This is a genomic window from Saccharopolyspora aridisoli (assembly GCF_004348445.1).
GTDB lineage: Bacteria > Actinomycetota > Actinomycetes > Mycobacteriales > Pseudonocardiaceae > Saccharopolyspora > Saccharopolyspora aridisoli.
In genome coordinates this window covers 1-112,415 of record NZ_SMKV01000003.1, presented here as the reverse complement: position 1 = coordinate 112,415, position 112,415 = coordinate 1, and the positions used below count along the sequence as shown (strand labels likewise).

At 68.8% G+C, this 112,415-nt stretch carries 110 protein-coding genes, 1 tRNA gene and 1 pseudogene; 53 read left to right on the top strand and 59 right to left on the bottom strand.

The genetic code is table 11. The features are described 5' to 3' along the window. Positions 1–157 precede the first annotated feature (157 nt). From galT to mrf, 7 genes are all read right to left on the bottom strand, one after another. The gene (gene galT, locus E1161_RS03305; protein ID WP_132619423.1) at positions 158–1,231 is read right to left on the bottom strand and encodes a galactose-1-phosphate uridylyltransferase; all 1,074 of its coding nucleotides are present in this window, start codon (positions 1,229–1,231) and stop codon (positions 158–160) included. Beyond that, positions 1,228–2,019 (bottom strand): DeoR/GlpR family DNA-binding transcription regulator, encoded by a 792-nt coding sequence (locus tag E1161_RS03300; protein ID WP_132619421.1) that lies wholly within the window; start codon positions 2,017–2,019, stop codon positions 1,228–1,230. The genes galT and E1161_RS03300 overlap by 4 nt, the downstream gene beginning before the upstream one ends. Positions 2,020–2,135: 116 nt before the next feature. Beyond that, positions 2,136–3,563 (bottom strand): sensor histidine kinase, encoded by a 1,428-nt coding sequence (locus tag E1161_RS03295; RefSeq protein ID WP_132619687.1) that lies wholly within the window; start codon positions 3,561–3,563, stop codon positions 2,136–2,138. An 11-nt stretch (positions 3,564–3,574) separates the two neighbouring features. Continuing rightward, entirely contained in the window at positions 3,575–4,270 is a 696-nt protein-coding gene (locus tag E1161_RS03290; protein WP_132619419.1) for a response regulator transcription factor, read from the bottom strand. 127 nt (positions 4,271–4,397) lie between these two features. Continuing rightward, entirely contained in the window at positions 4,398–4,550 is a 153-nt protein-coding gene (rpmF, locus tag E1161_RS03285) for a 50S ribosomal protein L32 (RefSeq protein ID WP_132619417.1), read from the bottom strand. 29 nt (positions 4,551–4,579) lie between these two features. After that, positions 4,580–4,831: a type B 50S ribosomal protein L31 gene (locus tag E1161_RS03280; RefSeq protein ID WP_132619415.1), complete on the bottom strand. Its 252-nt coding sequence runs from the start codon at positions 4,829–4,831 to the stop codon at positions 4,580–4,582. Next, positions 4,828–6,072, bottom strand: coding sequence for a ribosome hibernation factor-recruiting GTPase MRF (gene mrf, locus E1161_RS03275; RefSeq protein ID WP_408011932.1), 1,245 nt, complete (start codon positions 6,070–6,072; stop codon positions 4,828–4,830). Before mrf ends, E1161_RS03280 begins: the two co-directional genes overlap by 4 nt. Before the next feature lie 78 nt (positions 6,073–6,150). Here mrf and rpmB point away from each other — a divergent pair, with 78 nt between their 5' ends. The 6 genes from rpmB to E1161_RS03245 all read left to right on the top strand — a co-directional run bounded on the left by rpmB (position 6,151) and on the right by E1161_RS03245 (position 9,614). Further along, the gene (gene rpmB, locus E1161_RS03270) at positions 6,151–6,387 is read left to right on the top strand and encodes a 50S ribosomal protein L28 (RefSeq protein WP_132619413.1); all 237 of its coding nucleotides are present in this window, start codon (positions 6,151–6,153) and stop codon (positions 6,385–6,387) included. After that, positions 6,387–6,554 (top strand): 50S ribosomal protein L33, encoded by a 168-nt coding sequence (rpmG, locus tag E1161_RS03265; protein ID WP_132619411.1) that lies wholly within the window; start codon positions 6,387–6,389, stop codon positions 6,552–6,554. The genes rpmB and rpmG overlap by 1 nt, the downstream gene beginning before the upstream one ends. Before the next feature lie 204 nt (positions 6,555–6,758). Continuing rightward, positions 6,759–7,064, top strand: coding sequence for a 30S ribosomal protein S14 (rpsN, locus tag E1161_RS03260; protein ID WP_132619409.1), 306 nt, complete (start codon positions 6,759–6,761; stop codon positions 7,062–7,064). 2 nt (positions 7,065–7,066) lie between these two features. Continuing rightward, positions 7,067–7,291, top strand: a complete 225-nt coding sequence (gene rpsR / locus E1161_RS03255) for a 30S ribosomal protein S18 (protein WP_132619407.1) — start codon at positions 7,067–7,069, stop codon at positions 7,289–7,291. A 79-nt stretch (positions 7,292–7,370) separates the two neighbouring features. Further along, positions 7,371–8,051: a 5,6-dimethylbenzimidazole synthase gene (bluB, locus tag E1161_RS03250; protein WP_132619405.1), complete on the top strand. Its 681-nt coding sequence runs from the start codon at positions 7,371–7,373 to the stop codon at positions 8,049–8,051. 60 nt (positions 8,052–8,111) lie between these two features. Continuing rightward, positions 8,112–9,614: a GGDEF domain-containing protein gene (locus E1161_RS03245; protein WP_132619403.1), complete on the top strand. Its 1,503-nt coding sequence runs from the start codon at positions 8,112–8,114 to the stop codon at positions 9,612–9,614. A 916-nt stretch (positions 9,615–10,530) separates the two neighbouring features. Here E1161_RS03245 and E1161_RS03240 read toward each other — a convergent pair. From E1161_RS03240 to E1161_RS03225, 4 genes are all read right to left on the bottom strand, one after another. Then, positions 10,531–11,256: a pentapeptide repeat-containing protein gene (locus E1161_RS03240; protein ID WP_132619401.1), complete on the bottom strand. Its 726-nt coding sequence runs from the start codon at positions 11,254–11,256 to the stop codon at positions 10,531–10,533. Continuing rightward, positions 11,253–11,501: a hypothetical protein gene (locus E1161_RS03235; RefSeq protein WP_132619399.1), complete on the bottom strand. Its 249-nt coding sequence runs from the start codon at positions 11,499–11,501 to the stop codon at positions 11,253–11,255. Before E1161_RS03235 ends, E1161_RS03240 begins: the two co-directional genes overlap by 4 nt. Before the next feature lie 210 nt (positions 11,502–11,711). Continuing rightward, positions 11,712–11,918, bottom strand: coding sequence for a MerR family transcriptional regulator (locus E1161_RS03230; RefSeq protein WP_207920068.1), 207 nt, complete (start codon positions 11,916–11,918; stop codon positions 11,712–11,714). A 74-nt stretch (positions 11,919–11,992) separates the two neighbouring features. Further along, the gene (locus tag E1161_RS03225) at positions 11,993–12,346 is read right to left on the bottom strand and encodes a hypothetical protein (protein WP_132619397.1); all 354 of its coding nucleotides are present in this window, start codon (positions 12,344–12,346) and stop codon (positions 11,993–11,995) included. Positions 12,347–12,668: 322 nt separating this feature from the next. Here E1161_RS03225 and E1161_RS27860 point away from each other — a divergent pair. Then, positions 12,669–12,975 (top strand): annotated as a pseudogene (locus tag E1161_RS27860) (formylglycine-generating enzyme family protein). A gap of 163 nt (positions 12,976–13,138) precedes the next feature. Here the strand turns inward: E1161_RS27860 and E1161_RS03215 are convergent. The 5 genes from E1161_RS03215 to E1161_RS03195 all read right to left on the bottom strand — a co-directional run bounded on the left by E1161_RS03215 (position 13,139) and on the right by E1161_RS03195 (position 18,371). Next, a tRNA-Arg gene (locus E1161_RS03215) sits at positions 13,139–13,211 on the bottom strand. 293 nt (positions 13,212–13,504) lie between these two features. After that, positions 13,505–15,133 carry a LuxR C-terminal-related transcriptional regulator gene (locus tag E1161_RS03210; RefSeq protein ID WP_132619395.1) on the bottom strand — a complete coding sequence of 543 codons (1,629 nt, stop codon included), beginning with the start codon at positions 15,131–15,133 and terminating at the stop codon, positions 13,505–13,507. A gap of 715 nt (positions 15,134–15,848) precedes the next feature. Continuing rightward, positions 15,849–16,946, bottom strand: coding sequence for a flavin-containing monooxygenase (locus tag E1161_RS03205; RefSeq protein WP_132619393.1), 1,098 nt, complete (start codon positions 16,944–16,946; stop codon positions 15,849–15,851). A 355-nt stretch (positions 16,947–17,301) separates the two neighbouring features. Beyond that, positions 17,302–17,934, bottom strand: coding sequence for a class F sortase (locus E1161_RS03200; RefSeq protein ID WP_132619391.1), 633 nt, complete (start codon positions 17,932–17,934; stop codon positions 17,302–17,304). 11 nt (positions 17,935–17,945) lie between these two features. Then, a complete protein-coding gene (locus E1161_RS03195) occupies positions 17,946–18,371 on the bottom strand; it encodes an excalibur calcium-binding domain-containing protein (protein WP_132619389.1) in 426 nt (141 codons plus the stop codon). A 1,325-nt stretch (positions 18,372–19,696) separates the two neighbouring features. On the opposite strand from E1161_RS03195, the gene E1161_RS03185 reads away from it, so the two are divergent. Continuing rightward, positions 19,697–20,095, top strand: coding sequence for a hypothetical protein (locus E1161_RS03185; RefSeq protein WP_132619387.1), 399 nt, complete (start codon positions 19,697–19,699; stop codon positions 20,093–20,095). 45 nt (positions 20,096–20,140) lie between these two features. Here E1161_RS03185 and E1161_RS03180 read toward each other — a convergent pair whose 3' ends face one another. Beyond that, positions 20,141–20,881, bottom strand: a complete 741-nt coding sequence (locus tag E1161_RS03180; RefSeq protein ID WP_132619385.1) for a lysophospholipid acyltransferase family protein — start codon at positions 20,879–20,881, stop codon at positions 20,141–20,143. A gap of 219 nt (positions 20,882–21,100) precedes the next feature. Between E1161_RS03180 and E1161_RS03175 the strand changes: the two genes are divergently transcribed. Next, entirely contained in the window at positions 21,101–21,583 is a 483-nt protein-coding gene (locus E1161_RS03175) for a hypothetical protein (protein ID WP_132619383.1), read from the top strand. On the opposite strand, the gene E1161_RS03170 is transcribed toward E1161_RS03175, so the two are convergent. From E1161_RS03170 to E1161_RS03160, 3 genes are all read right to left on the bottom strand, one after another. Next, positions 21,568–22,053, bottom strand: coding sequence for a hypothetical protein (locus E1161_RS03170; protein WP_132619381.1), 486 nt, complete (start codon positions 22,051–22,053; stop codon positions 21,568–21,570). The two genes, E1161_RS03175 and E1161_RS03170, sit on opposite strands and share 16 nt — an antisense overlap. 283 nt (positions 22,054–22,336) lie before the next feature. Next, on the bottom strand, positions 22,337–24,370 hold the full coding sequence (locus E1161_RS03165; RefSeq protein WP_132619379.1) for a putative bifunctional diguanylate cyclase/phosphodiesterase: 2,034 nt from the start codon (positions 24,368–24,370) through the stop codon (positions 22,337–22,339). Positions 24,371–24,628: 258 nt separating this feature from the next. Then, positions 24,629–25,237, bottom strand: coding sequence for a TetR/AcrR family transcriptional regulator (locus E1161_RS03160; protein ID WP_132619377.1), 609 nt, complete (start codon positions 25,235–25,237; stop codon positions 24,629–24,631). 133 nt (positions 25,238–25,370) lie between these two features. Between E1161_RS03160 and E1161_RS03155 the strand changes: the two genes are divergently transcribed. From E1161_RS03155 to E1161_RS03145, 3 genes are all read left to right on the top strand, one after another. Then, entirely contained in the window at positions 25,371–26,597 is a 1,227-nt protein-coding gene (locus tag E1161_RS03155; protein ID WP_132619375.1) for a cytochrome P450, read from the top strand. Positions 26,598–26,608: 11 nt separating this feature from the next. Then, positions 26,609–28,144, top strand: coding sequence for an aldehyde dehydrogenase family protein (locus E1161_RS03150; protein ID WP_132619373.1), 1,536 nt, complete (start codon positions 26,609–26,611; stop codon positions 28,142–28,144). A gap of 238 nt (positions 28,145–28,382) precedes the next feature. Then, complete coding sequence (locus E1161_RS03145) at positions 28,383–28,652, top strand: DinB family protein (protein WP_132619371.1); 270 nt, start codon at positions 28,383–28,385, stop codon at positions 28,650–28,652. A 230-nt stretch (positions 28,653–28,882) separates the two neighbouring features. Here the strand turns inward: E1161_RS03145 and E1161_RS03140 are convergent, their stop codons facing one another. Beyond that, a complete protein-coding gene (locus E1161_RS03140; protein ID WP_132619370.1) occupies positions 28,883–30,934 on the bottom strand; it encodes a YhgE/Pip domain-containing protein in 2,052 nt (683 codons plus the stop codon). Positions 30,935–30,938: 4 nt separating this feature from the next. After that, on the bottom strand, positions 30,939–33,671 hold the full coding sequence (locus E1161_RS03135; protein WP_132619368.1) for an MMPL family transporter: 2,733 nt from the start codon (positions 33,669–33,671) through the stop codon (positions 30,939–30,941). Between the two features lie 121 nt (positions 33,672–33,792). On the opposite strand from E1161_RS03135, the gene E1161_RS03130 reads away from it, so the two are divergent. Both E1161_RS03130 and E1161_RS03125 read left to right on the top strand, forming a co-directional pair. Further along, positions 33,793–34,446: a TetR/AcrR family transcriptional regulator gene (locus tag E1161_RS03130; RefSeq protein WP_165939667.1), complete on the top strand. Its 654-nt coding sequence runs from the start codon at positions 33,793–33,795 to the stop codon at positions 34,444–34,446. A gap of 44 nt (positions 34,447–34,490) precedes the next feature. Beyond that, positions 34,491–34,919, top strand: a complete 429-nt coding sequence (locus E1161_RS03125) for a helix-turn-helix domain-containing protein (RefSeq protein ID WP_235874746.1) — start codon at positions 34,491–34,493, stop codon at positions 34,917–34,919. Between the two features lie 31 nt (positions 34,920–34,950). On the opposite strand, the gene E1161_RS03120 is transcribed toward E1161_RS03125, so the two are convergent. Continuing rightward, the gene (locus tag E1161_RS03120; RefSeq protein WP_132619364.1) at positions 34,951–35,385 is read right to left on the bottom strand and encodes a VOC family protein; all 435 of its coding nucleotides are present in this window, start codon (positions 35,383–35,385) and stop codon (positions 34,951–34,953) included. A 239-nt stretch (positions 35,386–35,624) separates the two neighbouring features. Here E1161_RS03120 and E1161_RS03115 point away from each other — a divergent pair, with 239 nt between their 5' ends. After that, a complete protein-coding gene (locus tag E1161_RS03115) occupies positions 35,625–37,730 on the top strand; it encodes an NB-ARC domain-containing protein (protein WP_235874745.1) in 2,106 nt (701 codons plus the stop codon). Between the two features lie 118 nt (positions 37,731–37,848). On the opposite strand, the gene E1161_RS03110 is transcribed toward E1161_RS03115, so the two are convergent. From E1161_RS03110 to E1161_RS03100, 3 genes are read right to left on the bottom strand one after another with little or no spacing between them, the layout of a single operon-like run. Beyond that, the gene (locus E1161_RS03110; RefSeq protein ID WP_235874744.1) at positions 37,849–38,004 is read right to left on the bottom strand and encodes a DUF397 domain-containing protein; all 156 of its coding nucleotides are present in this window, start codon (positions 38,002–38,004) and stop codon (positions 37,849–37,851) included. A gap of 15 nt (positions 38,005–38,019) precedes the next feature. Then, positions 38,020–38,187 (bottom strand): DUF397 domain-containing protein, encoded by a 168-nt coding sequence (locus tag E1161_RS03105; protein ID WP_328591208.1) that lies wholly within the window; start codon positions 38,185–38,187, stop codon positions 38,020–38,022. 20 nt (positions 38,188–38,207) lie between these two features. Next, positions 38,208–39,047, bottom strand: a complete 840-nt coding sequence (locus E1161_RS03100) for a helix-turn-helix domain-containing protein (protein ID WP_165939666.1) — start codon at positions 39,045–39,047, stop codon at positions 38,208–38,210. A gap of 137 nt (positions 39,048–39,184) precedes the next feature. Between E1161_RS03100 and E1161_RS03095 the strand changes: the two genes are divergently transcribed. Together E1161_RS03095 and E1161_RS03090 are read left to right on the top strand one after the other, a co-directional pair. Then, positions 39,185–39,403, top strand: a complete 219-nt coding sequence (locus E1161_RS03095; protein WP_132619358.1) for a hypothetical protein — start codon at positions 39,185–39,187, stop codon at positions 39,401–39,403. A 2-nt stretch (positions 39,404–39,405) separates the two neighbouring features. Beyond that, on the top strand, positions 39,406–39,639 hold the full coding sequence (locus tag E1161_RS03090) for a zinc finger protein (RefSeq protein ID WP_132619356.1): 234 nt from the start codon (positions 39,406–39,408) through the stop codon (positions 39,637–39,639). A 5-nt stretch (positions 39,640–39,644) separates the two neighbouring features. Here the strand turns inward: E1161_RS03090 and E1161_RS03085 are convergent, their stop codons facing one another. After that, a complete protein-coding gene (locus E1161_RS03085; RefSeq protein WP_165939665.1) occupies positions 39,645–41,810 on the bottom strand; it encodes a KAP family P-loop NTPase fold protein in 2,166 nt (721 codons plus the stop codon). A 272-nt stretch (positions 41,811–42,082) separates the two neighbouring features. After that, positions 42,083–42,325, bottom strand: coding sequence for a nucleoside hydrolase (locus tag E1161_RS27515; RefSeq protein ID WP_235874743.1), 243 nt, complete (start codon positions 42,323–42,325; stop codon positions 42,083–42,085). A 112-nt stretch (positions 42,326–42,437) separates the two neighbouring features. Here E1161_RS27515 and E1161_RS28495 point away from each other — a divergent pair, with 112 nt between their 5' ends. The 4 genes from E1161_RS28495 (at position 42,438) to E1161_RS03065 (ending at position 44,726) form a co-directional block, all read left to right on the top strand. After that, positions 42,438–42,548 carry a VOC family protein gene (locus E1161_RS28495; protein ID WP_207920067.1) on the top strand — a complete coding sequence of 37 codons (111 nt, stop codon included), beginning with the start codon at positions 42,438–42,440 and terminating at the stop codon, positions 42,546–42,548. 6 nt (positions 42,549–42,554) lie between these two features. Further along, positions 42,555–42,677: a VOC family protein gene (locus E1161_RS28490; RefSeq protein ID WP_207920066.1), complete on the top strand. Its 123-nt coding sequence runs from the start codon at positions 42,555–42,557 to the stop codon at positions 42,675–42,677. Between the two features lie 186 nt (positions 42,678–42,863). Continuing rightward, complete coding sequence (locus tag E1161_RS03070; RefSeq protein ID WP_132619352.1) at positions 42,864–43,874, top strand: peroxidase-related enzyme; 1,011 nt, start codon at positions 42,864–42,866, stop codon at positions 43,872–43,874. A 108-nt stretch (positions 43,875–43,982) separates the two neighbouring features. Next, positions 43,983–44,726: a dienelactone hydrolase family protein gene (locus E1161_RS03065; RefSeq protein ID WP_132619350.1), complete on the top strand. Its 744-nt coding sequence runs from the start codon at positions 43,983–43,985 to the stop codon at positions 44,724–44,726. Here E1161_RS03065 and E1161_RS03060 read toward each other — a convergent pair. Both E1161_RS03060 and E1161_RS03055 read right to left on the bottom strand, forming a co-directional pair. After that, positions 44,681–45,463: an isocitrate lyase/PEP mutase family protein gene (locus E1161_RS03060; RefSeq protein ID WP_132619348.1), complete on the bottom strand. Its 783-nt coding sequence runs from the start codon at positions 45,461–45,463 to the stop codon at positions 44,681–44,683. The genes E1161_RS03065 and E1161_RS03060 overlap by 46 nt on opposite strands. 57 nt (positions 45,464–45,520) lie before the next feature. Beyond that, complete coding sequence (locus E1161_RS03055) at positions 45,521–46,264, bottom strand: SDR family NAD(P)-dependent oxidoreductase (RefSeq protein WP_132619346.1); 744 nt, start codon at positions 46,262–46,264, stop codon at positions 45,521–45,523. 205 nt (positions 46,265–46,469) lie between these two features. Between E1161_RS03055 and E1161_RS03050 the strand changes: the two genes are divergently transcribed. Further along, the gene (locus tag E1161_RS03050; protein WP_132619344.1) at positions 46,470–47,282 is read left to right on the top strand and encodes an SAM-dependent methyltransferase; all 813 of its coding nucleotides are present in this window, start codon (positions 46,470–46,472) and stop codon (positions 47,280–47,282) included. 95 nt (positions 47,283–47,377) lie between these two features. Here E1161_RS03050 and E1161_RS03045 read toward each other — a convergent pair whose 3' ends face one another. The 4 genes from E1161_RS03045 to E1161_RS03030 are packed head-to-tail and all read right to left on the bottom strand — an operon-like array spanning position 47,378 to position 52,058. Next, complete coding sequence (locus E1161_RS03045) at positions 47,378–48,004, bottom strand: GTP-binding protein (protein ID WP_132619342.1); 627 nt, start codon at positions 48,002–48,004, stop codon at positions 47,378–47,380. Further along, a complete protein-coding gene (locus E1161_RS03040; RefSeq protein WP_132619340.1) occupies positions 47,985–48,539 on the bottom strand; it encodes a DUF742 domain-containing protein in 555 nt (184 codons plus the stop codon). The genes E1161_RS03045 and E1161_RS03040 overlap by 20 nt, the downstream gene beginning before the upstream one ends. Before the next feature lie 7 nt (positions 48,540–48,546). Then, positions 48,547–48,984, bottom strand: a complete 438-nt coding sequence (locus E1161_RS03035; protein WP_132619338.1) for a roadblock/LC7 domain-containing protein — start codon at positions 48,982–48,984, stop codon at positions 48,547–48,549. 56 nt (positions 48,985–49,040) lie between these two features. After that, the gene (locus tag E1161_RS03030; protein WP_132619336.1) at positions 49,041–52,058 is read right to left on the bottom strand and encodes a sensor histidine kinase; all 3,018 of its coding nucleotides are present in this window, start codon (positions 52,056–52,058) and stop codon (positions 49,041–49,043) included. 564 nt (positions 52,059–52,622) lie between these two features. Here E1161_RS03030 and E1161_RS03025 point away from each other — a divergent pair. The 3 genes from E1161_RS03025 (at position 52,623) to E1161_RS03015 (ending at position 55,418) form a co-directional block, all read left to right on the top strand. Beyond that, complete coding sequence (locus E1161_RS03025) at positions 52,623–53,165, top strand: DUF485 domain-containing protein (RefSeq protein ID WP_235874742.1); 543 nt, start codon at positions 52,623–52,625, stop codon at positions 53,163–53,165. Continuing rightward, positions 53,162–54,760 carry a solute symporter family protein gene (locus E1161_RS03020; protein WP_132619334.1) on the top strand — a complete coding sequence of 533 codons (1,599 nt, stop codon included), beginning with the start codon at positions 53,162–53,164 and terminating at the stop codon, positions 54,758–54,760. The genes E1161_RS03025 and E1161_RS03020 overlap by 4 nt, the downstream gene beginning before the upstream one ends. Positions 54,761–55,055: 295 nt before the next feature. After that, complete coding sequence (locus E1161_RS03015; protein WP_207920065.1) at positions 55,056–55,418, top strand: hypothetical protein; 363 nt, start codon at positions 55,056–55,058, stop codon at positions 55,416–55,418. Positions 55,419–55,427: 9 nt separating this feature from the next. Here the strand turns inward: E1161_RS03015 and E1161_RS03010 are convergent, their stop codons facing one another. Beyond that, positions 55,428–57,080: an FAD-binding dehydrogenase gene (locus E1161_RS03010; protein ID WP_132619330.1), complete on the bottom strand. Its 1,653-nt coding sequence runs from the start codon at positions 57,078–57,080 to the stop codon at positions 55,428–55,430. Positions 57,081–57,326: 246 nt separating this feature from the next. Between E1161_RS03010 and E1161_RS03005 the strand changes: the two genes are divergently transcribed. Then, positions 57,327–57,743, top strand: a complete 417-nt coding sequence (locus E1161_RS03005) for a peptidase inhibitor family I36 protein (protein WP_165939664.1) — start codon at positions 57,327–57,329, stop codon at positions 57,741–57,743. On the opposite strand, the gene E1161_RS03000 is transcribed toward E1161_RS03005, so the two are convergent. The 4 genes from E1161_RS03000 to E1161_RS02985 are packed head-to-tail and all read right to left on the bottom strand — an operon-like array spanning position 57,737 to position 61,924. Continuing rightward, on the bottom strand, positions 57,737–58,819 hold the full coding sequence (locus tag E1161_RS03000; RefSeq protein WP_132619326.1) for a glycosyltransferase family 4 protein: 1,083 nt from the start codon (positions 58,817–58,819) through the stop codon (positions 57,737–57,739). The genes E1161_RS03005 and E1161_RS03000 overlap by 7 nt on opposite strands. Next, complete coding sequence (locus E1161_RS02995; protein ID WP_132619324.1) at positions 58,816–59,730, bottom strand: alpha/beta fold hydrolase; 915 nt, start codon at positions 59,728–59,730, stop codon at positions 58,816–58,818. The genes E1161_RS03000 and E1161_RS02995 overlap by 4 nt, the downstream gene beginning before the upstream one ends. A 2-nt stretch (positions 59,731–59,732) precedes the next feature. Next, the gene (locus tag E1161_RS02990) at positions 59,733–60,965 is read right to left on the bottom strand and encodes a glycosyltransferase (RefSeq protein WP_132619322.1); all 1,233 of its coding nucleotides are present in this window, start codon (positions 60,963–60,965) and stop codon (positions 59,733–59,735) included. Further along, on the bottom strand, positions 60,962–61,924 hold the full coding sequence (locus E1161_RS02985; RefSeq protein WP_132619320.1) for a DMT family protein: 963 nt from the start codon (positions 61,922–61,924) through the stop codon (positions 60,962–60,964). Before E1161_RS02985 ends, E1161_RS02990 begins: the two co-directional genes overlap by 4 nt. A gap of 726 nt (positions 61,925–62,650) precedes the next feature. Between E1161_RS02985 and E1161_RS02980 the strand changes: the two genes are divergently transcribed. Further along, the gene (locus E1161_RS02980; RefSeq protein ID WP_235874741.1) at positions 62,651–63,703 is read left to right on the top strand and encodes a copper resistance D family protein; all 1,053 of its coding nucleotides are present in this window, start codon (positions 62,651–62,653) and stop codon (positions 63,701–63,703) included. 1 nt (position 63,704) lies between these two features. On the opposite strand, the gene E1161_RS02975 is transcribed toward E1161_RS02980, so the two are convergent. Both E1161_RS02975 and E1161_RS02970 read right to left on the bottom strand, forming a co-directional pair. Then, positions 63,705–64,829 carry a hypothetical protein gene (locus E1161_RS02975; RefSeq protein WP_207920064.1) on the bottom strand — a complete coding sequence of 375 codons (1,125 nt, stop codon included), beginning with the start codon at positions 64,827–64,829 and terminating at the stop codon, positions 63,705–63,707. Between the two features lie 225 nt (positions 64,830–65,054). Continuing rightward, the gene (locus E1161_RS02970; protein ID WP_132619316.1) at positions 65,055–65,846 is read right to left on the bottom strand and encodes a GH25 family lysozyme; all 792 of its coding nucleotides are present in this window, start codon (positions 65,844–65,846) and stop codon (positions 65,055–65,057) included. Between the two features lie 283 nt (positions 65,847–66,129). Between E1161_RS02970 and E1161_RS02965 the strand changes: the two genes are divergently transcribed. The 9 genes from E1161_RS02965 to E1161_RS02925 all read left to right on the top strand — a co-directional run bounded on the left by E1161_RS02965 (position 66,130) and on the right by E1161_RS02925 (position 73,804). Continuing rightward, positions 66,130–66,699, top strand: coding sequence for a DUF4232 domain-containing protein (locus E1161_RS02965; RefSeq protein WP_132619314.1), 570 nt, complete (start codon positions 66,130–66,132; stop codon positions 66,697–66,699). 271 nt (positions 66,700–66,970) lie between these two features. Continuing rightward, positions 66,971–67,783, top strand: coding sequence for an alpha/beta hydrolase (locus E1161_RS02960; RefSeq protein WP_132619312.1), 813 nt, complete (start codon positions 66,971–66,973; stop codon positions 67,781–67,783). A gap of 104 nt (positions 67,784–67,887) precedes the next feature. Continuing rightward, positions 67,888–68,226 carry a PRC-barrel domain-containing protein gene (locus E1161_RS02955; RefSeq protein WP_132619310.1) on the top strand — a complete coding sequence of 113 codons (339 nt, stop codon included), beginning with the start codon at positions 67,888–67,890 and terminating at the stop codon, positions 68,224–68,226. Positions 68,227–68,651: 425 nt separating this feature from the next. Further along, a complete protein-coding gene (locus tag E1161_RS02950; RefSeq protein WP_207920063.1) occupies positions 68,652–69,071 on the top strand; it encodes a hypothetical protein in 420 nt (139 codons plus the stop codon). 133 nt (positions 69,072–69,204) lie between these two features. Further along, positions 69,205–69,465, top strand: a complete 261-nt coding sequence (locus E1161_RS02945; RefSeq protein WP_132619308.1) for a hypothetical protein — start codon at positions 69,205–69,207, stop codon at positions 69,463–69,465. A 2-nt stretch (positions 69,466–69,467) separates the two neighbouring features. Further along, positions 69,468–69,719, top strand: coding sequence for a hypothetical protein (locus tag E1161_RS02940; protein WP_132619306.1), 252 nt, complete (start codon positions 69,468–69,470; stop codon positions 69,717–69,719). Positions 69,720–69,846: 127 nt separating this feature from the next. Further along, positions 69,847–72,651 carry an FtsK/SpoIIIE domain-containing protein gene (locus E1161_RS02935; RefSeq protein WP_132619304.1) on the top strand — a complete coding sequence of 935 codons (2,805 nt, stop codon included), beginning with the start codon at positions 69,847–69,849 and terminating at the stop codon, positions 72,649–72,651. Then, positions 72,644–73,027 carry a hypothetical protein gene (locus tag E1161_RS02930; RefSeq protein ID WP_132619302.1) on the top strand — a complete coding sequence of 128 codons (384 nt, stop codon included), beginning with the start codon at positions 72,644–72,646 and terminating at the stop codon, positions 73,025–73,027. Before E1161_RS02935 ends, E1161_RS02930 begins: the two co-directional genes overlap by 8 nt. Before the next feature lie 39 nt (positions 73,028–73,066). After that, a complete protein-coding gene (locus E1161_RS02925) occupies positions 73,067–73,804 on the top strand; it encodes a GNAT family N-acetyltransferase (RefSeq protein ID WP_132619300.1) in 738 nt (245 codons plus the stop codon). On the opposite strand, the gene E1161_RS02920 is transcribed toward E1161_RS02925, so the two are convergent. Further along, complete coding sequence (locus E1161_RS02920; RefSeq protein ID WP_408011930.1) at positions 73,791–75,446, bottom strand: FAD-binding oxidoreductase; 1,656 nt, start codon at positions 75,444–75,446, stop codon at positions 73,791–73,793. The genes E1161_RS02925 and E1161_RS02920 overlap by 14 nt on opposite strands. Here E1161_RS02920 and E1161_RS02915 point away from each other — a divergent pair. Both E1161_RS02915 and E1161_RS02910 read left to right on the top strand, forming a co-directional pair. After that, positions 75,445–76,095: a TetR/AcrR family transcriptional regulator gene (locus tag E1161_RS02915; RefSeq protein WP_132619296.1), complete on the top strand. Its 651-nt coding sequence runs from the start codon at positions 75,445–75,447 to the stop codon at positions 76,093–76,095. The two genes, E1161_RS02920 and E1161_RS02915, sit on opposite strands and share 2 nt — an antisense overlap. Beyond that, positions 76,092–77,663 (top strand): glycerol-3-phosphate dehydrogenase/oxidase, encoded by a 1,572-nt coding sequence (locus tag E1161_RS02910; RefSeq protein ID WP_132619294.1) that lies wholly within the window; start codon positions 76,092–76,094, stop codon positions 77,661–77,663. Before E1161_RS02915 ends, E1161_RS02910 begins: the two co-directional genes overlap by 4 nt. A gap of 189 nt (positions 77,664–77,852) precedes the next feature. Here E1161_RS02910 and E1161_RS02905 read toward each other — a convergent pair whose 3' ends face one another. The 3 genes from E1161_RS02905 to E1161_RS02895 all read right to left on the bottom strand — a co-directional run bounded on the left by E1161_RS02905 (position 77,853) and on the right by E1161_RS02895 (position 81,081). After that, positions 77,853–79,157: a citrate synthase gene (locus tag E1161_RS02905; RefSeq protein ID WP_132619292.1), complete on the bottom strand. Its 1,305-nt coding sequence runs from the start codon at positions 79,155–79,157 to the stop codon at positions 77,853–77,855. A 380-nt stretch (positions 79,158–79,537) separates the two neighbouring features. Further along, the gene (locus E1161_RS02900; RefSeq protein WP_132619290.1) at positions 79,538–80,467 is read right to left on the bottom strand and encodes a carbohydrate kinase family protein; all 930 of its coding nucleotides are present in this window, start codon (positions 80,465–80,467) and stop codon (positions 79,538–79,540) included. Beyond that, the gene (locus tag E1161_RS02895) at positions 80,464–81,081 is read right to left on the bottom strand and encodes a TetR/AcrR family transcriptional regulator (protein ID WP_132619288.1); all 618 of its coding nucleotides are present in this window, start codon (positions 81,079–81,081) and stop codon (positions 80,464–80,466) included. Before E1161_RS02895 ends, E1161_RS02900 begins: the two co-directional genes overlap by 4 nt. Positions 81,082–81,205: 124 nt before the next feature. Between E1161_RS02895 and E1161_RS02890 the strand changes: the two genes are divergently transcribed. After that, positions 81,206–82,348, top strand: a complete 1,143-nt coding sequence (locus E1161_RS02890; protein ID WP_132619286.1) for an acyl-CoA dehydrogenase family protein — start codon at positions 81,206–81,208, stop codon at positions 82,346–82,348. Positions 82,349–82,508: 160 nt separating this feature from the next. On the opposite strand, the gene E1161_RS02885 is transcribed toward E1161_RS02890, so the two are convergent. The 4 genes from E1161_RS02885 to pdxH all read right to left on the bottom strand — a co-directional run bounded on the left by E1161_RS02885 (position 82,509) and on the right by pdxH (position 87,060). Beyond that, positions 82,509–83,435, bottom strand: a complete 927-nt coding sequence (locus tag E1161_RS02885; RefSeq protein ID WP_132619284.1) for an aldose 1-epimerase family protein — start codon at positions 83,433–83,435, stop codon at positions 82,509–82,511. A 77-nt stretch (positions 83,436–83,512) separates the two neighbouring features. Continuing rightward, positions 83,513–84,904, bottom strand: a complete 1,392-nt coding sequence (locus E1161_RS02880; RefSeq protein WP_132619282.1) for an APC family permease — start codon at positions 84,902–84,904, stop codon at positions 83,513–83,515. Between the two features lie 119 nt (positions 84,905–85,023). Further along, a complete protein-coding gene (locus E1161_RS02875; RefSeq protein WP_132619280.1) occupies positions 85,024–86,316 on the bottom strand; it encodes an MFS transporter in 1,293 nt (430 codons plus the stop codon). A 90-nt stretch (positions 86,317–86,406) separates the two neighbouring features. Beyond that, a complete protein-coding gene (pdxH, locus tag E1161_RS02870) occupies positions 86,407–87,060 on the bottom strand; it encodes a pyridoxamine 5'-phosphate oxidase (RefSeq protein WP_132619278.1) in 654 nt (217 codons plus the stop codon). Positions 87,061–87,736: 676 nt separating this feature from the next. On the opposite strand from pdxH, the gene E1161_RS02865 reads away from it, so the two are divergent. The 4 genes from E1161_RS02865 (at position 87,737) to sepH (ending at position 92,439) form a co-directional block, all read left to right on the top strand. Further along, complete coding sequence (locus tag E1161_RS02865; protein ID WP_132619276.1) at positions 87,737–88,849, top strand: citrate synthase 2; 1,113 nt, start codon at positions 87,737–87,739, stop codon at positions 88,847–88,849. Between the two features lie 52 nt (positions 88,850–88,901). After that, positions 88,902–89,858, top strand: a complete 957-nt coding sequence (locus E1161_RS02860; protein ID WP_132619274.1) for an SEC-C domain-containing protein — start codon at positions 88,902–88,904, stop codon at positions 89,856–89,858. Between the two features lie 225 nt (positions 89,859–90,083). Further along, entirely contained in the window at positions 90,084–91,223 is a 1,140-nt protein-coding gene (serC, locus tag E1161_RS02855; protein ID WP_132619272.1) for a phosphoserine transaminase, read from the top strand. A gap of 283 nt (positions 91,224–91,506) precedes the next feature. After that, complete coding sequence (sepH, locus tag E1161_RS02850; RefSeq protein ID WP_132619270.1) at positions 91,507–92,439, top strand: septation protein SepH; 933 nt, start codon at positions 91,507–91,509, stop codon at positions 92,437–92,439. 50 nt (positions 92,440–92,489) lie between these two features. On the opposite strand, the gene E1161_RS02845 is transcribed toward sepH, so the two are convergent. Beyond that, entirely contained in the window at positions 92,490–93,089 is a 600-nt protein-coding gene (locus tag E1161_RS02845) for a DUF2537 domain-containing protein (protein WP_132619268.1), read from the bottom strand. After that, a complete protein-coding gene (locus tag E1161_RS02840; RefSeq protein WP_132619266.1) occupies positions 93,089–93,901 on the bottom strand; it encodes a TrmH family RNA methyltransferase in 813 nt (270 codons plus the stop codon). The genes E1161_RS02845 and E1161_RS02840 overlap by 1 nt, the downstream gene beginning before the upstream one ends. Positions 93,902–94,583: 682 nt before the next feature. Between E1161_RS02840 and E1161_RS02835 the strand changes: the two genes are divergently transcribed. Together E1161_RS02835 and E1161_RS02830 are read left to right on the top strand one after the other, a co-directional pair. Continuing rightward, positions 94,584–96,080, top strand: coding sequence for a glutamate-cysteine ligase family protein (locus E1161_RS02835; protein WP_132619264.1), 1,497 nt, complete (start codon positions 94,584–94,586; stop codon positions 96,078–96,080). An 87-nt stretch (positions 96,081–96,167) separates the two neighbouring features. After that, entirely contained in the window at positions 96,168–96,797 is a 630-nt protein-coding gene (locus tag E1161_RS02830) for a superoxide dismutase (protein ID WP_132619262.1), read from the top strand. 228 nt (positions 96,798–97,025) lie between these two features. Here E1161_RS02830 and E1161_RS02825 read toward each other — a convergent pair whose 3' ends face one another. The 3 genes from E1161_RS02825 to E1161_RS02815 form a co-directional block, all read right to left on the bottom strand. Further along, positions 97,026–98,351: an MFS transporter gene (locus tag E1161_RS02825; protein ID WP_235874740.1), complete on the bottom strand. Its 1,326-nt coding sequence runs from the start codon at positions 98,349–98,351 to the stop codon at positions 97,026–97,028. A 29-nt stretch (positions 98,352–98,380) separates the two neighbouring features. Further along, positions 98,381–98,815 (bottom strand): MarR family winged helix-turn-helix transcriptional regulator, encoded by a 435-nt coding sequence (locus tag E1161_RS02820; RefSeq protein WP_132619260.1) that lies wholly within the window; start codon positions 98,813–98,815, stop codon positions 98,381–98,383. Between the two features lie 209 nt (positions 98,816–99,024). Continuing rightward, complete coding sequence (locus E1161_RS02815; protein WP_132619258.1) at positions 99,025–100,491, bottom strand: NCS2 family permease; 1,467 nt, start codon at positions 100,489–100,491, stop codon at positions 99,025–99,027. Positions 100,492–100,553: 62 nt separating this feature from the next. On the opposite strand from E1161_RS02815, the gene E1161_RS02810 reads away from it, so the two are divergent. Next, on the top strand, positions 100,554–100,853 hold the full coding sequence (locus tag E1161_RS02810) for a DUF2530 domain-containing protein (RefSeq protein ID WP_132619256.1): 300 nt from the start codon (positions 100,554–100,556) through the stop codon (positions 100,851–100,853). 184 nt (positions 100,854–101,037) lie between these two features. On the opposite strand, the gene E1161_RS02805 is transcribed toward E1161_RS02810, so the two are convergent. Beyond that, complete coding sequence (locus E1161_RS02805; protein ID WP_132619254.1) at positions 101,038–101,250, bottom strand: zinc finger protein; 213 nt, start codon at positions 101,248–101,250, stop codon at positions 101,038–101,040. Positions 101,251–101,357: 107 nt separating this feature from the next. Between E1161_RS02805 and E1161_RS02800 the strand changes: the two genes are divergently transcribed. Together E1161_RS02800 and E1161_RS02795 are read left to right on the top strand one after the other, a co-directional pair. Next, positions 101,358–102,203 carry a helix-turn-helix domain-containing protein gene (locus E1161_RS02800; RefSeq protein WP_132619253.1) on the top strand — a complete coding sequence of 282 codons (846 nt, stop codon included), beginning with the start codon at positions 101,358–101,360 and terminating at the stop codon, positions 102,201–102,203. After that, positions 102,193–102,369 (top strand): DUF397 domain-containing protein, encoded by a 177-nt coding sequence (locus E1161_RS02795; protein ID WP_132619251.1) that lies wholly within the window; start codon positions 102,193–102,195, stop codon positions 102,367–102,369. The genes E1161_RS02800 and E1161_RS02795 overlap by 11 nt, the downstream gene beginning before the upstream one ends. On the opposite strand, the gene E1161_RS02790 is transcribed toward E1161_RS02795, so the two are convergent. Next, positions 102,366–105,344: an ATP-binding protein gene (locus tag E1161_RS02790; RefSeq protein WP_132619249.1), complete on the bottom strand. Its 2,979-nt coding sequence runs from the start codon at positions 105,342–105,344 to the stop codon at positions 102,366–102,368. The two genes, E1161_RS02795 and E1161_RS02790, sit on opposite strands and share 4 nt — an antisense overlap. Next, positions 105,341–106,213, bottom strand: a complete 873-nt coding sequence (locus E1161_RS02785; protein ID WP_132619247.1) for a DUF3027 domain-containing protein — start codon at positions 106,211–106,213, stop codon at positions 105,341–105,343. The genes E1161_RS02790 and E1161_RS02785 overlap by 4 nt, the downstream gene beginning before the upstream one ends. Before the next feature lie 177 nt (positions 106,214–106,390). Between E1161_RS02785 and E1161_RS02780 the strand changes: the two genes are divergently transcribed. The 3 genes from E1161_RS02780 (at position 106,391) to E1161_RS02770 (ending at position 109,506) form a co-directional block, all read left to right on the top strand. Further along, on the top strand, positions 106,391–107,194 hold the full coding sequence (locus tag E1161_RS02780; RefSeq protein WP_235874739.1) for a glutaminyl-peptide cyclotransferase: 804 nt from the start codon (positions 106,391–106,393) through the stop codon (positions 107,192–107,194). 167 nt (positions 107,195–107,361) lie between these two features. After that, the gene (locus E1161_RS02775; RefSeq protein WP_207920079.1) at positions 107,362–109,020 is read left to right on the top strand and encodes an MFS transporter; all 1,659 of its coding nucleotides are present in this window, start codon (positions 107,362–107,364) and stop codon (positions 109,018–109,020) included. A 9-nt stretch (positions 109,021–109,029) separates the two neighbouring features. Then, a complete protein-coding gene (locus E1161_RS02770) occupies positions 109,030–109,506 on the top strand; it encodes a DUF2771 family protein (protein ID WP_132619241.1) in 477 nt (158 codons plus the stop codon). 142 nt (positions 109,507–109,648) lie between these two features. Here E1161_RS02770 and E1161_RS02765 read toward each other — a convergent pair whose 3' ends face one another. Continuing rightward, positions 109,649–110,044, bottom strand: coding sequence for a cold-shock protein (locus E1161_RS02765; RefSeq protein ID WP_132619239.1), 396 nt, complete (start codon positions 110,042–110,044; stop codon positions 109,649–109,651). 240 nt (positions 110,045–110,284) lie between these two features. Here E1161_RS02765 and E1161_RS02760 point away from each other — a divergent pair, with 240 nt between their 5' ends. Further along, on the top strand, positions 110,285–110,491 hold the full coding sequence (locus tag E1161_RS02760) for a hypothetical protein (RefSeq protein WP_132619237.1): 207 nt from the start codon (positions 110,285–110,287) through the stop codon (positions 110,489–110,491). A gap of 35 nt (positions 110,492–110,526) precedes the next feature. Here E1161_RS02760 and E1161_RS02755 read toward each other — a convergent pair whose 3' ends face one another. Continuing rightward, on the bottom strand, positions 110,527–111,174 hold the full coding sequence (locus E1161_RS02755; protein WP_132619235.1) for an HAD family hydrolase: 648 nt from the start codon (positions 111,172–111,174) through the stop codon (positions 110,527–110,529). A gap of 105 nt (positions 111,175–111,279) precedes the next feature. On the opposite strand from E1161_RS02755, the gene E1161_RS02750 reads away from it, so the two are divergent. After that, a complete protein-coding gene (locus E1161_RS02750) occupies positions 111,280–112,242 on the top strand; it encodes a R2-like ligand-binding oxidase (protein WP_132619233.1) in 963 nt (320 codons plus the stop codon). Positions 112,243–112,415: the final 173 nt, after the last annotated feature.

The following is a 112,415-nucleotide window of genomic DNA, read 5'->3' as shown; positions in this document are numbered from 1 at the left end:
TCCTCACCCACCTCGGCCGAACCGGCCGAAGGGCAGGATGCGGACCGAGGGACGTGACCAGTTCCGGTCAGGACTTGACCCGACGGGATCGACATCGATCACGGGTGGTTCGGATCAGGACCGCGCCCCTGCCCGCAGGCGAACGGCGGCCGGACCCTCATCGGAGGCGAGCGGCGATCTGCTCCGGAGTCGCGTCGTTGATCCAGACCGCCATGCCCGACTCGGAACCGGCGAGGTACTTGAGCTTGTCCGCGCTGCGCAGCACCGAGAACAGCTCCAGGTGCAGCCACGACAGATCGCGCCCGGTGTTCACCGGCGCCTGGTGCCAGGCGGCGATGTAGGGCAGCGGCTTGTCGTAGAGCCGATCGAGGCGGCCGAGCACGTCGAGGTAAGTGGTGGCGAAGTCGTCCCGCTCCTCGTCGGTGAGCTCGGCGATGTCGGGGACCTGGCGGTGCGGCACGATCTGGACCTCGACGGGCCAGCGGGCGGCGGCCGGGACGAACGCCGTCCAGTGCTCGGAGTCGACCAGCACCCGCTCGCCGCTCCGGCGCTCGGCGGCCAGCACGTCGCCCATGACGTGCGTGCCGTGCTCGGCGCGGTACTGCTCCGCGACGCGCAGCATGGTCTCGGTCTTGGGCGTGACGAACGGGTAGCCGTAGATCTGCCCGTGCGGGTGGTGCAGCGTCACGCCGATCTCCTCGCCGCGGTTCTCGAAGCAGAAGACCTGCTCGACACCGGGGGTTTCGTTGAGGGCGGCGGTGCGATCGGCCCAGACGTCGACGACGCTGCGGACCCGCTTCGCGCTCAGCGAGGCGAAGGAGGAGTTGTGGTCGGAGGTGAAGCAGACGACCTCGCAGCGTCCCCGCGCCGACGCGGCGGGCACCATCGGCATGCCGGCAACGGTTGTCGGCTCGCCGGGGATGCCCTGCGCGAACGACGGGAACTGGTTCTCGAAGACGACCACGTCGTAGTCGGGCTCGGGGATTTCGCTGGGACGTCCCGGGGAGCTGGGGCACAGCGGGCACATCGCGGCCGGCGGCTTGTAGGTGCGGGACTGCCGGTGCGCGGCGATGGCCACCCACTCACCGGTCAGCGGATCACGCCGCACCTCCGACGCCGGCGCCTGGGGCGGGAGCTCGCGGGTGTCCTCCGCGGTGCGTTCCCGTCCCGGTTCGTCGTCGAAGTAGATGATCTCCCGACCGTCGGCCAGGCGGCGCGCGGTGCGCTTCACTCTTCCTCCTCCGTTGACCGCTGCTCGGCCAGCAGCAGTTCGACGTGCTCGCCCAGCAGCTCTCGCGCGTCCGGCGGCAGCCCCTCGTCGCTGATCAGCAGGTCGACCTCGTCGAAGTCGACGATCGTGGAGATGCCGACGGTCGACCACTTGGAGCTGTCGGCGACCACCACCAACCGGCCCGCGGCTTCGGCGAAGGCCCGGTTGGTCTCGCTCTCGTTGAGGTTCGGCGTGGTGAAGCCGGCGCGCGCGGCCATCCCGTGCACGCCGAGGAACACGAGGTCCAGGTGCAGCGAGCGCAGCGACTGCACGGCGACGGGTCCGACGAGCGCGTCGGACGGCGTGCGGACACCGCCGGTGAGCACGACGGTCCGGTCGACGCGGCCGCGCTGCTGCAGCGCATCGGCGACGCGGACCGAGTTGGTGACGATGGTCAGGTCCGGGATGTCGTCGAGCTGGCGCGCGAGCGTCCAGGTGGTGGTTCCGGCGGACATGCCGATCGCGGTGCCGGGTTGGATCTCGTCGGCGGCGAGCTTCGCGATGGCTTCCTTCTCGGTGAGCTGCCGGACGGACTTGGCCTCGAAGCCGGGTTCGTCGGTGCTGGTGCCGATCGTGGAGGTCGCGCCGCCGTAGACCTTCTCGACGAGGCCCCGGCGGGCCAGGGCGTCGAGGTCGCGGCGGATCGTCATGTCCGACACGCCGAGTCGTTGCACCAGCTCGCCGACCTGCACGGCTCCGGTGCGCCGCACTTCGTCGAGGATCACTTCCTGGCGTTGTCGTGCGAGCACGTCCACTCCCTGGCCGGGCGTCAGCTATCCGTCATCAAGTCAACAAAAACCAACAATACCTGACGGATTACCGGCTAGGCAGCCGGGGACTTAGGCTTGGAGCTGCGAATGGGTGTTCATTGCTGTTCGTTTTGCTGAGGGCTTCCCGGCAGCGTCATGCGCAGCAGCGCACCACCCTCGGGGGCCTCCGCAGCCAGCACCGACCCGCCGTGGCGCTCGGCGACCTGCTTCACGATCGACAGCCCGAGCCCGGAACCGGGCAACGTCCGCGCGTCCGACGACCGGTAGAAGCGCTCGAAGACGTAGGGCCGGTCGGCTTCGGTGATGCCCGGTCCGCTGTCGGCGACTTCCAGAGCGGTCAGCCCGGTGCTCTCCTCCGGGTACAGGTCGACCCGCACGTGGCCACCGTCGGGACTCCACTTCGCGGCGTTGTCCAGCAGGTTCAGCACCGCCCGCTCCAGCGCCGTCGCATCGCCCATCATCACCCACGGGTTCAGCCGCACGTCGAACTCGGTGCGCGGCGCGCGCCTCCTGGCCCGCCCCAGCGCGCGCTCGACGACGTCGACCAGGTCCACCGATTCGTGCACGGCCTGCGGGGTGTCCTCGCGGGCGAGCTCGACCAGGTCACCGACCAGCGCGGACAGCTCCTCCACCTGGGCTTGGACGTCGGAGAACATCTCCTGCCGGTCCTGCTCGGACAGCGCAGGCGCGTCCGGCCGAGCCGCTGCCAGCAGCAGTTCCAGGTTGGTGCGCAGCGAGGTCAGCGGGGTGCGCAGCTCGTGCCCGGCGTCGGCGACCAGTCGCCGCTGCCGCTCCTGGGATTCGGCCAGGGCGCTGAGCATCCCGTTGAAGCTCGCGGTCAGCCGAGCCAGCTCGTCGTCGCCGCTGACCGGGATCGGACGCAGGTCACCGGTCAGCGCGACGCGTCCGGTGGCGGCGGTCAGCCGCTGCACCGGTCGCAGACCGGCGCGCGCCACCGCGGTCCCAGCGGCCGCGGCCAGCAGGATGCCGGCCCCGCCCATCACAACCAGGACCACGCTGAGCTGCGCCAACGTTCGCTGGGTGGGCTGCAGGGAGGTCGACATGACCAGCGCCGCGTTGCGCCCTGTGGGCACCGCGACCACGCGGCTGTTGCTCGCCTTGTCTGTGCGCAGCGAACGCTGGACCTCGCCCTTGGCCACCGACAGCTCCAGCACGCTCATCGGCGGGCGCTGCTCCGGGCCGAACACCGTGCCGTCGGCGGAAAGCACGTTGATCCTGAAGTTGGTGGCGACGAAGAACGCCACAGGGACCTGCTGCAGGTCGGCGGTGCGCACCAGCGGCCCCTCGGCCGCCTCGACCGCGCGTTCGGTGAGGCTGTCGTCGAGCTGCTGGTAGAGGCTGTCGCGCACCGTCACGAATGCCCCGACCGACACCAGCGCCACCGCCCCGGCCACGCACATCGCGGCCAGCCAGGTGACGCGGTTGCGCAGCGACACCCGCTGCAACCTGCTGGGGGGCGGCGGGTTGTCCAGATCGGGTGGTGGCGGCGCGGGAACGGCCATCGGATTGCCCATCACGGCGGCGTCTCGCGGAGCACGTAGCCGACACCGCGAACGGTGTGGATCAGCCTCGTCTCCCCCTCGGCCTCGGTCTTGCGCCGCAGGTAGCCGATGTAGACCTCCAGGGCGTTGCCCGAGGTCGGGAAGTCGTAGCCCCACACGTCTTCGAGCAGCCTGCTGCGGGTGAGCACCTGCTTGGGGTGGGCCATCAGCAGTTCCAGCAGGGCGAACTCGGTGCGGGTGAGGCTGATCGAGCGCTCGCCGCGGCGGACCTCGCGGGTTCCCGGGTCCAGCTCCAGGTCGGCGAAGCGCAGCGCGGCGGGCTGCGCGTCGGGACCGCCCTCGGGCGGGGTGGCGCGGCGCAGCAGCGCGCGCAGCCGGGCGAGGAGCTCTTCGAGGGCGAAGGGCTTGGGCAGGTAGTCGTCGGCGCCGGCATCGAGCCCGGCGACCCGGTCGGACACGGCGTCGCGGGCGGTGAGCACCAGGATCGGCAGGTCGTCACCGGTGCTGCGCAGCCGCCGCGCCACCTCCAAGCCGTCGAGCCGGGGCATCATCACGTCGAGGACCATGGCGTCCGGGCGGTTGTCGGCCAGGTGGTCCAGTGCTTGTTGACCGTCCGCGGCGAGCTCCACTTGGTACCCGTTGAACTGCAGGGACCTTCGCAGCGACTCCCGCACGGCACGATCGTCGTCGACGACGAGGATGCGCATGCGGACAGTGTTACCCGTTGCCCTGAGAACGAGCTGAGAGCCCCGCCCGACCTCGCGCGCCGGGGTGACAGCCGTCTCGCCCCGGCGCGCGTCGTTCACTCGGCGTGACGACGCGCGCCGGATGCGCTCACTCCTCCTGGAAGTGGCGGATCAACGCGCGCGGCACCATCTTCCGCTCGCCGTCCACCACGATCGGCACCAGCTCGGGCGCCTTCGCCTTCCACTGCGAGCGGCGGTGCCGGGTGTTGGCCCGCGAGGTCTTGCGCTTGGGAACTGCCATGTCAGATCGTCCTCTTCGGAGAGTCGAGTTCAGCGGCGGCGGTCGCCGTAGCGGCGGCGGAACTTCTCGACGCGACCCTGGGTGTCCACGACCCGCTGGTTGCCGGTCCAGAACGGATGCGAGTACGCGGTCACGTCGATCGTGATCAGCGGATAGGTGTTGCCGTCCTCCCACTCGATGCGGGCGTCGGAGGTCGCGGTGGAGCGGGTGAGGAAGCTCTTGCCGGTGGTGCGGTCCTGGAACACCACGTGCTCGTAGTCGGGGTGGATGTCGGGTTTCACTGGTTCCCCCTCAGCTCGGATTCAGCGGGTTCGGCGCACGGTTCGGTGCGCCAGTCGGCGAACGGGTCCGGGTACTGCGCCCACTCCTGCTCGCCCGCGGCGAGTTCGTCGTCGGTGAGCACGGCGTCGCGCAGCGCGCGGACGATCTCGTGCGGGTCGGCTTCGTGGGCGATGACGACGAACTCGTTCATCCGGTCGCCGTAGTAGTCGTCCCAGGTCAGGGCGGCCCTGAACCGCCGGTCGTCGGACAGGCCGTCCCAGTCGTCGACGGTCGCCAGCCACGGTCCGGCGTGGGCGACGGCGAGCCCGCCGCCCGCGGATTCCAACCACAGCGAGTCGTCGGGCTGGCTGGCCACCCAGAACCGGCCACGGGTGCGCACCACGCCGTCCAGCAGCAGGTCGACGGCCTCGTGCAGCCGCTTCGGGTGGAACGGGCGGCGCTCCTCGAACAGCACGGTCGCCACGCCGGCGTCGGTGTCCAGCGACGGCTGGCCGCGCAGCAGTCGGCCGTGCGGTCCGTCGAGCTCGCCGCGCCGGGAATCGTCTGGGATGCGCCTCAGCAGTGCGGAGAGGTCCAGGTCGTCGAGGTGTGCCAGCGGTGCCGACGGGGCGAGCCGGGCGAGCACGGCCTCGGTGCGGACCCGCTGCCAGCGGTCCTCTGCGGTTCCGACCAGCACGATCGCGTCGGCGAACTCCGCCTGCCCGACGGCCACCTGCGCGAGGGTGCGCTCGTCGTCGGCACTGCCGCCCAGTCCGCGTTCGGCGAGCTCCTCCTCGCCGGAGGCGTCGGGCAGCCAGGTCTCGAGGTCGACGGTGGTCAGCACGGCCTCGATGGCGACGTCGGTGAGCAGCGGGCGGCCGTCGACCTCGACGTGGCGCAGTGCCCAGCAGATCGCCTCGGGCTCCAGCGCGGGGTCGAGCCGGATGACGATGCGGTTGATGTCGGACGCGGCGGCGAGCCTGCGCAGCAGCGGCAGCAGGTCTTCGCGCAGCGTGCAGGACACGCAGCCGTGCGCGAGTTCGAGGGCGTGGCTGTCGATGTGGTCGCCGTGCCTGACCTCGCGGCGCACGACCCCTTCGGCGACCGAGCGCAGGTCGGCGTGCACCAGCGCGGTTCCTGACGGGTCGCGGAGGCGCGCGACCTCGGCCGCCTCGGCGACCTGGCTTTCGCGGAGGCCGGCCACCAGCAGCAGCGGCGTCCGATCGGACGGATCGGTGTACATCCCCACCTCAATCGACAACGGTTTTCATCTTCGCTGCGACACGCTACCCTGGTCGTCAGCTAAATGAAAATGGATGTCGTTATCGAGAGGTAGGTCATGTCAGTCCGCTGCCAGGTGACCGGCAAGAAGCCGGGCTACGGCAACCAGGTCTCGCACTCCAACCGCAGAACCCGCCGCCGCTGGCTGCCCAACGTGCAGAACAAGCGCTACTGGCTGCCCGCCGAGAACCGGTGGATCCGGCTGCGGGTGTCGACCAAGGGGATGAAGACGATCGAGAAGCGCGGCATCGACGCAGTCGTCGCCGAGATGCGCGCGCGAGGGGAACGCATCTGATGGCCAAGAGCACCGACACCCGTCCGGTGATCAAGCTCCGCTCCACCGCGGGCACCGGGTTCACGTACGTCACCACCAAGAACCGACGCAACAACCCGGACCGCATGCGACTGCGCAAGTACGACCCGGTGGCCCGCAAGCACGTCGAGTTCCGAGAGGAGCGCTGAACGAACCCACCCACCGCTGACACCCGCGATCGCCTCCCCGATCGCGGCAGCAACCCAATTCCCACCGACCAGCAACCCCCAACCCCCGCGTGGACCCCCGAACACCACCGTTCTCGACCACCGGATCACGGCCGTGCTCGGGAACCCGATCACGGCGGTATTCCGGGTCGGCTGGTCGGGCGGGGGCAGAGCAGAGAGGACATCGTGGCCAAGAAGTCGAAGATCGCTCGGAACGAGCAGCGCAAGGAGGTCGTCGAGCGGTACGCCGAGCGGCGGACCGAGCTGAAGCGAATCATCGCCTCGCCCGAGACCGAGCCGGAGGCCCGTTCCGAAGCCCAGCGCGAGCTGCAGCGGCAGCCCCGGGACGCCAGCCGGGTACGGCTGCGCAACCGGGACACCGTTGACGGGCGTCCGCGCGGCTACTTCCGCAAGTTCGGGCTGTCCCGCGTGCGGCTGCGCGAGATGGCGCACAAGGGCGAGCTGCCCGGCGTGACGAAGTCGAGCTGGTGATCATGCGCCGACCCGTCGAACGTCGCGAGAAGCCGAACCTCCTGCAGCGCGAGGGCGTCGTCCAGGTCGACTGGAAGGACGTGACGCTGCTGCGCAAGTTCGTCTCCGACCGGGGGAAGATCCGCTCCCGCCGGGTCACCGGACTGACCGCGCAGGAGCAGCGCGACGTCGCCAAGGCGATCAAGAACGCCCGGGAGGTGGCGCTGCTCCCGCATCACCACAAATAGGGCGAACCGGTCGAACACCGTGCGATACCGGTCACCCTGGATTCGGGTGGCCGGTATCCCCGGTGCAGCATTGATCGCGATGAAGACCCCTGGACACACCCCCAGCCTGACCGAATCCGCTCCCGCCGCCGAGCTCTACGACGTGATCAACCGCAGGCGGGACGTCCGCCGCGAGTTCTCCGGCGCCGAACTCCCCGAACCGGTGCTGCGCCGCGTGCTCACCGCCGCGCACACCGCGCCGAGCGTCGGGCTCTCCCAGCCGTGGGACTTCATCCTGGTCCGCGACGCGAACACGCGCCGCACGTTCCGCGAGCACGTGCTGGCCGAGCGCAGCGTGTTCGCCAGCAAGCTCGACGGCGAGCGGGCCGACACCTTCAGCAAGATCAAGGTCGAGGGCATCGTGGAGTCCTCGTTGGGCATCGCCGTCACCTACGACCCGCGCCGGGGCACTCCGCAGGTGCTGGGCAGGCACGCCATCGCCAACGCCGGCCTGTACTCGGTGTGCCTGGCGATCCAGAACCTGTGGCTGGCTGCGACCGCCGAAGGCCTCGGCGTGGGTTGGGTCAGCTTCTACCGCGAGGAGTTCCTGCGTCGGCTGCTCGGAGTTCCCTCCGAGGTCAGGCCGGTGGCATGGTTGTGCGTGGGACCGGTTCGCGAGCTCGCCGAAACTCCAGACCTGGAGCGGCACGGCTGGCGCCAGCGGATGCTCCTGGACGAGGTCATCCACTACGAAGCGTACGGGCGCGGTCGCAACCGGTAACCTCGGACGAGTCGCTCACCCGAGCGGCCACGATGACGTGCTCACGACGACGAGGTCGCGGTGCAGCCGGAGGAACAACCACTCGCCGGGCACATCCCGGCGCAAGACCGCAAGGTGAGGCGGCTGCTCGACGCTGGCAGCTTCACCGAGGCCGATGCTGCCTTCGACGAGCTGCTCGCCGGCGGCTCGAACTTCGTCGACGAGCGGTGGGTGCGGTCCACGGTGCTGGTGCACCGCGCCCTGCTGGCCTGGCGGCTCGGCCGCATCCCCCTCGCCTTGGAGCTCATCGCCGAGGGCTGGACCGAGCTCGACACGCAGCCGCCCAGCGGCGCATCGTCCGCGCACACCGTCAGCATGCTGGGATTCCTGCTGGAGGGCATCGGGCGACGCGATCCGGCGATGGACCTCATGTCGCTGGCGGTGCAGATCGCCCGCGACTCGGGTGACCAGCCCGCGCTGGCCCACTGCCAGCTCCGCGAAGGCCTCGCCCGGGTGTTCCGCGCCGCGAACCAACCCGAGCAGTCCGCCCACCATTTCACCGCGGCCCGCGAGCTCTGCGAGGAAGCCCAGTCGCTGGCCAAGCCGGGAGACATCAAGCGCAGCGCCCTGGCCTGCCTGGCCCGGTCGCTGTTCGGCACCGGCGACGTGGAGGCGGCCGAGCGCGTCGCGCGCGAGACGCTCGCCCTCAGCCGCGACGCCTCCGACGGCTACGCGATGGCGCTGGCGAACTGGGTGCTGGCGGTCATCAGACGCTCGCAGGGCGTCCTGACCGAGGCCCGCACCTTCGCCAGCCGTTCGCTCGAGAGCGCCGAGAACATCCGCGAATCGTTCCTGATGATGCTGTCCTCCCGCGAACTCGCCGAGATCTGCAGGGAACTGGGCGACCCGGTGGGCGAGGCAGTGGCCCTGCGCCGCGCGGTGAGCGCAGCCGTGTCGGCCGTGGCCATCCTCAAAGAAGGCCTGGGTCAAGCGCTGGAGCAGCGCAGGGTCGCCACGCAGGCGCAGCGGATGGCGATGGCGGCCCGGGAGGCGGCCTTGCGCGACCCGCTCACCGGCCTCGCCAACCGCCTCGGTCTGGAACGCATGGCCCCGGTCCTGCTGGAACGCAACGCGTCGGCCGGCCGGATCCCATGGCTGGTGCTGCTCGACGTCGACTACTTCAAGGAGGTCAACGACTTCGCCGGGCACACCGCGGGCGACGTCGCCCTGCAAGAGGTCGCCAACCTGCTGCGCCGCGAGTGCCGCGCGGGCGACCTGCTGTGCCGGTGGGCCGGTGACGAGTTCGTGGTCCTGCTCGTCGACGCCGCCGAGGACTCGCGCGACGCCGGCCCGGTCGTCGCCGAACGCATCCGCGCAGCGGTCAACGGCCACGACTGGAGACTGGTCCTGGGCAAGTTGGAGAAGAAACCCACCGTCAGCATCGGCGTGGCCTCAGGCCCCCACGACCTGGACCAGCTGTTCGCAGCCGCCGACATCGGCCTCTACAAGGCCAAACGAGCAGGCCGCAACCGAGTGGAGAACGGCACCGAAGCACTCGAGCCCACCCAGGAACCGGATCACTGAAGCCCGAAACCGTTGCCGAGCAGCCTGTTCCACCGGCAACAGGGACCACTGGAGATCGCCAAGGCACCGCGACTCGAGGAATAGGAGATCGAACCACTCGAGCCGATGAAGGTCTGGCGAGTGTCCGCGAGAGGCACCGTTGCCCCGGTATTGCCCGCGATCCCGCTGATGCGGGTCGGTTCGAGCCTCGCTGTGCCCACCCGGTGAGTCCCGGAGCGGTGCAAGGTCAGGTCTCGATCTGGGTGCCGATCGTGGTCGGGATTCTCGGCATGGTCGGCATGATCAGCGGTCAGCTCGTCAACGCGTGGCGCGAGGTTTTCCCTGGAGAAGCGCCCCCGGCAGGATTCGAACCTGCGACACCGACTTTAGGAGACGGCGCTCCCTGTCCTTCCCGGACGCTTCCCGAAAGACACTGTCACAAGCCGAAATTCCAGATGCGAATGCGGTAGGTCTTTGACGTTTCCCGACGCTTCCCCCGTTGATCTATGGGGGTAAAGTGGGGGCGCTATCGGGGCTTCACAGCAGCTGTCGGCTCGAACGTGGCAAGCGCCCCCGACGCACGTCTGGTGCCAAGCTGGGGAACGGACCGCGGCGCTGGCAGTGCTCACTAAGATCACGCGGCGTGTTCGAAACCACGGAGGAAGAGCAGCGGTTGATCAAAGCGGCAGTTGCCGGTGAGCTGCTGGACGTCCCCGCTGGCCACTGACCGGGAGTAATTACACCGGTCAAGGTTGCTGCCTCGTCCCAGTCCTGACGGATCGACACGTTCGGCATCTTTTTTGAACACGCGGACCGTTGCCGTACGTCCAAGCTCCGGTGCGGGTGAGCGTCGCCTGAAGGTCGCGACTGGTCACGAGGTCGACAGCGGTGAAGCGCTCGCGCGTGGGACCGGGAAGAGCGTACAGCCCGTTTCCTCTCATCGCGGCAGTTCCAAACCTGGCGTCAACCCAATGACGTTGGTGAGGTTGGCATTGCTGAGGTCGGAACCGGTGAGGTCGGCGTAGCTGAGGTCGGAACCGGTGAGGTCGGCGTAGCCGAGCCGGGCGTTGAGGATGGTGGCTCGCCGGAGGAAGGCGTTGGTGAGCTTGGTCTTTTCGAGACCGGCGTTGATGAGGTTGGTCGTTTCGAGTTTGGCGTTGGTGAGGTTGGCCTCGGCGAGGTCGGCGTAGGTGAGGTCGGAACCGGAGAGGACGACGTTGGTGAGGTCGCTGTAGGCGAGGTGGATGTTGCTGAGGTTGGCGTAGCTGAGGTTCGAACCGGTGAGGTTGGCGTAGACGATCAGGGCGCGGATTGCGGTGGCTTGGCGGAGGTTGACGTTGGCGAGGTTGGCTTTGGCGAGGCGGACGTTGGTCAGGTTGGCCTTTTCGAGCCTGGCGTTGGTGAGGTTGGCCTCGGCGAGGTCGGAGTTGGTGAGGTCGGCGTTGGTGAGGTCGGCGTTGGCGAGATTGGCCTCGATGAGATCGGCGTCGGTGAGGCAAGCGTCAGTGAGGTCGAGTCGGCCGCGGTTCCACCCCGGTCGGGGATGGGCGAGCACGGTCATCGCAGCCTGCACGTCGGGCGCGGGAGGCGCGCCAGGACAGCGGTCTTCTGGTGTCCGGAGCCTCTTGGTGTTTTCGCGGACGAAGGTGTTCAGCACGTTCATGACGGTGGGGTGATCACGTTCGGAGTCGCGGGCGATGCGCTCCAGCGCGTAGATGCCGCCAAGCCGAACTTCGAGTTCTCGGTGGTGCCGAGCTGCTCGATGGCTTTACTGAACCGGTCGGTTAGCTGACCTTGCGCGGCAATCTCGGCCTCTTGGCGAGCTAGAGCGGCCTCGTTTCGGGCTTGCTCGGCTTGTGTGTTGGCGGCGATGTAGCTCGGCACAGCGAGGGCCAGGGTGACCAGCACGGCTCCCAGCGTCAACAACTGGGTTAGGTCGAGCTTCCTGTCCACCGGTTTGCGGCGTTGTCGGACTGGGCGGCGCAATCCGAGTCCAGCCGGTCGGGCAGGGCGCCGGTCCCGTCGGTGATGGGCGGAACGGTGGCGAGGTGTTCTCATGGTCAACACCGTGCCAAAGCGTCACCGAAGTTTGGTGCTGTTCGGGGCTGATGCGGTAGGTCAGTCCCTTTCTTGGCGGCGCTCCTCGGCGAGCTTGCGCAACTCGGCAACCACGTCGTCGTAGCGCCAGCGGTATTGGCCGCCAGGGGTGATCAGGGCTGGTGTGATCCAACCCTTCTGGGCGTAGTTCGAGATCGTCCGCCTGGCAAGGCCAAGCTTTTTTGCCAGCTCGGAGCTGGAGATCAGCGGAGTCTCGTCATCGGCCACATGCTCATCGTGTGTGCCCCGATCGGTTGCTGCTGCCTTGCTTGCTCGAACAACTTGGGTGACCTTCGACCAGTTCAGAGCCAGGAGCTCGCCAATCCGGCAGCTGAGCGCAGCCAGCGCATCGATATCGGGTTGTTCTCGAACGCGTCATGCCGCACGAACAACGCCATGATCCCGCCGAGGACTACCTTCGCGTGCTTCGCGCTGCCAGGTCCCGCCTGGTCGTGGATGGAGCGAAGCACTCGCGTCGCGAGCGACACCGTGATCTCACTCCCACGCAGCTCGGCTACCGCAGGAGAAAGGTCCCGATCCCAGCTCTCGCGGTAAGTCCGCTTGGTACGCACGGATTTGCTCGACTCGTCGAGCTCCCGCAACCGCAGATCTGCAGCAAGTTTGATCCGCGTCGAGGCCGTGATCTCGTCGCCCACAACAGCTCGCGACCGATCTCGAAGAGCCTCCTGAAGATTGTTGGCTGCCGAGCTCTTACTCGGCCCCACACGCTCAACCGGACGTACCTTGCCGTCGTAGTCGCGGTAGAGAGTGCGAGCCAGCCACTTCTTCGGTCCACGGCACGCCCTGACGACCGACGACGGCCAGGCCGAGGCCTGGCGTTGAACCGATCGGGAGCAGCCAGATCAAGCACCCCGCAGATGGCGCTCCAATGGTGAAGGTCGACGCCAGCGTCTTCTTGTCAGGCCCGAGCAACGAGCCGGTCTGGCTTGACGCGACTTCTACATCGACGTTCACCCAGTGACCAACGCCGAGTACGCGCTCTTCATCGCAGCAACCGGCCACACCGCGCCAGAGCACTGGAACGACGGGAAGCTCCCTGAAGAGCTCGCCGATCACCCGGTGGTCTTTCGTGACGTGGTCGGACGCGGCTCAGTACGCCGCATGGGCCGGTAAGTCCCTGCCGACTTCACGGCAATGGGAGAAAGCGGCCCGCGGCACACGCGGCAACGCCTACCCGTGGGGCGATCAGCCGACTCCGGCGATGTGCACCGTCCAGATATCGCGGCTGGCACGATCGCGATCGCGGGCACCGTCATCCGTGTGACCGGCGTGGGCCTGTTCGTGCAGGAGCACACCATAAGTCCCGGGGTAGCTCGGCGGCGGCAGCCCTGGCACAAACATGCAGCTCAGAAGCTGATTCAACTATGAGGGAAAAGTGGGGGTAATCTTGGAGGAGATCGGCCCCTGCTTTGTTTTCCCTGGTCAGGCGCCCCCGGCAGGATTCGAACCTGCGACACCGGCTTTAGGAGAGCCGTGCTCTATCCCCTGAGCTACGAGGGCCTGATCAGAGGGTACCTGGCTGGGCGGTCGGGTTCGGCACCTGGTTGTGTCTGTGCGCGCGTTCTCCGCTGATCGCGGTCGCCGGTCGTGGTTGGTGGTCGTCACTGCTGGTGGGCTCGTGAAACCCGGTCTCCGACGCACACCAGTAGGTGGTCCACGTGGGACAGCCTGAGGCCGGTTGGGTGACCTCGCCCTCGTGCGTCGGCTCTTGCCTGCGCTACGAAGCCACCGTGCACGTCGCCACGATCGACATCTGGAAGCGCGCCCTCACTTGAACACTGCCTAGATCATCCTCAGCCCAGGTGGTGCTCGAACGCGAACGCCGCGGCCGCGGTCCGGGACCCCACGTCGAGCTTGGCGAAGATGTTCGACAGGTGCCGGGCGACCGTCTTCTCCGACAGCACCAGCGCCGCCGCAATCTCGGGATTGCTGTTGCCCGCGGCGACGAGCCGCAACACCTCGACCTCGCGCGGACTCAAGCCGCCGGGCGCCCGCGCATCCCCCAGGAGCTTGGCGACGTCGTGCTCGGCCGGTGCGGCACCGAGGCTCGCGAACGCCCGCCGGGCCTCGTCGAGATCGGCCGCCGCCGACTCCGCGTCACCGAGGAGGCGCAGCGCTCGTCCGATCAGCACGCGACACCGGGCCACCTCGTACGGTGCGGACAACCGGGACCAGCCGTCAGCAGCGCTCCGGGCGGCTGCGAGCGCGTCCTCGGCGTCACCGACGGCGACGGCGACCGATGCGGTCGCGTACTCGCCGGCCGCTCGGAGCGCGGTGCAACCGAAGGCCGATCCGAACCCGCGGAGCTCATCGGCCAAGGACGCGGCGTCTTTGATCTCACCCACATCTGCCAGCACGTCGACGGCGGCCGGCAGCACTTGTGAGCGGTGCACCGGATCTCGCACCTCGACCAGCACGCGGTGGATCGCGGCCGACGCCGCGTCGAGCCGGCCGCGAGCCAGCCACAGCAGCGCCCGGCCGGGCTGGGCCGTGTGCCCGTACCCGGCCGCTTCCGCGTAGGCGGCCTCGGCCGCGTCGTGCTCACCGCTGATGCGCAGCGCTTCGCCACACTCGTAATGGGCCTGTCCGACCGCGGGGCTGCCCCCTGCCGCCGCGTACCGTTCAGCCGCATGCTCGAGCTCGCTGATCGCGTCCCGGTAGGCGCCGTGCAGCCGCATCAACTGGCCGCGGTGGACCGCACACTGGCCGGTGAACGCCACCAGCCCGGGCTGGCTCTCGCACCAGTCGGTCAGCGCGTGGGTCCACTCGCTCATCCGGCCGAAGTCGGAGATCTGCTGGCAGGCTTCGACCGACGAGCAGTAGATGTTCCCGGAGAGGATGGGGGAGACCTCCCCGGCCAGAACAGACACCATCGCCTCGTCGAGGAGGCGCAGCCCGGCGGCGACCTGTCCCGAGAGGATGGTCAGCCGGCCCTCGGTGTGCAGGCCGATGGCGGTCAGGTCGGGGTCGCCGAAGCGTCGGCCGTACTCGGTCACGCTCGGCGCGGTGGCAATTGCTTGCGCGAACTCGCCCTCGGCGATGTGCCCGAACGTGGCCCGTTCGAGTAGGTAGCCGCGCTCCACCACATCTTCCTCGACGCTCTCGAGCAGTCGCTCGCCCCGGGCCAGCCAGCCGCTGCCGATGGCGGCCTCCCCGCCCTGCCACAAGGTCAGCGCCAGCCAGTACGCCGCTCGGACGGCTCCCAGGGTGTTGCCGTCCTCGAGCTCGGCCTGGTAGGCGCGCTGCCACGCCTGGACGCAGTCGTTGGGGCGGCCCAGCAGGAACGCGGTGACCGCCAGGGCAGCGAAGTCATCCGCCCGCAAGTGGGTGTCGCCCAGGTCCGACAGCGCGCGGTACGCAGCCACCCACTCGCGGCGCTCGTAGGCTTCTCGTGCCCGGTGCAGATCGTCGACCAAGCCCATCGCACACCACCTCGACTCGAGGTTAGTCGTACGTGCGTGAGGTGCGCAGCCGCGCGGCGCCGATGGCCACGGCCAATGGCAGCAGCGCCACCAATGCCGCCGCCGACTGCACGCACGCCCCGACCGGGACCACCCGGGAGTCCGAACCACCAGGGCGCCGGCGATGACGACCGTGGGAATGCGGGCGACATGCGCCGTGCGAGCGACTGCGATCGCGAACAGGACGGTGCCGAGCGCGAACAGCACCGCACCGGCGACGAGAATGGCACCAACCACGACTCCAGAGCCGTCAGGGTCGCCGCGAGGTCGGCTCCTGTCTCATGCGCCGCGCCACGGCGAACTCCATGCCGGGGAGCACGGCCAACATGACGCTCCCGATCAGCACAAGCCCGAGCCCGACCGCGCCGGTCGGGCCGTCGCCGCTCGAGGAGGTAGCTGCGCACGGCCGCGGAGGCGACGGCGACTGCACCGGAGGCGAGGGCGAGGTGGGGGGCAGGCCCCACCGCGTGATGTCCGCCGACACGGCAGCGGCCACGCCGTGCTGTTGGCCAGCCGGACGGGCAGCGGCGGGTGCCAGAGCAGGGCGGCGTCAGCAGCACCGGGCCGCCGGCGACGACCAGCGCTCTGCCTTTGGCCCAGGGGTGCTCGTTCGTGGTTGGGGGTCGTTGGTGAGTGCGGCAGTTGTCGTCAGCTCCTTCGTACCCAGCAGGCGTTGTCAGGCGGCAACTGAGGCACTGGCCGTCCGGGCCACGATCCGGTCGGCGAGGTACGCCGCGTCGCGGCCCACTCCGTTGACCTCGCCCGAGGCGAAGCAGTACTGGAAGGCCAGGCCGCAGAAGTAGAAGCCAGGCACCGAGTCGACGACGCCGCGGTATTCCACCGGCCAGCCGTCCTCGATCGGCAGAGGGAGGTCGATCCAGCCGTAGGCCTGCCGGAATCCGGTGGCCCAGACGATGCTCGCGACGTCGAACGTGCGCCCGTCATCGAGGCACGGCAATCCCTCGATAACGCCCACGACATGCTCGGTGATCCACTCCGCGCCCCGTGCCGCGAGGTGGTGGCGCTTGACGCGCAGCTGCGGGGCACCGTGGTGGCGGACCTGCCGCATTGCCTTGCGTCCCATCGGCGTACGCCGGGTGAGCACGTGGCGGAAGGCGAACTCGATGGCCGGGAACATCATGCGGAATCGCCGCGAGCCCCACTCGAGCGGGACGTTCCCGCGGGCGGGTCCGACCAGGGTGGTGGAACGCGTCCCGGCCAGTTCGCAGGCGATGTCCAGCCCGCTGTGTGAAGCGCCGACGACCAGCGCCGGCCCGTCGGGCAGCTGGGTGGGCCGGCGGTACTCACTGGAGTGGACCTGCCGGATCCGGGGATCGATCTCGTCGGCGAAGGCCGGGACCTGCGGCGTACGGCCGAAGGATCCGGTGGCCACGACGACGTTTTCGCAGGTGATCTCCTCGGCCCCCAGAGTGGCGGTGAACCCGCCGCCCTCGCGCGCGGTCAGCCGGTCGACCCGGGTCCGCATCCGCACCGGGAGGTCGTGCTCGACGGCGTACAGCTCCAGGTACGCGGCGAACTCGTCCTTACTCGGGAACGCCCACGGGTCGCCCGGGAACGGCATGCCGTCCAGGCTGTTGGCCAGCGCCGGGGTGAACAGTGTGAGGCTGTCGTATAGCCGCCGCCAGTTGTCGCCGATCCGGTCGAGTCCGTCGACGATCAGGCAATCGCGGTCGCGCTGCTTCAAGTGGTAGGCGGTGGACAGGCCGGCCTGTCCGGCGCCGATGATCAAGGTTTCGATGTGCTGTGTGGTCATGCAGTTGACGCTAGGTACGGCGGGCTGCACCCCACATCGGTCAGCACACCCAACCGCTCACCCAGGCCGATGGATGGATCCACCCATCGGCGCGGTTGACTGATCAACACGCCCGGCACCTCGAAAACCATCACCGACGATCTTTGCCTCAGGCACATCTTCACAACGGACCTGCACCGATCTGAGGGGCACCCCCATACTCCGGCATACCTGATGGGCTTCAGCCTCCGAGCGACCTCACGAGCTGATGAGGGCTTCACCAGGTCGAGGGGGTGAGGACAGAGACCCTTCCTAGTGGGTATGGGCCAGACCTCAGCTAGCTTCGGACGCATGTCGCACCGACGCCACCGAGTGATCAACTGGTGCGGCGTGCGAAGACGATGACATTGGCTAGGTAGCGATTGTCTGTGTCGTCGAATTTCCCGCCGCAGGTGATGAGTCGGAGCTCGGAGTTGGGAGTGGAGCCATAGACTGCTTGGGTGGGGAAGGCGTTCTTGGAGTGCCTCTCAAGGCGGTACGTCGTGAACATCACCGTCGTGCGGTCTGCGCGATCGATGAGTACTTGCGCACCAGTTGGTAGATCGGACAGTCGGAAGAAGACCGCAGGACCCCGATCAGAATCGACATGGCCGGCAACCACAGCGGGGCCTCTTTCTCCTGGCTCGGGGCCGTCTTTCCACCATCCTGCGGCATCATTTTTCTCGGGTGGCAGCAGGACTCCGCGTTCGTCTACCTGCAGCGGATTGATCGGGGCATCGACTCCAATTACAGGAATTCTGACCCGAACTGGCACGGGGGCTTGGCCGTCGGTGGCGTAGAGGGTTCCCGCCGAAGGCTTCTGCGACGTCAGTGGCGTCTCGTCGATCACCAGCGGCTCGATCGCCCGTTCGCCGCACCCGGCAAGACCCCACAAGAGAAAAAGGCAGGCGCCGACCAGCAATCGCAGACGAGGCTGGTCGACGACCGTTACCGCTTCCGTCCGCTTCATGTAGTGGCGACTCAGTCCGTACCGCTAACTCGGCGACGCCGCAAGACAACTCCGCCGCTCACGGCAAGCAGTGCGGCTCCAGTAAGACCCCATTGCAGCGCTGAATCGCTGGCGTCCTCCGCCATCCCCCCATGCCCGGTCTCAACCCCACCAGATGGCGTGGCGCCCTGGTCGGATCCACCGCCCTCCTCGGTTGGCCCCGTGGGCGGCGAAGGCGTACCTGAGCCGCTGGGACGATTTTCGCAAGCTATGCCGTCATTGTCTGCATCGAGCCGATGAGGGTCATTGTCTCCCTGGCTCTCGAAGAACGCTTGCGCTTCCGGCTGTGCAGCAAAATTCGCACAGTCGCGATCACCTTGTGCGAACGCGGTACCGGCGAACGGGAGCGCCGCCCCGCAGGCGAGCACGCCAGCGGCAACAGCAACACGAGGACGCATCGAAAACCCCCTTTATTGAATGACTAGTTGCGTCAAAGGACGCTAGAGTCGCCGTTCATTGATCGCCATATGGGTTCGCTCGTCCAGGGATTTACGTGGAAACCGCTTGACATCGACACGCAGCGACACACAGCGACACACAGCGACGAAAGTTCACGAAAGATTGCCATGGGTCGTCGAGTCATGCGTCGCACCCGAGTTCCATCGCTACGAGGTGGCAGTAAGTAAGCATCATGCTTGCGGCACCCTCGTATCAACCGAGGGAACAGCAGGTCAAACATGACGCCACTTGCCACCCTGTTCAGCCTCCGATTACGCCGTTCTCACCGACGAGCTCGCAGTTCCTCATTATGAGAACCTCGTGCGCAGCACGCCGACCGTGCGCACGGTCACTCGCTTATGGAGGCCAATAATCAACATCAAGAAGCAGAGCCACCCCCGACCAAGAACAGTTTGGCCGGGGGCGGCCACGGCGGCGCGGTAACAGTACAGTTCGCCTACAGCAGACCATTAGCACCGTCGCCGTAGGCCTTGATGTTGTGCAGTAGATCGGTCAGCTCTGGTGACACGGCACCGGCCGCCCCTCCCCCACAGCTCGTGCCTTCATACCGCGCCTTTCCCACGCCTGGCCGGTTCCGGTCTGATGCTTGCCGGCATGCCGGTGCGCTTGGCTGACATGGATTTCGCCCCCACCCCAGCTTCGGCATGTTGAGATCTTCTCTGGTCAGAGCTGCGGCTACCTCGGGTCGAAGCGCGGCGAATACATCACTGCGAAGGAGGCTTTCGACCTCAGACCACTACGTTGGGTCTGGCTCACCGCTCGCAGCAACGTCCGCGCCTGCACCGGGTTTGGCACCGTGCGGTGATCGATCGAACGGCCGCCCTTCGGCATGGATTCCCGCTTCGCGCACCGCCAGGGTTCGTCTTCTAGGGCCTTCTCAAAGATGAGGCGCCGATGGAGCGGAGGCACCGGCCTTGCGGACGTCACCGATGCCATGGGCATCACGCGCACCAGCATGCACGCGGCGTTCGCGAACGCGGAGGAGCTGTTCCGCTGCGCGCGCTGGAGCACTACACCGACGCCCGGGTGCCCTCGGGGCATGGTCGAGCGAGAGGGCTGATTCCGAGCTCGGCGCGCACATGGGTGCCGCTGACCTGCGCTGACGTCCACCTGGATTGGCCGTGGACAAAGCCGGGTGGCCGTGAACAACGGCATCCGGTTGCTGGTCTTCTCTCCGCTGGACAGTGTCGAGATCACCGGCGGTCCTCCGGTTTCGCCCGGCCGCCTCAATTCGACCCTTCCACCGGAAAGCGAGTGTGCTCAGATGAGGAAGACCGCTACCGCGTTGATGATGACCGCTCTTCTGTCGGTGCTGTCGGCGAGTTTCTTCGCCGCTCCGGCGTCCGCTGCGATCTGCAAGAGCCGGACGAGCGGGTTCCCCGGCAAGTGGGGACCGGTCTCGAAGGAGTGCTCCTACACCAGTCCGGCCAGCGGCTGGGACGGCAAGCTGCGGATCACCTGGAACGTGCAAGCCAGCACCAACCAGTACGCGTGCGTCGCGGCGCGGATGAGCAAGGCGAAGAACCCGGACAAGTGGCAGTCGCTGGGGTGCGGAACCCTCGGCACGGGCGAGATCAAGTGGCCCAAGAACACCGCTTCGATGGTCGAGGTCCGGGTCCGCAGCGGGAACGCTCACGTGGCCAACGTGGATTACTCGATCTGATGAGCAGTGGCCGGTCGCCGATTCGTTCGGCGACCGGCCCGGCGCCTAATCCCCCTTGGGCCGGCTGTCGAGGACAGCTGCCTCTTCAGGGGTGGGAGCGGTGCCGCCGAGGTGCGCGGGGAGCCACCAGCGCTCGTCGGCGCCAGCGGGCTGCTCGGGGTAACCGGCCTGCAAGCCGTCGAGGATCGCCGACATGCGGTTGCGGAGGTCTTCGGTGAGCGCCTCCGGGTCGTCCTGCGGGCTGGGCCAGAACGGCTCGCCCGCGTGGATGTGGATCGGCACGTGGCGCTTGGTGAGCGTTTTCGGCCTGCCCTTCGTCCACAGCCGGTGCGTGCCCCACAGCGACATCGGCACGACCGGGACACCTGCCTCAGCGGCCATCCGGACCGCGCCGGACTTGATGGGCTTGACGGTGAACGATCGGCTGATGGTCGCCTCCGGGAACACGCCGACGACCTCGCCCGCGCGCAGCCTGCGCACCGCCTCGTCGTAGGAGTCCCGTCCCGCCGCGCGGTCGACCGGGATGTGGTGCATTCCGCGCATCAGCGGCCCGGCGATCTTGTTGTCGAAGACTTCCTTCTTGGCCATGAAGCGCACCAGCCGCTTGGCGGGCTGCGCGCCGAGCCCGCAGAAGATGAAGTCGAGGTAGCTGACGTGGTTGCAGGCGATCACCGCGCCTCCGGTGCGCGGGATGTGCTCGGTGCCTGTCACACGCAGCCGGTTGTCCAGCACGCGGAACATGGCCTTCGCCGCCAGGATGACGGGCGGATAGACGATTTCAGCCATTTGAGCAGGTTACGCACCCGTAGGTTCGCGGGGGGCACCCGTGCGTCCACAGTCACACTTCCCGAGGAAAGGCGTGCCCACGTTGGTGGGCCCCCTCGACCAAGATGCGCCATACGGGTGCGACCGCCGCATTTCGCTTCCACGGCCCGGTGCTTCACGGGACCCTCGCCAGGACTTGATCTTCCTGGGGGTGAAGTTCCCATTCCGGAGGCACACACCATGCATGACAGGACGCAGCCGATCGATCGACCGAGCAGACGGGTTCTCACAAGTCTGGCGATCGCCGCGGGCGGCGGCGTGATCGCGCTGTTCTTCGAGTACTTCGTGCTCCAAGACCTGCTCGCCCCAGAGCCCCACCCGTGGAAGAGCAACGGTTCGCCAACCGCGATTAACGGCGTCTCCGCTCATGGTGAGATCGCGCAAGACCGCGGCATTGTCCGCATCAAGGGGACGCTTTGGGACAAGGCTGATGACAAGAAGGGCGTACTACTCATCATCGCCGTGGACGACGGCAAGAACGTCAGCGAGACTCGCGTGCCCCACGCCCAGGGCGCGCACCGGCCGATGAACTTCGAATACTCCTTCCCCAGTTCGGTCAAGAGCATCACGGTCAGCGAGTGCCTGACCCACCCCACGAAGTCGAACGAGATCAGGGATTGCAGCGACGAACCGCTGGTGATCTGGCCCTACCGCGCGCCGTAGACGGTTTCGCAGGGGATTCCGTCGGAGTCGTCGTCCATGTCCGAGGGTGCGCCGAGCGAGTACCAGTAGCCGGTGACCTCGGCAAAGGTCATGCCCTGAGCCTGCAGCATCGCGCAGTCGTGGGTGCCCGTCTGCTCAGTGGCGGGGGCGTTCTTCTCGCCGTAGATGGTTTCGCACGGGATGCCGTCGGAGTCGTCGTCCATGTCCGACGGTGATCCGAGGCCGTACCAGTAGCCGACGACCTCGGTGAAGTCCATTCCCGAGTTCTGCAGGTCTCCGCAGTCGTGGGTGCTGCGCACCGGCTCTTGCTGCTCGACCACGGCAGGCGCGTTGACCGTCGTCGACGGAACCGGGGCCAGCGGAGGCGGAGGGGGCGGCGAGGAGCCCGGCGGCACGATGTTGATCGTGCACGCGCTCGCGACCGCGATCAGCGCCGCGCAGCAGAGCATTCGGACGGCCCACAGGTTCACGAGATCCAGCATGAGCAGCCGCGCCACCGCTCGTCACGGGCCAAAGTCCCGCCGTCTTCGCAGCTCCCCGATGATCTTGCCCAGCCCGCCGAGGGTGTCCTGCGTCGCACGCGGCGCCCTTCAGCTCGCGACGATCCTTCCGAAGATACCTCTCGACGAAGAAATCCCCTCGATTAGACACGTCCGAGTGAGGCTATTACTGCTGGTGAAAGCCACGCTCACCAAGACAACTCTGAGGGAGCGGGCACGGCGCGGTGGCGCTGCTCGGGTCGCTGGCCGTCTATCAGGCGCCCGCGAGGTAGGCGCGGAACTCCTCGGGCGGGATCGGCCGGGAGAAGTAGTAGCCCTGGTAGGCGTCGACGGAGACCGCGCGCAGCAGCTGGTGCTGCGTGGAGGTCTCCACGCCCTCCGCGATGCACATGCGGCCCAGCGTTCGGGCGAGTTCGGTCATCGCTCGGGCGATGCCCAGGTCGTCGGGGTCGGATCCGACGCCGCGGACGAACATGCGGTCCAGCTTGATGATCTGCGTCGGAAGCTCCTTGAGCACCGCCAGCGACGAGTAGCCGGTCCCGAAGTCGTCGACCGCGAACTGCACGCCATCAGCGACCAGGTCGTTCATCTGTTGACGCTGCTCGGGTTCGAGCTGCGCGAAAACCGTTTCCACCATCTCCAGCACGAGATCGAAGGGCGCAGCACCGGTTTCGCGGATCACCGAGCGCACGACGTCGGCGAAACCGGGCTGCTCGGGGCGAAGTCCGGAAAGGTTCACCGCCACCTTCACCGGGACCTCGTCAGCGCGCTTCCAGGAGACCGCCTCGCGCAGGGCGGCGCGCAGCACGCACGTGTCGAGGTCGGCGAGCATGCCGCCGCGCGAGGCCACCGCGAGCACCACGTCCGGCGTGAGCGGCCCGAGGTCCGGGTGGTGCCAGCGCAGCAGCGCCTCGGCCATCACGACGTTGTCGTCGTTGTCGATGACGGGCTGGTAGTGCAGGTCGAGCTCGTCGCGGTCGATGGCCTCGCGCAGGTGCTGCTCCAGCGTGAGCTGGTCGTGGTCGATCCCCGACCGCGCCTGGCCGCGCACCCGGGCGTCGAGCATCGCCGACTCCGCGGAGCGCAGCAGGGCGACGACGTCGGTACCGCTGTCCTCGACCACCTTCACGCCGATCGACGCCGTGACCTGCACCTGCCTGCGACGCAGCGGAACGGTCATCCGGAACAGCTCCGCGACGTTGTTGACGACCGAGTCCAGGTCGTGGTCGCCGTCGAGGTCGCGCAGCAGGATCACGAACTCGTCGCCGTAGAAGCGGGCCACCTCGCAGCGGGGGGGCAGCCCGGCGAGCAGGCGTTCGGCGACCGCCGACAGGAGTTCGTCGCCGGCTTCGTGGCCGAGGGCGTCGTTGACCCGCTTGAAGTTGTGCAGGTCGCAGAACAGCACCGCGACGCTCCCGGGCTTGTCCGGGGGCAACAGCTCGGCGAGCCGGTCCTGGAAGCCCCGGCGGTTCAGCAGCCCGGTGAGCTCGTCGTGGGTGGCTTGGTAGCGCAGGGTCATGGCGCGGGCGAGCTGCTCGGTGATGTCGTGGAAGGTGACCAGCCAGCTGCGGCCGCCGTCGTCGCGGACCGACGCGGCGGCGTGCACCTGGCAGGGCACGGGAGAGCCGTCGGACCGGGCCAGCACCCGGTGCGGGACCAGCAGTTCGCTTGAGGAGCGGGTGAGACCGCCGACCAGACCGCCGCCGGAGTCGGCGGGGTCGAGGAACTCGACGTCGCGGCGGCCGAGCAACTCGTCGAGCCGGTAACCGAGCAGGTCGCAGAGCGCGCCGTTGGCGTCGACGAAGCGGCCCTCGTCGTCGAGCAGCGCGATGCCCGCGGGAGCGAGCTCGAACAGGTCGGCCATCCTGCGCTTGGTGCGCTCGACGCGAGCGGTGGACTCGCTCTCGTTGCGCACCACCTTGATGAAGCCGTCGAGCGCGCCATCGGGAGTGCGCTGCGCGGCGATCACCACGTGCGCCCAGTACCGGCTGCCGTCCTTCCGGACGCGCCAGCCCCTGTCGATGAAGAACGCGTTCTCCGCGGCCTGTCGCAACTCCCAGTCCGGGTAGCGCGCTTCGACCTGATCAGGTGGGTAGAACAGCGAGAAGTGGCGTCCGATGACCTCGTGCGACTCATAGCCCCCGAGCCGGGCGGCGCCCGGGTTCCAACTGGCCACGTACCCGTCCGGGTCCAGGGCGAAGATCGCGTAATCCCGCATGTCCTCGGCGGCGAGAATCTTCTGCGCACCAACGTGCACCGCCCATGGCTCACGCTTGTCGTGGTCCATAACTGGTCCCGTTCCTCGGCGTGTCCGCAACGTACGGTCCCGAGACCAGTCCTCGCAACCGGTGTGCGCAACTCGTTCTGCTCGGCGGCGCAGGCGCGAGAACCTGAGCGGCTCCGTGGACTCCGCGCGCCGCTCCTGGTGCGTGCGATGTGCACGGCGTTGCGGTGCGCTCGCCACGAAGCGCTCAGGCCCTCCGGAGGCGCGGGTTGCTGGGGTGGGAACCGAAAACAGCATTGGCTCCACCACTTGGACGCAGCCCTACGGCGCTGGTGTCGGGGCCAGGATCGCTGGGGTCACCCAACGGCGCAGGAAAGCACGCAGATCAGCTCCACCTCGCCCGGGCAGCGGGTCGTTGGCGAACGACAGGAGCACGCGCAGCAGGAACTCCAGCAGTTCGGTCAGCTCGTCGCCGGAGAAGCCGAGATCGTCCCAGTCGACGTCGGTGCGGGCGAACGCGAGCCGGCAGGCGTCGAAGGCCCGGACCGACGTGGCGCCGCGCGAGAAGGCTTCCGGACGACCGAGGTCCAAGAAGAGTCCCAGGTAGGGGTCTTTCGGCACTTGTTCGATGGCGTAGGCCATGGCCTCGACCACGACGTCGGCTGGATCGCGGCGTCCGGCCAGGTGGGCGACGAGGCGTTCGAGGAAGCTGTTGAGCGCGGCGAACCCGACCGCGATGAACAGCTCCTCGGTGCTCGGGAAGTAGCGGTAGACGGTCTGGCGGATGACCCCCAGCTCGGCGGCGACGTCCGAGAGGCTCGTCTTGCCCGGTCCGTGCCGGTCGATGCACCGCATCGCCGCGTCGATGATGCGGGCCTTGGCCTCCTCGCCGTCACGCGGCGGCGCACCGTTCCACGCCGGTCGTTTCATGGCTCAAGTATGGCCGAGCGGACCCGCGACGCTGCCCATTGCCTCCTGACAATCATACATTTACGGTATGTCTGTATGACTCGCTTCGGCAAGCCGAACCGCGATCACCCCCGCGATCCGCGAGGAGGCAACGGTGCCTGACCCGACGATCCCGGCAGGACTCGACTTCTCCGATCCAGAGCTGTGGGCCCAACGGACCCCGGTCGAGGAGTTCACCTCGCTGCGCCAGACCGCGCCGGTCTGGTGGAACGCGCAGACCGGCGGCATGGACGCGCCCTACGACGACGGCGGGTTCTGGGTGATCACCAAGCACGCCGACATCCGAGAGATCTCCCGCGACCCCAAGCTCTACTCGTCGGAGGCCAACAACGCGATCATCCGATTCCCCGGCTACACCACGCCGGAAGCGTTCGAGGCGATCCGCACGATGCTGATCAACATGGACCCGCCGAGACACACCCAGATCCGCGGCATCATCAACAAGGGGTTCACCCCGCGAGCTGTGGAGAATCTGCGGGCAGCGCTGACCGAACGCGCCGAGGCCATCGTGCGCGACGCGCGCGAGCAGGGCGGTGGCGACTTCGTCGAGCAGGTCGCCTGCGAACTCCCGCTGCAGGCCATCGCCGAGCTGCTGGGCGTCCCGCAGGAGGACCGCAAGAGCCTCTTCGACTGGTCCAACCAAATGCTCAACTTCGACGACCCCGAGTTCGGCGATCCAGTCTCCGCGGCCGCCGAAGTGCTCGGCTACGCGATGACCATGGCCGAGACCAAGCGCGCCTGCCCGATGGACGACATCGTGTCCAAGCTGGTCACCGCCGACGTCGACGGGCAGTCGCTGAGCTCCGACGAGTTCGGGTTCTTCGTGATCCTGCTGTCGGTCGCCGGCAACGAGACGACACGCAACGCCACCACGCACGGCATGAAGGCCTTCGTCGACAACCCCGACCAGTGGGAGATCTACCGGGAGCAGCGACCGTCCACCGCACCCGACGAGATCGTCCGCTGGGCCACGCCGGTCACCTCCTTCCAGCGCACCGCCACCGAGGACGTCGAGGTCAGCGGCCAGCTGATCGGCCGTGGCGAGAGGGTCGCGCTGTTCTACAGCTCGGCCAACTTCGACGAGGACGTCTTCGACGACCCGTTCCGCTTCGACGTGCTGCGAGACCCCAACCCCCACTTGGGTTTCGGAGGCACCGGAGCGCACTACTGCGTGGGTGCCAACCTCGCCCGCCTGCAACTGGACCTGATCTTCAACGCGATCGCCGACGTGCTGCCGAACCTGCGGCAGGTCGCCGAGCCCGAGCGGCTTCGATCCAGCTTCATCAACGGCATCAAGCACTGGCAAGTCAGCTACGAGTAGAAGGAATCCCCATGGCTATCGTGCAGCCGCAGCCGGCCGCGGAGGACGGGCGGCGTCGCATCCGCCTGGACAGCCCGGTGGACCGCCACCACGTCGGCGACCTGGAGATCAGCACCAAGGCCGAAGTCGACGCAGCCGTCGAACGCGCCCGCAAGGCCCAGCAGGACTGGGCCGCGCGGCCGGTCGCCGAACGCGCCCGCATCCTGCGCAACGCGGTCGACGTGCTGGTCCGGCGGCGCGAGGAGATCGTCGACCAGGTCCGCGCCGAGACGGGCAAACCCCGCGTGGAAGCACTGGCCATCGAGATCGTGCCCGCCTGCGACTTCGTCAACTTCTGGTGCAAGCGCGCCACCAAGGACCTGCGCGACGAGAAGCGCAGGCTGCACGGGTACCTGGCACCGATGAAGAAGCTGCGCATGCGGTACCAGCCGCTCGGCGTGGTCGGGGTGATCACGCCGTGGAACGCGCCGTTCGTGCTGTCGCTGAACCCGGTCGTGCAGGCACTGCTGGCGGGGAACTCGGTGGTGCTCAAACCGTCCGAGGTCACCCCGCGCTCCGGTGAGCTCGCGGTGAAGGTGCTGCACGAGGCGGGCGTGCCCGAAGACGTGGTGCAGGTGGTGCACGGCGACGGCGGAACCGGTGCGGCCCTGGTGGACGGCGACGTCGACAAGATCTCCTTCACGGGCAGCGTCACCACCGGCCGCAGCATCGCCTCGGCCTGCGCGAAGAAGCTCACGCCCTACACCCTGGAGCTCGGCGGCAAGGACGCCATGATCGTCTGCGCCGACGCCGACCTGGAACGCGCGGCGGCCGGTGCGGCGTACCTGTCGATGTTCAACACCGGACAGGTGTGCCTGAGCGTCGAGCGGATCTACGTCGTGGAGTCGGTCGCCGAGGAGTTCATCCGGCTGCTCAAGGAGGAGGTCACCGCCCTGCGCTTCGGCTCAGAGGACGGCGATGTGGGCCCGCTGTTCTTCGACCGGCAGGTCGACGTGGTCAGCAGGCACCTGGAGGACGCGAAGGAGAAGGGCGCCCAGGTGCTGGTCGGCGGCTCCCCCGCCGACGGCGAGGGCCTGTTCTTCCAGCCGACCGTGGTCGTCGATGCCAACCACGAGATGGACCTGATGACCGAGGAGACCTTCGGTCCGGTCGCCACCGTGATGCGGGTGCGCGACGAGGAGGAAGCCGTCCGGATGGCCAACGACTGCCAGTACGGGCTCGGCGGCAGCGTCTTCACCCAGGACAAGGTCAAGGCCGAGCGCATCGCGGGCCGGCTCAACACGGGATCGGTGGTGCACAACGACGCCGCGGTCATCTACGGCGTCCCGGAAGCGCCCTTCGGCGGGCGGAAGAACAGCGGTGTCGGCCAGGTCAACGGCCTGCAGTCGCTGCGCGGGTTCACCCACCCCCAGCCGATCCTGCTCAGCCGCTTCTCCTCGAAGAAGGAGAGCATCTGGTACCCCTACAACGACGCCACCATCCGCAACCTCGACGGCTTGATCCGCTACGGCTTCGGCAACAAGCTCCTCCGCAAACTCCTCTCCTGAACCCGGCTCCCGAGATGATGCGATCACGGCGGTATTCCCGGGTACCGACCCGACTACCGCCGTGACCCGAACACCGAACACTGCGGTGATCCGGGTGCCGACGGGCGTCGGGAGGGTGGGCGGCTCGTTCGCTCCCGCGGCGTCGGCCCTGCGATGGGCGGCATGTCCGGAGCTCAGCACCTGGTCCAGGCGGCGGCGACGCTCAAGCAGGTCGCAGCCGCCGATCTCGCCCTCGCAGTTGTCAGCACCGGCCCCGTGCGCGGTGTTCGACGTGCGGGCGCTGATCGACCACCTGCTGCACTGGGGTCCGCCGTTCGAGGCGGCGGCCCGCGGTGTGCACGTCGCTCCCCCTGCCGAGGCCGTCGACCGCACGGGCGGCGACTGGGCGAAGGCGCTGCTCCCCCAGCTCGACCGCACCTCGCGCGCCTGGGACGTGCCGGAGGCCTGGACCGGCAGGACCCACATGGGCGGCCCGATGACCTACCCGTCGAGCTGGTGGGCCACCTGATCACCATCGAGTTCACGCCTGGAACCTCTCCCGGGTGACGGACACCGAGGTCGCCTGGGAAACCTGACGCCTCAACAGGACCGCGGCCGAGGGCCCGGAGAGGGGCGCCTACGCCGAGGAGGTCCCGGTAGCGGAGGACGCCCTGCTGCTCGACGAGATCGTCGCCAAGACCGGCCGCGACCCCCGCTGGCGCCCCTAGAGCGCACCAACGGGGTCGTGGGCGGTCAGCCTCACCAGGCCGGGCGCGCTCCGGGCGAGGGACGCCGGCGGAACTGGCGTGACGGGACGACGCGAGCCCGGTCCACGGCCAGGGTGAGCACCAGACCTCCGGCCACGAGCCAGGCGACGAGCTGCAGCACCCCGCCGAGGGCACCGCCGCCACCGGTGACGATCGCCGAAAGCGCCTGCACCGCGCCCTGCGTCGGCAGCACCGCGCTGACGTCGCGGAGGAAGCCGGGGACCGTCGACACCACGCCCGTCGCGGCGGCCAGCACCAGCACCGCGATCGAGATGATCCGCCCAGTGCTGCCGAACACCGCCACCAGCGCCTGGTTGACCACCACGAACGCCAGCGCCGCCAGCATCGTCACCCCGGTGAAGGCCAGCCAACCGCCGAACCCGAGTCCCAGGGACGGCGCGAGCACCGTGCTCACCAGCACCGCTCCGATTCCGCCCACCGCAACGCCGGGCACCACCGAACCGAACACCAGCCGCCGGGTCGAGCGGCGCGAGGTCGACGCATCGGCCGGAACCGCGGTGGTCACCGCGTAGACGCCCATCGCCGCGGTCCACAACGCGATGGCCACCAGCAGCGCGATCAGCGACTTGCCGAACCCGGGCAGGCTCGTCTCCAGCGCGGCCGGGCTCGCGGCCACGGTCTTGAGGTGCGCGCGCTCGTCGTCGGAGTAGCTGGGGAGCTTGTCGCCCGCCGGCGCCATCTGGTCGGCGAACTGGCGGTTGCCGTCGGCGACCTGCCTGCTTCCGTCGGCCAGCGCCTGCACACCCGTCCCGAGCTCCTGCGACGCGCCGTTGAACTGGTCGAGCCCGTCGGCGAGCTGCCGCGCTCCCCCGGCGAGCTGCTGCGCGCCGCCGTCGAGCTGCTGCCCGCCTCGGGCGAGCTGGCCGACACCGGCGACGAGTTCATCGGACTTGTCGGCGAGCATCTGGTTGCCCTGCGCGACCTGCTCGGACCCGTGGGCCAGGCCCTGCATGCCGTCGCGCATGTCGCGCGCCGGCTTCTGGATCCGGTCCTTGATGGAATCCAGCGCTCCCTCCTGCTGGCTGAGCCGGTCGACCTCCGCGCGCAACCCGGCGCACAGGTCGACGGTGGTCCCTTCCGGCGGGCACTGGGCGAGTAGCTTCCGCAGGCTGGCGAGAGTGCTGGACTCGGTCGGGATCTGGTCGGTGACGAACAAGATCTGATCGGCCAGCGGCGTGAAGGTGTTGGCCATCTGCCGGTTTCCGGCCGCGACCTGCTTGGCTCCGTCGGCCAGCTGCTGGGTCTGCGCCGGCATCTGCTGGATCTGCTGGTGCAGCTGGGTGAGGCCGCCGGAGAGCTGCGAGACGCCGCCCGCGAGCTGTCCGGTTCCGTCCGCCAGCTGGTTGCCGCCGTCGGCGAGCTGCCCGGTTCCGCCGGTGAGCTGGCCGACCCCGGTGGACAGCTGACCGATGCCGTCGGCGAGCTGCCCGCTGCCGTCGGCGAGCTTGTTCGCGCCGTCGGCGGCCGTGCCGAGCTGGTGGTGCATCTGCGTGAAGCCGCCGTAGAAGCCGTCGAGCAGCTGCTCCAGGATCTGCTTGTTGAACACCGACACGCTCTGCCGGGCCGCGGCCGACACCGCGGCCGCGTCAGCGGGGGCCGCTGCCGGGGAGGTCTTGACCTGGATGCCGGCGCGGGTGGCGTCGAGGGGTTCACCGGTCATGACCGAGGCGGCGTTCTGCGAGAACCGCGGCGGGATGATGACTGCCGCCGAGTAGCGGCCTTCGCTGAGACCTTCGTCGGCGTCGTCGGTGTCGGTCATCTCCCACGAGTAGCCGGACTCGGTGTTGTTGACCAGCTTCGCGGCCATCTCGCGGCCGAGCGGAGCCATCTGCCCGTTGATGGTGGCGGGTTCGTCGTTGTTGACCACCGCGACCTTCGCGGCGCCGTGCTCGGACATCGGCGCCCAGAAGGCCCAGGCCAGCACGCCGACGATGATCACCGGCACGAGGACCAAGCCGGTCCAGGTGCGCCAGCCGACCGAGCCGCCTGCGCGCCTGCTCACGTGCGTGAACGGGTTCAGCATGTCCTCAAACCTCCAGGAGGCGGCCGGCGAACGCGGGGGCGTCCGGCCGCGTGGAAAGCCGCATCGTGCTCAGCCGGTGTTCCGGCAACAGGCCGGAGACCAGGCTCGGGTTCTGGTGGGTGACCACGAAAGCCACCGGCTCACCGTCCGATGTGGACTCATGCGCGAGCAGTCGGGCGATCTCGCGGCGCTGCTCGGTGTCGGCGACGGCGTCGAGCTCGTCGATGAGCACCAACCGCACGCCGTCGGCCAGGGCCGAGGCGATCTCGGCAGCGGGCGCAACGCTCTCGCGGCAGCGCACCAGCGCGGTTGCGGACCGCACGGCGCGGGCGCGCTGCGGCAGCAGGAAACCCATCACGCGCACGTCGCCGCGCACTCCGCTGAGCCGTCCGCCGAGCGCGTGCAGCATCGCCGAGGACAGGTCGTCGTCATCGCCCTGCACCGCCAGCACTCCGCCGGGCCGCAACGCGATCCGCACGTCTTCGAAGATCGGCTCGTCGCGGTCGTCGCGCACGCCGAACCCGCGCGCGCTGACGACCTCGTCGCTGCCGGGCCAGTTGGCGAGCCGGATCTCGTGCTCCAGAGCCTCGCCTTCGACGTCGAGCGCGGGAAGCTTGCGCGACAACCACTTCGGCAGCCACCATGCCCGGTCGCCGAGCAGCGCCATCACGGCGGGCACGAGCGTCATGCGCACGATGAAGGCGTCGACGAACACGCCGACGGCGAGCCCGAAGGCGATGGGCTTGATGTTGGAGTCGCCGTGCGGGACGAACGCGGCGAACACCGAGATCATGATGACCGCGGCGGCGACCACGACCGGCGAGACGTTGGAGAACCCGGCTTCGATGGCGCGCTTGGCGTCGCGGTTGTGCGTGTAGTCCTCGCGCATCCGGGACACGAGGAAGACCTCGTAGTCCATGGCAAGGCCGAACAGGATCGCCATCAGCAGCAGCGGCAGGAAGCTGATGACGCCGCCCACGTGGGTGATGTTGAGCTGTTCGGCGAGGTTGCCCTGGTTGAACACGAACGCCGTGGCGCCGAAGGTCGCACCGACCGACAGCAGGTAGCCCAAGGCCGCCTTGATCGGCACCCACACCGACCGGAACACCATGGCCAGCAGCACCAGCGTCAGGCCGACGACGATGACGCCGAAGGGCAGCAGCGCGTCGCTGAGCTTCTCCGACAGGTCGATGCCGATGGCGGTCATGCCGGTGACGGCGATGCCCGCGCCGTAGGTCTGCTCGAAGTGCGGGCTGAGGTCGCGCAGCCGGTGCACCAGGTCCTCGGTCTCCTGCGACTCACCGCCGGAAGTGGGGATGACCTGGATGATGCCGGTGTCGATGGTCTCGTTCGGAGTCGCCATCGGGATCGCGGCGACACCGGGAAGCGCGCGGATCTCGTCGGCCATGCCGTTGACCTGGCCGAGCGGGTCCTTGGTGCCGATGACGTCGGTGGTGACGATCAGCGGCGCGTTGTAGCCGGGGCCGAACTGCTCGGCGACGGCGTCGTAGGTGTCGCGCGCCGGGGTCCCCACGGCCTGCGCTCCGGCGTCGGGCACCGCGAGCCGCAGGTCAGCGGCGGGGATCGTGCAGATCCCGAGCGCGGCGATGACGATCACGATCGTCAGCAGCGGAGCCTTGGTGACCGCGCGGACCCAGCGCAGGCTGAACGTGGTGCGCGTGCGGGCGCGGGTGGTGCGCTTGGCGCGAGCTCGCTTGGGGCGCAGCCGTTCCCCGGCGAAGCTGAGCAGCGCGGGGATGACAGTCAGCGACGCGGCGACGCCGACGGCGATCGACACGCCGGCGAGGATGCCCATGACGGTCAGGAACGGGATGCCGGGAACGGCCAGCGCCAGCAGCGCGATGATCACGGTGACGCCGGCGAAGATCACCGCGGATCCGGCGGTGGCCACCGAGCGCGCGATCGATTCGGGGACGTCGAGTCCAGCGCCGAGTTGTTCTCGATGGCGCGAGACGATGAACAGCGAGTAGTCGATGCCGACCGCGAGCCCGAGCATCAGACCGAGCATCGGCGCGGCCGAGGACACCGTGACGAACGCGGTCGACAGCAGCACGATCGTCATCGACACGCCGACGCCGACGAGCGCGGTGATCAGCGGCATCACGGCGCCGACCAGCGAGCGCAGCATCAGCAGCAGCACCAGCAGCGCCACGATCACGCCGACCGCTTCGGTGGCGCCGACGGCGGGCATGTTGACGGCGAAGATCGAGCCGCCCGCGTGGACGTCGCTGCCGGGGCCGAGCTGGCGTTCGAGGGTGTCGGCTTCGGCGAGCAGGCCGTTCTTCACCGAGTCCGGCACGGAGGTCGCGGCGTAGCTGAGCTGCACCGTGATCAGCGCGGTGTCGCCGTCGGGCGAGACCTGGTTCTCAACCATGTCCGACAGCGGGTTCATCACGGCCGTCACGCCGTCCTGGCCTTCGACGCGGTGGATCACGGCCTCGAGGGCCTCGCGCCCGTGCGGCGAGTCGATGCGCTGACCGGGCGGTGTGGTGGCGACGAGCTGGGCGCTGGAGCCACTCATCTGGGGGAAGACGTTGTTGAGGTGGTCGAGCGTGTCCTGGGACTCGGAGCCGGGGATCGCGAGTTCGGTCTCCATGCCCTGCTGGAACAGCGCGGCACCGGTTCCCAGCACCGCGAGCAGGGCTAGCCAGGCGACCAGCACCCAGGCTCGACCGCGGACCACTGCCCGCCCCAGCCGGTGAAGCAACGAAGACAAGGGGAACACTCCCGGTATTTCGATACACGGTGTATGCGATGCAGACTGTATATTTCCGAGATCCACCTAGCTCGTGACCGCACTGAACTGTGAGCCGAAACACCGCAGGAGAATGCCCGGCATGACCGAACAACCGCGGCAACGGGAAACACGGCGACGGGCGCAGACTCGTCGGCGTCTGATCGACGCAGCACGCGAGGTGTTCTCCGAGCACAGCATTCGCGACACCCCCGTGGAGCTGATCTGCGAGACAGCCGGCTTCAGCCGCGGCGCCTTCTACTCGAACTTCGACACCAAGGAGGACCTGTTCCTCGCGGTGTACGAGGAGGAGATGAGCCTGCGCATCCAGAAGACGCGCGCGATCGTCGACGACGTGCTCGGCGAGGGCATCGCCGACCGGGAGTCGCTGCACGACGCGATCGTCAAGGTCGGCACGGCCTGCGCCGAATCGCTGATCGCCGACCAGAACTGGTACATGCTGGTCACCGAGTTCCGAGCGCACGCGCTGCGCCACCCGCACCTGCGCGAGCGCGCCGGCGGATCCCTGGAACACCTCACGGACTCGATCGCCGAACTGCTGCACGAGGCCCTGGACCGGCTGAACCTGCGCCTGGTCGTCGACACCCGCGACGCCGTCCGCGCGCTGACCTCGGTCTACGAGGCCCAGCTCGAGCACGCGGCGTTCACCGGCGCCTCGTCGACGTCGAAGCCGCTGTTCACGCAGATCTTCCCCAGGATGGTCCAGGCGTTCATCGAACCCATCGATCCCACGTGACGCGTTGCCGCATCGTTCCTCTTCATGACCTAAGATGAGATCCGATGCGGGAAGATATGTACTCGGTTGAGCAGGTCGCGGCACTCCTCGGCCTGCACGTGCGCACGGTTCGCAGCTACATCCGCTCAGGCAGGCTCAACGCCGTCCGCATCGGCAAGCAGTACCGGATCTCCCGGTCCGACCTCGAACAGCTCACCGGCAGACCGACCGAACCCGCTCACACCGCCGGCGCGGTGGAGGTCTCCAGCATCGTCCAGATCGACGGCGTCGACCGCTCAGCGGCAGACCGCCTCGGCACCCTGGTCCTCGCGGGCGTGGGCGCCGACCGCACCCTGCGCGTGCACACCATCCACGACGAAGACCGCAAACGCCTCAAGATCGTCGTCATCGGAGAGATGGCCGAGACGGCAGAGGTCCTGCAACTCCTCGACTCGGTGCTGAACAGCGAAAGCGGCTTGTTCACCGCGGAGTAGCCGACTGGAACGGACCCGTCGGCTTGGTCAATCAGTCGAGGCAGAACTCGTTGCCCTCGACGTCCTGCATCAGCTGGCAGGACTCGTTGAACCCGTCGGCGACCAGCAGCGCGCCTCGGGTGGCCCCGAGCTCTTCGAGACGTGCGCACTCGGTCTCCAGAGCAGCGAGCCGTTCCTCCCCCACCAGCCCAGTCCCGACCCGCACGTCGAGATGCACCCGGTTCTTCACGACCTTGCCCTCAGGAACCCGCTGGAAGAACAACCGCGGCCCAATTCCAGTGGGATCAACGCAGGCAAAAGCCGCCCCCTGCCGCTCAGCGGGCAAAGACCGATCGAACTCATTCCAGGACTCGAACCCAGGCGGCGGAGGCGGCACGACGTACCCGAGCACCTCGGACCAGAACCGAGCCACCCGCTCCGGGTCCGCACAGTCAAAAGTGATCTGAACCTGCTTGACCGACCCCATCACCCCAGCGTAGCGACACCACGCGCAAGAACGGGCACATTTCCTGGGCGAAACGCTCGCCGTGCTTGGCCACCACCGTCGACGCGCTACGAACAGCTGCCCGTGACGGTGGCCAGACCAGGCACCCGCAGTGTCGCCAGCGCTGTCCGGCTCGGTTTCCTCCCGCGGATGGTGGTGCAAGATCAACGCCGCTTGTGCCAGCCTCGCACTGGAAACTGCCGCTGCCGGAAGAAGGAACCGTGGGAACTCCATCTGGGGGTGCGCACAACAGCGCATCGGAGGCCGCCAACGTCGTCCAGGCGCAGAACGTCCACGGCGATGTGCACGTTCACAGCACGGTGAATGCGACGAACCGGGGAGTAGTGCCACGTCAGCTTCCTGCGACGGTTCGGCACTTCATCAACCGCACTGTCGAACAGGACGCACTGACAACGCTGTTGAACGGTTCAGGTGAAGACCACACCGTGCTGGTGTCGACCATCGACGGTCTCGCGGGGGTGGGGAAGTCAGCGCTGGTCGTTCAGTGGGCTCATCAGTTGCGAGAGCAGTTCTCAGACGGTGAGCTGTACGTCAACCTCCGGGGGTTCGACCCGGTTGCCGAATCGGTGAGACCTGCCGAGGCATTGACCGGATTCCTCATCGCTCTCGGTGTCGCCCCGGAAGCGATCCCGATCGCGGAAGAGGCGAAAGCGGCACAATTCCGCACGCTGGTGCACGGCCGACGCATGCTGCTCGTGCTGGACAACGCCCGCGACACCGAGCAGGTCCTGCCGTTGCTGCCGGGCTCTTCCGGCTGCTTGGTCGTCGTCACGAGCCGCCAACGGCTTGACGGTCTAGTGGCCCGCCACGGAGCTCACCGGCTCGCACTCACCACCCTGACGCGGAGCGAAGGCCGCACACTGCTCAGCAACTACGTCGGGGCTGACCGACTCTCCGACGAGCCAGCAGCGGTCGAGGCGTTGCTGGAACACTGCGCCGGCCTACCGCTGGCGCTCACGTTGGTCGCGGTCCAAGCCGCCGCCGAGCCGGATGTCACCCTGGATGACCTCGCCGCGGACCTGAGCGACGAACGAGATCGACTCGACACCCTCGACGCGGGAGGAAAGACCGGCATCAGAGCGGTGTTCTCCTGGTCCTACCGCACCCTCTCGCCCAACGCCGCCCGGTTGTTCCGCCTGCTCGGACTTCCCAACTCACCTGACATCAGTTCATCCGCTGCTGCGGCGCTCGACGGAACGAATGTGCGCCGCACCCGGCGGGCGCTGGCCGAGCTCTCCCGTGCGCATCTGCTCACTCGGCGCGGTGGGGACCGCTACGTCATCCACGACCTCCTGCGCGCCTACGCACGGGAGCGCGCTCACTCCGACGACACCGAAGACGACCGCGAAGCTGCGCTGGAGCGCCTGCTCGACCACCACCTCTACGCCACGTACACAGCCAGCGAGCGCCTTGCGCCCGACCGCGCACTGCCAGCTCTTGAGTACACGGACACGGCCCTGTGGCGCGATTTCCCCACCTACGAGGAGGCATTGGCCTGGTGGGACAGCGAGTACCCCTGCGTGCTCGCCACCATTCGCCAGGCATCGGCGCTCGGGATGTCACGTGCGGCCTGGCTGGCGCATGTCGCCGCCTACCCGTTCAAACTCCGGGGACTGATCGACGAGTTCCACGCGAGCAGTACCGCCGGCCTACGAGTTGCAGAAGCGCAGGAGGACGATCCCGCCCGAGCACGGCTGCTCTTCCACCTGGGCGAGGCACACCACTTCCTCGGCGAGTTCGACGTGGGAAGCCACTACATGCGGCAAGCCGCCGATCTCTTCTCTGCCCTAGGCGAGAGATGGTGGGAGGCGCTGGCCCACAACGTGCAAGGCGAGACCTTCCTGGAGCAGGAGCTCTACGCAGAGGCGGCTGCGTCGGTACGGCGAGCGCTAGAGCTGGCCGATGATCTCAAAGGCGCCCCTGCCGTGCTCGGCCTGGCCTTGGCCCACCTCGGTGATTTCGATGCAGCGTTCTCCTACCTGCGCTACTCACTCGACACCAGCGGCAGCGACGGCTTCGCGACCGGTTACACGTTGCACGCCTTGGGGATCGCACATCTTCTCGCGGGCGACACGAAGAACGCGGTGGAAAGCCTGCATCGCGCAGTGGAGCACCGTCACCACCTCGGCCAGCGGGTGGGTGAGGCCACGAGTCTCACGGCCCTCGGCAAAGCGCACCAGGCTCGCGATGAATTCGATGACGCCCGCAACGCCTGGCAGGCTGCTCTTACCATCCTCGAGGAACGAGGTCACCACAACGTTGAAGTCGTCCGAGCCCTCCTGGACACCATCGATTCCCACCTCTGAATCATCGACTAGCCAGTATCCGTTTGCGGTCGAGCCAGACCTCGTTCTCTCAAAAACTCGTGCGCGGGTTTAAATCACCTAAAAAGGCCGTCCAAGTGGCTGGACTGACTGCGAGCCATTAGCCGTCAGGGTTCTTCGAATCACGCACAGCGATGGTCCTCACGTCCACCGCGACTTCGCCGCAGTTGGTGGACGGGCCGCTTCGACTGCTCGTGCGCCAGTTGAGGACACGCAGCAGCCTCTTCGTCCTGCGCAGGTCAAAGTCCTTACACAAGCCCCAGAACGCCGTTCAGCGGTTGGATAACCGCGCAAGGAACAAGTCCCACTGCGGTCGGGTGAATTCCAACTGGCCTCCGTACCGGTCCTTGGAGTCGCGCACGCCCACGGCCTCACCGCCGTGCCCCACCTCGACGCAGTTCGACGTCGAGCCGGATCGACTCGACTTCCGCCACTCCACCCGGGTCCAGTCCACAGCAACTACCTCAGCTCACGCATCAGCCCCGAAATCAGTTGCTGAGATTCTCTCGCACTCAGCGCCACGGCGTCGAGGCGCTCGAAGGCTTCCTGGTACGGACCGGTCATCGGCGCTTCGTCAAGAAACACGGCGGTCCGCGCCAGTTCGACGTGCACGACCGGACGCGCAGTCGGAAATTCAAGCAGCATGAACCCTCCGACCATGCCTGGATGCGCAGGCGAATCGCTCGGCACTACGCGAACCGAGACGCTGCGTTCCTTGCTCCGCTCTCGGATGTGCTTCAGCTGCGCGTACATGACGTCGGGCCCCCCGACTCCCGAGCGCAAAGCCGCCTCGCCGATGACACCAAGGAACTCCAAGCCCGCTCGCTTGAGCACTTGCTGCCTCCGCAAGCGCGCCATCAGCCGCATCTCAACCTGATCAAGAGCGATGCCATCACCGAGCATGAACGCACGCGTGTACTCCATCGTTTGCAGGAGCCCAGGCACGAGAAGTGGTTCCCAGCTGATCAGCCGACTTGCCTCCGACTCGTAGCTGGCGAGGGTCGCGGACTCCGATGGCAGCCCGGGCAGACCAACAGCCCACCAACCCGGCTCATCGAGGTTCTTGCTCATCCCGATCAGCCGGTCACGCTCGACACCTTTGACTCCGTAGACCGCAAGCAGTGCAGACACTTCTTCAGGCTCGATGTTGCGGAGCCCGTTCTCCAAGCGGGAAAGCGTTGACTTGGACCACCCCAAAGCGCTTGCGATGTCGGTGACGGTCCGTCCAGTCGTCGAGCGCAGCGCAGCAAGCTCAGCTCCGAGCCCACGAGCCCGGACTCCCGGCTTCTTTCGAGGCACCAGCTATCCCTCCGAGGCTCGTCATCAATCGCTGGATCGTGTTGCACCTACGCGCAGCTGTTGCTGCAACGGCCGATCACACGCTGCAATCAGCATCGCACACGCAGTACTGGATCAAGCTCGGAGGAACCTTTGCTGTGACCCCTGAGGAACGCAAGCTGGCAGTCGTGTTCTGCCAGGCGCAGTGGCTGCTCGAAGACGCCGCCCACGACGTTCCGGCCGACCGCTACACGCGCCACCAATCCGAAACGCTCGCAGCCACGCTCGAAGAGCTCGCCGGCCTCGTGCGCGCACGAGTCTGCCCAGTGCAGAGCGCGATCACCGAACGACCTTCCCGACTGCAAGAGGAGAAATAGCGTTGTCCCGGAACATCTGCCTTCACTGGTATCCAGTGGCCGGAGCCCGTCATGCCTTCCCCGCTGAGCTCGCAGATACCGAGCACGACGAGAAGGTGCAGGCGATCTGCGACGAAGTGGTCTCTTCAACCGAACTGCACGAGCGGAGCGAACTTGCCTGGATCACCGAGCCCACCTGCATCCGCTGCTGGGACCAGCTATTTCCCGATGATCCTGCACTCGCCCCTGCGCACTGAGCCGCTCAGCTAGCGACGGGCTCCTCTTCTTCCTCTTCATCATCGGGAACCGCCTGGGCTCCGCAGCACGCGCGGATGGCGTCAGGCGTGAGCTTGACGCCCTCTGGCGCATGGCGAAGCACGTAGTGGAGCTCAGGGTCCTCGGTGAGCGGCTTGAAGCTCTCCGGGAGCACGTCGAACTGGAAGACCTCGGATCCGTCGCCCAGGGAGTTGAGATTCGCCTCCAGGTACTCGGTCAAGATCGGCCACCGGGTCTGAAGGACCAACCAGAAGGCGAGCATGTCGCTACCGACATCGCTGCCTTCAAGCGTGCGCACGGACCGCAGGACGCCGTAGGTGTTGGTGAAGCGCTTGAGACTGCGCGGATTGCTGTCGAGGAGCGGGCCGAACTTCTGGAGAGTGTGTTCCCGGGTCTCGACCACCTCCGCGGATACCAGGCGCTCCACAACGCGATGCGCGTTGCGCGCCTGGGCTTCGGGCGTAGCGGCCCGGTAAGCCTCCATGATTTCTTCATCGCTCGAGCTGTACGAGAGCTCGCTGCTCAACTGGTCCTCTTGCTCGGTCGCCTGCTCAGCGTTCTCCGCTCGCTTCCCGGGCGGAGCCGGAGCCTTCTCAGCACCCAGCATCTTGTCGAGGAAGATCTGTTTCGTCCCCGCGCTCAGGGTCGGCATTGGGACGGTGAGCTGGAACAGCTTGTTTATGAAGAGGTGGCCCAGTCCGCGCCCGGGCTCGTCGACTGCGCCCTTGAAAGGTTCGTGCGCTGTCTCGTACGCCCGACGCAACCAACTTCCGTGTGCAGCGACGACGAAGTAGGCCGCCCTCCCACCTTCGTTCGGCGAGTCCCTGACCAGGGTCTGAACCGAGTCGAGGAGGTCCACGACGTGGCGATCGTTGCAACGATCGAGATCGTCGAGGAAGAAGACCACGCGCTTCGGTGAGCTCTTGAGCAACCAGGTGAAGTACCAGGTCACTTCGTCCATCGGGTTCTTGTGGACCTGTTCGAGCCGTTTCGCCCCGCGGGCGGACTCCCACCAGACGAACCGACTCACGCCCAGCGCGACAGCAGCAACACCGCCCACCACGCCGAACCAGAGCTTGGCGCTGCTAGCGACAGACGTAGCAGGTTTCGTCGGCTGCAAGTAGGGCCAGGCGATCCACAAAGCAAGCAGCAGGAAACCAACGACGAACGCGGTTGCGATGTAGGGCGTGCTTCCGCGGAGCCCGCGCTTCGTCACCTCTTTAACCCGGAACCAGGCACGTTTCCACCAGGATCCCTGAGCTCGCGAGATCTCCGCTCGCAGCTGCGCGAGCAACGCCCACCACGAAGGAGACACGGACGCGTGTTTCCACGCGTCGAACTCGACCACCAGGTAGTCGTCGGTGATCTTCTTCTTGAGGAGCTCGAGGATGGTGCTCTTGCCCGTCCCCCACGGGCCATCGATGTGAATCAGGAACGACGCGTCGCGCTCGCTCTCGCTCTCGGAGAAGTCCTTGATCCGACGAGCGATCACCTCAGCTAGGCCGTCACGTTTGAGCTCGTCCGTCGTGGCTGGCTTGTCGCTGCTCCACTTGTCGTGTTCGGAACGCGGACTTGCCTTCGGTCCCTCAACGTGAGCAGCTGGTGCTTCCTCAGGATCGACGTCAGAAGTCAACCCGGAAACCTCCGTCGACGAGCCGTCGCCGCGCATCTTGGGGCGAGGCGTCTCCTTGCTAGTGACGGACGGCGGTTCGACGATCGAGGGGTCTTTCGGCTCGAGCCGGAAGACGATGACCTGCCGCAGCCGACCATCGCTACCTTCGGATTCGCCGTAGTACCACGGTTCTTCGTCAGGAAGCCGGAACTCACCCACGTACTGCACGTAGGCCTTCCGACTCCCGTCTATGAAGAGCCGAACCTTCCGAGACGCGTCAGCGAGCGCCTTGTTGCCGCGCACAAAGGTCTGCGGTCCGGTCTGGCCTTCGCCGGTGTAGTGATACGTCCTGTCCGCGTGCCAGCCGTCGTAGGTGTAGCCGTACTGGCCGCCGCTGTCTCCCGTGAAAATCAGGATGTTCCGGGAATTCGCGATGGGCGCGATCCCGCTCTGCCGGTTGCCGCCGTACCGCGCGTGCAGCTCAGTCCGCCGCAGCTCGGTCCCCGGCTCGATGTCCCATCCGTCGTCGTCGATCGCCACAGCGCGGCACCCTATTCGGCGTCCCTCCAAAGCGTGATCAAAACAACCAACGACTTGGCAACATTCTCCGAGCTCACTCGAATGGAGTACACCCGCACGGTCAACGCTACACGGACCTGCAGAACATGGAGGCAAGTCGCGAAACTGCTCCCCTGGAGCGTCGCTGGCCATACGCCGCATCAAGGCACAATCTCCTGCCCGCCTCCTCCGCAAGCCGTGAAAACCGCCTCGCAGACAGCTAGACGACCAACCCTCAGCCATGAGCATCCTGGTTACGGAGGGTTGTTCTCAGACTTCCCCGCTAGGCAAACGCGTGAAAACTTCGGAAGCAACTGCAACCGCACCCAAGGGCCTAGCCGGCCTGCGACGTTGAGGGTCAGGAAGGCGTTGCGGATCTGCTGGTCGAAGCCGATGTTGCCGGCGACCATGGTGATCGCGCGCAGTTCGGCGCGGGGGTCGAGGAGGCCGACGAGCAGGGTGATGCAGTCGTCCTGCGCGGTGTCCGTGTCGATCACCAGAGGACCTGCGGGGTCGTCGTGTCGGCTCCTGTCCGGGTGGATGTCGGTCGCGACCGCAATACTCGCCCCGCGATCAGCCGGCGCGCCAGGGGGAGCCACGCCCACGCAGATGTTCCCGAACGGCGAGGCCGAGGAGGCGATGAACTTCTACGTCAGCCTGTTCGACGACGCCGAGGTGCTCGCCATCAGCCGTTGCGGCGCTGGTGAGCAGGGGGCTTGAGAGTTCGTGCAGCACGCCACGTTCACCTCGTGCGGGCGGCAGCACATGTGCATCGACTCGTGCGTGTCGCACACCTTCGACTTCACGCCGTCGGTGTCGCTGTACGTCGACTGCGTCGACGAGGCCTAGCACGACCGGCTCCACCAGGCGCTTTTCGAAGACGGTGCGGTGATGATGCCGCCGGACGACTACGGGTTCTCGCGGAAGGTCAGCGGGGTACCGGTACGGGGTTTCCTGGCAGCTCAACCTCCCGCACAGCTGGGTGATCTTGCAGCGCTAAGGTCTGCGCATCCGTTCCGATTCGATTGGGAGCCGATGACGACCGTCAGCGATCGCGCAGCAGAAACGCTCACCGTGCTTCGGCCGGACGTCCGGGAAGCCGCCGAGAACGCCGATGCCGCAGTGCTCCGCCCCGAAGACCAGACCCAGCTGGGCCAGGCCGATCGGGCGCGGATCGCGCTGCGCGTCGCGCTGGTCAACGAGTCCCCCTCCTACGCCGACTCGGTGGCCGTCACGCTCGACGACGCCGAGGTCGTGCGGGACGTCGAGCGCTGGGGTGAGCTGCCCGAGCCGACGCAGGCGCTGCTGGCGCACTGCGAGCAGGTCGCGCTCGACCCGGCGGACGTGGGCGCCGACGAGATCGCCGAGCTGCGGGAGCACTTCAGCCCCGCCCAGGTCGTCACCGCCACCCAGGTCGCCGCCTACGCGAGCTTCCGGGTGCGGTTGGAGAGCTGGCTGCGGCTGGTCGCCGGCGCCGGGGACGGTCCCGCGTCCCAGGCCGGGATCACCATCGAAGCCGGTGCGGCGGCCGACGGGTTCGCGCTGTCGACGCCCGACCAGGCGTTCCCGTCGATGCGGTGGGTGTCGCGGGTCGTGTCCGGCGGCGACTTCGCGGAGACCCTCAGGCTCGACGCAGCGGTGCTGTCGGCGCAGACCCTGCTGCGCGAGGCGATCATGACCGGTCACGGCGCGCTGGACAGGGCCGATCGCGAACTCGCCGCGCTGGCGACCTCGCTGATCAACGGGTGCGGCTACTGCACCGCCGTGCACGGCAAGCGGCAGGTGGAGCTCTCCGGTGACCCGCTGACCGCCGTGGTCCTCGCCGAGGCCGGTCCCGCAGCCATCGCCGACGAGCGGCTGCGGGCCGTCGTCGACGTCGCCGGAGCCCTCACGTGCACGCCGGCCGCGCTCACCGCCGCCGACGTCCGACGGCTGCACGCCGCCGGGCTCGACGCCGACGACGTGCACGACCTGGTCGCCGTGTCCTCCATGTTCGCCTGGGACAACCGGTTGATCATGACTCTCGGCAACGCTGTGCGCCCCTAGATCCTCCTGCGGAGCGGCCTCCCCAGGGTGACAGTGGGGCGACCTGCGGCGTGTCGCGGCGGACCCGTCCGGGTAGTCGTTGCGTGCGGAAACCGAGGGAGGCTCCCGATGGTTCAACTCACGACCGAGCCAGTGATGGTCAAGACCCCTGCCGGAACTCTCGAAGGGGACCTCGTGATGCCACCGCCTGCACGGGCGGTGGTTTTGTTCGCGCACGGTTCCGGCAGCTCACGGCGCAGTCCGCGCAACCGCGCTGTCGCCGAGTTCCTGCACAACGCGGGCTTCGGCACCCTGCTGCTGGACATGCTCACGCCCGACGAGGCGTCGACGGACCAGCGCACGCACGAGTACCGGTTCGACATCGACCTGCTGGCCGATCGGCTCACGCCAGCCATCGACGCGCTCGGTTCCTGGCGGGCCACGCGCGGCATGCCGGTCGGCCTGTTCGGCGCGAGCACCGGCGCTGCCGCCGCGATGAAGGCCGCCGCGCGCCGCCCCGACCGGATCGCGGCCGTGGTGTCGCGGGGTGGTCGTCCCGATCTCGGCGGCGAGGGGCTGGCCGAGGTGCAGGCGCCGACGCTGCTGATCGTCGGCGGTGACGACCGCGAAGTCCTCAACCTCAACCGGCAGGCGGCCAAACTGCTCACCTCACTGCCCCTGACCGACGTCACGATCGAGATCGTGCCGCACGCAGGGCACCTCTTCGAGGAACGCGGAGCCCTGGAGAAGGTCTCCGAACTCGCCGACCGGTGGTTCTGCAAGTACCTCGGTGCCGGGCACAGCAAGCAGACCGGCCCCGACGGCGGTCACTTCAAGCCGCCGGAACCCCGACGCCGGCCACCGATGATGTAGTCCTGCACCGCCTGGTAGCCGGGCACGTCCGCCGCCGTGGCACCACCCGCGCGGATCTCCCGCGCGGTGGTGACCGCTGCGTGCAGGGCCGCGCGGTAGAGCAGCGAGCCGGTGCTGACGCGCGCGACGCCCAAGGCGGCCAGCTCCTCGATGCTCCGGCCAGGCTCGTAGAGGACGTTGACCGGGACATCAACGGCTTCGACCAGGGCTCGGACGTCGTCCCCAGCACTGATGCCGGGGACGAAGACGCCGCTCGCTCCCGCTCCGGCGTAGCGGCGGACTCGTTCCAGCGCGTCGGACAGGGACGGGTCGGGGTTGAGCCAGTGGGTATCGGTGCGGGCGTTGAGGAACAGGTCCGGAGCTCGTTCGCGGATCACTGCGATGCGCTGTTCGTGGAGCTCCGGGTCGCAGAGCTCGTCCTCGATGTTGATGCCCGCGACGCCCAGATCCGCCAGTCGTGCGGCGAAATCACCGATCTCGGTCGGGCTGAGGCCGAAACCGGCCTCGATGTCGACGGTCACCGGAACCGGCAGCCCGACGATTTTCTCCGCGAGGTCGAGCGTCTCGTCCTCCGTACCTCCGGTGCCGTCCGGCACGCCGTGGGCCGCCGCGACACCCAGGCTGGTGGTGCCGATCGCGGCGAATCCCGCCTCGGCCAGCGCGGCCGCGGAGGCGAAGTCCCAGGCGTTGGGCAGCAGCAGCGGCTCGACACCCTCGTGCAGCGCGTGGAAGTCCATGCGCCGCACGTTAGGGGCCGGGCCTGACACGCCCGCTCAACCCGCTCGGGTGGGAGGTCAGCGGGGCATGCGGCGCCAGATGGGCTGGGGGACGTAGTGCATGGCGGCGAAGACCCAGCGGAGGATGCCGGGGACCCAGACGACTCGGCGGCCTCGGTGGAGGGCCTTGAAGGTGGCGTCGGCGACCTGGTCCGGCGTCGACGACCACGGGGCCGGGTCCATGCCGGTGGTCATCCGGCCGATGACGAAGCCTGGCCGGACGATCAGCAGCGACACCCCGCTGCCCACCAGGGCGTCGGAGAGACCGTTGGCGAAGCCGTCGAGGCCGGCCTTGGCGGAGCCGTAGACGTAGTTGGCGCGCCGAACCCGGACGCCGGCGACCGAGGAGAACACCACGATCTTGCCGTTGCCCTGCTCGCGCAGCAGGTTCGCCAGGTGGGTGAGGACGTTGACGTGGGCGACGTAGTCGATGTGCACGACGTCGACCGCGTGCGCGGCCTCGGACTCGGCGCGCTCCTGGTCACCGAGGATCCCGAAGGAGATGACCGCGGTGCCGATCGGGCCGTGCTCCTCCGCGAGGTCGCGCAGCAGGGCTTCGTGGGTGTCCAGCCGGGCGGCGTCGAACTCGACCCGCACGACTTCGTCGGCACCCGCTTCGAGCAGCGCCGCTTCCTGGTCGTCGAGGTCCTGCGAACGCCGGGCCGCGAGGATCACCTTGCCGTTCCCGCGCCGCACCAGGCGGTCCGCGACCGCCACGCCGATCTCGCTCCGGCCACCCAGGATCAGTACCGCTCCGCTCATCGCGGCCATCCTGCCACTACCCCGGCAACACCCGGTGCACCCCCGGTGGCTTGCCGGGCAACGATTTCCGGTTCACCGCACGACCGAGGGCTCAGTCGCGCAACTCCCCCAGCACCTCGGCCGAAGGGCTGTTCACCGGCTGAAGCCCCCGGCATACTCTCGTACGAGATCGTTTCCCCCGAAGGCAACCGAGCGGACCCCTCTCATGGCTGACGCCCACCCGCAGATCGACACGACCAAGCCCAGCATCGCGCGCGTGTACGACGCGTTCGTCGGCGGCAAGGACAACTTCGAGGTCGACCGAGAGGTGCTGCGGCAGATCCAGCAGCTCGCCCCGGAAGCCGTCCAGGTCGGCAGGCAGTGCCGCGCTTGGCTGATCCGCGTCGTGCGCTTCATGGCGGGCAACGCCGGTGTCGACCAGTTCCTCGACCTGGGATCGGGCCTGCCGACCGCGGAGAACACCCACCAGGCGGCGCAGCGGCTCAACAACGAGGCGACGGTCATCTACGTCGACAACGACCCCTCGGTCGCGGCGCACGGCCGCGCGCTGCTGGAGGAGAACGAGTTCACCCACTTCGCGGTCGCCGACCTGCGCGAACCCGAGGAAGTGCTCAACCACGAGGCGGTCCGCAAGTACCTGGACCTGGAACGCCCGGTGGGGTTGATCCACAGCAACACGCTGCACCACGTCACCAACGACGAGAACCCAGCAGCGATCACGCGCACCTACCTCGACGCGCTGGCCTCCGGCTCGTACCTGGCGATCTCGCACCTGCACAACCCGGGCGACGGCAGTTCCCGCGCGCAGCTCGCCGAGGAATCGCAGGTCAAGTTCAACTCGATGATGGGCAGCTGCTTCTACCGCAGTCGCGAAGGCATCCAGGAGCTGTTCGCCGATCTGGAGATGATCGAGCCCGGCCTGGTCAACCTCTTCGACTGGTGGCCGGACGGGCCGCGCCTGACCGAGCCCTCGGACGGCGAGTACAACCTGCTCGGCGGCGTCGGCCGCAAGCGCTGAAGCCGTAGATCGGCACGAAGGGCGCCTTCCCGGGGTCGGTGGCAGTTCCTCGGTCCGAAACCGCCACCCGTGACCGCGAAGGCGCCCGGTCGAGCTCACATGGCCTGGCGCGAAGTCCAGTGCCGCATCGCGTGTTCCACGAGCGCGATCAGGGTTCGCTTGGTGGATTCCCGGTCCCGGGCGTCCACCGGTCCGATCGGCACATCAGTCCCGATCGCCATCGCTTCCCGCACCTGTTCGAGCGAGTGCAGCATCTGCCCGTCGAACATGTTCACGCCCACCAGGTAGGGCAGGCCGCGGTCCTCGAAGAAGTCGATCGCCGAGAACGAGTCCGCCAGCCGGCGGGTGTCGACCAGCACGACGGCGCCGATGGCACCGCGGACCAGGTCGTCCCACATGAACCAGAACCGCTGCTGCCCAGGGGTGCCGAACAGGTAGAGGATCAGGTCCGAGGCCAGCGAGATGCGGCCGAAGTCCATGGCCACTGTGGTGGTGGTCTTGTTCGGAGTCGCGTCGAGGTCGTCGACGCCCTTGGAGGCCTCCGTCATGACCGCTTCGGTGGTCAGCGGAACGATTTCCGAGACCGAACCGACGAACGTCGTTTTGCCCACACCGAACCCGCCCGCGACGACGATCTTCGCCGACGTCGAGCTGGTGCCACCCCGGTTGGCAGCTTCCGGCATGGAGCCGAGCTGGGGTGCGCTATAGCCGACGGAGTCCACTCAAAACCCTTTCCATCAACATCATGTGTGGTGCGCTACCGCTTTCGCTCACCGTGTTGTGCACGGTGATCAATCCGAGTTCGGCCATGTCGGCCAGCAGCACGCGGGCGACCCCGATCGGCACCGACAGCAGTGCCCCCACCTCGGCCACCGAACGCGGTTGCTGGCACAGCTCGGCGATCGACTGGTGCTCCAGCCGGACCGGTGCGCCGGGTCGGTAATTCTCGCCGACCGAAACCAGGGTCTCGATGGCCAGTTCGTAGTTCGACTTCGTCCGGCCGCCGGTCCAGGTGTAGGACCGGATGCTGGAGGCAGCGGGTGCTTCGGCAGCGGCGTCGGCAGGGTCATGCGACACCGTCCGAGCTCGATGGTCCAGCTCGTGGGCCTGCGGCGATTCCGGCTCCTCGCGCTCCTTGCGCTTGTCCCGCTTGGGCTTGGCGCCGAACGTGAACGCGTTGACGACATCGGCGAAGCTGTCATCGCCCGAGTTCTGCCGTCTTCGGTCTCGGCGTGGGTATTCCGAGCGTCTGCTCATCGCGTCCTCACACCAGTTGACCCGAAACAGCGCCTGCGCTGTTCTGCAGCTGGGTGCGGATCTCCGGAGTGAGCATCTGGCCGACCCGCTCGACCAGCATGGTCATCTCGTAGGCGATCAGCCCCATGTCGCACTGCGGCGCGGCGAGCACCGTCAGGCACGAACCGTCGCTGATGCCCATCTGCAGCAGGGTGCCCCGGTCCATTTCCACGATCGTCTGCACGACCTGGCCGGCCTCGAAGCACTTCGCCGATCCCTGCGTCAGGCTCAGCAGACCAGAGGCCACAGCGGCGAGCTGATCGGCACGATCCCTGGGCAGCGTCGCCGAAGCGGTCAGCACCAGTCCATCAGCCGAGACCACGATCGCGTGCGCCACACCCTGCACGCGTTCGGTGAAGTCCGTGATCAACCAGCCGAACCTGCGGGAAATAGTTTGTGCGCTCATGCAACCTCCTGTTCGTTGCCGAGATGATCACGTGTCTTCTCGCGTGTGTCCACCACTCAGCCCTCGTCGCTCCGGTGCCGGCCACGGCTGACGCCGCCCTGGAAGTCGGACAGCCTGCTGCGCAACGCGTTCGGGTCGCGCTGGAACCGTCGTGGCTGACTCGGCTGCTCGGACTGGTCGGACACGCTTCCCGGAACCAGGTTCGCCTTCGGTTTGCGCCGGGGCAGCCCGGCGCTGGTGAACGACGTCTCCTGCGGGTTCGCCGCGGCTTCCGCTGCCTCGCGTGCCTTGTCAGCGGCGAAGTCCCAGGCTTGCGCCTCCGGGGTCTGCGGGATCCAGGGCTGGGCTTGGGGCAGTTCGGGAGCCTGCTCCGACGGGTCCGGCGGCCACGGCTGGAACGCCGATTTCGTGTCGGTGTGACCGAACTGGACGCCGTTGTGCGCCAACTGCTTGCTGATGTCCTCAGCGCTGCGGCTCTTCCCGGCTTCCTCGGCGGCGGGCTCGGCTGCCGCCCGGTTGCGCGGCTTGCGCTGCGGCAGACCGGAGGAGGTCAGCTGCGGCTCATCGTCCTCGGCCGGCTTCGCGGAGGTGAACAGCGCGGAGTCGCCGTCCTGGGTCTCCGGCCAGCGGAACTCACCGGTCTCCGAGATCGAGTCCGACGCCGCGGGCATGAACCACTGCCCCGCTAGGTCGTCCCTGGCCGGTTCGTCGGCGGGCTCGTCGGTCTCGTCCCCAGCCGCGGGCTGGTCGTAGTCCAGGGAGGAACCGAAGAAGCTGTTGGTCTGCGAGTCCTCACCTCCGGCCGGGGCGAAGAAGTCGTTGGCCTGGCCGGACCCGGAGTCGAAGAAGCCGCTCCCGTCGAACTGGCCTGAGCGCTCGGCCTGGTCGTTGGGGAAGACCGGCTCGAACAGGCTGGTCGGCGCGTTGGCGTTGTAGTCCTCGTCGCTGTGCGCCCAGCTCGGTTCGTCGTTCTGGGCCCAGGCCGGTTCGTGGGTCTGCCAGCCGTCGTCCTCGGGCCGGTGCTGGTCGGGAACCCGCTGCGGCAGCGGCGATCCCGCACCCGCACCCGGGAACGAACTCTGCAATCCTGGCAGCGAGTGACCGTTGACCTGCGCGGGCGGTGCCGCGGGCGGCATCTGCGACTGGCCGCTCGGCTGGGCGGAGACCACGTGCTCGGCCGGGACCAGCACCGTGGCGCGCACGCCCTCGACGTCGGGACCGCCGTGCAGCTCGACGCTGATGCCGTGCCGCGCGGCCAGACGTCCGGCCACGAACAGGCCCATCCGGCGCGAGGTCGAGATGTCGTCCTCGGCGACGCGGGCGAGCTGCTGGTTGGCGGAGACCAGGTCGTCGTCGCCCATGCCGATGCCGTTGTCGAGGACGTCGAGCACCACCGTGCCGTCGCCGGACTGATAGCTGGAGACGGTCACGACGGTGTCCGGCGCGGAGAAGTTCGCGCCGTTGTCCATCAGCTCGGCGACCAAGCGCACGAGGTCGCTGGCGGTGTTTCCGCGCAGCTTCACCGACGGGGTCGGCTGCACCGCGATCCGCGGGTACTGCTCGATCTCGGAGACCGCCGAGCGCAGCACGTCGGCGAGCTCGGTCGGCTGGGTGAAGCGGCGGGCCAGGTCGCTGCCGGAGAGCACCATGAGGTTCTCGTTGTTCCGGCGCATCCGGGTCGCGAGGTTGTCGAGCTGGAAGAGCCTGGACAGCTGGTCGGGGTCTTCCTCGTCTTGCTCCAGCTCCTCGAACAGGCGCAGCTGGCGTTCCAGCAGCGCCTGGCTGCGGCGGGAGACGCTGACGAACGCGTCGCTGTAGCCGCGGCGCAGGTCGGCCTGCTCGACCGCCAGCCGCAGCGCCTGCCGGTTGACCTTGTCGAAGGCCCGCGCCACCTGGCCGACCTCTTCGGTGGTGTCGATCGGCAGCGGCGGAACCTCGGCATCGGCGCCCTTGCCCTGGCGGACCGCTGTGACCGCCGAGGGCAGGTCGTACTCGGCCGCGTCCAGCGCGCCGATCCGCAGTTCGCGCAGCGAGCCGAGCAGCTGGCGGGTGATCATGATGATCACGCCGGCGGCGGCGATCAGTGAGGCCAGCAGCGTCACCGAGTCCCACCCGGCGCGGTCGCTGGCATCATCGGCCAAGTTCTCCGCGGCGGTGCGGACCTCGGCCGCCAACTCGCCGCGACCACCTTCGATGGTCGCCGCGGAGCCGTCGCTGGCGCTGTTCCACGCCTCTCGCTCGACCGAGAAGCCACCGCTGGACTTGCGGTCGGTGCTCTCCATGACGATCGCGGCGAGCATCTGGTTGCGCTGCACGACCGCCGGGACCTGGAGCTGCTCCGCCAGGCGCTGCTGCCAGTGCTTGGCGACACCGGAGCTCGCATCGTTGATCTTGGACAGCAGCCGTGCGCGGGAACCGGAGAGGTTGTCGAGCGTGGATGCGTCCAGCGAGCCGTCGCGCAGCCCGGACAGCACCAGCGCCTGCTGGAGCCGGACCTCCTCGGTCAGGCTGAGCAGGTCGGTCAGCGCGGTCGCGGTGCTGGAGATCTGCGGGTCGGCGACGCTTGTGGTCAGCGCGCGGTCCAGCGCGAGCGACGCGCGCACGGCCTGGCTGTAGGCGCTGACGGCCTGCATGGCGGTGACCCGCCTGGCCTGAACACCGGCGCGCACCGCGGCCAGTCCGTCCAGCGCCTTGCGGGTCTCGGCGAAGCGCTCGTGAACGACGTCGGTGTAGACGTCGTTCTCGGTGAGGATGCCCCGCAGGTTCTCGGCCGCCTTGTCGGTGGCGCCGACCTGCTCGGTGAAGGCACTGATCTCGCCGTCGCCGACGAGGTTCTCCACGGCGTGGTTGCGCTCCAGCTGCAGACCGCTGGTCAGCGGCTCCACCTGGTCTTCGGCGTCGAGCACCTGCGCGACCCGGCCGTACTGATCGGCCTGGTCGACCTGCCACTGGATCTGGCCGACACCGAGCGTGATCGCGAACAGGACGGGCACCAGCACGACGGCGGCGAACTTCGTGGGCAGCGACCAGTTGCGCCACTGCAGGAAGCCGGCGGACCGCCGGTCCCCGCTCACGAGCGATCTCCCTGTGCGTCTCCGCGCTGGTCAAGCAGGCGTGTCGAACAAAGCGTAGGCGAACGGCGCATGCGTGCGGTCCCGCAATCGTCGTGCTGATGGTCTGGGGTGAAAGGCAGGCATGCCGGGAGGGCGCGGGGTCGGCGAACCAACGCGAGACTCCCTACCTTCACGATCTCAACGATACTCAGCGTCACCAATGACTTCCCCGGCCGGTACATTCCGGACACTGGTATCGAACCGTGACCCTTCCCGTGGCACGACTACCTCTCAGTGCCCAAGCACTATATGCCCCTGCCGCGGGGAAAGCACCGGGGGCTTTTTCGCAATGTGCTACGCCAAACAGGCGAGATCACGCCGAGTGTTCGAGCAGTTCGGGATCGCTCCACGCAATATCACCCGTTCGGGCTAAAACCACCCTGGAACTCTTCCTCGAGAGAGACTGTAACACCTGGTCAGCGGCTTTCGATCTTGAGGAGGTAGGTCTCTGACCTGGCTTTACCCGCAAGTAACCGAGAGTCGTCCACCCGTCGCGGACCCTCGGCTCCGTTCCTGCTCAGACGGGTGAAATGGAAGACCGCAGGTGGTGCGCCCCACAGTGCCGATAGCGGTAGAACAGTGGTAAGAATTGCCCGCCTCCGCCAGCTCGGCGACCCCGGCCGGCACACCCTGAAGCCCCAGGAAGGATGCATGAGCAACGCAACGCAATCCGCGCTGCGCGGTTCCCCCCGCGAGCCCGGAAATCAACGCGCGGCGTTCGGCGGAATCGAGAAGAGCGCGGTTCGCACAACCGCCGACCGGCCCGATTTCACCGCAATCCAGCAGAGCGCCGAATTTCGCGACCTCCGCCGTCGACTCAAATGGTTCGTTTTCCCCGCGACGGCGTTTTTCCTCATCTGGTACTTGGGCTACGTGGTGGCCGCGGCGTACTTCCCGGAGGAGCTGGCGAAGCCCGTCGTGGGCGACGTCAACGTCGGACTGCTGCTGGGAATCGGGCAGTTCGTGACCACCGTCGGGCTGACCACCCTCTACGTCAGGTTCGCCCGCCGCCACATCGACCCGCGCGTCGACGAGATCCGTGAGCAGGCCGGAGAGTCCGACCGATGAACCTTGCCCAACCCCACGTCATCCCCGAAGACAGCGTCGTCATCAACACCAGCGTCTTCGCGGCGTTCGTGCTGATCACGCTGTTCATCGTCTACCGCGTCAGCAACCGCGGCACGGCCAGCGACTACTTCGTCGCCGGCAGCGCCTTCAGCGGTGTGCAGAACGGCATCGCGCTGTCCGGTGACTACCTGTCGGCCGCGTCGTTCCTGGGCATCGCCGGCGCGATCGCCATCTACGGCTACGACGGATTCCTCTACAGCATCGGCTTCCTGGTCGCCTGGCTGGTCAACCTGCTGCTGCTGGCCGAACGCACCCGCAACACCGGCCGTTTCACCATGGGCGACGTGCTCAGCTTCCGGATGCAGCAGCGCCCGGTGCGCGCCGCGGCGGCGACGTCCACACTGGCCATCACGGTCATGTACATGATCGCCCAGATCGCCGGTGCGGGTGGTCTGGTGGCGCTGCTGCTCAACGTGCACGGCAAGTTCGGGCAGGTGCTGGTGATGGTCGGCGTCGGCGCCGTCATGATGGTCTACGTGCTGGTCGGCGGCATGAAAGGCACCACGTGGGTGCAGATCATCAAGGCCGCCATGCTCGTGCTGTGCGCCGCGCTGATCACGGTCTTCCTGCTCGGCAAGTTCGGCTACAGCATGTCCGAGCTGCTGCGCACAGCCGCTGACAACAACCCGCACGGACGCGCGATCTTCGCGCCCGGTGCGCAGTACGGCGAGTCCGACATGACCAAGCTGGACTTCGTCTCGCTGTCGCTGGCGCTGGTGCTCGGCGTCGGTGGCCTGCCGCACGTGCTGATGCGCTTCTACACCGTGCCCAACGCGCGCGAGGCGCGGCGTTCGGTGGTGTGGGCGACCTGGACGATGGCGATCTTCTACCTCTGCACGCTGATCATCGGCTACGGCGCGAGCGCACTGGTCGGCAGCGAAGCGATCCTGGCCGCACCCGGTGCGGAGAACTCGGCGGCACCGCTGCTGGCCTACCAGATCGGCGGCACCGTCCTGCTGGGCATCATCTCGGCCGTCGCCTTCGCCACCATCCTGGCGGTGGTCGCGGGCCTGACGCTGACCGCCTCGGCGTCGTTCGCGCACGACGTGTACGCGAGCGTGGTGCGCGGCGGTGAGGTCGATTCCGACCGCGTGGTGTGGGTGGCACGCATGACGGCGCTGGTCATCGGCGTGGTCTCGATCGGCGGCGGCATCCTGGTGATGGGTCAGAACGTGGCGTTCCTGGTCGGTCTGGCGTTCGCATTCGCCGCCTCGGCCAACCTCTCCACGCTGCTGTACACGCTGTTCTGGAAGCGTTTCAACACCACCGGCACGCTCTGGGGCATCTACAGCGGGCTCATCTCCTGCCTGCTGCTGGTGTTCTTCTCACCGGTCGTGTCGGGCTCACCGGATTCGATCATCGCGAGCGTGGACTTCGCGTTCTTCCCGCTGAAGAACCCGGGCATCGTCTCGATCCCGATCTCGTTCCTGTTCGCCGCCATCGGCACCTTCGTGGGCAAGTCGGAGCCGGATGTCGAACGTCAGGCCGAGATGGAGGTCCGCTCCCTCACGGGAATCGGCTCGCGCACCGGCTGATCTGCGCGGAACACGCGTTCGAAGGGCGCCGGCGGACCGACATCCGCCGGCGCCCTTCGTCGTCGCGTACCGCGTCGATGTTGGTCGCCCGCTCACTCACCCGAGGTGTTGCCGAGCGCCTCCCGACCTCGGCCCGTCACCGGTCTTCGTGCGTGCCCCGCACGAATTCGTCTTACCCGATCGGATACTGCTGGATCCGGGTTCTGGTCAATAAACTGGGAACCGTCCCGACCAACGCAGAACTTCGCCGAAAATCCGGTCGAAAAGCGAACTGGCGGGCCAAGTGGGGGTTGTGATGCGCAAGCTTCGGAATGCCCTGTTAGGCATGGCGGTGGCCGCGATCGTGCCCATCTCCGGGCTCGGAACTCACATCGCTACCATCGTCCTCGAAATGAGAGATGTCCTGGTCCAGGCCGCGCACGCGGTCCCTGAGCAGGACACCACCGACTTCCTCGCCTTCGGAACCCGGATCCGCTCGGAACCCAGCACGACCGGTTCGGTGCGGGGGATCGGGAATCCCGGGGACACCGCGACGATTCACCGCAGGGTGATCGGCGAAACCGTTGTCTGCGAGGACGGCCGGGCCGTTTCGGAATGGCTCGACGTGACTGATGAGCGCAGCCAGGTTTCCGGGTTCGTGAGCGGCTGCTTCATCTGATTCCCTTTTTCAACCCACCGCCGCAGCTGCGGCCCTTCCGGCCTGCCTGCCCGAGAACAGGCAGCCACCGAGGAAGGTGCCTTCCAGGGCTCGGTATCCGTGCACGCCGCCGCCACCGAAGCCGGCGACCTCTCCGGCCGCGTAGAGCCCGTCCAGCGGCGTCTCCCCATCGGTGAGCACCCGGCCGTCCAGGTCGGTCTCCAGGCCGCCGAGGGTCTTGCGGGTCAGCAGGTTGAGCTTCACCGCGATGAGGGGCCCGGCCGCCGGGTCCAGCAGCCGGTGGGGCTCAGCCACCCGGATCAGCCGGTCCACCGCGTAGCGGCGGGCCTCCCGGATCGCGTTGACCTGCTGGTCCTTGCCGAGTCCTGAGGCGACCTGGCGGTCCCGCTCGACGATGGTGCGTTCGAGCTGGGCGGCGTCGATGTGACCGCCGCCCAGCTCGTTCATCCCCTCGGCCAGTGCGGCGACGCTGTTGCGAACGATGAAGTCCTCACCGCGCCGGACGAACTCCATCACCGGACCTGGGGTGGTACCGCCGCCGCGTTGCAGCAGTTGGCGGACGCTGCGGCCGGTGAGGTCGGGGTTCTGCTCGGAGCCTGACAGGGCGAACTCGCGACTGATGATGCGCCGGTTGAGCACGAACCACGTGTGGTCGTGGCCGGTGCCCACGATGTGCTCCAGCGTTCCCAGGGTGTCGAATCCGGGGAACAGCGGCGCGGGCAGCCGGTTGCCGTTCGCGTCCAGCCACAGCGAGGACGGGCCGGGCAGGATGCGGATGCCGTGCCTGGTCCACACCGGGGCGTAGTTGCGGATTCCTTCGGTGTAGTGCCACATCCGGTCCGGGTTGATGATCCGGCCACCCGCCTTGGCCACCACTTCGAGCATTCGCCCGTCGACGTGGTCGGGAACTCCGGCGATCATGTTCTTCGGCGGCTTGCCCAGGCGCTTCGGCCAGTTCTTGCGCACCAGCGGTAGGTTTCCGCCGATGCCGCCGGAGGTGACGACCACCGCCTGCGAGGCGAGTTCGAACTCCGCCTTGGTCTTGCGAGGACTCCGCTGGCCGCGTTCGGCTTCGCTGGGGATGAGCACCTTGCCACGCACACCGGTGACCGCTCCGCCGGTGGTGACCAGTTCGGTGACGCGGTGCCGGAACCGCAGGTCGACGAGGCCCTTGGCCGCGGCCTCGCGGACCCGGCGGAGGAACGGTTCGAGCACGCCGGGGCCTGTGCCCCAGGTGACGTGGAAGCGCGGCACCGAGTTGCCGTGGCCGTAGGCGAGGTAACCGCCGCGCTCGGCCCACTGCACGAGCGGGAAGAACTTCACGCCCTGCGCGGTCAGCCACGCGCGCTTCTCGCCGGAGGCGAAGTCGACGTAGGCCTCGGCCCACCGGCAGGGCCAGTGGTCCTCCTCGCGGTCGAAGGCCGCGGTGCCCATCCAATCTTGGAGGGCGAGGTCGTGCGAGTCGCGCACGCCGAGCCTGCGCTGCTCCGGGGAGTCCACCAGGAACAACCCGCCGAAGGACCAGTGCGCCTGACCTCCCAGGGAAGCCTCCGGTTCCTGGTCGAGGAGCACCACGCGGCGACCGGCATCGGCGAGTTCCGCGGTGGCGACCAGGCCTGCGAGGCCCGCGCCCACCACGATCACATCAGCGTCCAGCGCCATCGCCGACCTCCGCTATTACCGACGGGTAGTGGTGGACTTTATACCTCAATCGTGGTGTATCCGGCAGGGATCGCGAGTCGATCTCCGGGCGTTCCGGAATGTCTCTCCACGCCTGCGGAACCACCCATAGGTGGTGCATCCGGCCAATTCGCTGGAAACGCCCCCCGCAGTACCGCCAATCTTGCTCCAACGCGGTGATCGATGCCGCACCCGAGCGAATTCCCCCACAGCGAAAGGATTATCGCCATGTCCTCCTACGCCCTCCCCCGGTCGACCCACGGCCGACTCCGATCCCGCTGGTCGCTCGCGTTGGGGTTGGTGCTCACGGCGGTGCTGTCGCTGGCCGCTCTGCTGGCCGGCCCACCGGCCGATGCCGAAGTGACCCGGAGCACTTGCCCCGCAGGGGCTTTCTGCGTCTGGCCGGAGACCGGCTTCGGCGGTCAGTCGACCGAGCTCGCCATGCGGGCCACCGGGGTCGAGCAGTGCGTCACCCTCGAAACCGGCTGGGAGGCGAAGTCTTTCGCGAACAACACCGGCCATCCCGTGACCGTCTACCAGGATCCGCACTGCGATGAGGAGGCCGATTTCGACACCCACCCATCAGGCTCGCAGACCCCGCAAGCCGGTTACGTGGCTCGGGCCATCCAGGTCTGGAGTCACTGACCGCGGCTGGTCAGGCCACGCACCAGGTCCAGGAGTCGTTCGGCGGAGTTCTGCCAGGTGAACTTCGCCGCCTGGGTCCGGGCCGCCGCGACCAGGTCAGCGCGGGCGTCGTCGTCCTCCAGCGCCCGCACGGCATCGGCGAACTCCTTCGGCCTCCCCGACTCGAAGAACTTCGCGTGCCCACCGGTGACCTCGTGGAAGATCTCCAGATCGCTGCAGACCACCGGCGTCCCCGCGTTCATCGCCTCGATGACCGGCAACCCGAAACCCTCGTCCCGCGACGCGGTGACCAGCGCGCTCGCCCGAGCCAGCAGCTGCTGGTACTCGTCCTCCCCGATCCCCCGCCAGAACACCACGTCCGCCCCCGGCGGCAGCTGCTCACGCAGTTCGGACTCGCGCCGCGGTGCGATCCGGCTGACCAGGTGCAGCCGATGACCAGGAAGGAAAGCCATGCCCGCCAGCAACGTTTCCACGTCCTTGTACGGCATGAACGAACCCATGTACACCAGCTCGCGCGGCCCTCCACCTGGTTCCGGTGGTGACGTCCGAACCGTCTGCGGCTGAGGTGCGTTGTGCACGACTGTGACCGGCCTGCGCGTCAGCCGGTACCGCTCGATCAACCGGCGGGTGGTGTCGCTGACGGTCACCACGGCGTCGGCGCGGTTGAGCATCACGCGCTGCGGCCAGAACGCCCCGTGGTAGAGCCGCCAGGCGATCTTGACCGGCAACGGCAGGAACCCCGGCGGCTCCGGGTGCCGGTAGTAGATGAGGTCGTGCAGCGTGAGCACGAGCCGGTAGTCGCGCCGGAACCCGCCGATGATCTGCATCGGGCTGAACACCACGTCAGCGCCCAACCGGTTCAGGGTGCGCGAGACCCACAGCTCGCGCGGCGAGAAGGGGCTGTTGATCAACGCGTGCGGGACCCCGTCGGGCAGCAGGTCCAGCTGCCGCTCGTCGTGGATCAGCATCGTCACGGGATGCAGGTGGTGCAGTGCTTCGATGAGGCTCGCGCCGTAACGACTGATGCCGTCGTGCTGATCGGTTCGCGTCCAGCGCGCGTCGACCACGAGGTTCATCGGATCTGCTCCGGGACCGCAACCTTCTCGCGGTGGTCGCTGCGACCCAGGAACCGCACGATCTCGACCGCCGCGGCTTCGGGCGTCTCGTAGTGCACCAGGTGTCCCACATCGGCGATGACCACGAGCTCGGCGTCGGGCAGTCGCGCCGCCAGCGCACGCTGGCCCTCCAACGGCGCGATTTCGTCGTGCTCGCCGGCGACCAGCAGCACCGGCATGGACAGCTGGTCGGCGTAGTCGGTCACGGTGTGGGTCACCGAGGCCTGGAAGCACTCGTTGACCACGGTCGGCGAGTGGAACCGGCTGAAGTGCCGCAGGTGGTTGTCGTCGATGAACCCGCGCAGCTGCTTGTCACGGGTCCGGGTCATCGCTCGGCTGGCCGCCAGCACCACCCACCGGTTGGTCAGCAGCGACCGTCCAGCACGGGAGGGCAACCGCTCCCCGAGCGTGTAGTACGCGGCGGTCAGGCCGGCCAGGGCCGCGTGCGGACCGCGCAACGCGGACTGGGCGATGGGGTTGATCAGCACCAACCTGCGGACCAAGGACGGGTTCATCGCTGCCAGGCGGGAGGCGATGATCGAACCGAACGAATGCCCGATCAGCACGAGCGGACGCCCAGCGCCGTCGAGCCGACCGATCAGCTCGGTGATCACCTCGGCGTAGCCGGCGACGTCGTGCCGCGTGTCCATCGGCCCGGAGTCCCCGAACCCGGGCAGGTCCGGGATCACGACGCGCCTGCCGGTCAGGCCGGCGGCGATGAGCTCCAAGCCGTGGTGCGTGCCGCGCAGCCCGTGCACGATCAGCACCGTCTCGGCGGTGGGCCCGAGCTCCTCGCGGTAGACCCAGTAGTGCAGGTCGGAGCCGTTGATCCGCGCTACACGCTCCGTTGGGTGCAGGTCCGGAACGATCATGGTCAGCTCGCCAGCTCAGTGCTGATCTCGTCGAGTTCCACGGCGCTGTCCGGGTCGATCACGTGGTGGTAGAGCGACTCGAAGCGGCCCAGGACCTGGTCGATGTCGTGCTGGGAGACCAGCCGCTGGCTGGCCTGGCCCATCCGGTCGATGGTGGCGCGGTCGGCGAGCACGTCGCCGATCGCGGCCGCGAGCGCGTGCACGTCGCGCGGCGGGTAGAGCCAGCCGTTCTCGCCCGGGCGGCACAGGTGCGGTAGGGCCATCGCGTTGGCCAGCACCACCGGGGTTCCGGCCGACATGGCCTCCATGGTGGCCAGGCTTTGCAGCTCGGCGATGCTGGGCATGCAGAACAGGTCGGCGCGGGCGTAGGCCTCCAGGAGCTCCTCATCGCTGAGGAAGCCGTGGAACTGCACCCGGTCGGCGATGCCGAGGTCGTCGGCCAGCTGCTCGAACGCCTCCCGGCGAGCGCCGTTGCCGACGATCTCCAGGCGGGTCCGGACCTCGGTGCGCAGCAACGACATGGCACGCAGCAGGTCGTCGATGTGCTTCTCCTCGTCGAGCCTGCCGACGAACAGCACGGTCCGCGTCTCCGGGTCCGGGTTCTGCTCGCGGTAGCGCACGGCCGGACGCCGGTAGCGGTCGACGTCGATACCGCAGGACACCGGCAGCGCGGTGCGGTCAAAACCGTTGTCCTGCAGCAGTTGCACGGCGCGCGGCGTCGGCGCGGTGACCATCTGCGCCTTGCGGTAGTGCTTGATCAGGTTGTGCCAGAGCAGCCGTCCGGCGGCGTTCTGCAGGAACGGAGGGATCTTGAAGTAGCCGAAGATGTTCTCCGGCATGAAGTGGTTGGTGGCCACCACTGCGATGCCGCGCTTGCGAGCCGAGTCGATCAGCCCGCGGCAGATGAAGAAGTGCGACTGCACGTGCACGATGTCGGGCTTGATCTCCTCCAGCATCGCGTCGGCCTGCCGCGCCTGCCACGGCATCAGGCCGCGGATCGACGGGTGGAACGGCGAGCTGTAGGAGCCCACCCGGTGCACCAGAACGCCGTCTTCGACCTCGGTGCGCGGCTCGCGGGTGTCGGAGTGGCACACCACGTGCACCTCGTGCCCGCGTGCGGACAGCCCGGTGGCCAGCCGGTGACCGAAGTTGGCGGCCCCGTTGACGTGAGGCGGGTAGGTGGTCGCACCGACCACGATCCGCAGCGGGCGCCTGCGCGACGGTTGCGAAGTCAAGAGGAACTCCCGTTAGGACGAGGGGACGTGCGGTGTCCGGCGGTACCGGCGGGAACTTCTGCCGGGGACTGGTCGGCGTCCAGCCTGTCCGACGTGCCGTGTTCGGTGTTGTCAGGGTGGTGGCGCGCCAGGGCGAACACCCCTGCGCAGGCCACCACCGCGCACAGCGCCTCAGCGGCGGCCACCCAGCCGCTGACGTGGTCGGCCTCACCGAGCAGGCCGATGCCCAGGCCGACGGCCACCAGGGGGTCGATGACGGTCAGGCAGGCCACGACCAGGTCGGGCGGGCCGCTGACGTAGGCGTGCTGCAGCAGCCAGCCACCCGCGACCATCGCCACGGCGATGCCGAGCACGGACAGGAGGTTGATCGCCAGCAGGTCCCAGGTTCCGACCTGCTGGGCGATGGCGCGAGCCATCAGCGACACGTACCCGTAGGCCACGGCGCACCCGGCGGCGAAGAGCACGCAGCGCACCTTCGAGCGGGTCGCGACCGCGACCCCGCCGAGCAGCAGGACCGCCACCGCGACGATCTGGGTGGCGGTGAACTGGTCGTCGTCGCCGACCGGCGTCGGCGTCGCGCTGCCCGCGGCCAACAGGACGAACACGGCGAGGCCACCGGTCGCGGCCAGCACCGCCAGCACCATGCTCGGGTTGACGTCGCGCCGGCTGCAGCCCTGCTCTCGCAGGTTGAGCAGCACCGTGATGGGCAGCGCGAGCACGCCGATCGGCTGCACGACGCTCAGCGGGGCCAGCCCCAGAGCGCACACGTGCAGCAGCGCCCCGCTGCCGAGCGCGGCGAGTCCGGCCAGCCAGCGGGGGTTGCGGACCAGCAGGGCCTGGTTGCGCAGGCCGAGCCCGCCGCCGTCCATCGTGGCGTGCACGGCCGCGTGCTGCATGCGCGCGCCCAGCGCGTACCCGCAGGCACCCAGCGCCGCCAGCACCACCGCAAGTGCAGTCATCGCGCATCACGCCCTAGCGCGTGTTGCTTGACACTCTGTCCGTTCACACAGCTCAATCTCGCGTCTCGCGAGCCCGGCGCACATCCGGGGCCCGACCCCCAATTTCCCTGAGGCGATCCTCCCTCGCATTGCAGCGACGGCGGCCGGCCGCGAACGGCCGTCGTGCCGAGCTCCCGCTGCCTGGCTGCGGGGACGTGCTTCCGAGCTACCCGGGGAGTTCCCAGGATCACCCCGGCTGAACCCGGAGTGATCCCGCAGTGCCGGTGCCCCGGCGTCACAGCAGACACCAATTGTCTGCCGCCAGTCCGACGTCGAGTGGAATTCGCTGGAACCGATCCGGTGAACACTGCTCGACGGCTCGGCGAATCGCGCACGGGGGTAGCGCACTTCAGGTGCACAAGTGCGCTCGCCGCCGGAATCACGCCGCTGACTCTAGAACAACAACGCTGAGGACTTTGTCAGCAACACATCGCTCAACGGCAGCCGAGAGCCGCAACAGGCCCCGGGCAAAGGGGCGGATTGGAATCATTCCACCGAACACGCCTTTGGAGCAGGAAAAATGAAGATCAACATTTGCGGCGGCGAAACGGTGATCCAAATGACATGGGGAGAACATCACGCCGCCCACCCGCCCTCGCCCTCGCCGTCAGGAACAATTCCGTCACCAGGCGTGGTCTGAAGCGACTCGTGCTCGCCGAGCCACCTTCGAGTGAGATCATGCGGAACGTGGCTGTTCACGAAGCGGTGTCCGGGAGCGAGCAGACCGAGCAGAAGCGCCGGCGCAACGCCAAAGCGCTGGTCGTCGCGGCTCTGCTGGGTGCCGCGCTGCTGACAGCGCTGGCGGCCACGGCCTACACCGACGTCGGCACCATCCCCGGACTCCCCGCGCTGCCTCCCCTGGTCCGCTTCGGCATCCCCGTGATGCGGGCGCTGCTGGACCTGGCGGCGCTGGCCACCGTGGGGCTCTCGATGCTGCCCAAGCTCCTCGGCTTCGACCAGCCGGCGCGCACCGAACCCGTGCTCGCCAAGGCCCGCCCGATCACGGTGATCACCGCGCTGGTGTGGATGCTCAGCGCGCTGTTCTCATTGGTCCTGCAAGCCGTGGAAGCCAGTCCGGGAGCTCCGGCGACCACCTCGCTGGTGATCAATTACGTCAACGACGTGCCTGCCGGCCCCGGCCTGCTGGCCAGTGCGGGGGGCGGGCTGCTGTGCGCGGTCGTGGGCCTGCTCGCGGTGCGCTTCGGCGAGTCCGTCCCCACCGAGCTGCGCACCATCGTCGCGCTGCTCGGGCTGCTGCCGATGCCGCTGACCGGCCACGCCACCGACTGGCAGTACCACGACTTCAGCATGATCTCGATGGAGCTGCACGTGGTCGGCGCGGCCATGTGGGTCGGCGGCCTGGCCGCGGTGGCGCTGTTCGTCGCACCGCAGCGCGGCCTGCTCGCCGAAGCGCTGCCCCGCTTCTCCAAGCTCGCTGGGCTCGCGCTGCTCGTGGTCGGCGCTTCGGGCCTGTTCAACGGCCTGATGGAGCTGGTCATCACGCCGAACGCGGGCCTGGCCGGCCTGGTCACCACCCAGTACGGCCAGATCCTCCTCGGCAAGGCGCTGTGCCTGGTGCTGCTGGCCGTGGTCGGCGCCCAGATGCGGTTCCGGCTCCTGCCGCGCGTCGCACGCCACCGGCGAACCGCCCTCCTGACCTGGGTGACCTTCGAGGTCGCCGTCATGGGCGTGGCCTACGGGCTAGGCGTAGTCCTCTCCCGCGCCCCCGTCATCGTGTGATTCAGCCGCGGACGCGCCAGTCCCGCACCGCGGCCAGGTGCTGCTCGATGCGGCGCACCCCACCGGAGCCCAGGTGCTCGAACAGGCCCCACAACCCGGCCAGCAGCACCACCACGTACAGCGCGGAGGCGAAGTCCGACGGCGGCGCGGCGATGTAGGTGTGCTGCAGCCACAGCGCCGCGTAGGCCGAGGCCGTCACCGCAGCTGCGCCGACCAGCGGCCGCTTCCGCGTCACCAGCTGGCAGGACAGGTCGATGGCCAGCGCCCCGACCAGCAGGAAGAACGGCACGGTGGAGATCGGGAACCCAGCCGCGGCCAGCAGCGCCCAGGCCACGCATCGGAAGAGAAGGTAGCCGACGGTGATCGTGGTGGCAGTCCAACGACGTCCGACGAGCACCCGCGCGAGCAGCAGGGTGCCCAGCCCGGTCAGCACCGCCCAGCTCGGGTACAACCAGTCGGGCGTGGGCAGCGTGAAGTTCTCCACCGCGATGTGGTCCAGCGGCCGGTGCAGCTGATCAGCGGCGAACTGCAGCAGGCTGTCCTCGGCATAGGGCGTTCCCCTCTCCCACGCGGCCAGCCCGAGCACGCCGTACTCCTGGTGCTGGTTGAGGAACATGAAGTTGTCCAGCACGGTGAACCACAGGAAGCAGGTGACCGGGTAGTAGTACCGGTCGGCGCGACCATGGCGGTTCCACCCCACCAGCAGGCCGATGCTCATCAGCCCGGTTCCCAGGTAGAGCAGGGCGTGCGACGGGCTCCACGCGGTGATGTCCAGCCCGTTGACCCGGTGGTTGATCACGTCCAGCGGCGCAGCGACGAGGAAGATCCCCAATCCCCACTGCATCCAGCGCAGCGTGGCCTTGTCGGCGCCGATGCCGGTGTAGCTGTGGAAGACCACCAGCCCGATCACCATCACCGTGCCAACGGTGTTGAGCAGGTGCGGCGGCGCCAGGTCGTCCCGCAGCCAGCGGAAGTGCCAGCAGATGTCCCACGTGGCGCCGAGGATCTTGAGCACCATCGCGACGACCCACCAGCGGTACAACGCCGTGACCAGTTCGCCCGGCGCGTCTCGGCCGGGTGCACCGCGGGTCCAGTGAGCCCGGACCAGCGCAGCGACGTCCGCCATCGCGTTCACCTCCACCTCGGGTGATGTTCACGAAAACCGTAACCCGTGTTGGTCGGAGGAGGACCGGGAACCGGTTATTCCGGGCGAAGCTCTACTCGAGGGGAATGTGCGCCGGACGAAAGGTCTCTCCCGGCACGTGGTTTCGGGATCGCTTTCGATTCAGCCACGTGCGCGCCGTGATGGCCCGGGCGGCGAACCCACCCGGGCCATCACGAGAACGTCGCTCTAGCGCGGAATCCTGAGGACCTGACCGACGTAGATGAGGTCGGGGTCGGCGATTCCGTTGACCCGCGCGATCTCCCGCCAGTCAACGCCGAGCTTGGCACCGATGTCGGACAGGGTGTCGCCGGGCTGCACCACGTAGGTCTCCTGCGGCGGTGCGGGCGGCGGAGGCGGCGGGGCTCCGGCTCCGGTGAGCACCTCCAGCGGCACCAGCGAGACGTTGAGGTCGGTGTCACCGCCGATTCCGGGCACCTGCCCGTCGGAGGCGTGCTGGTGGATCACGACTCGATCGGTCAGGTAGCCGGGCTCGCCGGGGTTGCGCCCGTAGTGCGCGACCCACAGGAACACGCCCGGGTCCACCCAGGCCTCCGGGGCGATCTTGTCCTGGAACCAGGAGCTGGACGCGTAGACGACGATCTCGTTGCGCCCGGTGTGGGCGCGGAGGGCGTCGATGAAGCCCTTGATCCAGCCGCCGAGGTTGGGCGCCTCGGTCTCCACGTCCAGGCACGGCGGGAGGTTGCCGGGACCTGCGGAGTTCGTCCGCGCCAGCTGCGCGGCGAAGTCGGCGGCCTCCTGCTGCGGCGTGTTGGTGTCCGGTCGCGCGAAGTGGTAGAGCCCGGTGACCATCCCGGCCGCGCGCGCCCCGTTGAGCTGGGCGTCGAGCGTGGGACTGACGTATCCGATGCCCTCGGTCGCCTTGATGTAGGTGAAGACGTATCCGGCGCCGCGCACCGCTCCCCAGTTCGGCTCCCCTTGGTATCGCGCCACGTCGATACCGGGAATGCGTTCGGCCATGTTTTTACCCCCTGAACTCCTGGCCTCTGCCGCTGCTCAAACTATCGAAGGTCAACAAACCGCCAGCTCCGCCATTCGGGTTAAGATCGCCGCCCGAAAGCCTTCTAAGATCGGCACGCATACAATCGGTGCGTATTTCCACTCACCTGTTCCAGTGAGCCATTGATCCTAGTCGCGAGTTTTCTTCACGAGATGCACAGTGGGGGCGTCCCGCGAAGCACCGCGCTCTTTCCCGGCGCGGGCAACCATTTCCGCTGAAGGGCGTCTTTCCAACAGCAGAGCAATGAACGAACCAACCCGCTGGGGCGGCGGGAACGGGGTGATGGCCATGAACCGGCACATCGGAGCACGCGTCCTGCGGACGTCCGCAGGACTTCTGGCCGCTGGGGCACTGGCGGGCGCGGGCCTGCCCGCTCACGCGCAGGACGCACCGGACCAGCCGCGTGATCCGCGCTGCCACACCTCGCAGTTGACCGGCAGCATGTCGCCGGTCGAGGCCGGGGCGGGCCAGCGCTACGCGGACGTGTCGCTGACCAACACCAGCGGCCAGTTCTGCACGATCTACGGCTACGGCGGAATGCAGCTGGTCGATGCCGCCGGGAACCCGCTGCCCACGAACGTCGCCCGCACTGCCAACCCCGGGCCCGTGCTCATCGGGCTCTCCCCAGGCCAGTCGGCTGCGGCGACGCTGCACTGGAGCGCCGTCCCGCACGGCGACGAAGGCGACCCGTGCCAGCCCTCCCCGACCGGCCTGCAGATCATCCCGCCGGACGAGACCGATCCGCTCCCGGTCGAGTGGACCGGCGACGTCGTCTGCGGCGCCGGGGCCATCGAGGAAACCGCCTACCACTAGCTCCCCAGGAGCGCGGCAGAACCGCTGTTCCAGGTGCGGGACCCAAGCTTCACCGCTGCAGGTTCTGAGCGGCTCCGTGGCGAGTTGCGCCGCGTCGCCGTCTGATTCGGACGGCACGAGTCGTGGCGCGCGGAGTCCGCGAAGCCGCTCAGTTTCTGCCACCCGCACCGCCGAGCAGAGCGATTCCTCGAGGACCCTTCCCGCAACAGCGGACGCGTCGATCACCCCGGAGGTGGTGGCCGGAACAGCGCGGGTGTGCTGGGGTGGCGACATGATCGAGTCAACGGACCGCGAGGTAGCGGGGAGCTTGGGAACCCTGGCAGTGCGCGAGTGGTCGGCGGACGACCCGAGCTGGATCGCGCTGATCGCGCACGGCTACGGCGAGCACTCCGGCCGCTACCAGTGGGTCGCGGAGCAGTTGGTCCACGCGCGCGCGGTGGTCTGGGCACCGGACCACATCGGCCACGGCCGCTCGCCGGGCGACCGCGTCCACTTCGAGGACGCCGAGGTCCTGGTCGCCGACCTGGAGGTGCTGCGCCGCGAGGTGACCGATCAGCACCCTGACCTGCCGGTGGTGCTGATCGGGCATTCGATGGGCGGGATGCTCGCCGCGCGCTACGCCCAGGAGCACCAGCGCGACCTTGCCGCCGTGGTGCTCTCCGGCCCGGTGCTGGGCACTTGGCACGTGCTCGACCTGCTGGAGCACGACGAGATCCCGGATACCCCGATCGACCCGGCGACGTTGTCCCGCGACCCGGAGGTGGGCGCGGCGTACCTGGCCGACGACCTGGTCTGGCACGGCCCGTTCAAGCGGCCCACGCTGCGCGCGATCGACGACTGCCTGCTGGCGATCAACGAGGGTCCGGCGCTGGAGGTCCCGACCTTGTGGGTGCACGGCGAGGACGACGAGCTGGTGCCGGAGGCCGACACCCGCACGGGCATCGACCGCATCCGAGGCCACGAGTTCCACGAGCACATCTACCCGGGCGGACGCCACGAACTGTTCAACGAGACCAACAAGTCCGAGGTCATGACGGATGTCCGCAACTTCATCGGCCGAGCGCTGAATTCACAGATCGGCTAATAATGCTGACGATCACTACCTGATCGAGTGAGGCGTGTCGCTTGCGCGGTTGCAGGCGTCCGCTCTACCGGGCAGCTTGAAGTCCGACGGAGCGGGGGGCTGCCATGAACGTCGAGCGTGCGCAGGACTTGATCGGGACACCGGTTTTCGACAGCGACGGCAACTGCGTCGGCCGGGTCGGCAACGTCTACGTCGACGACCACACCAACCAGCCCGAATGGGTCACGGTGCGACTCGGCATGCTCGGGATCAGGGAGGCCTTCGTGCCGCTCGACGGTGCGATCAAGGCGGAGAACCGGCTGGAGATCCCGATGTCCCGGGCCGCGGTCCGCAACGCCCCGAGGGTCGAGGCCGAGGGCGGCAGGCTCACCGACACCGAGGGCCGCAGCCTCTACGCCTACTACGGGCTCGCCGACCCCGACGAGAGCGATATCAAGTCGTGAACCGCTCAGAGCTGTGAACCGGCTCTTGATGCGGCGGCTCGGGTCCTTCGGGCCGCTCGCGCTCCGGTCTCAAGGCTGGCCGCGGTGAGAGCGGTCGCTCTCCCACCGCTAGGTGGGTTGGGGCATGTTCACGAGCGCATCCTGTGGCGGTTTCGACTCCGCCTCACTCCAACCGCTTCGAACCCGACACACCGAGATGGCCGTTGCGGATGGCACCGCGCAGGGTGGAGTACGCGTCGGCGACCCGCTCGCGCACATCGCGGCTTGAGCACCAGGCAACGGTCTTCGAGCACCTGCACCACGATCTCCACACCCCCGAGGCCACGGCTCTGCTTGCCGCACGCCCAGCTGCCGGCCGCACCGCAGTTCCCGGTTCCTGCCTTGGGTGTTCGAACTCGGGTGGGGATGCGGAAGAATCTTGCGCGATGGACGCACACAGCGAGCTCGAACTGCTCATCACGGTGGTCGTCGGCGCGCAGGACGAAGCCTCCGCCCGAGCTGCCTGCGATGACCTGGTCAGACGGGTCGGTGGACGGGTCGTCACCGTCGGCGACTGCTCCGACGAGGAGCCCGGCTGCTGGTCGCTGACGATGAGCCGCCGCACCGGGGAAGCCGGCTGGCACGTGGCGGCCCTCTCGCGCGTGGTGCGCAACTTCCTGCGGGAACTGGGACCGGACTACGCCCGCCACCGCGTCGCCTGCGCGCCGCCGACGGCCTGGTCGGTGCTGGACGACCCCGATCTCGTCGGCGAACTCGTCCCGGCCGGCGAACGCCTGCTCATCGAGGCGTGGTCGGAGGAGCCCGAGGACTCCCCGGATCACCAACAATCCACAGTAGACAACTGACTCCAACATGCCTGCCAGGTAAGATCGAACAGTGATCAACGAGGGGTGGCCCGGCCGAGCGCTGATGCAGCTCGGGCACTACCTTGTGAGTCCTTGCAGAGTCGTACCGCCCTGGGAGAGGACCGCAATCCACATGGCAGGCGTCGAAGAAGTTCGCGCAGGCATTTCGCTGGCCAACCAGAAGATGCAGGAAGGCGTCGCAGCCCTCCAGCAGACGGCGCTCGTCCTCGAAGAAGCGCAAGCCGCGCTCTCCGGCGCCATCCAGGGCACTGCGCAGGACGAGATGCAGCACGCCTACGGCATGCTCGCCGAAGTCCTGCAGACGATCGGTGGCGCGCAGGGCACGTTGTCGGCGACGATCTCCTCCACTGAGAGCTACGCCGGGCGGCTGTAGCGGTGTCCTCGCTCGACGAACTCCTCCAGGTCCTGCAGGGCATCGAGCGCCAGCTCGAAGAGGCTGGCGCGCACCTGGGGACCTGCCAGGGAAAGCTCGACGAGGCGCGTCAGGCGCTGGTCCGGCTCGACCCCGAGCACCCGGAGGCCGTCCTTCCACCAGGGCTCCCCCGAACGCATGACCAGGTCGAGCGCGCCCAACGCCTGATCGACCTCGTCCTGAACACGATCCGCGACTTCGCCACCCGTTTGTAGGACGGTCGGCGGAACGCAGGACACCGTCCCACTGCGCGGTATTCGTGCCTGCGCATGGTTAGGCCGGGCTAATTTCGAGGTGGTACCTTGATCACGTTCCGTAACTCGGTCTCCGAGGTGGCGTGTTGTGAAACGCAGTGACCGGCGAAGTCGCATCGAAACGGCCTTCGAGCACCTGCGCCGCAGCATCTCCGCCGCCCTCGGCGCCGCCGAGAACGCGCATCAGGAAGTGCTGAACACCTGCGCCGAGCAGGAGTACGCGCTGCGCATCGCCCAGCTCGGCGCGGCCGAAGCCGAACGCGAACCCGAGAAGATCGCCGACCCGGCCGACCCGCACTTCCAAGCCGCGCTCGCCAGGGCGCTCGCCGAACGCGACGAGATCTTCCAGGACTGGACCGAGCAGGGTCCGCCGTCCCTGGAGAAGCTGGTCGCAGCGAACTCGCCCGGCAGCGCGGCGGACCCGTTCGAGACCTGGCTCGGCGAGTTCGGCGGCGGTGACGTCGCCCACCCGCCCGAGCTGTGGCGCATCGGCACCGCGCACGTCCCGGACTCCCCGCTGTCGCCGTCGTTCCCCGCGGTCGTCCCTGCGCTGGACTTCGCGCACCTGCGCATCACCACCGACGAGGTCCCCGAGACCGCCGAAACCCTGGTGCAGAACCTGCTGCTGCGCATCGTCAGCCACTTCGAGCCCGGCCAGGTGCGCATCCACAGCTGGGACGTCGCGAGACTGACCGGAACGCTGCCCGACCTGCACCCGCTCAGCAGCGCCGGACTGCTCACCGCCCACGACCCGACGCGCCTGGGCGACATGCTCGACGTGCTCTCCGATCACATCAAGCGCATCCACTCCGGCGCGCTGCTCGGCGAGCACACCACGCTGCGCGCGCTGGCCGCCGCCAACGGCAGGCGCGGCGAACCGTGGCGGATCGCGGTGCTGTTCGGCAACGGCCAGCCGCTGCGCGAGGAACAGCAGCAGCAGCTCCAGCGCATCGCCCGCAACGGCCTGCCCTGCGGGATCCAGCTGATCACCGTCGACCTCCCGCTGACCGTCAACAGCTCCGTGGAATCGATCACATTGATCGGCGAGAATCGGGCCCGCACCAGCATGACGGGGCCGGAAGCCGTTGTGGCGCTGGACGAACCGCCCACGCGCGGCAAGGCGTCGAAGGCGTGCGCGGCGATCGCGGCCGAGTTCGAGTCCCGCCGCGCGCGGGTCCGCAACTTCGACGACCTGCTGCCCGACGAGCTCTGGCAGTGCCACTCGCGCTCCGAGCTGCAGGCTCCGGTCGGGTTCGACGAGGGCGAAGAGGTGTGGATGCGGCTCGGTGACGCCAGTCCGCACACGCTGATCGGCGGGCCGAGCGGATCGGGCAAGACCAACTTCCTCTACGGCATGCTCGGTGCGATGGCCGCCAGGTACTCGCCGGACGAGCTGGAGCTGTACCTGCTCGACTTCAAGGAAGGCGTGTCGTTCGCCCAGTTCACGCCGGGGAAGCGCGACCCGAGCTGGCTGCCGCACGCCAACCTGGTGGGTGTCAACGTCAACACCGACCGCGAGTTCGGGCTGGCACTGCTGCGCTTCCTCGCCGACGAGATGCGCCGCCGCGCGGACGAGGCCAAGAAGCACGAGGTCACCAAGCTCGAGGAGCTGCGCGCCGAAGACCCCGAGGGCCGGTGGCCGCGGATCGTGGCGGTGATCGACGAGTTCCAGTACCTGTTCGCCGACCGCGACCCGGTGACCGCGCAGGCCACGAAGCTGCTGGAAGACGTTGCGAGGCGCGGTCGCTCGCAGGGGATCCACCTCGTGCTGGCCAGCCAGGACGTCTCCGGTATCGAGGCGTTCTGGGGCAAGCCTGCGATCTTCGAGCAGTTCATCCTGCGCATCGCGCTGCCCAAGGCCCGGCGCGTGCTCACCGAGCACAACCAGGCCGCGATGGACCTGCCGCGCTGGCACGCGGTGGTCAACCACGAGTCGGGCGTCAAGCACGGCAACGAGATCGCCCGCATCCCCGACGCCACCGCCCGTGACACGTTCCACCAGCTGCAACAGCGGCTGTGGCAGCGACGCGCGGCCGGTTCGCACCCGCCTCGCCTGTTCGACGGTTCCAACCTGCCGAAGCTGTCGGCCCTGGAGGACTTCCGGAAGCTGACCGCGCCGGTGAGCACGCCGCGCGCGCTGCTCGGTCAGGTCATCGACGTCGAGGGGACGGCCGCGGCCGTTCGGTTGTCGCGCTCGCCGGGACGCAACATCGCGGTGATCGGCTCGGTCCGCGAGGACACCACGAGCGCGCTCGGCGCGGCGGCGCTCTCGCTGTCCCGCCAGCACGAACCGGGAAAGATCAAGTTCACCATCGGTGCCCTGCTCGACGAGGTCGACGACGACGCGCGCGCTGTGGCCGAGGAACTTCGAGGGCGCGGCCACGAAGTCGACGTGGTGAGCCTGGACGAGATCTCGGCAACGCTCGACGGCATCGCCCACGAGATCGACGCGGGTGCGTCACCGGTCCGGCACTGCGTGGTCCTCTACGCCGTCGACGCGGCGCAGACGACGCTGGAGCGCAAGGACCCGGTGACGCGCGCGTGCGCGCTGGACTCGCTGCGCAAGGTCCTCAAGCAGGGCCCGGAGTCCCGGGTGCACGTGATCGGCTGGTGGCGCAGCGTGCAGCGGGTGAAGAACACCCTCGGCATGGGGCCGGTGGACGACATCGGCGCGTGGGTCGCTTTCGACGTGCACGGCCAGGAGCTCAGCGCGTTCGCCGCGGGCCAGCCGGTGAACTGGTCGCCGCGCTCACGCCGTGGCCTGTTCTTCGACCGCTCGGTGCATTCGCGCCCCGAAGTGGTCCTGCCGTTCGACCTCGGCGGGGCGCCGCCGGTGCCCGCCCAGCGTTCGACGGAGTCGGACGTCAACGTCCGGGAGGAAGCCGGTGACTGAGACAGCGGCCGAGCGCTACCGCGAGCTGACCGCCCTGGCCACTGCCGCGGGCAAGGAGATGCGCAAGCACGAGCGGGACAGCGCCGAGGAGCTCGGCGAGAAGGTCGCTGCGGGCAAGCAGCGCACGGAGGAGTCGGAGAAGACCCGCGACGAGCTGGTCGTCGAGGTCAAGCAGCGATGGACGGCCGCGATGCAGGTGGTTTGGGACGAGCGCTGGCTGCGCTCCTCCGGTCTCCCGGCAGCTGACCGGAAGGCTCCAGACGCGTCACCGTCGGAGTCCCGCCTCGCCGTTCACGAGGCGTTCGAGAACCTCCGCGACGCCATCACCAAACCCCGCTTGCCCACCGGCTTCCTCTCCCGCCGCAAGAAGTCCTGAGGCCCACCCGAGCAGGAGGAGGAGCCCTACGCTGTCCGTGTGCAGGAACTGAGGAGTGCGGCCGAGGTCGCGGAGGCCACTTCCGACCTGATGGTGCGGTGGGCGGCCCAGGCGTTGGAACCGGGGTACCCGCACGAGCGCGGGGCGGCGTGGCGGTTGCGGAACGCGGTGGTCGTGTTCGCGCCCCGTCTCAACCGCGCCGACCGGGTGGTCCACGCCGGAGACGAGGACGACGTCGTCGCCCTGCTGCGGGAGGTCCTGCCCGCGCTCACCGGCCAGGCGGTGCGGTTGCTGGCAGCCGCTCCGCTGGCCGCCCGGGTCTCCGAGCGGTTGGGCCACGAGGTCCTGGCGACGTTCGGATGGCTGCACCTGGCCGACGACGCACCGCAGCGCCCCACCCCCGACGTCGAGTGGCTGACCGAGGGCGACGTGCCGGCGATCGACGCGCTGCTGCGCGAGGCCAACCCCGGCTCGTACCTGTTCCCCGACGACCCGGGTGCCGTGCGGTGGGCCGGGGTCCGCGACACCGACGGCACCCCGATCTCGATCGCCGGGGACTCCTGGCCGGCCCCGGGACTGCGCTACATCTCCGGCGTCGCCACCCACCCCGGGCACCGGGAACTCGGCCTTTCCACGCAGGTCTGCACGTTCCTGACCAGGGAGCTGGCCGCGCTCGGCGCGGTGACGCTGATGGCCGACGCCGACAACGAACCGGCGCTGGGGGTGTACCGGGGCCTCGGCTTCCGGTACAGCCCCATCTGCGCTAGTCGCCGATGAGCTTGCCCGGGTTGAGGATTCCCGTCGGGTCCACCGCCCGCTTCGACGCGGTCAGGACCGCCGTGCCGACGTCGCCGATCTCCGCCCCCAGCCACGGCCGGTGGTCGACCCCGACCGCGTGGTGGTGGCTGATCGTGCCGCGACCGGCGATGGCGTCGCAGGCCGCGTCCTTCGCGCGCTGCCACTGCGCGAGTGCGTGCTCGGAGTCGCGCGGCGCCAGCACCGTGAAGTACAGCGAGGCCCCGGTCTCGTAGGCGTGCGAGACGTGGCACATCACGATCGGCGGCTTGCTGCCGGTCTGCAGGGTGCGCACCAGGGCCGTGCGCACCGCGGAGCGCAGCTCGCCCAGCCCGCTCCAGTTCGTCGCGGTCTCCAGCGTCTCGACGCACACCCCCCGGTCGAGCAGGGCGTCCCGCTGCCGAGGACCGGAGAACCGGTGCGACTTCCACGACTCCCCTGCTGCCCGGCCCAACCGCACGGTCCGGACGTCGCGCAGCGCGCGCACCGCGGCCGCCCGGCGCTGCCCGAGCTCGGCGCGGGAACCCGCGTCCCAGCCGAGCACCAGCAGGCACGGGTTGCGGACGCCCTTGGCGCGCAGGAGGTTCCCGAGCGCACGCGCCTTGAGCTGACCGGACAGCGCTAGCTGCACCTCGGTCTCGGTCGGGTCCGACAACCTGGTGACGTCGGCGAGCACCCGGTTCTGCGCGAGCGCGCGCACGGCGTCGGTCCCGGCCTGCCAGCCGTCCACCACGAACGCCTCGTAGCGGCTCCGCCTCGGCGCGGGCCGAACCCGGACGGCGACCTCAGTGATGACGCCGAGGACCCCTTCGCTGCCGATGGCGAGCTGACGCAGATCAGGCCCCGCCGCCGACGCCGGGGCGACACCGAGCTTCCACTCACCGGCCGGCGTCGCCAGCCGCACGCCCTCGACCATGTCCTCGAAGCGCCCGTAGCCGGAGGACGCCTGGCCCGCCGAGCGGGTCGCGGCGAATCCTCCGATCGTGGCCCGCTCGAAGGACTGCGGGAAGTGCCCGAGCGTGAATCCGTGCGCGGCCAGCAGCGATTCGGCCTCGGTCGCGCGCATCCCGGCCTGCAGCACGGCGATCCGCGAGTCCGGGTCGAGCGAGATCAGCCGGTCCAGCCGCACCAGGTCGAGGGCGACTACGGCGTTCTTCCCGCCCCGCAGCGCGTCGACCCCGCCCACGACGGAGGTTCCGCCGCCGAAGGGGACCACCGCGATGTCGTGGCGGGCGCAGATCTCCAGCACGCCCTGCACGAGCTCCGGGGCCGAAGGCAGCAGCACGGCGTCCGGGACGGCGAGTTCCGCGCCGTCGCGTCGGCGCACCAGGTCGCTGTAGGACATGCCGCCCGCCCGTCCCAGCCGCGCGGCGGCGTCGACGAGCACGTACCGCTCGCCGAGCAGCGCTTCCAGTTCCGCGCGCGGGGTGTCGGCGAGGGCGCTCCCGGGTACGTCGAGCAGCGACGACGGGACCGCCGGCGTGGTGATCTCGGTGAGTCCGATGCGGTGCCGCAACCAGCGCAGCGCGGCCGGGGACAGTGGCGCGGAAGCGGCTCCTGACGGGGTCCAGCTGCCGCGGAGGGTGTGTTCGATCTCGCCGTTCACAGCTAAAGTGTGACACATGGGGCCAGATTGTCACAGCTTCGGGCGAGCTGATCCGCATCACGCCCGCACCGGCGAGCGGCAGGCGGCCAACCGGGTCGCCGACGCCGACCTGGTGGCCGCGGCGCGCGAGTGCGTGCTGGCCAACGGCGTTCGACGAACCACGCTGTCCGAGGTCGCCCGCACCGCAGGCGTCAGCCGGATGACGCTCTACCGCCGCTTCCCCGACGTCGGCAGCATGGTCACGACCCTCGTCACGGTCGAGTTCGGCGACGTCCTCGCCCAGGCCCGCCGAGCGGCGGTGACCGGCCACTCGCGACAGCGCCTCGTGCGCGGCGTGGTGCGCGGCGTCAGACTGCTGCACGAAGCTCCCCTGCTGCGACGAGTCCTGGAAACCGACGCCGAACTGCTGCTGCCCTACCTGGTCGAGCGACTGAGCAGCACCCAGCTGGCGGCCGACGGGTTCATTCGCGAGTATCTGGCCGCCGGGCACGCCGACGGATCTATCCGCCCCGGCGACGTGGCGGTGCAGGCCCGCTCGCTGCTGTTGCTGACCCAGTCGTTCGTCATCTCGGCAGGCCCGGCGACCGAGGACGTCGGCCTCGACTCGCTGACGGACGAACTCGCCCACCTCCTCGACGGCGCTCTCCAGCCAAGGAGCCCTCTATGATCACCACGCCGCTGCCCGCCGGTTCGCTGCGCGCCACCTCGCTGAACTCCGCCCGACTGCGAACCGACCTGCAAGCGGCGGCGGAGCAGGAAGCCGACCTGCTCGTCGTCGGTGGTGGCGTCACCGGCTCCGGGGTCGCCCTCGACGCAGCGGCGAGGGGACTGTCGGTGGTGCTGGTGGAAGCCGAGGACCTCGCGTGGGGAACTTCTCGATGGTCCAGCAAGCTCGTGCACGGAGGGCTGCGCCACCTCGCGCACGGCGACATCGCGCTGGCGCGGGAGAGCGCGACCGAGCGCAACGTGCTCATGACCCGCACGGCCCCGCACCTGGTCCGCCCGCTGCCACAGCTCATCCCCCTGCGCGAAGGGGTGTCGCGCCGCCAGGAGGTCGTCCTGCACGCGGGCCTGCGGGCCGGCGACGCGCTCCGGCGCGCGGCGCGGACGCCGTCCGACGTCCTGCCGTCGCCCAGGAGGATTCCTTCGGCCGAAGCGCTCGCGCTGGTCCCCGGCCTTCGCCCGGCCGGGCTGCGCGGTGGCCTGCTGAGCTTCGACGGGCAGCTGGTCGACGACGCGCGGCTGGTGGTGGCGCTCGCGCGCACGGCGGCCGGGTTCGGCGCGCGCATACTCACCCGCTGCGCGGTGACGTCCCTCGACGGCGCCGGTGCCGACCTGGTGGACGCGCGCAGCGACGAGTCGCTGCGGATCCGCGCGCGGGCGGTGGTCAACGCCGCGGGCGTGTGGGCCGGTGACCTCGTGCCGGAGGTTCGGCTGAGCCCGTCGCGCGGATCGCACCTGGTGGTCGACGCCGACGCCGCCGGGGTCGCCGGAACAGCCGTCGCCGCGCCGTTGTCAGGCGAACCGGGACGGTTCCTGCGGCTGATCCCGCTGCCCGACGGCCGCGCGATCCTCGGGCTGACCGACGAACCGGCGCCCGGACCGATCCCGGCCGTGCCGGAGGCGCCCAAGTCCGATGTGGACTTCCTGCTGGCCGGGTTCCGCGACGTCCTGGGCGTGCCGTTGACCCGCGACAACGTCTTCGGCTCGTTCGCCGGTCTCCGGCCGCTGCTCCAGCAGGACGGCAAGGACTCCGCCGACCTCTCCCGCCACCACGCGGTGCTCACGTCGGAGGAAGGGGTCGTCACGGTCATCGGCGGCGAGCTCACGACCTACCGGAAGATGGCCGCCGACGCAGTGAACACCGCGGTGGGTTCCCGCGGCCTGTCTGCCGGGCCTTCGCGGACCAGCGAGATCGCGCTGGTCGGCGCGGCCCCTCGACGCCATCTCACCGACATCGAGGCTCCCGCCACCCTCGTCGCCAAGTACGGCACCGAAGCCGCCCGCGTCGCGGCCCTGACCGAGTTCGACCAGGACCTGGCCGAACCGGTGGCGGAGGGCCTCCACCTCACCGCCGCCGAAGTCCTCTGGGCGGTCCGCCACGAAGGCGCCCTCGACGCGGACGACGTCCTCGACCGCCGATCCCGCTTGGGCCTCGACCCCACCCAACGCGCCGCAGCCCTCCCCCAGGTCGAGAACCTCGTCACCAGAGCCCTGGCAGGGATCGAACCCTGACCCACCCCAGCTCTCCCCGACCACCGCCGTGCTCCGTCGCCTGATCACGGCGGTGATCCGGGTTCCTGCAGCGGGTTTGGGGGTGAGGTGCAGAAGGGCCCCGGGGCCGGCCTTGGTGGCCTGGCTCTCCGGGGCCCTTCGCGTGGTCGGAGGCTTGGCCTCCAGACTTGATTTAGGTAACGATTCAGATCAGCGCTGGTCCATCGGCTTGTACGGACGCTCGGTGGCACCGGTGTAGACCTGACGCGGACGGCTGATCTTGCGGGCGGGGTCCTCGATCATCTCGCGCCAGTGCGCGATCCAGCCGGGAAGTCGGCCGAGCGCGAACAGCACGGTGAAGAACTTCGTCGGGAAGCCCATCGCCTTGTAGATCAGGCCGGTGTAGAAGTCCACGTTCGGGTAGAGCTTGCGCGAGACGAAGTAGTCGTCGGACAGCGCCCGCTCCTCCAGCCGCAGCGCGATGTCCAGCAGCGGGTCGTTGGAGCCCAGCTTGGACAGCACCTCGTCGGCGGTCTTCTTGACGATCGCCGCGCGCGGGTCGTAGTTCTTGTAGACCCGGTGACCGAAGCCCATCAGGCGAACGCCGGGCTCCTTGTTCTTCACCCGCTCGACGAACGCGTCGACGTCGCCGCCGTTGTTCTTGATGCCTTCCAGCATCTCCAGCACCGCGCTGTTCGCGCCGCCGTGCAGGGGACCGAACAGGGCGTTGATGCCGGCCGAGACGCTGGCGAACATGTTCGCCTCGGACGAGCCGACCATCCGGACCGTCGAGGTGGAGCAGTTCTGCTCGTGGTCGGCGTGCAGGATGAACAGCAGGTCCAGCGCGCGGGCCAGGGTCGGGTCGACCTCGTAGGGCTCGGCGGGGAAGCCGAAGGTCATCCGGAGGAAGTTCTCCACCAGGCCCAGCGAGTTGTCCGGGTACAGGAACGGCTGGCCGACCGACTTCTTGTAGGCGTAAGCGGCGATCGTGGGCAGCTTCGCCAGCAGGCGGACCGTGGACAGCTCGACCTGGTCCTTGTCGAACGGGTTGAGGCTGTCCTGGTAGAAGGTCGACAGCGCCGAGACCGCGGACGACAGCACGGGCATCGGGTGCGCGTCGCGGGGGAAGCCGTCGAAGAACTGCTTGAGGTCTTCGTGCAGCAGGGTGTGGCGGCGGATGCGCTCGGAGAACTCGTCGTACTCCTGCTGGGTCGGCAGCTCACCGTAGATCAGCAGGTAGCTGACCTCGATGAAGTTCGACTTCGCCGCGAGCTCCTCGATGGGGTAGCCGCGGTACCGGAGGATTCCGGCGTCTCCGTCGATGTAGGTGATGTCGGAGTTGCAGGCTGCGGTGTTGACGAAGCCCGGATCCAACGTCACCAAACCGGTCTGGGCCAGCAACTTGCCGAGGTCGACGCCAGGCGCACCCTCGGTAGGTCGCGTCACCTGCATTTCGTGCTCGCCGGCGTCATAGCGCAGCGCGACGGTACGTTTGGCGGTCACGTCGTCGGGCATTCGGGAACCTCTCGCGCTCGTCAAGGGGTGCGTGATGACGACCGCGATTGCCCAGCCAAGCGGCAGGGCTCGATGTCGCCCGCGCTCCGGTCGGGGTGTCCGAACCGTCGCAGCACCACCCCGTTGGGGTCCTGTCAGTAGTCACGCTAGACCGCTAGAGGGTCCCCGCGCAGCAATCGCGTTTCCTCTTTCTTGCAGGTGGGACCACGATCACATCACACTTGCCGGTAGACGGAGCGCCGATGTCGACGCTCCGCCACCGCTTGACACCACCATCGTGACCACGAGTGAAAGCCGAACGGTCTAATCCGGATTCGGTCTTCCGCAGTCACAGCACTGAGCTCACGGGGCGTGTTCGAATACCACCGGATGGATTCCGATCACGCGTCCAGCTCCGCCGACCACGGCGGTTCGGCTCCCGGACGCGAAACGGTGACCGCCGCCGCCGCGGCGGCGAACGACAGGGCCTGCTCCCACTGCCGCGCGTCCAGAGCGCGGACCTCCGCCGGGGCCAGCGCGCCGTTGCGGTGGAGCCACGCCAGCAGCGCCGCCTGCACGGTGTCGCCGGCGCCGATGGTGTCGGCGACCTCGACCTCCCGGCCGGGCACCGTGACCACGCCGTCGGCGGTGACCGCGGTGAGCCCGTCGGCACCCCTGGTCAGCACCACCGCCGCCGGCCCGCGCGCCTGCCACTCGCGGGCCGCTTCGACCACATCGCGTCCCGGGGCGAGCCACTCCGCGTCGTCGTCGGAGACCTTGAGCAGCCCGACCGAGGGCAACCAGGAGGAGAAACGCGCCCGGTAGGCGTCCGCGTCGGCGATGAGGTCGGCGCGGATGTTGGGATCGAGCGCGATGAACACGCCTCGCTCGGCCTCGCGGAACAGCACCTTCTCGTACGCGGTGGCGCCGGGTTCGAGCACCATGCCCAGCGTGCCCAGGCACAACGCGGTCGTGCCGTCCGGAAGCGGCTGGTCGGCGACGAAACGCGCGGCGGTGCCTTCGGTGTGGAAGCTGTAGCGGGCCGAGCCGTTGGCCTCGAGCCCGACCACGGCGAGCGTCGTGGGCTCCGGACCGCGCTGGACCAGGGATATGTCCACTTCGGACTCGATGAGCCGTTGCAGCATGCGGTCGCCGAACTGGTCGGTGGACAGCTTCGCGTAGAACGCGGCGGGCACGCCGAGCCTGCCCAGCGCGATGGCCACGTTGTAGGGCCCGCCTCCGAGCAGTGGGTGCAGCGGGCCGAGTTCTCCGTCCGGGGTGGACGGATCCGGCACGAGGTCGACCAGGGCCTCACCGCCGATGACGATCAATTTTCCTCCACTGTGTCCGAAGGGGACTTCTCCTGGGCAAGTCCGCCCAGGAGGAACTGCGACAGCGCGGCGAACGCGGCGGCGTCGGACAGCCCGGTGCGCTCGCCGATCTCACCGCGCTGGATGCCGGCGATGGTGCGGCCGACCATCTCGCCGACGAAACCCGCGTGCACCTCGCGGAACACTCCTTGCCGCACGCCTTCGGCGATGAGACCGCGCAACCGCTCCGCGGCAGCGCCCGCGTTGGCCTCGTAGGTGGCGCGGGTCGCGAGGTTGGCACCCATGTCGTTGATGAACTCACGCGACGCCGGTCGCAGCGCTTCGGCGGCGGCGTCGAGGTAGGCGCGCACCTTCTCCCGCGGGTCGTCGGCGACCTCGGCGCGGCGCTCGATGTCCTCGGTGGCGCTCTTGAAGTAGTGCGCCACGACGCGGACCGCGAGCTGCTCCTTGCTCCCGGCCAGCGTGTAGAGGGTCGATTTCGAGCAGTGCAGCCGACTGGCCAGGTCGTCGAGGGTGAAGTGCGCGAACCCCTCGGCCAGGAACAGATCGCGAAGCCGGCCCAGGAGTTCGGCTCGCCTGGGGTTCAGCGCCCGCTCGGCTCGGGAGGTGCTCATCGGGAGAAGCCTGCCACAGGATTCTGAATCCTCCGAGCAGACCTTTTCACAGTACTGCAGTACCGCCTACAGTACTGATTCAGTACGACAGCCCGGTACGCACACTGGACCTCGGGAGCGCGCCATGACCGTTGACCGCCTGCTTCCGACGCAGGAAGCCGCTGATCTGCTCGCGTTGACCCGCGAGATCGCCCGCGACGAGCTCGCCGGCCGCGCCGCCGAGGACGAAGCCGCCGGGAAGTTCCCGCGCGACGCCTTCCGCCTGCTCGGCGACGCCGGGCTGCTCGGTCTGCCCTACCCCGAGGAGCACGGGGGCGGTTCCCAGCCGTACGAGGTGTACCTGCAGGTCCTGGAGGAGATCAGCAGCGCCTGGATGACGGTCGGCGTGAGCCTGTCGGTGCACACCATGAGCTGCTTCCCGCTCGCCCACTTCGGCACCGCCGAGCAGCGGGAGCGGTGGCTCCCGGAGATGATCGGCGGCTCGACGCTGGGCGCCTACGCGCTGTCCGAACCGCACGCCGGCTCCGACGCCGCCGCGCTGAGCACCCGCGCCGAGCGGACCGGCGACGAGTACGCGATCAACGGGCAGAAGGCGTGGATCACCCACGGCAGCGAGGCGGACTTCTACACGCTGATGGCCCGCACCGGCGACGGCGCGCGAGGCATCAGCTGCCTGCTGGTGGACTCCGCGACCTCAGGCCTGACGGCGGGACCACCCGAGCGCAAGATGGGACTCACCGGGTCACCCACGACGCCCCTGCACTTCGAGGACGCCCGCGTCCCGGCCGAGCGGCTGATCGGCGAGGAAGGCGACGGCCTCAAGATCGCGCTGTGCGCGCTCGACTCCGGTCGTCTGGGCATCGCCGCCTGCGCGGTGGGCCTCGCCCAGGCCGCGCTGGACCTCGCGGTCGACTACGCGAAGCAGCGCGAGCAGTTCGGGCAGCCGATCATCGAGTTCCAGGGCATCGAGTTCCTGCTGGCTGACATGTCCGCGGCCGTCCACTCAGCCCGCGCGATGTACCTCGACGGCGCCCGGCGCCGCGACGCGGGATTGCCTTTCGGCGAGCAGGCGTCGGTGGCGAAGCTGGTGGCCACCGACGCCGCCATGAAGGTCACCACCGACGCGGTCCAGGTGCTCGGCGGCGCGGGCTACACCCGCGACTTCCCCGCCGAGCGCTACATGCGTGAGGCCAAGGTCCTGCAGATCTTCGAGGGCACCAACCAGATCCAGCGCGTCGTCCTCGCTCGCCACCTCACCAAGGCCTGACCCACCAACTCGGTCCCACCCAGCACGGAGCCCACCCGCCTGCCCCTGGGCTGGACCCGATTTGGGCGGATCTCGGGGGACCGAATCCAGTGGGAACCAGGGTTTCGTTCTCAGCGGAAATCGGAGGCCGACTTCCCCGGGAATCAGATGCGTGCGCAGGTCAGAGGCGCTTGAGACCCCAGTGGGCCGTCCAGGCCTCGCCCGGTTGGAGGGTGATGAGGTCGGTACCTGAGTTGAGGGCGTCAGGCGGGCACGTCATCGGTTCGATGGCGATGGCACGACCTCGTTCGGGGAAGTCCTCGGCCGTGTAGACCTGGACCCACTTGAAGACCGGATCGGCCCACAGCTGGACACCGTGACCGTCGGGTCCGGTCAGCGAGTGGCGGACGAGACCGGCCGGGTCGTCGGGAGCCGGGGCCGCGCCGCCGAACGCGGTGTCGAGCCAGACGCCGGCGAGACGGCGACCGGTGCGGAAGTCGACCTCATCGCCCTGCAGGGCGCGCGGCGGCCGGGCCGGCAGCAGCCGGTCGGCGTCCACCGGCAGCACCGTGGAGGCGGCCAGGCGCAGCGTGCACTCGTCGGTCTCGACGTTGCCCGCGCGCGGGTACGGGTGCACTCCGATCCCGAAGGGAACCGCGCGCCCACCCAGGTTCTCCACGGTGTGGGTCACGGTGAGGCCGTCGCCGTCGAGGGCGTAGCCGATGGAGGTCAGCAGCGGCACCGGCCAGCCCGGACGCGGCGAGATGGTCGCCTGCAGCACCACGGCGGAGTCGGTGTGCTCGACGATCGCCCACGGCTCGTGCCGCAGCAGTCCGTGGATGGCGTTGCTGCGGTCGGGCTCGGTCAGCGCCAGCTGCTGCGGTTCACCGTCGAGCGCCCAGCGCCCGTCTGCGACCCGGTTCGGCCACGGCACCAGCACGCCGCCGGCGGCCGACGGCGGGATCCGGTCGGCGTCGAAGGTCTCGGTGTGCGGCACACCGTCGACGGTGAAGGCTCGCAGCGCGGCGCCGAACTCGGTGATGACCGCACTCGCGGTCCCCGAGCTGATCTCGAACTGCCGTCCGGTGGCGGGAAGAGGATCATGCACTCCGCCACTGTACGACCACGAGGCGGCCCCGGACACCGCGAACAGCGTCCCGGACCGCCTCGTCGAACGTGCGATTCCTACTTGCTCAGTGACTCCGCTTCGAAGTCCCTCTTGCCCTTCACGAAGTAGTTGATCAACCAGAAGATCGCGCCGATGCCCAGCAGGATCCCGGCGATGATGTACTCCGTGGCGGGCCGGCCGGACAGCGGGCTGGCGAAGAACGCGCAGGTCAGCGCACCTAGCACGGGAACCCAGGTGGGGGCCTTGAAGTGGTCGTGCTCCACCTCGTCCTTGCGCAGCACCAGAACCGCGATGTTGACCACCGCGAACACCACGAGCAGCAGCAGCGACGTGGTGCTGCCCAGGTCGGAGATCTCCAGCGAGTTCACCAGGATGACCGCGATGATGCTGGTGAACAGGATCGACACCCACGGGGTGCGACGACCCTTGTGCACCTTGCCGAACACGCTCGGCACGACGCCCTCGTTGGCCATGCCGTAGACCAACCGGCTGGCCATCAGCATGTTGATCAGCGCCGTGTTGGTGACCGCGAACAGCGCGATCAGCGAGAACAGGATCGGCGGGAACCACGGGGCCGCGGCCTTGACCACCAGCAGCAGCGGGCCATCGGACTCGGCGAGCTCCGCTGTCGGCACCAGCGTCGAGGTGATCACCGCGATGACCAGGTAGATGGTCGCGGTGATGACCATGCCCAGGAGCAGGGCGCGCGGGAAGTTCTTCGACGGCTCCTTGGTCTCCTCCGCCATGTTCACCGAGTCCTCGAAACCGACCATGGCGAAGAACGCCAGCGCGGTGGCCGAGGTGACCGCGAGCAGCGGCGAGGTGTCGGAGTCGAACTGCGTCAGCCGGCTGGGGTCCGGGGCGATGTCGGCGCTGTGGCTTCCACCGAAGATCGCGATCAGGCCGAAGACGATCACGATCGCCAGACCGGACAGCTCCACGCACGTCAGGACGACGTTCATCTTCACCGACTCGCCGACCCCGCGGAAGTTGATCGCGGCGAGCAGCAGCAGGAAGCCGAGCGCCACCATCCACGAGTAGGGCTCGACGCCGTCGCCGAAGATGCCCGTCAGGTAGTCACCGCTGAACGCCTGCGCGGCAGAAGAAGCCGAGGTGATGCCGGAGCACATCACCGCGAAGGCGATCAGGAAGGTCACGAAGTGGATGCCGAACGCCTTGTGCACGTACAGCGGGGCGCCACCGGCGCGGGGGTACTTGCCGACCAGCTCCAGGTAGCTGAACGCGGTCAGGAAGGCGACCACGAAAGCGACCAGGAACGGAACCCACAGGGCCCCGCCGACCTTGCCGGCGACCTTCCCTGTCAACGAGTAGATCGTGGTCCCGAGGATGTCTCCCACCACGAAGAAGAGCAGCAGTTTCGGGCCCATCACCTTCTTGAGGCCAGGCTCGTGCGCACCGGGCGCATTAACGGTCGTTTCGTTGGCCATGGTGGAGAAGTGTGCAGGGTGGCTTCGACGACTGTCTGCCCGCCCCTGGTCGAAACGCACTCCGGCGAGTGGCGCAAGCGTGGCGGAGTGCCCAACGAACACGCTCCGCCCCGGTCAGCTCACGCGTCGTCACCGGTGGGGGCCTTGTACTTCCAGAACGCGGGCAGGGCCACGGCCGACAGCGCGGCGGCGAGCACGACCAGCACTCCCCCGATCACCACCGCTGGTCCGGTACCCAGCGCGGCACCGGTCAGGCCGTGCAGCGTGTCGGCCAGCCTCGGCCCGCCCGCGACCACGACGGTGAACACGCCTTGGATGCGGCCGCGCATCTCGTCGGTGGCCGCCGCCTGCAGGATCGAACTCCGGTAGACCATGCTGACCAGGTCGGCCCCGCCCCCGAGCGCCAGGAACAGCACCGCCAGCCACAGCGAGTCGGCGAAGCCGAAGCCGATGATCGCCACACCCCAGGCCAGCACGGCGACCGTCACGCCGACGCCGTGCCGAGCGATGCGGTGCAGCCAACCGGAGAACACCCCGAAGCAGAAGGCGCCCAACGGGATCGCCGCGTACAGCCAGCCGAGCGCGGCACCGCCGCCGGGCGGGTCGCCGAAGGTGCGCTCGGCCATCTCCGGGAACAACGCGCGCGGCATGCCGAAGACCATCGCGATGATGTCCAGCAGGAACGACGCCAGCAGCACGGCGTGCAGTCCGAGGTAGCGGAAGCCCTCGAGCACCGAGCGCAAGCCGGCCTTCTTCGGCGCACCGTCCCGCGGCGGCAGCGCGGGCAGCCGGAACACCGCCCACAGCGCCAGGCACAGCGCGATGGCGTCCACCAGGTACAGCACGGACAACCCGAGCAGCGGCAGCAGTACTCCCGCCAGCAGCGGCCCGACGATCGAGCCGAGCTGGAAGACGGTGGAGCCCAGGGCTTGCGCGGACGGCAGCAGGTGGGCGGGGATGAGCCGAGCGACGGCGGCGGCCCGCGTCGGCGAGTTGACCGCGAAGAACGTCTGCTGGAGCGCGAAGAGCAACAGCACCAGCCACACCGACGGGATGCCGGCGAAGGCGACCAGGCACAGCAGCACGGAGGTTCCCGCGAGCCCGCCGTTGGTGATGATCATCAGCTTGCGGCGGTCCACGGCATCGGCGATCGCGCCGCCCCACAGGCCGAACACCACCAGCGGGACCAGTCCGAAGATGCCCGCCAACCCGACGTAGAAGGAGGAACCAGTGAGGTCGTAGAGCTGCTTGGGCACGGCCACGGCGGAGAACTGGGCGCCGACGGCGGTGACGATGTTGGAGATCCACAGCCGTCGGTAGGCCGGGTAGTGCAGCGGTCTGGTGTCGATGAAGACCTTGCTGAACGAGGACTTGAAGCTACGCCGGGGAATGGTTCCGCTGCTCTGCCGCACGAAAGACGGAGCGTAGTCCTTCGCGAAGCTAAAGGACCACTGGACGTCCGCCCGTGTGACGGAGCTCTACGCCACTCCCCGGCGACTCACTCAGGGAGCGAGGCGGTCGACCGCCCAGGTGTCATCGGTCCGGCGGAAGCGGAGCCGGTCGTGGAGCCGGTCGGGACGTCCCTGCCAGAACTCGACGAAGTCCGGGCGGATCCGCCAGCCGCCCCAGTGCGGCGGGACCGGGACCTTCTCGGCCTCGCCGAAGCGGCGCTCGATGCCGTTGAGGGAGTTCTCCAGCGCTTCGCGGCCGTTGACCACCCGCGACTGCGGCGACGCCCAAGCGCCCAGCTGCGAACCGCGCGGGCGCTCCGCCCAGTACTCGGCGGTCTCCGAGGAGCTGACCTTCTCGACCGCGCCGCGCACGTTGACCTGGCGCTGCAAGCCCAGCCACGGGAACGTCGCGGCGGCAACGCGAGTCGACTTCAGGTCGTGGCTCTTGTTCGACGTGTAGTTGGTGAAGAACACCACGCCGCGCTCGTCGAAGCCCTTGCACAGCACGGTCCGCGAGGACGGGAAGCCCTCCGGGTCGGCGGTGGCCAGCACCATCGCGTTCGGCTCGACCAGTTCAGCCGCCACGGCCTCGTCGAACCACAGCTGCAGCTGCTCGTGCCAAGTGCCGGCGAGCGAATCCTCGTTCAACGCCCCGGCTTCGTAGGAAACGCGCATGGACGGCAACGCGACGTTGGCCTCCGTCATCCTCTTCCTCCCTGACTCGTCCGACGAACGGCACGACTCGACTTCGACACTCCGGCTCGGCGCCGGACGGTACGGGTTGGACGAGGCCGACGCGCGCGAGGCGCGCATCGGCCATTCGTTACGACGGTAAACGGGATCGGAACGGGAGCCGAATCGACGATAGGTCACGATCGATTCCGCAACCGATGCAGTGATCGTTCCCACAACGGCTCCACGTCACCCGAACAGCCGTTGCGCTGCGTGAAGAGCAGGGGAACCTCTCGCTCATCCCACTCCACCACCGCGGGAGCGTCAAGGTCCTCGACGTCCGGATGGTGAGAGGGTTCGACGAGGTGTTCGCGGCCGTCGGCCACCCGGCGCTCGGCGGGGTTCGAACGGATCGCGCCCTCATGCGCACGTCGTGGTGGTGACAGGAAGCTTCCCGTGCGCGCCGGGCGGGACGATCGACGCCCTCACGTCCACCCCGGAACTCCAGCTTGCGGAACAGCAATTTTTCCGAGATTTTTCACCGTGGTGCAAAATGTTCCATTCACCGCAGGTCAACTCAACCTGGAATTTTTTCCCGTCAAGGCGCCATTGCTACTTCTTCCGCCCGGGGTGCACCGTTGGCTCACACCCCGCCACGTCGCCCAGCCGTGCGCACGAGCGCCCCCTACTACCAGGAGACGAGGCAGCTATGAGCGAATTCCGGCCCGGTTTGGAAGGCGTTGTCGCCTTCCAGACCGAAATCGCCGAACCCGACCGCGACGGTGGCGCGCTGCGCTACCGAGGCGTGGACATCGAGGACCTGGTGGGCACGGTCTCCTTCGGAGATATCTGGACGCTGCTGGTGGACGGCCGGTTCGGCGGCGGACTGCCGCTCGCCGAGGACCTCCCCCTGCCGGTGCGCACCGGTGACGTACGGGCGGACGCGCAGGCCGCGCTGGCCATGACCGCGCCCGAATTCGGCTTCCAGCCGGTGCTCGACATCGAAGGCGAGCAGGTGCGCGAGCAGCTCGCCCGTGCCTGTTCCCTCGGCCTGTCCTACATCGCCCAGTCCGCGCGCGGCGACCAGGCGCCGGTCCCGCACGCGCGCATCGCCGAGGCCACGACCGCCACCGAGCAGTTCCTCACCCGGTGGCGCGGCGAACCGGACCCCGCTCACGTGCAGGCGCTGGACGCCTACTGGGTGTCGGCCGCCGAGCACGGCCTGAACGCCTCGACCTTCACCTCCCGGGTCATCGCCTCCACCGGCGCTGACGTGGGCGCCTGCCTGTCGGGCGCGGTCGGCGCGATGTCCGGCCCGCTGCACGGCGGCGCCCCAGCCCGGGTGCTGCCGATGATCGAGGAGGTCGAGCGCACCGGTGACGCCCGTCGCGTGGTGGCCGACATCCTCGACCGCGGTGACCGGCTGATGGGCTTCGGCCACCGCGTCTACCGCGCCGAGGACCCGCGCGCCCGCGTCCTGCGCAACACCTGCGACCAGTTGAAGGCCCCTCGCTTCGAAGTGGCCCGCGAGCTGGAGCAGGCGGCGCTGGCCGAGCTGCGCGAGAGGCGACCTGACCGCCAGATCGAGACGAACGTCGAGTTCTGGGCCGCCGTGGTCCTGGACTTCGCCGCGGTCCCGCCGGCGATGATGCCCTCGATGTTCACCGCGGCCCGGCTAGCGGGCTGGTCGGCGCACGTCCTGGAGCAGAAGCGGACCGGACGCCTGGTCCGGCCGTCGGCGCAGTACATCGGCCCGGCCCCGCGCTCGCCGCAGGACGTGGCCGGTTGGGACACCGTCACTCAGATCGTCGCCCCGGTGTGAGCCCGTGGTGGGTCGGCCGCGTGGCTGACCCACCGGGGGATACCTTGACGGCGTGACCGATTCGGCGAACCTGCACGTCCAGTACGCCGCGGCCCTCGAAGAGGATGCCGCGGTCAGCGACAACCCGTGCGTCGAACTGGTCCAGGCGGCGGAGCACTGGCACGCAGCGGGCGAGCACGAGCGCGAGCACTCGGCGCTGACCAGGGCGTTCGACCTCGACGAGGACGCCGGGCCGCTCAGCGGGCGCGGCGCCTACACCTCGTACCTGCTCACGCACGGACGCGCCGACGAGGCCGCGCCGCTGCTCGAGGAGCTGCGCCGGAAGCCGAGCAAGGTCGCGATGACCTACATGGACATCCACGTCGGCTACGCCACCACCGGCGACATCCCCGAGGGTCTGCGCTGGCTCAACGCGGGCGCGACCCACATCGTTCCGTCCCTCGACGAGCTCCTGGAGCCGACCGACCAGGGCTTCGACCTCCTCCTGGAGCGCTGGCAGACGCGCAAGGACTCCGGCCTGCCCGCCGATGCGATGGACGAGTTCCTCCAGCGGTGCCTCGATCATGGCGAGGAGGTCCGCGAGGAGAACCAGCCGCTGTCCGGCACCGGAGGCGACCTCGCCGGTCTGGTGGACGAGGAGGGGAACCTCTCGCTCACCCTCTACCCGTTACCGCTGTGGAGCGCCGAGGAGTTCGACCGCTCGGTGCGAGAGCACCCGGAGTGGTGGAACGAGGGCACGAGTCACGAGGACTACCGGCGCGCGGTGCAGCGGGAGCTCGGGGAGATCGCCTCCGGCGCCTGCCTGGTTCCCACCACGGTCGCCACCGTGGAGGAGTTCGCCGCAACGTGCGGAGTCGACCCCCGCGACCCCGAGACCCCGGACGACTTCGTGTTCGAGGAGGCGCACGCCGGCCGGTACCTGCCCTGGCCGCCGGGGCGGAACGACACCTGCTGGTGCGGTTCGGGACGCAAGTACAAGAAGTGCTGCGGAGCGCCCGGGTTCGCCTGATCGTCGCGACCCGAACGGGCCTCGTGGGACACAGTGTGGTTGGCCGCGGCGGCGAACAGCAGTAAGTTGCGGTGCGGCAGCGACCGCTGGACACCGAGCGGTAACCCTGCTGCAACACTGAGCCGAGCCGGCAATGGCGCCGGCGGACCTGGCCACTGGCGCGCGGGGACGGGCTTCTCCCGGTCACCCCGCACAGTCACCACAACAACGCCCGGAGGCGCCGGAATGACGCAGGCCGAGACCGACCCGACCACCTTGAAGCTGCCCCACGAACTCCAGCCCTCCGACGGCCGCTTCGGCTGCGGACCATCCAAGGTCCGCCCGGAGCAGCTGACCCGGCTGGCGGACGAGGGTGCCGCGGTGATGGGCACCTCTCACCGGCAGAAGCCGGTGAAGTCCCTGGTCGGAAGGGTCCGCGAGGGACTGCGGGAGCTGTACTCGCTGCCCGAGGGGTACGAGGTCGTGCTCGGCGTCGGCGGCACCACCGCGTTCTGGGACGCCGCGACCTTCGGCCTGATCCGCGAGCGCTCGCTGCACCTGACCTACGGCGAGTTCTCCTCGAAGTTCGCCAAGGCCGCCAAGACGGCCCCCTTCATCGGCGACCCGATCGTGGTCTCCTCGGACCCGGGTGACGCCCCGGAGCCGGTGTCGGACCCGAGCGTCGACCTGATCGGCTGGGCGCACAACGAGACCTCCACCGGCGTCATGCTGCCGCCGTCCCGCCCGGCGGGCTCGGAGAACGCGCTCATCGCGGTCGACGCGACCTCGGGCGCCGGTGGGTTGGCGTTCAACGCCGCAGACGTGGACGTCTACTACTTCGCGCCGCAGAAGTCCTTCGCCGCCGACGGCGGGCTGTGGCTGGCCGCGATGAGCCCGGCCGCGATCGAGCGGATCAACGAGATCGGCGCCTCGGACCGCTGGGTTCCGGAGTTCCTGTCGCTGCCGACCGCGCTGGACAACTCGCGCAAGGACCAGACCTACAACACGCCCGCTGTGGCCACGCTGTTCATGCTCGCCGACCAGATCGAGTGGATGAACGGCCAGGGCGGTCTGTCCTGGTGCGACTCGCGCACCCGCGAATCCTCGCAGCGCCTCTACAGCTGGGCGGAGTCCTCGGATCTCGCCCAGCCGTTCGTCACCGACCCCGCCAAGCGGTCGCAGGTCGTCGGCACCATCGACTTCGACGACTCGATCGACGCCGCCGCGATCGCCAAGGCGCTGCGCGCCAACGGCATCGTCGACACCGAGCCGTACCGCAAGCTGGGCCGCAACCAGCTGCGGATCGGCATGTTCCCGGCGATCGAGCCGGACGACATCACCCAGCTGACCAAGTCCATCGACTGGGTGATTTCGCAGCTGTCCTGATCGCGCTATGCGGCCGCTGAGGAAATCTCGTGAAATGCGGATTTCCTCGGCGGCCGTTGCCATTCCACGGTCGCGATGCGCGACGAAGTTGATCACGCCGGGTGATGTTCGCTGGAGTTGAGTAGTTCAACTCATTCGCGCGACCCGCCCGCATAGGGCAAGATCGAAGCCGACAGGGCGACCAACGAACGACACGAGTACCCGGCGTGCCTCCCGCGTCAAGGCGGCGCGCCGGGTTACTGTCACAGCTTGGTGACATGTAGGTCGGCGGGAGGCTGGCGTTATGCGAGCGCTGCGAGTGGTCGGGCTCGACGAGGACGGTGAATCCGTCATCTGCGAAGACCCGGAGAACGGTGAGCGGTTCACCGTGCCCGCCGACGAGCGGTTGCGCGCGGCTGCCCGCGGCGACCTCACCCGGCTGGGCCAGGTGCAGATCGAGATGGAACAGCAGATGCGGCCGCGCGAGATCCAGGCCCGCATCCGCTCCGGAGCGTCCGTCGCACAGATCGCGGCCACCTCGGGCCTGCCCGAGCACCGCATCGAGCGCTACGCCTACCCGGTGCTGCTCGAACGCGCCCAGATCGCGGAGATGGCGCAGCGCGCCCACCCGGTCCGGGAGGACGGCCCCGACGTGCAGACCCTGGGCGAGGTCATCGCGCACACCTTCGGGATGCGCGGCCACGACTACGCCGAGGCCAATTGGGACGCCTGGCGCGGCGAGGACAACAAGTGGGTCGTGCAGCTGGCCTGGCAGGCCGGCCGTTCGGAGAACAGCGCGCACTGGGTCTTCCACCCGGGAGCGCACGGCGGCACCGTCGCTTCGCTCGACGAGCACGCCGTGGACCTGCTCGACCCCTCGCCGAACCGTCCGCTGCGCACCGTCCGCCCGGTGACCGAGCTGGCCCGCGAGGCGCTGCAGCTCGACCAGCAGGCGGCTCCCGACCAGGTCGGCCCCGAACCGGAACCGGTGCTGCCCGAGCCGCCGGCGGCACGCGTCGAGCCCACGCTCCAGCGGGTTGAACCGCCGGAACCGGCAGCCGTCGAGCCGACCGCACCGACGCTGGACCTGGAGACCCCGGAACCGATCGAGAACCCGGCCAGGCAGGACTCCGAGTCCGCGGAGGACACCACGACCGACCCGAAGCGCCCCCGCAAGAACCACCCGATCGTCCCCTCGTGGGAAGACGTCCTGCTGGGTGTGCGCTCGCACCGCTGAGCGGTTCCGCCGAGAACGGCCAGGCCTCCGCGGCCTGGCCGTTCTCGCGTCTACGCGCCGAGCAGGCTGAGCAGCCCGGTGATCCAGGAGACGACGAGGCCCGCTGCGGTGCCGAACGCGACCCAGCGCCAGACCGGAACGTTGCGGCCCAGCCAGATCGAGGGCGCGAACCCAGCGGCGATGGCGATGTTGACGAACACCGCGAGTGCTCCGCTGACGTCGGCCAGGCCCTGCGAGACCACCGCGAGCGTGACCGCCACGATCACCGCGACGATCAGGCTGATCGTCAGCCCAGTCCCCCACGGCGTCGGAGGCACCGGCGCGACCGGTCCACCGCGACGACGCACCGCCTGCGCCGAACGCGTCCGCCCGATCTGGACGAGCTCACCGGTGAACGGGTCGACGTAGCCGACGCGACCGCCCGTCTCCGCGGCGAGGCGCACCGCCAGCTGCCGACCGCGACGGGACACGATCTCGCCCGTCTGCGCGGACTTACCGGTCTGCACGAGCTCCGCGACACCCGCCCACTCGTGCAGCGCCGTGACCAGCGCCTCGGGCAGGCGCAGCAGCGCCGGGTCGTGCTCGGTCCCGCCGCCGCGCACCAGCACGGCCCTGCCGGACCGCGCGTGCAGCTCCCAGCCGGTGTCCATCAGGTCCCGCTCAGCGCGTGGAAGGTGATGGCCGCGGCCGTGGCGACGTTGAGCGAATCGACGCCTCCTGCCATCGGGATCCGCACCGCCACGTCGGCGGCCTCGATGGCCTCGTCTGTCAGCCCAGGACCTTCCGAACCCAGCACGACGGCGACCTTCCCCTGGTCGAGTCCGGCGTCGCGGAGAGACTTCGAGCCCCCTCGCGGCGTGAGCGCGGCGATCCGAAAACCGTTGTCGCGCAGCATTTTCAAGTCTCCGGGCCAGGTTTCGAGGTGCGCGAGGGGCACCCGCAGCACGTGTCCCATCGACACCCGCACGCTGCGCCGGTACAGCGGATCCGAACACCCGGCGCCCAGCAGCACCCCGTCCACACCGAGCGCCGCGGCGTTGCGGAACAGCGCGCCGAGGTTCTCGTGGTCGCCGATGCCCTCCAGCACGGCCAGCCGCCGCGACCGCGCGACGAGCTCGGCGGGGTCGACCGCAAGCGTCCGATCGGCCACGGCCAGCACCCCGCGGTTGAGGTGGAAGCCCACGACCCGCGCCATCACGTCCGCGTCGGCCACGTAGGCGGGAACGTCCAGTTCGGCGGTGGCCTCGGCCAGGTCTTCGACCCGGCGGCGAACCCCGAACAGCGCCCGGACCGGGTACGGCGAGGCGAGCAACCGCTCGACCACCACCACGCCCTCGGCGATCACCAAACCGCGCCCGCCAGGCCGGTCCGGCCGGCGGTCCGCGCGAGACAGATCGCGGAAGTCGTCGACCCGCGGATCGTCCACGTCGCTGATCTCGACCATGTGCGCCACGCCCGCCATTGTCCCATCCGCACAGCGAGCGACGGTGGCAGGAAGGTTCCCCCGCTCACCCCCGCAGACCACTGCGAGTGGCAGTGAGGTTCCCCGCTCAGGTCGCGGACCACCGGCAGTGGCAGGAAGGTTCCCGCACTCGCGTCGCAAGCCCGCGGTGGTGGCAGCAAGGTTCCCCCGCTGCCACCTGGCGGAGTTCGAGGAACGACTCGTAATGGGGCGATCTCATTCCACTCCTTGTTCGCTTCAGCGGCGGATGAGGCGGAACGGAGCCGTTGTGCCCCATTTCCGATTTGCGTGGACGATTTGTTCAGGCGGCGAGTGCGCTCAGCGGTGTTAGCGACTCCTCGAACGAATGCGGTGGGATAATTCTCGCCCCAACAGACGAGGGGGCGACGCTGAGTGATGCCGCACCGCTGTTGATCCCGTTGGACTGGTTGACGTCCGCTTGGCTCCGCCATTGCCCCGATTGCCGGTGCGCACAACACCGAACACCGCTCGGCTCTGCTCCCGGCGGCCGATTTCATCGCGCTTCAGCGGAGCCGAAAAGGCTGAATGCCGCTTCGGGGCGAGCGCGCGGATCGAGGTGACCGCTGACACCGCATTGGCCGCTGGCTCACCAGGTGGGGATGTGTCACGGTGGTTTCCCCAGCGCTGGGCGCTGACGTGCTGCCGATGAAGGGGAGACGGCATGGGACGGCACGTGGACGATCGATCCTTCAAACCGATCGATCGTCAACGCTATCGGAACAAGATGCAACGAGGCCTGGACGCACTGGCGCGGATGCTGGCCGATGGCGAATTCTCCTTCCCCCGTCAACAGATGGGGCTGGAGATGGAATTGTGCTTGGTGGACGAGCACATGCAGCCGTCGATGAACAACGCGGTGGTGCTGGGAAAAATCAGCGAAGCGATTTTCACCACCGAGTTGGGGCAGCAGAACATCGAGCTCAACGTCGAACCGCGAGTGCTCGCGGGAGACAGCGCGCTGCGTCTGGAGGAAGGCGTGCGGGCGGCATTGGTGCGCGCCGACGGCGGGGCGCACGACGCGGGAGCGAAGATCGTCATGATCGGCGCTCTACCGACGTTGCAAAGCCTGCACTTCGACCCGTCCACGCTGACGAGCAACCCGCGGTACTCGCTGCTCAACGATCAGATCATCCTGGCTCGCGGTGAGGAGATGCTGCTGGACATGGAAGGTGTTCCGCTGGCCGAAGGCGGCTCGGAACGGCTTCGCTCCTACGCGGACTCGATCGCGCCGGAGTCGGCGTGCACCTCGGTGCAGCTGCACCTGCAGGTCGCGCCGGAGGACTTCGCCGCGCACTGGAACGCGGCGCAGTGCCTGGCCGGGGTGCAGGTCGCGATCGGCGCGAACTCGCCGTTCCTGCTGGGCAAGGCGCTCTGGCACGAGACGCGCATCCCGCTGTTCCTGCAGGCCACCGACACCCGTCCGACGGAACTGCGCAACCAGGGCGTGCGACCCAGGGTGTGGTTCGGCGAGCGGTGGATCACCTCGATCTTCGACCTGTTCGAGGAGAACGTCCGGTACTTCCCCGCGTTGCTGCCGGAACCCGAGGAGGAGGACCCGGTGGCCGCGCTGGACAACGGCCGCGCCCCGAAGCTCAACGAGCTGCGTCTGCACAACGGCACCATCTGGCGCTGGAACCGCCCGGTCTACGACTTGGTGGAGGGCGTCCCTCATCTCAGGATCGAGAACCGCGTCCTGCCCGCGGGCCCGTCGGTGGTCGACGTAGTCGCGAACGCGATGTTCTTCTACGGCGCCCAGCGCGCGTTGACCGAACAGGACCGTCCGCTCTGGACGCAGATGTCGTTCGCCGCTGCGGAGGAGAACTTCTACGCGGGGGCCCGGCACGGTTTCGACGCGCACCTCTACTGGCCGGGATCCGGCTGGGTCACGCCTGACGAACTCGTCCTGCGCCGACTGCTCCCGATGGCTCACGAGGGCCTGCGGGCCTGCGGCGTCTCCGACGAGGCCCGCACCCGCTACCTCGGGGTCATCGAGCAGCGCTCGCTGGCCAGGCGGAACGGCGCCAACTGGCAGAGGGACGTGGTCGCGCACCTGGAGTCCGAGGGCGCCGACCGGCACACCGCGCTGACGACCATGCTCCGCCGCTACATCGAACTCGCCGACAACGGCGAACCAGTCCACACCTGGCCGGTCCGCTGACACTCCCCAGGACGACTGTGGCCACACCTCATCAATTGCCATATGGTGGCAACAGCAAGAAGGTGTCGACTACGGAGGGAGACTTCGGTGCCCGAGTACGTGCTGCCGGAGTTGGACTACGACTACGCGGCGTTGGAGCCGGCGATCTCCGGGGAGATCAACGAGCTGCACCACAGCAAGCACCACGCCACCTACGTCAAGGGCGCGAACGACACGATCACCAAGATCGCCGAGGCCCGCGACAAGAACGACTTCTCCTCGATCGTCGGCTTGGAGACGACGCTGGCGTTCAACCTCGCCGGGCACTCGATGCACCTGGTGTGGTGGAAGATCCTGTCCCCGGACGGCGGCGACAAGCCGACGGGCGAGCTGGCCGCGGCCATCGACCAGGACTTCGGCTCGTTCGACAAGTTCCGAGCCCAGATGGAGGCCGTGTCGACCACGATCCAGGGCAACGGCTGGGGCGTGCTGGCGTGGGACCCGGTCGGTCAGCGGCTGATCACCCAGCAGGTGCGCGACCACCACTCGAACCTGTCGATCGCCACCACTCCCCTGCTGGTGTTCGACATCTGGGAGCACGCCTACTACCTGCAGTACCGCAACGTGAAGGCCGACTACGTCAAGCAGCTGTGGAACGTCGTCAACTGGGACGAGGTCGCCAAGCGCTTCACCGACGCCCGCAACGGCCTCAACGGCCTGCGCCTGCCCGCAGCCTGACCGGAGAGAGCACGCGAGCGGCGCAGCCGTGAGACGCCGAGACGCCGTCGCAAGGCGCACCGCTGAGCGAAGCGACCACCGGACCAACAAGGACTCGGCGGTGGGTGCTCCGACAAGTTCTTGCCGCCGGAAATGATCGAGCCCCGGTCTCCCGAAGGAGGCCGGGGCTCGATCTGTTCCCGAACTGACTACCGCTCCCACCACGAAGCGGACGTGTATTAGGTTAGCCTAACCTCTTGGCTGGATCAACCCCTTCTTGCGCTGCTGCGACAGCGCCACGGCGCCGCCCACGGCGGCGGCGAGCGAGAGCAGGCCGCCGAGCACGAGCGGCCAGCGCGGGCCGAACACCTCCGCCAGCCAGCCCGAGGCCAGGCCGCCGAGCGGCTTGCCACCCATGAACAGCAGCATGTAGAGACCCATCACGCGCCCTCGCATGGTCGGCTCGACCGCCAGCTGCACGGTCGAGTTCGCGCTGGTCGTGAAGGTCATGACCGCGACACCGACCGGGATCAGGCACACGGCGAACAGCCAGTAGGTCGGCATCAGACCAGCCACCGCCTCCAGCGCGCCGAACACGCCCGCGCCGATGAGCATCAGCCGCAGCCGGGAACCGGGCTTGCCGCTGCGGCGGGCGGCCAGCGTCGCGCCGGTCAGCGTCCCCACCGCGAGCATCGTGATGAGGATGCCGTAGCCGTCGGCGTCGCGAGCGAAGACGTTGCGGGCCATCACCGCGAAGGTGTTCTCGAAGTTCATCCCGAACGTGCCGACGCAGAACATCAGCACCATGACCACGACCAGGTCAGGTCGGCCGCGCACGTAGCGCAGGCCGGCCCGGAGCTGGCCGCGTTCCTTGCCCACGGCTCTGGCCCGTTGCAGCAGGGCTGCGTCCATCAGCAGCAGGCCTGCCACCACGGCCACCGAGCTGAGCCCGTTGGCCAGGAACACCCAGCCGGTGCCGACGGCGGTGATGGCCAGACCGGCGATCGCCGGTCCGACGATGCGAGCCAGGTTGAAGGTCATCGAATTCAGCGCGACGGCGTTGGTCAGCTGCGCGGGTCCGACCATCTCCACCACGAAGGACTGCCGCACCGGCGCGTCCACCGCCGAGAAGCAGCCGAGCACGAAGCACAGCACGTAGACGTGCCAGAGGGCGACGATCCCGGTCACGTCGAGCGTCCCCAGCGCGAAGCCGCAGAGCCCCAAGGCGCTTTGCGTGACGATCAAGATCTTGCGCTTGTCGAACCGGTCGGCGAACACTCCCGCCCACAGCGTGAGCGCGAGGGTCGGGAGGAACTGCAGCGCGACCGCCACGCCGAGCGCGGCCGGGCTGCCGCCGGAGAGTTCGAGCACGAGCCAGTCCTGCGCGGCCCGTTGCATCCAGGTCCCCGTCAGCGAGACGACCTGCCCGGACGCGTAGTAGCGGTAGTTGCGCTCGTGCAGTGAGCGGAACATGCCGCCGACGTCCGCGTCCCGGTCCGTCGAGGACCGGGTGCGGCGGTTGACCGGGCCTTCGGAGTCCTCGTCTTGCGCAGACTCTCGAGCTTGGTCAACCACGCTTCCGCGTACCGCCTCTCAGCGCTCCCTCATCGACTGGCCAGCCGGTCGATGATCTCGGCGGCGCGCGACAGCACCGCCAGCTCTTCCGCGTCCAGTTCCGCGAGGTGCTGGTCCAGCCAGCGCTCGCGGATCGTGACCTCTTCCTCGATGCGGTCCTTGCCGGAGTCGGTCACCTGGACGATGGCCTGCCGGCCGTCGGTGGGATGAGCCCGCCGGACCACCAACCCGTTGTCCTCCAGCGCCGCGATGACCCTCGTCATCGATGGTGGCTGGACACCCTCCTTGGCCGCCAGTTCACCCGGCGTCATAGACCCGGCCTTGTGCAGGCAGGACAGCGCTGACAGCTGGGACAGCGTGAGAGCCGAATCGGCTCGCTGCGCGCGCAACCGCCGGTTGAGGCGAACGACCGCGAGCCGCAGCCGGCTCGCCAGGGTGCGTTCCCGTTCCGCGATATCGGACACGTCGTTAGTCTACCAAACTATCTCGGGAATTCGGACAAACTGATCCCTCGACCAGTGGGGGCATACCTTAGCCAGACCGAGCCCCGGCATGGCGTATTTGGGATGAAGGAGACTCGCCCGCGACTGGAGCGATCTCCGCCCCGAGCGCGAGAAGAGGCACCCGCGTCCCAGGGTTCCGGGACGCGGGTGCCTCTTCGAGCGGAGCCGGATCAGGCGCCGAGCAGGCTGCTCAGCGGACCCGAGGCGAAGTAGAGCACGAAAGCAGCGGCCACCACCCACATCAGCGGGTGCACTTCACGGGCCTTGCCGGTGAAGGTGCGCAGCAGCACGTAGGTGACGAACCCGGCACCGATGCCGTTGGCGATCGAATAGGTGAAGGGCATGATCGCGATCGTCAGGAACGCCGGCAGCGCCATGGTGAAGTCCGACAGGTCGATCTGGCGGATCTGCGACAGCATCATCGCGCCCACCACGACCAGCGCCGGCGCTGCGGCCTCGACCGGAACCACCTGGTAGAGCGGGGTCAAGAACATCGCGCCCAGGAACAGCACACCGGTCACCACGTTGGCCAGACCCGTGCGGGCGCCGTCGGCGATGCCGGAGGCCGACTCCACGAACACCGTGTTGGAGCTCGCCGAACCCGCACCACCGGCGACCGCGCCCAGACCCTCGACGGCCAGCGCCTTGCCGATGCCAGGGAGGTTCCCCTCCTTGTCGGTCAGTTCGGCTTCCTTGCCGAGCCCGGTCATCGTGCCCATGGCGTCGAAGAAGTTCGCCAGGACCAACGTGAACACCAGCATCGCCGCGGCCAGCGCGGGCAACCGCGTGAAGGCTCCGAAGGAGATGTCGCCGACCAGCGACAGGTCCGGCAGACCGGCGATCTGGTCCGGCAGCGCCGGGTAGCCCAGGTTCCAGCCGGTCGCACCGGCGTCGCTGGAGGACCCGGCGTGGAAGACCGACTCGACGATGATCGACAGGATCGTGGTGACCACGACGCTGATCAGGATGCCGCCGCGAACCTTGCGTGCCACCAGGATCGAGGTCAGCACCAGGCCGAAGACGAACACCGCGGTCGGCCAGGAGGCGATCGAGCCGTCGATGCCCAGACCCACCGGAACCGTCGTGTCGGCCTCGTCGGGAAGTCGGCGCACGAACCCGGAGTCGACCAGGCCGACGAAGGTGATGAACATACCGATGCCGACCGCGATCGCGGACTTGAGATCGGCGGGCACCGCGTTGAACACGGCGGTGCGGAACCCGGTCGCGACCAGGATCAGGATCACGATGCCGTCGACCACGACCAGGCCCATGGCCTCCGGCCAGGTCACCTGGGGCGCGATCGTCACGGCCACCAGGGTGTTGATGCCCAGGCCGGTGGCGATGGCGAACGGGTAGTTCGCGATGAGTCCGAACAGGATCGTCATGACGCCCGCGACCAGCGCGGTGGCCGCAGCGACCTGCGGGATCGGCAGGATGTTGCCCAACACGTCGTGCTTGGCACCCGCGTCGGTCGGCGAATCGCTACCGAGGATCAACGGGTTGAGCACGATGATGTAGGCGACGGTCACGAAGGTGACCAGTCCACCTCGAACCTCTCGGCCCACGCTGGATCCGCGCTCGCTGATCTTGAAGTAGCGATCCAGCAGCGAAGACTTGCTCTCGGTTCTCTCCACCATTCGAACTTTCCAATCGCGGTGGCCTGTCGCGGGCCGTTACTACCGGGAGTAGCCTGCCTGACGTGGTACAAGACGGCGAAACCGCCCCCTCCGACCCAGCGCACCGATCGGTCCCGTCGCTGCCGCGCAGGCTCGCGGATCCGACGCCGGTGCTGCTGTTCGGCACCGCCCTGTGGTTCGCGGGTGTCGTGCTGTTCGGATGGCGCGACCTCGCAGACGGTTCCGTCGGAGTCGAGTTCTTCACCTGCATCGCCGGCACCACGCTCGGGATCATCGGCTACGGCGTCTTCCGCTGGCAGCGCAACGCCGCCCGCCGCGGCTCCCGAGGCTCCTGGCAGGGCCTGGCCGGTCTCGACACCTGAGCCCGCCTCACCTCTGGGCGGTCCTGGTCCGAACCGACCGGACGATCATGGGCGGTTCGGGACAGAACCGCCACTCGTCCACAACCGTCGACACCGGCACCGCGACGACGACATCAACGGCGACGGCGAGAGGAAGCTCGCGCGCCGCTGCTCCCATCGATGACGTGAATTGTTCGGATAAATCTCAACGGTCGGATTTGAGGATTTTCCAACAAATGGTGCAAGTGGGTTCGAGTATCCAGTCGAGTTCGGTGCAGTCGTGCAGGCGGGCGGCTGCGACCTGCATGCCGCAATAGGATTCCGCCTGGTCATCATGGTTGATCCTGATCGCTGAGGGCGGGAAGGCGTGGCGGCCTCCGGGGATCGGCCGCCAGATGTGGGTGAGGTGGTCGGTCACTGCTCCTCCTTGGTCAGTGAAATGAGACCGTCCCAGGAAAGAATGGGCAATCGTGTTCATTAGATTGTGTAATGGTGACGTCTCAGGGCCTGAAATAAATTGTGCGTATGACAACGGCACGCGCTCGGGGCTTGGGCGTTGAGATCCGGAGGCTCCGCAAGGACGCAGGTCTCCGGCTGGAGGAGCTGGCCGCGGTGTGCGGCTGGTCGCGGGCCACGTTCGGTCGCATCGAGTCGGGGGAGAAGGTCCCGACCGGTATCGAGATCGCCATCATCCTGGGCGCCCTGGGGATCAGGGGCAGCGAGCGGAAGCGCCTCCTGGAACTGGCTCACGACGCGCACCGGACGCACTGGTGGGAGGTCGGCCGTCCGGGGCTGCCGTCGCAGCTCGTCTCACTGCTCGACTTCGAGCAGCGGGCCGCGAAGATCACCGATGTCGCGCTCGGTTTCGTCCCGGGGCTGCTGCAGACCGCCGACTACGCGCGGGCCGTCATGCGCAACGGCGTGCTGGACGAGGAGGTCGTCGAGTCGAGGGTGTCGCTGCGCATGGGCAGGCAGCGCGTGCTGACCAGGGCCAAACCGGTCGTGCTGCACGCGTTCCTGGACGAGTCGATCCTCTGGCGTCCGGTGGGCGGCCCCCGGGTGATGGCCGAGCAGCTGCGCCACGTCGCGAAAGTGGGCGGGCACGACCACATCACCGTGCGGGTCGTTCCCTACAGCGCAGGCGTCCACCACGCCTTGCACGGCAACTCGCTGATCCTGGAATTCGCGAGACAACGTCCCATCGTCCACCTCGAACATCGGCGAGCAGGGCTGTTCCTCGACGATCCCGACGAGATCTTCCCGTTCGTGGAATCCGCCACTAGCGTTGAGAAGAAGGCTTTGAGCCCAGCGGAATCCGCTGAGCTCATCCTGACTCGCGCGGAGGCGATGGAGGAGAGCCATGATCGGTGACTGGCGGAAGTCCAGCCACAGCGGCGAAGAGAGCAACTGCGTGGAGGTCGGCCGGGGCCCCGACCAGGTCGGCGTGCGCGACACCAAGGACCGCGACGGCGCGACCCTGCGGTTCGACACCGGGACCTGGAACCGATTCCTGCGATCCCTCGACGAACGCGACTAGCGCAGCAGGGTCGTCGCCTCCGGGTCCGCCAGCAGGGCCGCCAGGGCGAAGCGGTGCGACCACGACCCGGCGGCCCACGCCAAGGCCCTGGCCAAGCCGTCCGGGGTGCGTTCGGTGTGGACCTTGCCGGTGTGCTCGACCCACCAGTGGACCTGGTGCTCACCCGTCGACGCCTGGACGCGCAGCTTGTCGTGGAGGGTGACCTCGCCGTCCGGGACCCCGATGCCCAGCAGCTCGCAGCTGGAGGTGACCCGGGCGACCTCGGACCAGCGCTGGGTCCGCCCCGGATCGGGCACGCGCAGCGTGTTCTCCTCCGAAGCCAGCGGCAGGTCGAGCAGTTCGGCCAACGCCTCGGCGTCGAACTGATCCGAGCTGCCCCCCGCGACGACCAGCGGAGCATCCAAGACGCTGAGCATCCACGGCTCGTCGAGCACGACCGCGCGACCGGTGCTCACCACCGCGCCCGACACCGACCGCACCATCTCCGGCGGATCCAGCTCGGACGGATCGACCACGCCCGCGGCCACGGCCTCGCTCAGCGCCCGGTGTGCCCGCAACGCCGTTCCCGCGCGGATCGAGCGGTCCGGGTCACCGAGTCGTTCCAGCAGGTCCTCGGCGTCGTCACCGTCGTCGATGCGCAGCTCGGCACGGACACCGGCCAACCGCAGCGCCTCGGCGTCCAGGTCGACGTCGGGCACAGGGTCGTAAACACCGGCGAGCTCGTCGGCGCCGGGCAACCGCCAGTGCCGCGGCGGGTGCCCTTCGATCAGCGCGCAGCGGGCGATCCACCAGGCCGAGTAGCCGTGCGGTTCGCGCAACGCGCGCAGCGTCTCCGGATCCCGGGTGAGCAGGCTGATCGCCTCGGGCCACGCGTCGTCAGCGACCAGGTCCAGGTCGCGGATGCCGACGAAGCGGGCCGGCGGCCACTCCTCGGGCCGGTCGGCCTCCTGCTCGGCCCACCACTGGTGCGAGTCGGGGAACCTCTCGTCCGCTTCCACGGGATCGTCCTCGACGTGCACGCCGAAGCCGTCCAGGACACCGATGGAGGTCAGCAGTTCGGTCGGCCAGCGCTGCGCGACCTCGTCGCCGAGCACCGACAGCGGAGCTCCCTGGCCGAGGTGCTCGGTGTCGATGACCGACAGCAGCGCCGCCTCCGGCAGCAGGAGCTCGTCGGCTCGGCGGAAGTCGCCCTCGTCGTCGGGCAGCGCCAGCGCACCCAGCCAGTCGCGCGACCAGGACTCCTCGACCAGCTTCAGCACGGCCTCGGCCAGCGGACGCACGTCGACTCCGGCCAGCGCGTCGGACGCGCTGCTGCGCACGGCTTCCGCCAGCGGCGGAGCGTCGAGCAGTTCGGCCGGCCCTGCCTGGTGGGCGCCGAGCTTCTCCAGCAGCGGGTGGGTGGCCTCGGGATGCGCGATGCGCAGACCCGAGATGTCCAAGGTGGACAGCAGTGCTGCCGGGTCGAGATCGCTCTCCGGGTGGCTGAGCAGCACGTCGCGCACACCGCGAACGGTGCGGCCGTCGGCCAGCGGGACCGGCAGCGCGGTGAACTCCTCGCGGGCCTGCGGATCGGCTTCCTCGAACGGCGCCAAGGCCTCGTAGAGCCGGTACCACCAGCGCGGTTCGCGCCCCAGCCCGGTGACGGCCTCGACGATCTCAGCGGCACCGAGCCTGCGGACTTCCAGGGCGTGCAACGAACGGCGATGTCGGGGGTCGGAGAGCTGCGGGTCCAGCAGACCCGGCACGACGTCGCCGAGCAGCTCCACCAGCTCGGACGAGACGTACTCCAGCGCGCGGGCTTCCAAGGGCGCGACCGGCTTGTCCCCCGCCCCGGGCAACCAGGCCGAGACCCGCAGCCGGTCGTTGACGCCCTGCCGAAGCTTGTCGTCCACATCGGACAGCGGGAATCCCGGCAGCGGCACCAGCGCGGTCCGGTGCTCCATGGGCAGCTTGTCGACCAGAGCCGGGTAGCACTCGGCGGCGAAGGTCAGCACCTCGTCGGTAGCGGGCGACGCCGCCGCGCGACGTCGGTCCGCCTCGACCGGAACGCTGGCCACCAGCCGCGCGGGCAGCGACAGCCGCTCCTCGGTCGGGGTCGGGCTGTGCAACACGTCCTCGGCCAGTGGGATCGGCACGCCCTCGGAATCCAGCGGCACGGCCCAGGTGACCTGCCACTGCGCGGCAGAACGGCTCTCCGCGCCCAGCCCGGCGAGCACCGACTGGCTCAACGCGCCGGACGCGCGGTGCACCAACCAGCGATCGCTGCGCGCCGGGCCGTGCACCACGACGCGGTCGGTGTCCTCGTCGACGCGGCGCCAGGTCTGGCGACCGATCCGGATCTCGCTCAGCGCGGGCAGCGCCAGCAGCAGCCCGGGGGCCTGGTCGGTGCACGAGTCCAGCAGCGCGGCCGCGTCCACTTCGGAGCGCAGCGGCAGCCGGACCTCGGTGGCGAAACCCTCGGGCGGGGCGCCGTCGACCTCCCACGGCAGCCGCAGCACCGGAACGGCACCTTCGCGGCGGGACAGCTCCTCGGCAGGTCCGGGCAGCTGCGCGGCGGCCTGGCGGGTGCGTTCGGCGGAGAACGCCACGCAACCTGAGGTCGACAGCACGCTGGGCTCCTCGGACACCGCGAGCACTGCGGCGAACCCGACGCCGAAGCGGCCGACCGAGGCACCGTCTCGCTTGGCCGACGCGCGCAGCGAGGCCAGCGCGGCCACGCCTTCGGCGGTCAGCGGCGCACCGGTGTTGGCCACCCGCAGCTCGTCGTCGACGAGCTCGACGCTCAGCACCCCGTCGGAGCCGGCGGCGTCGGCCGCGTTCTGGGCGAGCTCGACCAGGAGGCGTTCGCGGTACCCACCGAAGCGCAGGTCCTCTTCAGCGTTGGCGTCTTCCCGGAACCTCGTGGGCGAGGTCTCCCAGGACTGCAACACCGCGCGCCGCAATCCGACCGCGCCGAAGCGGTCCGGCTCGCTCACCCGCGCTCCGTGCCGCGCGGTTCGAACTCCAGCGTGGCGTCGTCGTAGACGATCTCGGCGACCGGGACGGTGGACGAGACGTCCACGTCGACCTCGGAGTGCGCGCCGCAGCCGAACTCGACGCTGACCACGCGGCCGTCGGCGGGGGCGTACTCGTTGGCGCAGACGCCGAACTCGCCGCCCATCGAACCGGACAGCTTAAGGAAGAAGCCGCAAGTACCGCAGGACGCGGGCGCGAGCTTCGCGGCGTCGGCGCGCGGACCGAAGTCGCCGGAGTACCAGCGCTCGGCCGCTTCCGTGCGGCCTTCGAAGCTGAGCACCCGCTTGCGGCCGAAGCCGACCTCCTTGGCGACGTCGCCGAACTGCTCGTCGTCGGTGGTCAGGTGGCCGGGAGCCAGCCGCGGGTCGTCCGGGGCGGTCGGCAGCAGATCACCGGCACCGAGGTCGCCCGGCTGGACGCGGTCGCGCCACGGCACCCAGGCCGGCGCCGTCAGCGCCGTGGGACCGGGGAGCAGCACGACCTCGCTGACCGTCACCGGCTCTCCCTGACCGACGCTGGCGACCGTCACGGCCCAGCGCCAGCCGACGTAGCCGGGGTAGTTCGACTCGAAGTAGTGCGTGACGGCGTGCGGCCCCTCGGCCTCGACGCCGACGTGCGCGCCCACCGGGGAGGACGTGCTCTCCGCGACGTCGTTCCCCGTGGTGTCCAGCGTCAGGACCGGCGAGCCGATCGGGTCGTTACCAGGGCGGGCCTCGTCCTCCGCAGCAGCTCGGGCGACGTCCTCGGCCGCCGCGAGCTCCGGGTTCAACGGCTCGGCCGCAGGCTGCCCGGCGTCGGCGTAAGGGGCATCCGCGCCTGGGCTGGTCATCGGAGCAGGCATAGGCGTCACATGCTCGATTGTGCCGTACGCGCTCGACGCCGCAGTCGGCTGTGTCGCTGCGGAGGCCGCAGGACCGCTGATCCGGAGCGGAGTAGCACTCGGAGTGATCGGGCGTGTCAAGCTTTCGGGGTGCGACTTGCTCAGACTGGACGTCTCTTGTGCGGCGTGCTGCTCACCATCGGGGTCGGCGTTGCGTGCGCGCCGCAGGTACCAGCGCAGCACGACGGCCAGGACGACCGCGAGCAAACCGATCAGGGCGTAGGGCACGCGGGAAGCCTGCCACACCTTCGAGTCGAGGTGATCAACGTGCTCCCGCACGACCGCTCCTCGTTCACTCAGGGCCTGGAAATCGCTGGTGAGATCCTCTACGAAGGCACCGGCCTGCGCGGCTCCTCGGCCTTGCGCGCGGCCGACCCGCTGAGCGGTTCGGTGCGGCACGAGGTCAGGCTGCCTGCCGAGTTCTTCGGTGAGGGGATCACCGTCACGGGTGACCGTATATGGCAGCTCACCTGGCAGGAAGGGGTTGCTTTCGAGCGAGATCGCGAGAGCCTCCGCGAACTGCGCCGAGTGGAGTACCCGGGCGAGGGCTGGGGGCTGTGCTTCGACGGGCGGCGACTGGTGATGAGCGACGGCAGCGACGAGCTGACCTTCCGCGATCCGACGACGTTCGCGCAGGTCGGCGAGGTTTCGGTGACGCAGGCGGGCTCGCCGGTCGAGGAGCTCAACGAGCTGGAGTGCGCCGACGGCCAGGTGTGGGCCAACGTGTGGGGCAGCGACGAGATCCTGCGGATCGATCCGGCGAACGGGCAGGTCACGGCGGTCGTGGACGCCGAGGGCTTGCTGCCGCCCGAGCAGCGGGCCGGGGCCGACGTGCTCAACGGCATCGCGGCCGTGCCCGGCACCGACGAGTTCCTGATCACCGGCAAGAACTGGCCGTCGATGTTCCGGGTCCGCTTCGTCCCCGAGTGATCGCTAGCTCGAGTGATCTGGACCGCTATTTTGTCGCCTGATCGTGTCCAGCTGTATTTCTGGGGCGGCTTTCCGCCTCCTTGTTCGTGAGGGCGTTGCGGCTCGAACCAGGACGAGCTTCGCCGCAACCCGGTCCGGGCGAGAGGAGGTGGTGCAGGATGGCTGACATGGGGATGCGTGGACGTGACCAGCGCTCGGACGAGCCGCGGGGTCGTCCGGGCTGGGGCGCCGGGCAGCGCGGGAAGCGCGGTTGGTACGCCGACCAGCAGCGGTCCGGACAGCGGTTCGAACCGCCGCCCCAGGACGCCGACGAACGCCGTCATCCCTGGCAGGAGGACCCCGATCACGACCGCTCCCGCGGTGGGACGAGTCCGCTTCCGCCGCTGCCCGAGGACCACCTCGCAGCACCCGACGAGGAAGGGCCCGAACCCGAGCGGTCCAGGGGCGCACCGCCGCCGAGGAAGCTGACCGTCACCCGGGTCGCCGCGTGGCGCAGCCGGGACCTGACCCAGCGGATGGTGCGGCTGTTCTTCTCGTTGGCCCACGCCGACGGCGCCGACCGGTCCGGTCTGGCCAAGTTCACCTATGCGTGGATGGGCAACTACGCGGTCGACGCGGCGATGGCCGTCGCGCTGGCCAACACGCTGTTCTTCTCCGCGGCCACGGCCGAGAGCAAGGACAAGGTCGCGCTCTACCTGTTGATCACGGTCGCGCCGTTCGCGGTGATCGCGCCGGTGATCGGCCCCGCCCTCGACCGGCTGCAGCAGGGCAGGCGGCTGGCGCTGGCCGCGTCCTTCGCGGTGCGCGTCGTGCTGGCCGCCGTGATGGCGCTGAACTTCAACAGCTGGCTGCTCTACCCGGCGGCGCTGGGCTGCATGGTGCTGTCGAAGTCCTTCGGCGTGCTCAAGGCCGCGATGACGCCACGGGTGCTGCCCGGCCAGATCACGCTGACCAAGGCCAACTCGCGGCTCACCGCCTTCGGCCTGGCCGCGGGCGGTCTGTTCGGCGCGGTCGCGTCCGGATTCGCCTGGTTGTGGGGTTCCGAGGGCGCGCTGTGGTTCATGGCCGCGATGGCTGCCGCCGGGGTGTGGCTGTGCCTGCGGATCCCGGGCTGGGTGGAGAGCACCGAAGGCGAGGTGCAGACCTCGCTGGGCGATCCGGGACGTTCCCGCAAGGTGCCGCTGACCGGGCACGTGGTGGTGGCGCTGTGGGGCAACGGCGGTATCCGCGTGCTGACCGGTTTCCTGACCCTGTTCGCCGCGTTCGTGATCAAGCACAACACCCAGCACGAACCGGCCATGCAACTGGTGCTGCTGGGCCTGGTCGGAGGCGCGGCCGGGGTCGGCAGCTTCTTGGGCAACGGCCTGGGTACGCGGATGACCTTCGAGAAACCGGACCGGTTGATCATCAGCTGCCTGGGCGCCGCGCTCGCCGTGGCGACCTGCGCCGCGGTGCTGGCCGGTCTGCCGCTGGCGGTGATCGTCGGACTGATCGGCGCGACCGCCTCCGCGCTGGCCAAGGTCTGCCTGGACGCGGTGGTCCAACGCGACATGCCGGAGGCGTCGCGGGCCTCGGCGTTCGGCCGATCGGAGGCGATCCTGCAGCTGAGCTGGGTCTTCGGCGGGGCGCTCGGCGTGCTGCTGCCACCGGTCTACCGGATCGGGTTCGTGGTGATCGCCGTGCTGCTGGCCCTGGTCTTGGCGCAGACGATCCTGCGCGGGCGCGGCGGCACGCTGATCCCGGCGATCCCGCTGCCACCGCTCTCGCGACGGCGGCGACGTTCGGCTGGCGCACCGGCCACCGCCCGTTCGAGTGCCGGGTCGTAGGCTCTGGCCGTGCATCGTGGACTGAAGCCGCTGCTGGCAGTGGCCGCCGTCGGGCTCGCCGCCGGCTGCTCCTCCCCCAGCCAACCGCAGGTGACCTTCTACTCGCACGGGGACGCGGTGGCGGTTGAGGCCGCCCAGTACTGCGACCCGACCGGCCAGGAGTGCTCGCCCCCGAAGCCGGAGGCTGTCGGTGAGCTGCGCATGGTCGATCGCGACCCGCTGCAGATCTCGGTGCCTGCGGAGGTCGCCGGCGCCCCGTGGCAGGTGGTGTTCCTCTACCGCGGGCTCAACGGCCAGGAGCTCGACGGCCGCAGCCCGGTGTTCACCCCGGACTCGCGCCACTCGTACACGCTGCAACTGCCGCCGGACGGCGCCCGCATCGAGCACGTCGAGGTCCAGCAGTTCTCGGCGGTCCTGAGCCAAGGCGCCGACGGCGGGGTCGACTTCGGCATCGGCGGCAGCTGGGTCCTCAACGTCAAGCGGTGACGACTCGGCGCCGCGGGTTCTGACACGTCTTCTGCGAGGGACAGCCGACGCCGTGCATCGGCTCCCGACCCGGAAGGCGTGTCAGGCTTCCGCTTCCTGCACGTCTGCGATCGGACGACCGCGGGCTGCGTCTCCGCAGAGATCAGTTCCCGCCGGGATCGAGTTCCCGCGCGACCGCTCGGACGACCTCGCCGATGCGCTTGGCGGTCTTGCGGTCGGGGTAGCGGCCCCGCTGCAGGTCCGGCTGAACCTTGAGCTCGAGGAGCTTGATCATGTCCTCGACCATGCCGTGCAACTCATCGGCGGGACGTCGGCGCGCCTCGGTGACCGAGGGCAGCGGGTCCAGTAACTTGACCTTCAACGCCTGCGGGCCGCGTCGGCCCTGCGCCATGTCGAAGTCGACGCGCTGGCCGGTCTTGAGCGCATCCACACCAGATGGCAACGCGGAGGCACGCACGTACACGTCCTCCCCGCCATCCTGGGTCAGGAAGCCGAAGCCCTTGTCCGAGTCGAACCACTTGACCCTGCCGGTCGGCACTGTCCTCACCGTTCCCTGTCGAATGCGCTGACCCGTTGACCGGGTCACGATCTCCCTGCCGTTCTTGCCACCGCGACGCGGCAACAGCCCCGTCACGACGAAAGCGCCCCGTTAACGCCACGCAGGTGCGCGCGCCGGGACGCGTCCCACCAAGCGTACCGCGAAGGTGGAGGAAATCACCCATCCTTATGGGCCAAGGCCAGTTGTCAGGCACGGCCTCGGTGTGAATACGCTGCTCACATGGCGAGCAGCTCACCAAGATCCGCAATCCTCCCGGTCTCGATCGCGATGTTCGGCATCGGGCTGTTGGCCATCGTCGCGATCTTCGCGCTGTTCGCGACCGGCCATCAAGACCTGCCTGCGTGGATCAGCATCGTCGCGCTGCTGTGCCCGGCCGGGTTGATCTTCGGAGTGATCGCGACCGTGGTCCGCGCCCGTCGGCACTAGGCGCGCGGCGGTAGCCGCTGCTCCAGGTGCGGGACTCAGCTCGCACCGCGGTCGTTCTGAGGGTTCTCAACCCGGTTCGCCAGCCAGGCCGGGAACCCGGAGAGGTCGTCCAGCACCGCGTCGGCACCGGCTTCGCTGAGCTCAGCAGCCGAGTAGGGCCCCGTTGCCACGCCCACCGCGATCGCCCCGGCGGTGTGGCCGCCGACGATGTCGCCGAAGTGGTCGCCCACGTAGATGTCGGCACCCTCGGCCAGCAGCACCTCGCCCTTCCCCGCGCCGAACACGCCACCGGCGAGACGATCGACGGTCCAGCCCAGGGCTTTGAGGTGCAGCTCGGCGTTGGGCTCGTACTTGCCGGTGACCACCAGCGTCCGGCCGCCGAGGGCGCGCACGGCCTCCAGCGCTTCGGCCGCCCCGGGCAGCGCGGCCGTCTCGTCGATCACGACGGTCGGGTAGATCGAGCGGAAGTGGGCGGCGAGACGCTTGACCATCGGTTCGTCGAAGCCGTAGCCGCGCAGCACGTCCTCCAGCGGCGGGCCGAGGTGTGCGGCGAAGTGCTGCCCGTCCAGCTCGGTGCCGAACTCCTCGTTGAGGGTGTCGAAGGCGCGAACCATGCCGGGCCGCGGGTCGATCAGGGTCATGTCCAGGTCGAAACCGACCGTGAGTGCGCTGCGCTCGTCCATCACCTTCACCTTACTGACACGATCCGACCGGCCTTGACGCGAAACTGTCCAGTACCGAAACTGGGGCGTAACACACCTCACAAACCGGCGAGCAGGAGTCGTTCAATGACGAGCACGCACACTGCCCAGCGCGAGAGCTTCCACTCCCTGCGAGCCCACGGCCTGAACTGGGAATCGCTCCCGCTGCGACTGTTCGACAAGGGCAACGCCAAGTTCTGGAACCCCGCCGACATCGACTTCAGCCAGGACGCCGAGGACTGGCAACACCTCAACGACGACGAGAAGCGCGGCGTGGCCGGGCTGTGCGCGCAGTTCATCGCCGGCGAGGAAGCCGTCACCCAGGACCTGCAGCCGTTCATGGCCGCGATGGCCGCCGAGGGGCGCTTCGGCGACGAGATGTACCTGACGCAGTTCTGCTTCGAGGAGGCCAAGCACACCCAGGTGTTCCGGCTCTGGATGGACGCCGTCGGGCTCACCGAGGACCTGCACGAGTACGTCGCCGAGAACCCCGGTTACCGGGAGATCTTCTACAAGGCCCTGCCCGAGACGCTGCAGGCGCTGCACACCGACCCCTGTCCCGAGAACCAGGTCCGCGCCTCGGTCACCTACAACCACGTGGTGGAAGGGACCCTCGCGCTCACCGGCTACTACGCGTGGCACAAGATCTGCGTGAGCCGGGGCATCCTGCCCGGCATGCAGCAGGTCATCAAGCGCATCGGTGACGACGAGCGCAGGCACATGGCCTGGGGCACCTTCACCTGCCGCAGGCACGTGGCCGCCGACGAGACCAACTGGTCGGTGGTCGAGGACCAGATGGCCACGCTGCTCCCGCACGCCATCGCGCAGGTCCAGTGGAAACCGGCGGACGCTCCCGAGGAGCTGCCGTTCGCGCTCGACAAGGACGAGCTCACCGCCTACGCCTCCGACCGCGCTACCAGGCGCCTCGGCGCGATCTCCAGCGCCAGGGGCATGCCGCTCGCCCAGATCGACGTCGACGCCGAACCCGAGGCCCTCGAAGAGCGCTTCGGCGCCGAAGACGCCGCGGAGCTGGAAAAACTCCGCGGATGACGTGAGCGGGGTGGTGTCCTCAACCCGAGACCGCCGCCCCGCCGAGGACCACCCGATGGCTCCCGGACCACCGCAGCGATCCCTCACGCGGGTGCGGCGGGCTTCCGGGTCCGCGCCTGCTACAGGTCGAGGAGTCGGCGGGCTTCCTCGCGCATCTCGACCTTGCGGACCTT

What these genes read in the sequence shown, in the direction of transcription:
- E1161_RS02835 (WP_132619264.1), top strand. Translation starts at nt 94,584, where the DNA reads ATGGGACGGCACGTGGACGATCGATCCTTCAAACCGATCGATCGTCAA.
- bluB (WP_132619405.1), top strand. Translation starts at nt 7,371, where the DNA reads ATGAAGACCCCTGGACACACCCCCAGCCTGACCGAATCCGCTCCCGCC.
- E1161_RS02785 (WP_132619247.1), bottom strand. Translation starts at nt 106,213, where the DNA reads ATGACCAGCCCAGGCGCGGATGCCCCTTACGCCGACGCCGGGCAGCCT.
- E1161_RS03035 (WP_132619338.1), bottom strand. Translation starts at nt 48,984, where the DNA reads ATGAGCGCACAAACTATTTCCCGCAGGTTCGGCTGGTTGATCACGGAC.
- E1161_RS03120 (WP_132619364.1), bottom strand. Translation starts at nt 35,385, where the DNA reads ATGGGGTCGGTCAAGCAGGTTCAGATCACTTTTGACTGTGCGGACCCG.
- E1161_RS02985 (WP_132619320.1), bottom strand. Translation starts at nt 61,924, where the DNA reads ATGACTGCACTTGCGGTGGTGCTGGCGGCGCTGGGTGCCTGCGGGTAC.
- E1161_RS02840 (WP_132619266.1), bottom strand. Translation starts at nt 93,901, where the DNA reads ATGGCGGGCGTGGCGCACATGGTCGAGATCAGCGACGTGGACGATCCG.
- pdxH (WP_132619278.1), bottom strand. Translation starts at nt 87,060, where the DNA reads ATGACGGAGGCCAACGTCGCGTTGCCGTCCATGCGCGTTTCCTACGAA.
- E1161_RS02960 (WP_132619312.1), top strand. Translation starts at nt 66,971, where the DNA reads ATGATCGAGTCAACGGACCGCGAGGTAGCGGGGAGCTTGGGAACCCTG.
- E1161_RS02750 (WP_132619233.1), top strand. Translation starts at nt 111,280, where the DNA reads ATGACGAGCACGCACACTGCCCAGCGCGAGAGCTTCCACTCCCTGCGA.
- E1161_RS03060 (WP_132619348.1), bottom strand. Translation starts at nt 45,463, where the DNA reads ATGGACTTCCACGCGCTGCACGAGGGTGTCGAGCCGCTGCTGCTGCCC.
- E1161_RS02910 (WP_132619294.1), top strand. Translation starts at nt 76,092, where the DNA reads ATGATCACCACGCCGCTGCCCGCCGGTTCGCTGCGCGCCACCTCGCTG.
- E1161_RS03150 (WP_132619373.1), top strand. Translation starts at nt 26,609, where the DNA reads ATGGCTATCGTGCAGCCGCAGCCGGCCGCGGAGGACGGGCGGCGTCGC.
- E1161_RS03020 (WP_132619334.1), top strand. Translation starts at nt 53,162, where the DNA reads ATGAACCTTGCCCAACCCCACGTCATCCCCGAAGACAGCGTCGTCATC.
- E1161_RS02970 (WP_132619316.1), bottom strand. Translation starts at nt 65,846, where the DNA reads ATGGCCGAACGCATTCCCGGTATCGACGTGGCGCGATACCAAGGGGAG.
- E1161_RS03210 (WP_132619395.1), bottom strand. Translation starts at nt 15,133, where the DNA reads ATGGGCTTGGTCGACGATCTGCACCGGGCACGAGAAGCCTACGAGCGC.
- rpmB (WP_132619413.1), top strand. Translation starts at nt 6,151, where the DNA reads ATGTCAGTCCGCTGCCAGGTGACCGGCAAGAAGCCGGGCTACGGCAAC.
- E1161_RS03010 (WP_132619330.1), bottom strand. Translation starts at nt 57,080, where the DNA reads ATGGCGCTGGACGCTGATGTGATCGTGGTGGGCGCGGGCCTCGCAGGC.
- E1161_RS02950 (WP_207920063.1), top strand. Translation starts at nt 68,652, where the DNA reads ATGGACGCACACAGCGAGCTCGAACTGCTCATCACGGTGGTCGTCGGC.
- rpmF (WP_132619417.1), bottom strand. Translation starts at nt 4,550, where the DNA reads ATGGCAGTTCCCAAGCGCAAGACCTCGCGGGCCAACACCCGGCACCGC.
- E1161_RS02755 (WP_132619235.1), bottom strand. Translation starts at nt 111,174, where the DNA reads ATGGACGAGCGCAGCGCACTCACGGTCGGTTTCGACCTGGACATGACC.
- E1161_RS03180 (WP_132619385.1), bottom strand. Translation starts at nt 20,881, where the DNA reads ATGGCTGAAATCGTCTATCCGCCCGTCATCCTGGCGGCGAAGGCCATG.
- E1161_RS02955 (WP_132619310.1), top strand. Translation starts at nt 67,888, where the DNA reads ATGAACGTCGAGCGTGCGCAGGACTTGATCGGGACACCGGTTTTCGAC.
- E1161_RS02975 (WP_207920064.1), bottom strand. Translation starts at nt 64,829, where the DNA reads ATGGCGGACGTCGCTGCGCTGGTCCGGGCTCACTGGACCCGCGGTGCA.
- E1161_RS03015 (WP_207920065.1), top strand. Translation starts at nt 55,056, where the DNA reads ATGCGCAAGCTTCGGAATGCCCTGTTAGGCATGGCGGTGGCCGCGATC.
- E1161_RS03175 (WP_132619383.1), top strand. Translation starts at nt 21,101, where the DNA reads ATGCATGACAGGACGCAGCCGATCGATCGACCGAGCAGACGGGTTCTC.
- E1161_RS03295 (WP_132619687.1), bottom strand. Translation starts at nt 3,563, where the DNA reads ATGGCCGTTCCCGCGCCGCCACCACCCGATCTGGACAACCCGCCGCCC.
- E1161_RS03160 (WP_132619377.1), bottom strand. Translation starts at nt 25,237, where the DNA reads ATGAAACGACCGGCGTGGAACGGTGCGCCGCCGCGTGACGGCGAGGAG.
- E1161_RS03000 (WP_132619326.1), bottom strand. Translation starts at nt 58,819, where the DNA reads ATGAACCTCGTGGTCGACGCGCGCTGGACGCGAACCGATCAGCACGAC.
- E1161_RS03050 (WP_132619344.1), top strand. Translation starts at nt 46,470, where the DNA reads ATGGCTGACGCCCACCCGCAGATCGACACGACCAAGCCCAGCATCGCG.
- E1161_RS02845 (WP_132619268.1), bottom strand. Translation starts at nt 93,089, where the DNA reads ATGGACACCGGCTGGGAGCTGCACGCGCGGTCCGGCAGGGCCGTGCTG.
- E1161_RS02920 (WP_408011930.1), bottom strand. Translation starts at nt 75,446, where the DNA reads ATGTGTCACACTTTAGCTGTGAACGGCGAGATCGAACACACCCTCCGC.
- E1161_RS03005 (WP_165939664.1), top strand. Translation starts at nt 57,327, where the DNA reads ATGTCCTCCTACGCCCTCCCCCGGTCGACCCACGGCCGACTCCGATCC.
- E1161_RS02915 (WP_132619296.1), top strand. Translation starts at nt 75,445, where the DNA reads ATGGGGCCAGATTGTCACAGCTTCGGGCGAGCTGATCCGCATCACGCC.
- E1161_RS03240 (WP_132619401.1), bottom strand. Translation starts at nt 11,256, where the DNA reads ATGAACGTGCTGAACACCTTCGTCCGCGAAAACACCAAGAGGCTCCGG.
- E1161_RS02865 (WP_132619276.1), top strand. Translation starts at nt 87,737, where the DNA reads ATGAGCGAATTCCGGCCCGGTTTGGAAGGCGTTGTCGCCTTCCAGACC.
- E1161_RS03055 (WP_132619346.1), bottom strand. Translation starts at nt 46,264, where the DNA reads ATGAGCGGAGCGGTACTGATCCTGGGTGGCCGGAGCGAGATCGGCGTG.
- E1161_RS02995 (WP_132619324.1), bottom strand. Translation starts at nt 59,730, where the DNA reads ATGATCGTTCCGGACCTGCACCCAACGGAGCGTGTAGCGCGGATCAAC.
- rpsR (WP_132619407.1), top strand. Translation starts at nt 7,067, where the DNA reads ATGCGCCGACCCGTCGAACGTCGCGAGAAGCCGAACCTCCTGCAGCGC.
- E1161_RS02795 (WP_132619251.1), top strand. Translation starts at nt 102,193, where the DNA reads ATGATCGGTGACTGGCGGAAGTCCAGCCACAGCGGCGAAGAGAGCAAC.
- serC (WP_132619272.1), top strand. Translation starts at nt 90,084, where the DNA reads ATGACGCAGGCCGAGACCGACCCGACCACCTTGAAGCTGCCCCACGAA.
- E1161_RS02815 (WP_132619258.1), bottom strand. Translation starts at nt 100,491, where the DNA reads ATGGTGGAGAGAACCGAGAGCAAGTCTTCGCTGCTGGATCGCTACTTC.
- E1161_RS03070 (WP_132619352.1), top strand. Translation starts at nt 42,864, where the DNA reads ATGACGACCGTCAGCGATCGCGCAGCAGAAACGCTCACCGTGCTTCGG.
- E1161_RS03125 (WP_235874746.1), top strand. Translation starts at nt 34,491, where the DNA reads ATGCGGGAAGATATGTACTCGGTTGAGCAGGTCGCGGCACTCCTCGGC.
- E1161_RS02895 (WP_132619288.1), bottom strand. Translation starts at nt 81,081, where the DNA reads ATGAGCACCTCCCGAGCCGAGCGGGCGCTGAACCCCAGGCGAGCCGAA.
- E1161_RS02890 (WP_132619286.1), top strand. Translation starts at nt 81,206, where the DNA reads ATGACCGTTGACCGCCTGCTTCCGACGCAGGAAGCCGCTGATCTGCTC.
- E1161_RS28495 (WP_207920067.1), top strand. Translation starts at nt 42,438, where the DNA reads ATGTTCCCGAACGGCGAGGCCGAGGAGGCGATGAACTTCTACGTCAGC.
- rpmG (WP_132619411.1), top strand. Translation starts at nt 6,387, where the DNA reads ATGGCCAAGAGCACCGACACCCGTCCGGTGATCAAGCTCCGCTCCACC.
- E1161_RS03040 (WP_132619340.1), bottom strand. Translation starts at nt 48,539, where the DNA reads ATGAGCAGACGCTCGGAATACCCACGCCGAGACCGAAGACGGCAGAAC.
- E1161_RS02800 (WP_132619253.1), top strand. Translation starts at nt 101,358, where the DNA reads ATGACAACGGCACGCGCTCGGGGCTTGGGCGTTGAGATCCGGAGGCTC.
- E1161_RS03200 (WP_132619391.1), bottom strand. Translation starts at nt 17,934, where the DNA reads ATGAAGCGGACGGAAGCGGTAACGGTCGTCGACCAGCCTCGTCTGCGA.
- E1161_RS03195 (WP_132619389.1), bottom strand. Translation starts at nt 18,371, where the DNA reads ATGCGTCCTCGTGTTGCTGTTGCCGCTGGCGTGCTCGCCTGCGGGGCG.
- E1161_RS02775 (WP_207920079.1), top strand. Translation starts at nt 107,362, where the DNA reads ATGGGGATGCGTGGACGTGACCAGCGCTCGGACGAGCCGCGGGGTCGT.
- E1161_RS03205 (WP_132619393.1), bottom strand. Translation starts at nt 16,946, where the DNA reads ATGACCACACAGCACATCGAAACCTTGATCATCGGCGCCGGACAGGCC.
- E1161_RS02760 (WP_132619237.1), top strand. Translation starts at nt 110,285, where the DNA reads ATGGCGAGCAGCTCACCAAGATCCGCAATCCTCCCGGTCTCGATCGCG.
- E1161_RS03140 (WP_132619370.1), bottom strand. Translation starts at nt 30,934, where the DNA reads ATGCTGAACCCGTTCACGCACGTGAGCAGGCGCGCAGGCGGCTCGGTC.
- E1161_RS02965 (WP_132619314.1), top strand. Translation starts at nt 66,130, where the DNA reads ATGAACGAACCAACCCGCTGGGGCGGCGGGAACGGGGTGATGGCCATG.
- sepH (WP_132619270.1), top strand. Translation starts at nt 91,507, where the DNA reads ATGCGAGCGCTGCGAGTGGTCGGGCTCGACGAGGACGGTGAATCCGTC.
- E1161_RS03185 (WP_132619387.1), top strand. Translation starts at nt 19,697, where the DNA reads ATGAGGAAGACCGCTACCGCGTTGATGATGACCGCTCTTCTGTCGGTG.
- E1161_RS02945 (WP_132619308.1), top strand. Translation starts at nt 69,205, where the DNA reads ATGGCAGGCGTCGAAGAAGTTCGCGCAGGCATTTCGCTGGCCAACCAG.
- E1161_RS02905 (WP_132619292.1), bottom strand. Translation starts at nt 79,157, where the DNA reads ATGCCCGACGACGTGACCGCCAAACGTACCGTCGCGCTGCGCTATGAC.
- E1161_RS03290 (WP_132619419.1), bottom strand. Translation starts at nt 4,270, where the DNA reads ATGCGCATCCTCGTCGTCGACGACGATCGTGCCGTGCGGGAGTCGCTG.
- E1161_RS02880 (WP_132619282.1), bottom strand. Translation starts at nt 84,904, where the DNA reads ATGGCCAACGAAACGACCGTTAATGCGCCCGGTGCGCACGAGCCTGGC.
- E1161_RS03130 (WP_165939667.1), top strand. Translation starts at nt 33,793, where the DNA reads ATGACCGAACAACCGCGGCAACGGGAAACACGGCGACGGGCGCAGACT.
- E1161_RS03165 (WP_132619379.1), bottom strand. Translation starts at nt 24,370, where the DNA reads ATGGACCACGACAAGCGTGAGCCATGGGCGGTGCACGTTGGTGCGCAG.
- E1161_RS03065 (WP_132619350.1), top strand. Translation starts at nt 43,983, where the DNA reads ATGGTTCAACTCACGACCGAGCCAGTGATGGTCAAGACCCCTGCCGGA.